This is a genomic window from Nonomuraea wenchangensis (genome assembly GCF_900111685.1).
Lineage (GTDB): Bacteria > Actinomycetota > Actinomycetes > Streptosporangiales > Streptosporangiaceae > Nonomuraea > Nonomuraea wenchangensis.
Genome location: NZ_FOHX01000005.1, coordinates 454333 through 565222 on the forward strand (window position 1 = coordinate 454333; position 110890 = coordinate 565222).

The 110890-nt window shown below is 73.3% G+C and carries 108 protein-coding genes, 6 tRNA genes and 1 pseudogene (2 of these 115 running past the window's edge); 56 read left to right on the top strand and 59 right to left on the bottom strand.

The features are described from left to right. Together BMW85_RS17935 and BMW85_RS17940 are read left to right on the top strand one after the other, a co-directional pair. A protein-coding gene (locus tag BMW85_RS17935) for a serine/threonine-protein kinase (protein ID WP_091082527.1) crosses the window boundary here: on the top strand, nt 1–727 show its final stretch. 1337 nt of this gene lie to the left of the window's left edge; the window shows 727 of its 2064 coding nt (coding positions 1338–2064); the start codon falls outside the window, past its left edge; its stop codon occupies nt 725–727. A gap of 216 nt (nt 728–943) precedes the next feature. Beyond that, a complete protein-coding gene (locus BMW85_RS17940; protein WP_091082528.1) occupies nt 944–2119 on the top strand; it encodes a Cmx/CmrA family chloramphenicol efflux MFS transporter in 1176 nt (391 codons plus the stop codon). A gap of 119 nt (nt 2120–2238) precedes the next feature. On the opposite strand, the gene BMW85_RS17945 is transcribed toward BMW85_RS17940, so the two are convergent. Beyond that, the gene (locus BMW85_RS17945) at nt 2239–3024 is read right to left on the bottom strand and encodes an alpha/beta fold hydrolase (RefSeq protein WP_091082530.1); all 786 of its coding nucleotides are present in this window, start codon (nt 3022–3024) and stop codon (nt 2239–2241) included. 57 nt (nt 3025–3081) lie between these two features. On the opposite strand from BMW85_RS17945, the gene BMW85_RS17950 reads away from it, so the two are divergent. Beyond that, complete coding sequence (locus tag BMW85_RS17950) at nt 3082–3543, top strand: MarR family winged helix-turn-helix transcriptional regulator (protein ID WP_091082531.1); 462 nt, start codon at nt 3082–3084, stop codon at nt 3541–3543. 89 nt (nt 3544–3632) lie between these two features. Next, complete coding sequence (locus tag BMW85_RS17955) at nt 3633–3827, top strand: CsbD family protein (protein WP_091082533.1); 195 nt, start codon at nt 3633–3635, stop codon at nt 3825–3827. Nucleotides 3828–3893: 66 nt separating this feature from the next. Here BMW85_RS17955 and BMW85_RS17960 read toward each other — a convergent pair whose 3' ends face one another. Together BMW85_RS17960 and BMW85_RS52555 are read right to left on the bottom strand one after the other, a co-directional pair. Then, complete coding sequence (locus BMW85_RS17960) at nt 3894–5504, bottom strand: CocE/NonD family hydrolase (RefSeq protein ID WP_091082535.1); 1611 nt, start codon at nt 5502–5504, stop codon at nt 3894–3896. A gap of 26 nt (nt 5505–5530) precedes the next feature. After that, nucleotides 5531–5843 (bottom strand): annotated as a pseudogene (locus BMW85_RS52555) (DUF3237 domain-containing protein). 179 nt (nt 5844–6022) lie between these two features. Here BMW85_RS52555 and BMW85_RS17970 point away from each other — a divergent pair. Further along, on the top strand, nt 6023–6415 hold the full coding sequence (locus BMW85_RS17970; protein ID WP_091082536.1) for a VOC family protein: 393 nt from the start codon (nt 6023–6025) through the stop codon (nt 6413–6415). 8 nt (nt 6416–6423) lie between these two features. On the opposite strand, the gene BMW85_RS17975 is transcribed toward BMW85_RS17970, so the two are convergent. Further along, nucleotides 6424–7683, bottom strand: coding sequence for a cytochrome P450 (locus tag BMW85_RS17975; protein WP_091082538.1), 1260 nt, complete (start codon nt 7681–7683; stop codon nt 6424–6426). Nucleotides 7684–7766: 83 nt separating this feature from the next. After that, nucleotides 7767–9887, bottom strand: coding sequence for a GAF domain-containing SpoIIE family protein phosphatase (locus BMW85_RS17980; RefSeq protein WP_091082540.1), 2121 nt, complete (start codon nt 9885–9887; stop codon nt 7767–7769). 165 nt (nt 9888–10052) lie between these two features. Between BMW85_RS17980 and BMW85_RS17985 the strand changes: the two genes are divergently transcribed. After that, the gene (locus tag BMW85_RS17985) at nt 10053–11039 is read left to right on the top strand and encodes a 1-aminocyclopropane-1-carboxylate deaminase/D-cysteine desulfhydrase (RefSeq protein ID WP_091082542.1); all 987 of its coding nucleotides are present in this window, start codon (nt 10053–10055) and stop codon (nt 11037–11039) included. Here BMW85_RS17985 and BMW85_RS17990 read toward each other — a convergent pair. From BMW85_RS17990 to BMW85_RS18025, 8 genes are all read right to left on the bottom strand, one after another. Next, nucleotides 10978–11682, bottom strand: coding sequence for a TylF/MycF/NovP-related O-methyltransferase (locus BMW85_RS17990; protein WP_177240732.1), 705 nt, complete (start codon nt 11680–11682; stop codon nt 10978–10980). The genes BMW85_RS17985 and BMW85_RS17990 overlap by 62 nt on opposite strands. Before the next feature lie 158 nt (nt 11683–11840). Further along, entirely contained in the window at nt 11841–12923 is a 1083-nt protein-coding gene (gene pcaDC / locus BMW85_RS17995; RefSeq protein WP_091082545.1) for a bifunctional 3-oxoadipate enol-lactonase/4-carboxymuconolactone decarboxylase PcaDC, read from the bottom strand. A 2-nt stretch (nt 12924–12925) separates the two neighbouring features. Then, nucleotides 12926–14152 (bottom strand): 3-carboxy-cis,cis-muconate cycloisomerase, encoded by a 1227-nt coding sequence (gene pcaB / locus BMW85_RS18000; RefSeq protein WP_245774882.1) that lies wholly within the window; start codon nt 14150–14152, stop codon nt 12926–12928. A gap of 28 nt (nt 14153–14180) precedes the next feature. Further along, nucleotides 14181–14711 carry a protocatechuate 3,4-dioxygenase subunit alpha gene (gene pcaG, locus BMW85_RS18005; RefSeq protein WP_091082547.1) on the bottom strand — a complete coding sequence of 177 codons (531 nt, stop codon included), beginning with the start codon at nt 14709–14711 and terminating at the stop codon, nt 14181–14183. Further along, nucleotides 14708–15460, bottom strand: a complete 753-nt coding sequence (gene pcaH / locus BMW85_RS18010) for a protocatechuate 3,4-dioxygenase subunit beta (RefSeq protein ID WP_091082548.1) — start codon at nt 15458–15460, stop codon at nt 14708–14710. The genes pcaG and pcaH overlap by 4 nt, the downstream gene beginning before the upstream one ends. Nucleotides 15461–15466: 6 nt before the next feature. Next, nucleotides 15467–16612, bottom strand: coding sequence for a thiolase family protein (locus tag BMW85_RS18015; protein WP_091082550.1), 1146 nt, complete (start codon nt 16610–16612; stop codon nt 15467–15469). After that, a complete protein-coding gene (locus BMW85_RS18020) occupies nt 16609–17238 on the bottom strand; it encodes a CoA transferase subunit B (RefSeq protein WP_091082551.1) in 630 nt (209 codons plus the stop codon). Before BMW85_RS18020 ends, BMW85_RS18015 begins: the two co-directional genes overlap by 4 nt. Beyond that, nucleotides 17235–17987: a CoA transferase subunit A gene (locus BMW85_RS18025; RefSeq protein ID WP_218155826.1), complete on the bottom strand. Its 753-nt coding sequence runs from the start codon at nt 17985–17987 to the stop codon at nt 17235–17237. The genes BMW85_RS18020 and BMW85_RS18025 overlap by 4 nt, the downstream gene beginning before the upstream one ends. 118 nt (nt 17988–18105) lie before the next feature. Between BMW85_RS18025 and BMW85_RS52325 the strand changes: the two genes are divergently transcribed. Next, nucleotides 18106–19647 (top strand): IclR family transcriptional regulator domain-containing protein, encoded by a 1542-nt coding sequence (locus BMW85_RS52325; protein ID WP_091082554.1) that lies wholly within the window; start codon nt 18106–18108, stop codon nt 19645–19647. Between the two features lie 21 nt (nt 19648–19668). On the opposite strand, the gene BMW85_RS18035 is transcribed toward BMW85_RS52325, so the two are convergent. Next, nucleotides 19669–20244 (bottom strand): Rv1733c family protein, encoded by a 576-nt coding sequence (locus BMW85_RS18035; RefSeq protein WP_143082322.1) that lies wholly within the window; start codon nt 20242–20244, stop codon nt 19669–19671. A gap of 265 nt (nt 20245–20509) precedes the next feature. On the opposite strand from BMW85_RS18035, the gene BMW85_RS18040 reads away from it, so the two are divergent. Next, complete coding sequence (locus BMW85_RS18040) at nt 20510–21490, top strand: sporulation protein (RefSeq protein WP_091082557.1); 981 nt, start codon at nt 20510–20512, stop codon at nt 21488–21490. Nucleotides 21491–21567: 77 nt separating this feature from the next. Here BMW85_RS18040 and BMW85_RS18045 read toward each other — a convergent pair whose 3' ends face one another. Beyond that, nucleotides 21568–21840, bottom strand: coding sequence for a GlsB/YeaQ/YmgE family stress response membrane protein (locus BMW85_RS18045; RefSeq protein WP_091082559.1), 273 nt, complete (start codon nt 21838–21840; stop codon nt 21568–21570). 187 nt (nt 21841–22027) lie between these two features. Here BMW85_RS18045 and BMW85_RS18050 point away from each other — a divergent pair, with 187 nt between their 5' ends. Beyond that, nucleotides 22028–24145: an alpha/beta hydrolase-fold protein gene (locus BMW85_RS18050; protein ID WP_091082560.1), complete on the top strand. Its 2118-nt coding sequence runs from the start codon at nt 22028–22030 to the stop codon at nt 24143–24145. A gap of 210 nt (nt 24146–24355) precedes the next feature. On the opposite strand, the gene BMW85_RS18055 is transcribed toward BMW85_RS18050, so the two are convergent. Continuing rightward, a complete protein-coding gene (locus BMW85_RS18055) occupies nt 24356–25669 on the bottom strand; it encodes an RNA-guided endonuclease InsQ/TnpB family protein (protein ID WP_245774883.1) in 1314 nt (437 codons plus the stop codon). A gap of 37 nt (nt 25670–25706) precedes the next feature. On the opposite strand from BMW85_RS18055, the gene tnpA reads away from it, so the two are divergent. Further along, nucleotides 25707–26141 carry an IS200/IS605 family transposase gene (tnpA, locus tag BMW85_RS18060; protein WP_091082562.1) on the top strand — a complete coding sequence of 145 codons (435 nt, stop codon included), beginning with the start codon at nt 25707–25709 and terminating at the stop codon, nt 26139–26141. Between the two features lie 182 nt (nt 26142–26323). Next, nucleotides 26324–26662, top strand: a complete 339-nt coding sequence (locus tag BMW85_RS18065; protein ID WP_091082563.1) for a hypothetical protein — start codon at nt 26324–26326, stop codon at nt 26660–26662. A gap of 58 nt (nt 26663–26720) precedes the next feature. Here BMW85_RS18065 and glgC read toward each other — a convergent pair whose 3' ends face one another. Beyond that, nucleotides 26721–27956, bottom strand: a complete 1236-nt coding sequence (glgC, locus tag BMW85_RS18070) for a glucose-1-phosphate adenylyltransferase (protein WP_091082565.1) — start codon at nt 27954–27956, stop codon at nt 26721–26723. 159 nt (nt 27957–28115) lie between these two features. Here glgC and glgA point away from each other — a divergent pair, with 159 nt between their 5' ends. Continuing rightward, nucleotides 28116–29294 carry a glycogen synthase gene (glgA, locus tag BMW85_RS18075; protein WP_091082567.1) on the top strand — a complete coding sequence of 393 codons (1179 nt, stop codon included), beginning with the start codon at nt 28116–28118 and terminating at the stop codon, nt 29292–29294. Between the two features lie 45 nt (nt 29295–29339). Here glgA and BMW85_RS18080 read toward each other — a convergent pair whose 3' ends face one another. After that, complete coding sequence (locus tag BMW85_RS18080; RefSeq protein WP_091082569.1) at nt 29340–29741, bottom strand: nitroreductase family deazaflavin-dependent oxidoreductase; 402 nt, start codon at nt 29739–29741, stop codon at nt 29340–29342. 127 nt (nt 29742–29868) lie between these two features. Here BMW85_RS18080 and BMW85_RS51950 point away from each other — a divergent pair, with 127 nt between their 5' ends. Next, a complete protein-coding gene (locus BMW85_RS51950) occupies nt 29869–36348 on the top strand; it encodes a CHAT domain-containing tetratricopeptide repeat protein (protein ID WP_091082571.1) in 6480 nt (2159 codons plus the stop codon). A gap of 43 nt (nt 36349–36391) precedes the next feature. Here BMW85_RS51950 and BMW85_RS18090 read toward each other — a convergent pair whose 3' ends face one another. The 3 genes from BMW85_RS18090 to BMW85_RS18100 all read right to left on the bottom strand — a co-directional run bounded on the left by BMW85_RS18090 (nt 36392) and on the right by BMW85_RS18100 (nt 38278). Further along, the gene (locus BMW85_RS18090) at nt 36392–36823 is read right to left on the bottom strand and encodes a hypothetical protein (protein ID WP_091082573.1); all 432 of its coding nucleotides are present in this window, start codon (nt 36821–36823) and stop codon (nt 36392–36394) included. A 155-nt stretch (nt 36824–36978) separates the two neighbouring features. Further along, nucleotides 36979–37527: a GNAT family N-acetyltransferase gene (locus BMW85_RS18095; RefSeq protein WP_177240733.1), complete on the bottom strand. Its 549-nt coding sequence runs from the start codon at nt 37525–37527 to the stop codon at nt 36979–36981. A 43-nt stretch (nt 37528–37570) separates the two neighbouring features. Further along, complete coding sequence (locus BMW85_RS18100; RefSeq protein WP_245774884.1) at nt 37571–38278, bottom strand: sirohydrochlorin chelatase; 708 nt, start codon at nt 38276–38278, stop codon at nt 37571–37573. A 219-nt stretch (nt 38279–38497) separates the two neighbouring features. Between BMW85_RS18100 and BMW85_RS18105 the strand changes: the two genes are divergently transcribed. Beyond that, a complete protein-coding gene (locus BMW85_RS18105) occupies nt 38498–39814 on the top strand; it encodes an MFS transporter (protein ID WP_091082576.1) in 1317 nt (438 codons plus the stop codon). 83 nt (nt 39815–39897) lie between these two features. Here BMW85_RS18105 and BMW85_RS18110 read toward each other — a convergent pair whose 3' ends face one another. Beyond that, a complete protein-coding gene (locus tag BMW85_RS18110) occupies nt 39898–41217 on the bottom strand; it encodes an MFS transporter (RefSeq protein WP_177240734.1) in 1320 nt (439 codons plus the stop codon). 97 nt (nt 41218–41314) lie between these two features. On the opposite strand from BMW85_RS18110, the gene BMW85_RS18115 reads away from it, so the two are divergent. The 8 genes from BMW85_RS18115 (at nt 41315) to BMW85_RS18150 (ending at nt 46694) form a co-directional block, all read left to right on the top strand. Continuing rightward, nucleotides 41315–42001 (top strand): GntR family transcriptional regulator, encoded by a 687-nt coding sequence (locus BMW85_RS18115; protein WP_091082579.1) that lies wholly within the window; start codon nt 41315–41317, stop codon nt 41999–42001. A gap of 10 nt (nt 42002–42011) precedes the next feature. Beyond that, the gene (locus BMW85_RS18120) at nt 42012–42371 is read left to right on the top strand and encodes a DUF2203 domain-containing protein (RefSeq protein ID WP_091082954.1); all 360 of its coding nucleotides are present in this window, start codon (nt 42012–42014) and stop codon (nt 42369–42371) included. An 80-nt stretch (nt 42372–42451) separates the two neighbouring features. Further along, nucleotides 42452–43204: an SDR family NAD(P)-dependent oxidoreductase gene (locus BMW85_RS18125; protein ID WP_091082580.1), complete on the top strand. Its 753-nt coding sequence runs from the start codon at nt 42452–42454 to the stop codon at nt 43202–43204. Between the two features lie 35 nt (nt 43205–43239). Further along, nucleotides 43240–43581: an ArsR/SmtB family transcription factor gene (locus BMW85_RS18130; protein ID WP_091082582.1), complete on the top strand. Its 342-nt coding sequence runs from the start codon at nt 43240–43242 to the stop codon at nt 43579–43581. Continuing rightward, on the top strand, nt 43574–44047 hold the full coding sequence (locus tag BMW85_RS18135) for an SRPBCC family protein (RefSeq protein ID WP_091082583.1): 474 nt from the start codon (nt 43574–43576) through the stop codon (nt 44045–44047). The genes BMW85_RS18130 and BMW85_RS18135 overlap by 8 nt, the downstream gene beginning before the upstream one ends. Nucleotides 44048–44126: 79 nt before the next feature. Then, nucleotides 44127–45131 (top strand): hypothetical protein, encoded by a 1005-nt coding sequence (locus tag BMW85_RS18140; RefSeq protein WP_091082585.1) that lies wholly within the window; start codon nt 44127–44129, stop codon nt 45129–45131. Nucleotides 45132–45136: 5 nt separating this feature from the next. Beyond that, on the top strand, nt 45137–46105 hold the full coding sequence (locus BMW85_RS18145) for a hypothetical protein (RefSeq protein ID WP_091082586.1): 969 nt from the start codon (nt 45137–45139) through the stop codon (nt 46103–46105). Nucleotides 46106–46145: 40 nt separating this feature from the next. Further along, complete coding sequence (locus tag BMW85_RS18150; protein WP_245774885.1) at nt 46146–46694, top strand: CGNR zinc finger domain-containing protein; 549 nt, start codon at nt 46146–46148, stop codon at nt 46692–46694. Here BMW85_RS18150 and BMW85_RS18155 read toward each other — a convergent pair. After that, nucleotides 46686–47987, bottom strand: a complete 1302-nt coding sequence (locus BMW85_RS18155; RefSeq protein WP_091082588.1) for an MFS transporter — start codon at nt 47985–47987, stop codon at nt 46686–46688. The genes BMW85_RS18150 and BMW85_RS18155 overlap by 9 nt on opposite strands. Nucleotides 47988–48064: 77 nt before the next feature. Between BMW85_RS18155 and BMW85_RS18160 the strand changes: the two genes are divergently transcribed. After that, nucleotides 48065–48694 carry an alpha-ketoglutarate-dependent dioxygenase AlkB gene (locus BMW85_RS18160; RefSeq protein WP_091082589.1) on the top strand — a complete coding sequence of 210 codons (630 nt, stop codon included), beginning with the start codon at nt 48065–48067 and terminating at the stop codon, nt 48692–48694. A 7-nt stretch (nt 48695–48701) separates the two neighbouring features. Here BMW85_RS18160 and BMW85_RS18165 read toward each other — a convergent pair whose 3' ends face one another. From BMW85_RS18165 to BMW85_RS18185, 5 genes are all read right to left on the bottom strand, one after another. Then, on the bottom strand, nt 48702–49769 hold the full coding sequence (locus BMW85_RS18165) for a WD40/YVTN/BNR-like repeat-containing protein (protein WP_091082591.1): 1068 nt from the start codon (nt 49767–49769) through the stop codon (nt 48702–48704). Nucleotides 49770–49818: 49 nt separating this feature from the next. Next, the gene (locus BMW85_RS18170) at nt 49819–50700 is read right to left on the bottom strand and encodes a D-alanyl-D-alanine carboxypeptidase family protein (RefSeq protein WP_091082593.1); all 882 of its coding nucleotides are present in this window, start codon (nt 50698–50700) and stop codon (nt 49819–49821) included. A 108-nt stretch (nt 50701–50808) separates the two neighbouring features. Then, on the bottom strand, nt 50809–51642 hold the full coding sequence (locus BMW85_RS18175; RefSeq protein WP_091082595.1) for a carbohydrate ABC transporter permease: 834 nt from the start codon (nt 51640–51642) through the stop codon (nt 50809–50811). Further along, the gene (locus BMW85_RS18180; RefSeq protein WP_091082597.1) at nt 51639–52559 is read right to left on the bottom strand and encodes a carbohydrate ABC transporter permease; all 921 of its coding nucleotides are present in this window, start codon (nt 52557–52559) and stop codon (nt 51639–51641) included. Before BMW85_RS18180 ends, BMW85_RS18175 begins: the two co-directional genes overlap by 4 nt. Further along, the gene (locus tag BMW85_RS18185; RefSeq protein ID WP_245774886.1) at nt 52559–53893 is read right to left on the bottom strand and encodes an extracellular solute-binding protein; all 1335 of its coding nucleotides are present in this window, start codon (nt 53891–53893) and stop codon (nt 52559–52561) included. Before BMW85_RS18185 ends, BMW85_RS18180 begins: the two co-directional genes overlap by 1 nt. Before the next feature lie 229 nt (nt 53894–54122). Between BMW85_RS18185 and arfA the strand changes: the two genes are divergently transcribed. Continuing rightward, complete coding sequence (gene arfA / locus BMW85_RS18190) at nt 54123–55613, top strand: arabinosylfuranosidase ArfA (RefSeq protein WP_091082600.1); 1491 nt, start codon at nt 54123–54125, stop codon at nt 55611–55613. Here the strand turns inward: arfA and BMW85_RS18195 are convergent. The 3 genes from BMW85_RS18195 to BMW85_RS18205 form a co-directional block, all read right to left on the bottom strand. Further along, on the bottom strand, nt 55600–56592 hold the full coding sequence (locus BMW85_RS18195) for a LacI family DNA-binding transcriptional regulator (protein ID WP_218155850.1): 993 nt from the start codon (nt 56590–56592) through the stop codon (nt 55600–55602). The genes arfA and BMW85_RS18195 overlap by 14 nt on opposite strands. A 134-nt stretch (nt 56593–56726) precedes the next feature. Next, complete coding sequence (locus BMW85_RS18200; protein ID WP_091082603.1) at nt 56727–57260, bottom strand: NUDIX domain-containing protein; 534 nt, start codon at nt 57258–57260, stop codon at nt 56727–56729. Next, nucleotides 57257–58660, bottom strand: coding sequence for a helix-turn-helix domain-containing protein (locus tag BMW85_RS18205; RefSeq protein ID WP_177240735.1), 1404 nt, complete (start codon nt 58658–58660; stop codon nt 57257–57259). The genes BMW85_RS18200 and BMW85_RS18205 overlap by 4 nt, the downstream gene beginning before the upstream one ends. A gap of 105 nt (nt 58661–58765) precedes the next feature. Here BMW85_RS18205 and BMW85_RS18210 point away from each other — a divergent pair, with 105 nt between their 5' ends. Together BMW85_RS18210 and BMW85_RS18215 are read left to right on the top strand one after the other, a co-directional pair. Next, complete coding sequence (locus BMW85_RS18210) at nt 58766–59284, top strand: hypothetical protein (protein ID WP_143082324.1); 519 nt, start codon at nt 58766–58768, stop codon at nt 59282–59284. Then, nucleotides 59277–59720, top strand: coding sequence for an ATP-binding protein (locus tag BMW85_RS18215; RefSeq protein ID WP_245774888.1), 444 nt, complete (start codon nt 59277–59279; stop codon nt 59718–59720). The genes BMW85_RS18210 and BMW85_RS18215 overlap by 8 nt, the downstream gene beginning before the upstream one ends. 53 nt (nt 59721–59773) lie before the next feature. Here BMW85_RS18215 and BMW85_RS18220 read toward each other — a convergent pair. From BMW85_RS18220 to BMW85_RS18235, 4 genes are all read right to left on the bottom strand, one after another. Further along, nucleotides 59774–59845: transfer RNA gene (locus BMW85_RS18220), tRNA-Val, on the bottom strand. Between the two features lie 5 nt (nt 59846–59850). Further along, a tRNA-Cys gene (locus BMW85_RS18225) sits at nt 59851–59921 on the bottom strand. A 19-nt stretch (nt 59922–59940) separates the two neighbouring features. Next, nucleotides 59941–60012: transfer RNA gene (locus tag BMW85_RS18230), tRNA-Gly, on the bottom strand. A gap of 42 nt (nt 60013–60054) precedes the next feature. Then, a complete protein-coding gene (locus tag BMW85_RS18235) occupies nt 60055–60690 on the bottom strand; it encodes an ACT domain-containing protein (RefSeq protein WP_143082325.1) in 636 nt (211 codons plus the stop codon). An 81-nt stretch (nt 60691–60771) separates the two neighbouring features. Between BMW85_RS18235 and dusB the strand changes: the two genes are divergently transcribed. After that, nucleotides 60772–61881, top strand: a complete 1110-nt coding sequence (gene dusB, locus BMW85_RS18240; RefSeq protein ID WP_245774889.1) for a tRNA dihydrouridine synthase DusB — start codon at nt 60772–60774, stop codon at nt 61879–61881. A 13-nt stretch (nt 61882–61894) separates the two neighbouring features. On the opposite strand, the gene BMW85_RS18245 is transcribed toward dusB, so the two are convergent. Further along, a complete protein-coding gene (locus BMW85_RS18245; protein ID WP_091082612.1) occupies nt 61895–63049 on the bottom strand; it encodes an ROK family transcriptional regulator in 1155 nt (384 codons plus the stop codon). A gap of 128 nt (nt 63050–63177) precedes the next feature. Here BMW85_RS18245 and BMW85_RS18250 point away from each other — a divergent pair, with 128 nt between their 5' ends. The 7 genes from BMW85_RS18250 to BMW85_RS18280 are packed head-to-tail and all read left to right on the top strand — an operon-like array spanning nt 63178 to nt 72645. Continuing rightward, a complete protein-coding gene (locus tag BMW85_RS18250; protein WP_091082615.1) occupies nt 63178–64491 on the top strand; it encodes a glycoside hydrolase family 36 protein in 1314 nt (437 codons plus the stop codon). Then, nucleotides 64488–65369, top strand: coding sequence for a carbohydrate ABC transporter permease (locus tag BMW85_RS18255; protein WP_177240736.1), 882 nt, complete (start codon nt 64488–64490; stop codon nt 65367–65369). Before BMW85_RS18250 ends, BMW85_RS18255 begins: the two co-directional genes overlap by 4 nt. Nucleotides 65370–65375: 6 nt before the next feature. Beyond that, nucleotides 65376–66185, top strand: a complete 810-nt coding sequence (locus BMW85_RS18260) for a carbohydrate ABC transporter permease (protein WP_091082617.1) — start codon at nt 65376–65378, stop codon at nt 66183–66185. Nucleotides 66186–66210: 25 nt separating this feature from the next. Beyond that, nucleotides 66211–67509, top strand: a complete 1299-nt coding sequence (locus BMW85_RS18265) for an ABC transporter substrate-binding protein (RefSeq protein WP_091082619.1) — start codon at nt 66211–66213, stop codon at nt 67507–67509. Between the two features lie 16 nt (nt 67510–67525). Next, nucleotides 67526–69070, top strand: a complete 1545-nt coding sequence (locus BMW85_RS18270) for an alkaline phosphatase D family protein (RefSeq protein ID WP_091082621.1) — start codon at nt 67526–67528, stop codon at nt 69068–69070. Between the two features lie 12 nt (nt 69071–69082). Then, entirely contained in the window at nt 69083–71023 is a 1941-nt protein-coding gene (locus BMW85_RS18275; protein WP_091082623.1) for an NPCBM/NEW2 domain-containing protein, read from the top strand. A gap of 14 nt (nt 71024–71037) precedes the next feature. Next, a complete protein-coding gene (locus BMW85_RS18280) occupies nt 71038–72645 on the top strand; it encodes a beta-N-acetylhexosaminidase (protein WP_091082625.1) in 1608 nt (535 codons plus the stop codon). Here the strand turns inward: BMW85_RS18280 and BMW85_RS18285 are convergent. The 3 genes from BMW85_RS18285 to BMW85_RS18295 form a co-directional block, all read right to left on the bottom strand. Further along, complete coding sequence (locus BMW85_RS18285; RefSeq protein ID WP_177240737.1) at nt 72630–73124, bottom strand: DUF2087 domain-containing protein; 495 nt, start codon at nt 73122–73124, stop codon at nt 72630–72632. The two genes, BMW85_RS18280 and BMW85_RS18285, sit on opposite strands and share 16 nt — an antisense overlap. A gap of 143 nt (nt 73125–73267) precedes the next feature. Beyond that, complete coding sequence (locus BMW85_RS18290) at nt 73268–75775, bottom strand: DEAD/DEAH box helicase (protein ID WP_091082960.1); 2508 nt, start codon at nt 75773–75775, stop codon at nt 73268–73270. A gap of 69 nt (nt 75776–75844) precedes the next feature. Further along, nucleotides 75845–77128 (bottom strand): acyltransferase family protein, encoded by a 1284-nt coding sequence (locus tag BMW85_RS18295; protein WP_091082628.1) that lies wholly within the window; start codon nt 77126–77128, stop codon nt 75845–75847. A 184-nt stretch (nt 77129–77312) separates the two neighbouring features. On the opposite strand from BMW85_RS18295, the gene BMW85_RS18300 reads away from it, so the two are divergent. Continuing rightward, on the top strand, nt 77313–78560 hold the full coding sequence (locus BMW85_RS18300; RefSeq protein ID WP_091082629.1) for a sensor histidine kinase: 1248 nt from the start codon (nt 77313–77315) through the stop codon (nt 78558–78560). Then, the gene (locus tag BMW85_RS18305; RefSeq protein WP_091082631.1) at nt 78551–79198 is read left to right on the top strand and encodes a response regulator transcription factor; all 648 of its coding nucleotides are present in this window, start codon (nt 78551–78553) and stop codon (nt 79196–79198) included. Before BMW85_RS18300 ends, BMW85_RS18305 begins: the two co-directional genes overlap by 10 nt. A 150-nt stretch (nt 79199–79348) precedes the next feature. Here the strand turns inward: BMW85_RS18305 and mihF are convergent, their stop codons facing one another. From mihF to BMW85_RS18315, 3 genes are all read right to left on the bottom strand, one after another. After that, nucleotides 79349–79654: an integration host factor, actinobacterial type gene (gene mihF / locus BMW85_RS18310; protein WP_020547234.1), complete on the bottom strand. Its 306-nt coding sequence runs from the start codon at nt 79652–79654 to the stop codon at nt 79349–79351. Between the two features lie 133 nt (nt 79655–79787). Beyond that, entirely contained in the window at nt 79788–79967 is a 180-nt protein-coding gene (locus tag BMW85_RS48505; protein ID WP_143082326.1) for a hypothetical protein, read from the bottom strand. A gap of 329 nt (nt 79968–80296) precedes the next feature. After that, nucleotides 80297–81631 carry an ROK family transcriptional regulator gene (locus BMW85_RS18315; protein ID WP_218155827.1) on the bottom strand — a complete coding sequence of 445 codons (1335 nt, stop codon included), beginning with the start codon at nt 81629–81631 and terminating at the stop codon, nt 80297–80299. A gap of 72 nt (nt 81632–81703) precedes the next feature. Here BMW85_RS18315 and BMW85_RS18320 point away from each other — a divergent pair, with 72 nt between their 5' ends. From BMW85_RS18320 to BMW85_RS18370, 11 genes are all read left to right on the top strand, one after another. Further along, complete coding sequence (locus tag BMW85_RS18320; RefSeq protein ID WP_091082633.1) at nt 81704–82942, top strand: MFS transporter; 1239 nt, start codon at nt 81704–81706, stop codon at nt 82940–82942. Nucleotides 82943–83188: 246 nt separating this feature from the next. After that, entirely contained in the window at nt 83189–84250 is a 1062-nt protein-coding gene (locus BMW85_RS18325) for a LacI family DNA-binding transcriptional regulator (RefSeq protein ID WP_091082634.1), read from the top strand. Continuing rightward, nucleotides 84247–85161 carry a carbohydrate ABC transporter permease gene (locus tag BMW85_RS18330; protein WP_091082636.1) on the top strand — a complete coding sequence of 305 codons (915 nt, stop codon included), beginning with the start codon at nt 84247–84249 and terminating at the stop codon, nt 85159–85161. Before BMW85_RS18325 ends, BMW85_RS18330 begins: the two co-directional genes overlap by 4 nt. Next, nucleotides 85158–85976: a carbohydrate ABC transporter permease gene (locus BMW85_RS18335; protein WP_091082637.1), complete on the top strand. Its 819-nt coding sequence runs from the start codon at nt 85158–85160 to the stop codon at nt 85974–85976. The genes BMW85_RS18330 and BMW85_RS18335 overlap by 4 nt, the downstream gene beginning before the upstream one ends. A gap of 9 nt (nt 85977–85985) precedes the next feature. After that, on the top strand, nt 85986–87299 hold the full coding sequence (locus BMW85_RS18340; protein ID WP_091082639.1) for an ABC transporter substrate-binding protein: 1314 nt from the start codon (nt 85986–85988) through the stop codon (nt 87297–87299). Then, entirely contained in the window at nt 87296–88282 is a 987-nt protein-coding gene (locus BMW85_RS18345; protein ID WP_091082640.1) for an ADP-ribosylglycohydrolase family protein, read from the top strand. The genes BMW85_RS18340 and BMW85_RS18345 overlap by 4 nt, the downstream gene beginning before the upstream one ends. A 5-nt stretch (nt 88283–88287) precedes the next feature. Next, on the top strand, nt 88288–89253 hold the full coding sequence (locus tag BMW85_RS18350; RefSeq protein ID WP_245774890.1) for an ADP-ribosylglycohydrolase family protein: 966 nt from the start codon (nt 88288–88290) through the stop codon (nt 89251–89253). Continuing rightward, nucleotides 89250–90389, top strand: a complete 1140-nt coding sequence (locus BMW85_RS18355) for an ADP-ribosylglycohydrolase family protein (RefSeq protein ID WP_091082644.1) — start codon at nt 89250–89252, stop codon at nt 90387–90389. Before BMW85_RS18350 ends, BMW85_RS18355 begins: the two co-directional genes overlap by 4 nt. Beyond that, complete coding sequence (locus tag BMW85_RS18360; protein ID WP_091082646.1) at nt 90386–91723, top strand: ADP-ribosylglycohydrolase family protein; 1338 nt, start codon at nt 90386–90388, stop codon at nt 91721–91723. The genes BMW85_RS18355 and BMW85_RS18360 overlap by 4 nt, the downstream gene beginning before the upstream one ends. Next, entirely contained in the window at nt 91720–92604 is an 885-nt protein-coding gene (rbsK, locus tag BMW85_RS18365; protein ID WP_091082647.1) for a ribokinase, read from the top strand. Before BMW85_RS18360 ends, rbsK begins: the two co-directional genes overlap by 4 nt. A 50-nt stretch (nt 92605–92654) precedes the next feature. Continuing rightward, nucleotides 92655–92867 carry a hypothetical protein gene (locus BMW85_RS18370; protein WP_091082650.1) on the top strand — a complete coding sequence of 71 codons (213 nt, stop codon included), beginning with the start codon at nt 92655–92657 and terminating at the stop codon, nt 92865–92867. A 15-nt stretch (nt 92868–92882) separates the two neighbouring features. Here BMW85_RS18370 and BMW85_RS18375 read toward each other — a convergent pair whose 3' ends face one another. Next, nucleotides 92883–93587, bottom strand: a complete 705-nt coding sequence (locus tag BMW85_RS18375; protein WP_091082652.1) for a FadR/GntR family transcriptional regulator — start codon at nt 93585–93587, stop codon at nt 92883–92885. A 181-nt stretch (nt 93588–93768) separates the two neighbouring features. Here BMW85_RS18375 and BMW85_RS18380 point away from each other — a divergent pair, with 181 nt between their 5' ends. Next, complete coding sequence (locus tag BMW85_RS18380) at nt 93769–95493, top strand: 2-isopropylmalate synthase (protein ID WP_218155829.1); 1725 nt, start codon at nt 93769–93771, stop codon at nt 95491–95493. Here BMW85_RS18380 and BMW85_RS18385 read toward each other — a convergent pair. Both BMW85_RS18385 and pyrF read right to left on the bottom strand, forming a co-directional pair. Continuing rightward, complete coding sequence (locus tag BMW85_RS18385; protein ID WP_091082654.1) at nt 95453–95884, bottom strand: SRPBCC family protein; 432 nt, start codon at nt 95882–95884, stop codon at nt 95453–95455. The two genes, BMW85_RS18380 and BMW85_RS18385, sit on opposite strands and share 41 nt — an antisense overlap. Then, a complete protein-coding gene (pyrF, locus tag BMW85_RS18390) occupies nt 95881–96705 on the bottom strand; it encodes an orotidine-5'-phosphate decarboxylase (RefSeq protein ID WP_091082656.1) in 825 nt (274 codons plus the stop codon). Before pyrF ends, BMW85_RS18385 begins: the two co-directional genes overlap by 4 nt. A gap of 121 nt (nt 96706–96826) precedes the next feature. Here pyrF and BMW85_RS50380 point away from each other — a divergent pair, with 121 nt between their 5' ends. After that, a complete protein-coding gene (locus tag BMW85_RS50380) occupies nt 96827–97303 on the top strand; it encodes a DUF2283 domain-containing protein (protein WP_218155830.1) in 477 nt (158 codons plus the stop codon). A 35-nt stretch (nt 97304–97338) separates the two neighbouring features. Beyond that, nucleotides 97339–98133, top strand: coding sequence for an HAD family hydrolase (locus tag BMW85_RS18400; protein ID WP_091082658.1), 795 nt, complete (start codon nt 97339–97341; stop codon nt 98131–98133). Between the two features lie 3 nt (nt 98134–98136). On the opposite strand, the gene BMW85_RS18405 is transcribed toward BMW85_RS18400, so the two are convergent. Next, nucleotides 98137–98484, bottom strand: coding sequence for a winged helix-turn-helix transcriptional regulator (locus tag BMW85_RS18405; RefSeq protein WP_245774891.1), 348 nt, complete (start codon nt 98482–98484; stop codon nt 98137–98139). 95 nt (nt 98485–98579) lie between these two features. On the opposite strand from BMW85_RS18405, the gene BMW85_RS18410 reads away from it, so the two are divergent. After that, nucleotides 98580–99227 carry an NADPH-dependent F420 reductase gene (locus BMW85_RS18410; protein ID WP_091082662.1) on the top strand — a complete coding sequence of 216 codons (648 nt, stop codon included), beginning with the start codon at nt 98580–98582 and terminating at the stop codon, nt 99225–99227. Between the two features lie 91 nt (nt 99228–99318). Then, on the top strand, nt 99319–99693 hold the full coding sequence (locus tag BMW85_RS18415) for a hypothetical protein (RefSeq protein WP_091082664.1): 375 nt from the start codon (nt 99319–99321) through the stop codon (nt 99691–99693). An 8-nt stretch (nt 99694–99701) separates the two neighbouring features. Here the strand turns inward: BMW85_RS18415 and BMW85_RS18420 are convergent, their stop codons facing one another. Continuing rightward, complete coding sequence (locus BMW85_RS18420) at nt 99702–100358, bottom strand: endonuclease V (protein ID WP_091082969.1); 657 nt, start codon at nt 100356–100358, stop codon at nt 99702–99704. A gap of 84 nt (nt 100359–100442) precedes the next feature. Here BMW85_RS18420 and BMW85_RS18425 point away from each other — a divergent pair, with 84 nt between their 5' ends. Beyond that, complete coding sequence (locus tag BMW85_RS18425; RefSeq protein WP_245774892.1) at nt 100443–101183, top strand: sulfite exporter TauE/SafE family protein; 741 nt, start codon at nt 100443–100445, stop codon at nt 101181–101183. Here BMW85_RS18425 and BMW85_RS18430 read toward each other — a convergent pair. Further along, nucleotides 101152–101886 carry a type 1 glutamine amidotransferase gene (locus BMW85_RS18430; RefSeq protein ID WP_091082665.1) on the bottom strand — a complete coding sequence of 245 codons (735 nt, stop codon included), beginning with the start codon at nt 101884–101886 and terminating at the stop codon, nt 101152–101154. The two genes, BMW85_RS18425 and BMW85_RS18430, sit on opposite strands and share 32 nt — an antisense overlap. 100 nt (nt 101887–101986) lie before the next feature. Then, nucleotides 101987–102490 carry a hypothetical protein gene (locus tag BMW85_RS18435; RefSeq protein ID WP_143082327.1) on the bottom strand — a complete coding sequence of 168 codons (504 nt, stop codon included), beginning with the start codon at nt 102488–102490 and terminating at the stop codon, nt 101987–101989. Nucleotides 102491–102651: 161 nt separating this feature from the next. Between BMW85_RS18435 and BMW85_RS18440 the strand changes: the two genes are divergently transcribed. Beyond that, entirely contained in the window at nt 102652–103602 is a 951-nt protein-coding gene (locus BMW85_RS18440; protein WP_091082667.1) for an NHL repeat-containing protein, read from the top strand. Here the strand turns inward: BMW85_RS18440 and BMW85_RS18445 are convergent. The 10 genes from BMW85_RS18445 to BMW85_RS18490 all read right to left on the bottom strand — a co-directional run bounded on the left by BMW85_RS18445 (nt 103592) and on the right by BMW85_RS18490 (nt 110132). After that, a complete protein-coding gene (locus tag BMW85_RS18445; protein WP_091082668.1) occupies nt 103592–104356 on the bottom strand; it encodes a chitosanase in 765 nt (254 codons plus the stop codon). The two genes, BMW85_RS18440 and BMW85_RS18445, sit on opposite strands and share 11 nt — an antisense overlap. Before the next feature lie 62 nt (nt 104357–104418). Beyond that, nucleotides 104419–105033: an FMN reductase gene (locus tag BMW85_RS18450; protein WP_091082669.1), complete on the bottom strand. Its 615-nt coding sequence runs from the start codon at nt 105031–105033 to the stop codon at nt 104419–104421. Nucleotides 105034–105062: 29 nt separating this feature from the next. After that, nucleotides 105063–106163 (bottom strand): LLM class flavin-dependent oxidoreductase, encoded by a 1101-nt coding sequence (locus BMW85_RS18455; RefSeq protein ID WP_091082670.1) that lies wholly within the window; start codon nt 106161–106163, stop codon nt 105063–105065. 79 nt (nt 106164–106242) lie between these two features. After that, nucleotides 106243–106893 (bottom strand): NAD-dependent epimerase/dehydratase family protein, encoded by a 651-nt coding sequence (locus tag BMW85_RS18460; protein ID WP_091082671.1) that lies wholly within the window; start codon nt 106891–106893, stop codon nt 106243–106245. 120 nt (nt 106894–107013) lie between these two features. Beyond that, nucleotides 107014–107760: an IclR family transcriptional regulator gene (locus BMW85_RS18465; RefSeq protein ID WP_091082672.1), complete on the bottom strand. Its 747-nt coding sequence runs from the start codon at nt 107758–107760 to the stop codon at nt 107014–107016. Nucleotides 107761–107917: 157 nt separating this feature from the next. Further along, a complete protein-coding gene (locus BMW85_RS18470; protein ID WP_091082673.1) occupies nt 107918–108352 on the bottom strand; it encodes a nuclear transport factor 2 family protein in 435 nt (144 codons plus the stop codon). A gap of 264 nt (nt 108353–108616) precedes the next feature. Further along, nucleotides 108617–108691, bottom strand: a tRNA-Val gene (locus tag BMW85_RS18475). Nucleotides 108692–108696: 5 nt separating this feature from the next. Continuing rightward, a tRNA-Cys gene (locus BMW85_RS18480) sits at nt 108697–108767 on the bottom strand. Between the two features lie 15 nt (nt 108768–108782). Next, nucleotides 108783–108854: transfer RNA gene (locus BMW85_RS18485), tRNA-Gly, on the bottom strand. 96 nt (nt 108855–108950) lie between these two features. Continuing rightward, the gene (locus BMW85_RS18490; protein ID WP_091082675.1) at nt 108951–110132 is read right to left on the bottom strand and encodes a hypothetical protein; all 1182 of its coding nucleotides are present in this window, start codon (nt 110130–110132) and stop codon (nt 108951–108953) included. 112 nt (nt 110133–110244) lie between these two features. Between BMW85_RS18490 and BMW85_RS18495 the strand changes: the two genes are divergently transcribed. Continuing rightward, nucleotides 110245–110796: a hemerythrin domain-containing protein gene (locus BMW85_RS18495; RefSeq protein ID WP_245774893.1), complete on the top strand. Its 552-nt coding sequence runs from the start codon at nt 110245–110247 to the stop codon at nt 110794–110796. A gap of 72 nt (nt 110797–110868) precedes the next feature. Next, nucleotides 110869–110890: the beginning of an ArsR/SmtB family transcription factor gene (locus BMW85_RS18500; protein ID WP_091082679.1), read on the top strand. The gene runs 686 nt beyond the window's last position; the window shows 22 of its 708 coding nt (coding positions 1–22); the start codon lies at nt 110869–110871; its stop codon lies off the right edge, out of view.

Below are 110890 nucleotides of genomic sequence, written 5' to 3' on the forward strand. Positions count from 1 at the left end.
CGAGCTGTCCGACCCCACCACCGACCCGCAGGCGGTGGCCCGCGTGCTGGACGGCTTCGCCGGCGAGGGCCTGCTGGTACGCCGCGACGACGCCGTGACCCTGGCCGCCGCCGGCCTGATGCGTGCCTGGCCCCGGCTGCGCGGCTGGATCGAGGCCGACCGGCCCGGCCTGGCGGTGCACGGCCCGCTCGGCGCGGCGGCCCGCCTGTGGGACGACCACGGCCGCGAACCCGACGACCTGTACCGGGGTACGGCCCTCCGCGACGCCCTGGCCTGGGCCGAGAGCGGCGGCGGGCTGCTCCGGCCGAACTCGCTGGAGCACGCCTTCCTGGCGGAGTCGGCCGCCAGGACCCGCGCCCGGCTGCGGCGGCGCAGGCGGACGGCGGGCGTCATGGCCGCGCTCATGGCGCTGGTCCTCGCCGCCACCGCCGTCGCCGTCGCCCAGGACCGGGCCGGCTCCCGGCAGCGGGACGAGGCCGCCGCCCTCCGGATCGCCCAGCTCGCCGCGTCGACCAGGTACGACGACCCGGCCACGGCGATGCTGCTCAGCGTGCACCGGCAACCCCTCCGGCAGGTTCACCGTCACCACGCCGCGCAGCAGGGGGGAGTGGCGGGCGTCCTTCTCCGCCTCCGGGGGCTACGGTCCCTCGTCCGCGACGGGGAAGTACCCCCCGTGAGCTCAGGGCCGGGCGGAATCGGTTGGACGCCCGGCCGGGCCCCTCACTAGGGTGTGATCATGTCGTCCGGCCCTGAGGCGTCAAGACTCTAGCCACCGGTCATCCGGTGGCGTCCCGCAGCATGCCGTCGCGCCCGCGTCCGCTCTCCGCCGTCCGGGCCGTCGTGGGCTGCGCCTTTCCAGCCACCGGATCACCGTCGTACGGACCGGAACCCCGAGCCCATCGTGCCGGGGTCGTTCTTCGACGTGGCTGTGGAGTCGCAACTCATGCCTTTGGCCCTTTATGTCCTTGCGCTGGCTGTCTTCGCGCAGGGGACCTCGGAATTCATGTTGTCCGGCCTCGTCCCGGACCTCGCCCGTGACCTCGGCGTCTCCGTCTCCGCCGCGGGGGCGCTGACGTCGGCCTTCGCCGCCGGAATGATCGTCGGGGCGCCGCTGATGGCGGTCGCGGGCATGCGCTGGCCGCGACGGCGGGCGCTGACGGCGTTCCTTGTCGTGTTCGTGCTCGTGCACGTGGTCGGCGCGGTCACCGCCGACTTCGGCGTGCTGCTGGTGACGCGGGTCCTGGCCGCGGTCGCCAACGCCGGCTTCCTCGCGGTGGGGCTGGCGGCGGCCGTCGCCATGGTGCCGCCGGACGCCAAGGGCCGGGCCACGTCGGTCCTGCTCGGCGGCGTCACGCTGGCGTGCGTAGCGGGGGTGCCGGGCGGGGCGGTGCTCGGGCAGATGTTCGGCTGGCGCGCGGCCTTCTGGGCGGTGGCGCTCGCCTGCCTCCCGGCGCTGTACGCCGTCCTCCGCGGGATCCCCGAGGCGAACGGGGCGGTGGCACGCGGTGTCCGGGGGGAGGCGCGGGTGCTGGGCGAGGCACGGGTGGTCGTGGTGCTGGTCCTGGCCGCGCTCGTGAACGCCGCCACCTTCTGCGTCTTCACCTACCTCGCCCCGCTGGTGACCGAGGTGGCCGGGCTGGCGGCGGGCTGGGTGCCGGCGGTGCTGGCGCTGTTCGGGCTCGGCTCGTTCGCGGGGGTGAGCGTCGCGGGCCGGCTGTCGGACACGAGGCCGGTGGCGCTGCTCGCCGGGGGCGGGATCGCGCTGCTCGCCGGGTGGGCGCTGCTGGCCGCCACGGCCGGCAGCCCGGCCGCCGCCGTGCTGCTCGCCTTCGTCCAGGGGGCGCTCGCGTTCGCCGTCGGCTCGGCCCTCATCGCGCGGGCGTTGTACGCGGCGTCCGGCGCGCCGTCGCTCGGCGGCTCCTTCGCCACGGCCGCGCTCAACGTGGGCGCCGCCGTGGGGCCCGCCCTGGGCGGCCTGGCCCTCGCCGCCGGCCTCGGTCACCGTTCGCCCGCGTGGGCCGCCGCCGTCCTGGTGGCGGCGGCCCTGATCATCGGCGTCCTGGCCCGCAGGACCCTCTTCACGAGCGCCGACGACCAGTCATCCGACCTCCGGGCCTAGCAAAGGGCCCTCGCCCCGAACGGGACGTGGTGCACGTGCTGCCCGCCCTGGGCCTGGAAGAACGGCTCGGTACGCGGGCTGCGCGCCCGCGGCGACCTCACGTGGACGCCGTCTGGCCGTCAGCGTCGCAACCCGTCCAGGAACGCCCCGACGATCTCGTTGTAGACGCCGGGGCGTTCCATGTTGGGATAGTGCGCCGCGCCCTCGACGGTGGCCTCCCGGCCGTCGGGGACCTCGGCGGCCAGGCGCGCGGCCATGGCGAGGTGGTCGGGGGAGTCGAGCGCGCCGTGCACGGCGAGGACCGGGACGCCGATCTTGGGGACGCGCTCCCAGGTGTCGCGGACCGGGACGAGGCTGACTGGCTCGCCGGCGGCGTGCTTGGCCATGGTGGTCCTCGCCATGGCGCGCAGGCGGGCCGTGACCTGCGGATCGAGGTCGGACTCTGCGCGGTGCGGGCCCGCGGCGAAGGCCATGAACCCGTCGATCGAGCCCTCCAAATCGCCGGCCGCCATCGCCGCGTGCCAGGAGGACATGGCCTGGACGGTCCAGGGGTCGGTGAAGTACGGCTCGGAGGTGCCGGCGCCGGTGACGACCACGGCCCGGACCAGGTCCGGGTGCTCAAGCGCGGTGTCCACGGCGACGCTCGCCCCCATCGAGACGCCGGCCAGGACGGCGGGGCCGGCGTCCAGGTGGCGCAACAGGCCGGCGAGGTCGTCGGCGAGCCGGTACGGGCCCGTGGCGTTGGCCGAGCGGCCGTGGCCGCGGGCGTCGGGCGCGATCACCCGGTGCCGCCCGGCGAAGTACGGGATCTGGTCGGCCCACATGCCGTGGTCGAGGAAGCCGCCGTGCAGCAGGACGAGGGGCGGGCCGGAGCCTCCGGTGTCGAGCCGGAAGAGGTCGTTCATGACAACCAAGGTGTCACTTTCTCGCCATGATGACAACCCAGGTGTCATGATGGCGGGGTGAACGGAACAGATCCCGTACGGCCCACCGACCGCCTGACCGAGGTGTTCGACCTGGTCGGGCCGCTGTACCGGCGGGCACAGCGCAAGGTCGAGCAGGACGCCCCCATCGAGGGCCTGTCGGTCGGCGTACGCGCCGTGCTCCACCTGCTGCGCGAGCACGGGCCCATGACCGTGCCGCAGATGGGGCGGGAGCAGGCGCTGAGCCGGCAGTTCGTGCAGCGCACGGCCAACGACGCGGCGGCGCGCGGCCTGGTGGCGTTCGCCCCCAACCCGGCGCACCGGAAGTCCTCCCTCGTCCGGCTCACCGAGGAGGGGCAGGCCGCCATCGACGCCGTTCTCGCCCGGGAACGGGCGGTGCTCGGCCGGATCGGCGGCGATCTGTCCGACGCCGACATCGCCGCCTGCCTCCGCGTGCTCTCCCGCCTGCTCCGCCTGCTCGACGACGTGGACGTGGACTGAACGCGGACACGGGTTTCCCACCGCGCTGCCGGGAAAGAGGAAGTGCTCGCTGAGAAATGACAGCCCAGCACGACAAGGGAGGCACACATATGAGCGCCGAGGACAAGGTCTCGAACAAGGCCCAGGAGCTCAAGGGCCGGGCCAAGGAGAACCTGGGAGACGTGACCGGCGACGAGGAACTGCGCGCCGAGGGCCGCGCCGACCAGACCGAGGGCGGCCTCAAGCAGGCGGGCGAGAAGGTCAAGGACGCGGGCAAGAAGGTCAAGGACGCGTTCAAGAAATGACGACGCATGTCGGGGCGGGCCCGCTGTGACGGGCCCGCCCCGACTGCCGCGTCAGGGGTTTCCCGCTCAGCGGGGGACGATCGGGAGGGTGAGGAAGGAGTCCGGGAACACCCGCTGGCGCTGCACCACCAGGTCGGCCTCCCCGGCCTCGGCGGCGGGCCGCCCGGTGCCCGGGTTGCGGTCGAAGCGCGGGAAGTTCGAGCTGGAGATCTCCACCCGGATCCGGTGCCCGGCCTTGAAGACCTGGCTGGTCGCCACCAGGTCGATCAGGTACGTCCCCGACGAGGTCGAGGTACGCGTGATGCCGTCGATGACGCTCATGGCCCGCCCGTCCGGGTACACGTCCACCAGCTTGGCCGTCCAGTCGGTGCCCGCCGCCGAGGTCGCGGCGCGCAGGGTCACCGTCACCGGCCCGGTCACCTCGACGTCGGCCGTCAGCTCCTCGGTCGTGTAGCAGAGCACGTCGGGCCGGCGCTCCACGTCCCGCTGGTCCTGCGGGCCGACGTTGGTGGGGTCGGCCAGCAGCAGCGGCCCGCCGGTCGTCGGCACGGGGTCGCGCGGGTCGAAGACGAACGTACGCGGCTCGTCCGACGCGGGGGGAGCGGGCGACAGCAGGCCGTCGGCGTGCAGGTGGTAGCGGGTCTCCACGGCACGGGCCAGTGGCCAGGACTCCTCCTCCCGCCACACGTCGTCGCCCATGACGAAGATCTGCACGGCCGGGCCGGTGTCCTCGCCCTTGAGGAAGGCGAGCTGGCGCTGTTCGAGCCGGATGGTCCCGGCCTGCGCCCCGAACCCGAAGTCCAGCCGCCCGGCACCCGACGCGCCGGGCGCGAGGTGCGTCCACGGCCCGATGACCAGCGGCCCGCCGAGGCGGCGGTGGTTCTCCAGCGTCCCGGCCAGGAACAGGTCGAACCAGCCCGCCACGTGCATGACCGGCACCTCGATCCGGTCGTGCCGCAGGGTCTCGGCCAGATCCTCCCAGTACGCGTCCCGCTCCGGATGCCCCGTCCAGTCCCGCCACCACGGGATGCCCGGGATGTCGCGTACCGGCAGCGTGCGCGCCGCCGTGCCCTGGTCGCCCAGCACCGGGAGCAGCGCGCCGAACGCGGCGCCCGCGTCCTCGCCCGCCTTCCCGCCCGCCTCCATGGCGTGCAGCAACCCGAGCATCGCCTGCAGCGCCCCCCAGTTCAGCGCCGAGCCGAGCGCGAACGCGCCGCCGTGGTACTTCAGGCCGTCGTGGAAGTCGTGCGGCGTCATCTGCGCGACGACCGCCTTCAGCCCCGGCGGCCGGGTGGCGGCGGCCTGGAGCGCGCAGCCCGCCAGGTACGACATCCCGCTCATCACCACCTCGCCGTTCGACCACGGCTGCCCGGTGATCCAGGCGATCGTGTCGTGGCCGTCGGCGCCCTCGTCCCGCCACGGCCGGAACTCCCCGTCGCTGCTGCCGCGTCCCCGGCAGTGCTGCAGCACCACCGCGAAGCCCGCCTGGAGCGCCGGGATCACCGGCACCGACCGGAACGTCTGCTCCCCGTACGGCGTGCGCACCAGCAGCGCGGGGAACGGCCCGCCGTCGGCGGGACGGTGGACGGAGCCGCGCAGGACGGTCCCGTCGCGCATCGGCATGGGCGCGTCGTGCTCGACGACGACGGACAGCGGCGGGCGGTCGAGCTTCGGCATGGCGGCTCCCAAGAGGGGTGGGGGGGTCAGGTGAGGATGTAGGCGTCGTAACGGACGGCGGACGCCGCGCGTGCCGCGGAGGCCGCGGGCGGCGTCCTGTTGAGCCAGTGATACCGCTCGTCGCCCGTCTCGAAGCGGCAGAACAGCCGGAAAGTACTCGGCGGGATCGACGTCCTCGCCGCTCGCCAGCCGGTCGAGCATCTCGGGCGGGCCGTGCCGGACGCCGCTGGTGGTGATGTAGAGGTGCGCGCCGTCGTGGGTGCGCAGCGTGTAGCGGGTGTCGATGCTGATGGTGCCGTCGGCGTGCACGACCTGCCAGTCCGCGCCGCCGGACAGCATCCGCCCGGACAGCCGGGGCCCGCTCGAACGAGCCGCCCGCGATGGTGACCACCCGGCGGTTGCCCCAGTGCGTCGCGCCCAGGTCGAGGATCGGGTCGAGCTCCACGTGGAAACGGGCGAGCGGTTCGAGGTTCACCGGGTGGGGCTTGGGGGTCCCGCACGGCGGGAAGGGGTGCGGCATGGACGTGCTGAGCAGCCGGGTGCTGCTGCGCCCGCGGGACCCCGCGCGCAGCCGTCGGTTCTACGCCGAGACCCTGGGCCTGGCCGTCTACCGCGAGTTCGGCCCGCCCGAGCATCCCTGCACGGTGTTCTTCCTCGGGCAGGGCTTCCTGGAGCTGTCCGGCCAGTGGGACGGATCCGGGGACGAGCCCGGCGGGGTGTCGCTCTGGCTGCAGGTGCGCGACGTGGCCGCCGAGGAGGCCCGCCTGCGTCAGGCCGGCGTGGAGGTGCTGCGCGAGGCCCGCCGCGAGCCGTGGGGGCTGGTCGAGCTGTGGATCGCCGACCCGGACGGCCACCGCCTCGTCCTGGTGGAGGTGCCGCCCGACCACCCGCTACGCCGCGACCACCGCTGAGCGCCGGGTCAGCGCAGCGCGTACCGGATGGGCAAGGTCTTCAGCCCGCCCACGAACGTCGTCGCCAGCCAGGCGGGCTCGCCGTCCAGCCCGACCTCCGCGAGCCGGGGGACCAGCTCGGCGAACAGCGCCTGGATCTCCATCCGCGCCAGCCCGGCCCCCAGGCAGTAGTGCACCCCCGCCCCGAACGCCAGATGCCGGTTCGGCGTCCGGCCCACGTCGAAGCGGAACGGGTCGTCGAACACTTCCTCGTCCCTGTTCGCCGACGGGTACGACAGCAGCACCGACTCACCGGCCCTGATCGGCGTCCCCCGCACGGCGGTGTCGGCCGCCGCCGTCCGCATGAACGCCTTCACCGGGCTCACCCAGCGGATCATCTCCTCGGCGGCCGATGCCAGCAGCCCAGGGTCCTCCCGCAGCCGCCGCAGCTCGCCCGGATGCCGGACGAGCGCCTCAAGCCCGCCCGCGATGGTGGAGGTGGTCGTGTCGTGCCCGGCCGTGGCGATGATGACGTAGTACGAGGCCGCGTCGGCGTCGCTCAGCGGCCGGCCGTCCACCCGGGCGTTGGCGATGGCCGAGGCCAGGTCGCCGGTCGGACGGGCGCGGCGGGCCGCGGTCAGCTCGCGGAAGTAGCCGAGCAGGTCCGCCAGCACCGACGTGTGGGCCGCCGCCTCCTCGCCGCCGCGCCGCCGGCTGTCGTCGTCCTGGCCGAACAGGTCCTGCGTCAGCCGCAACATCAGCGGGAAGTCCGACTCCGGCAGCCCCAGCAGCGACAGGATGACGCGCAGCGGATAGTGCGCGGCGACCTCCCGTACGAAGTCGCACCGGCCGCCGTGCTCGGCCAGCAGGTCGACGTACCGCCTGGCGAGTTCCCGCACCCGCGGCTGGAGCTCGCGCATCGCCTTCGGGCTGAACCAGTCCGCGCCGATCGCGCGCAGCTCCCGGTGTTCGGGGTCGTCGGTGTGGACGAGCGTCTTCAGCCCGTCGCCGCGCGCCCGATGCGCCTCCAGTGCGGCGTCCACCTCGGCCCGGCGCAGCACCGGCCGCGGCGCGCTCAGCCACAGCGCGTTGTCCCGTTCGATCTCCAGCACGTCGGCGTGGCGCGTCACCGCCCAGAAGGGCCGGTAGCCGTCGGCCTCCACCCGCCGCACGGGCGACTCGCGGCGCAGCAGCGCCAGGGCCTCGTGCAGGCGGGCCTCGTCGGTGTACGCGGCGGGCGTGGCGAGGCAGCGCCCCGCCTCCTCCGCGGACGTCAGGGTCGTGGCCACGGGTCAGCCTCCCGGCGGCAGGCGGGTGCAGGGGCGTAGAAGGGCATTCCCCTCCCGCTCCGCCCCCATGCGGCCGGCCCGGGTCAGGGGCCGGTGGGGGCGCAGCGCAGCAGCAGGACGGCGATGTCGTCGCCGCGCTGCTCCAGCGCCGCCGGCTCGATGAGCGAGTCCGCCAGGTCCGCCAGCGGCCCGTCCTCGGTGGGGTTGAAACGGGCGGCCAGCCGGCGGATGGCCTCGCCGAGGTCCAGGCCCGGCTGCTCGATGAGGCCGTCGGTGTAGAGGGTCAGCACGCTGCCGGGCGGCAGGTCGAGGTCGAGAGTGGCGTACTCGGCCTCGGGGTCGATGCCCAGCAGCAGGCCGGCGGCGCTGTCGACGACGCGCGTGGGCTCGCCGGGCCGCCCGAGCAGCGGCGGCAGGTGGCCGGCGCCGGCCAGGCAGGCGGTGTGCCGCTCCAGGTCGAGGCTCACGTACAGGCAGCTCGTGAAGCGGTCGGGGGCGAGCTCGATGAGCAGCCGGTTGGTGTGCGCCAGCACCTCGCCGGGGGAGGCGCCGGTGCTGGCATGCGCCCGGATGGCGGTGCGCACCTGCCCCATGAGGGCGGCGGCGGTCACGTCGTGCCCTTGGACGTCGCCGATGACCGCCGCGGCCTGGGTGTCGCTGAGCCGGATCAGGTCGTAGAAGTCGCCGCCGATGTCCATGCCGGGGGTGGCGGGGACGTACCGGGCGGCGAGGTCGAGCCCGGGGATCTCCGGCAGGGTGTGCGGCAGCAGGCTCGACTGCAGGCACTGGGCGAGCTGGTGCTTGACGTCGTAGAGCCGGGCCCGCTCGAACGCCTGCGCGATCAGTCCCGCGAGCGCGGTCAGCGTGGCCCGCTCGTCGGAGTCGAAGCGGTGCGGCCGGTCGTAGGCGAGGATGCAGGTGCCCATGGGCCGCCCCGAGGTCACCAGCGGCAGGAACGCGCACGCGTCCATGTCGTCGGGGTCGATGGCCTCCGGGTACGTCTCCCGCAGCTCGTCCCAGCTCTCGAAGAAGGCCGGCCGGGTGGCGTCGAACCCGTCCCACCCCGGCGACGGCGGGATCACCGGCCGCCCGTTCAGCTCGGCGACGGCCTGCCGGGTGTAGCCGCGTGAGGCGGCCACCCGCATCCGCCCGCCCCTGGCGGTGAGGATGGCGAGCGCCTGGACGTCGTAGACGGGCATGACGTGGTCGGCGACCAGGTCGATCACCTCCTGCGCGGTGACGGCCCGCGCGAGCGTCGTCGCGAGGTGCAGCATCTCGTGCAGGGCGATGATGCGGGTCGGCCGCCCGATCTCGTGGGGCGGCGTCCGCTCGGCGGGGTCGTGGTCCTGCCCGCCGGGCGTGATGCGCAGGGTGACGCCGGTCAGGCCGGGGAAGAGCCGGAAGGTGACCAGTCGTCCCGACGGGTGGCGGGCGGTGAACGCGGTGACCTGGCCGCTGACCACCGCCGACCGGTAGAGGTCCTCGTAGAGAGGGTCGTCGAGCCAGGGCAGCGCCTCGCCGAGGCGTTCGCCCTGGAGCTCGGAGGTGTAGACGGACAGCAGGTCGGCGGCCGGCGCGGTGATGAGCGAGATGCGGCCCTCGACGTCGAGCGAGCAGTAGCCCTCGGGCAGCCGGTTCAGTGCCGCGAGCGCGATGAGCTGGGAGCCGGTGTCGGCGGCGCGGGCGGGGCGGGGGTTGAGGGTGCGCGGGCGCGGCCCCGGGGTGATCGGCTCGCCGCGGTCGGCCTCCCGCTGGAGCAGGCGGGCGACGGCGGAGGAGCTCGCGTCGATCACGTCGCGCTGCTCCCGTGACAGCGTGAGCGAATATCCCGCGGGCCAGACCAGCATCAGCGCGCCCCAGACGCGCCCGCCGCCGTGGATGGGGCGCACGGCGGCCGAGAAGTGGTACGGCAGCGAGAGCGCCGCCGAGGGGAACTGCCGCGCGAGGTCCTCCCGCCCGGAGACCCAGACCAGGCGGTCCTCGCGTACGGCCCTGGAGACCGGCACGGGATCGCCGACCCGGAGCCTGGCCCAGGACATGGCGATCGGCTCGGGCATGCCGAGCTGGACGTCCATCAGCAGCACCCGGCCGTCGTCGGCCAGGAGGTAGACGGTGCCGATGTGCGCCCCCGCGTCGGTGATGGCCTGGATCAGCAGGTCGTCCAGACCGGCCCGGCCCGGCCGGGGCGCGGTGTGCTCCCGCACCGGCTCAGCCGCTCGCTTCCCCGCTCACGCACGGTGAGCAACAAAGCAGCGCAAAACCCCCCATATGGGCAGGATACCCCGCAGGCCGGTCGCGAACTGCTCACCATCCGCTCAACATCGCACATCCGCTTGCCCGGGCCGCCGCCTCCCGGACACCATGGGCCGGTGATCCTTCCGGTTCCCGCGACCCCGCTGCACCCGCTGCCCCGCCTGGCCCGCCGCCTCGGCCTCGGCCCCGAGGACCTGTGGGTCAAACGCGACGACCTGACCGGCCTGGCGGGCGGCGGCAACAAGGCGCGCAAGCTCGCCGCCATCGTCGCCGACGCCCAGGCCAAGGGCTGCGACCACCTGGTGACCGGCGGGGGAGCGCAGAGCAACCACGCCCGGATGACGGCCGCCGCCGCCAACCTCGCCGGGATGGGCTGCGACCTGCTGCTCACGCCCGGCGACGACAGCGGCAACCTGCTGCTCGACCGCGTGCTCGGCGCCGGCATCCACTGGCTGGACGGCGGGCCGCTGCCGTACGCCGAGACCGAGGCCGCCATCCAGGAGCACGCCAGGGCGCTGGCCGCGCGGGGCCGGCGGCCGTACGCCATCCCCATCGGCGGCTCGTCACCGCTCGGCGCCGCCGCGTACGTGGACGTGGGCCGCGAGCTCGCCGAACGCCTGGACCCCGGCCTGGTCGTGGTCGCCGCCGGCTCGGGCGGCACGCAGGCCGGGCTGGCGGCCGGGCTCGGCGACCACGGCAAGGTGCTCGGCGTGGACGTCGGCGCCCGGCCCGGCCTCGCGGACGCGGTCCAGGAGCTGGCCGCCGAGGCCGCCGCCCTCGCCGGGCTGCCCGCGCCCCGAGGCCGCTGCCGCCTGGACACCGCGCGGGCCGGGCAGGCGTACGGCGAGCCGACCGGCGCGGCCCTGGACGCGCTACGGGCGGCGGCGCGGACGGAGGCCCTGCTGCTCGACCCGGTCTACACGGCCAAGGCCATGGCGGGCCTGTTCGCCGCCGTACGCGAGGCGCCCAGGGGCACGCGGGTGGTGTTCGTGCACACCGGCGGGCTGCCCGGCCTGCTCGCCTCCCGCTACGCCGGCTGGCTCACCAGCGAGACGCCAACCGGCGCCGGAGCCGGACCGGCGGCAGCGGCGGAGCCTTCCTGAGCTGCCTCCTGCCGATCACCTGGAACAGCGCCCGCCGGTCGGTCATGCCGCCCTTGCCGCTCGGCTCCCTGCCGAACAGCGCGAGCAGCGTCGTCCGCACCCCCGAACGCGCGCTCCAGTCCACGAAGGCCCGGCACTCGGCCGGGTCCTCGCCGTAGAACTCGTCGAACAGCAGCAGGGCGCCGTCGGCGAGCAGCGGCGTCAGCCAGTCCAGCGCGCACGAGGTGGCCGACTCGAGGTCGGCGTCCAGGTGCGCCAGGCTGACCAGGCCCACCTCGGCGGCGAGGGCGGGCGTCAGCGACTCGGCGAAGAACCCCTTGACGACCCGCACGCCGTTGAGCCGCGGCACGGGGGTCGCGAAGGTGCCGGCCGGCAGGTTCTCGTAGCCCTCCGGCAGCCCCTCGAACGAGTCGCAGGCGTAGATGCGCTTGCGCCGCTGCCGGCGCTCCCACAGCCGGGCCCGCCACAGCTCGTCCCTGATGACCCGGGTGGAGTAGCCCTTCCAGACGCCGAACTCGACGATGTGGCCCGGCACCGGCCGCGAGAGCTGCACCGACAGCTCCAGGACCTGCGCCCGTGACGGGTAGGTGACCTTGTTCCTGAGGCCGGGCCACTCGCCGGGAGCGCCGCTTAACCAGCTCACGTCCGGCAATGAGCGTTGTGACATGGGTAACCCCTTCGCAGTAGCTCGCGTCGCTGCGAGCCCATCAGTGAGGGTGGGGTGCGGACCACGCCTGGATACGCACAGCAGTATGGCCGTAGCGTGACCTCGCCGTCACCGATTGCCGCACAAGGTTGGGGTCACTCCTCCGACAGGACGCGCTGGGCCACGGCGAAGGCGGCGTTGGCGGCCGGCACGCCGCAGTAGACGGCGCTCTGCAGCAGCACCTCGCCGATCTCGTCCGGGGTCAGCCCGTTGCGCAGCGCCGCCCGTACGTGCATGGCCAGCTCCTCCAGGTGGCCGCCGGCGACGAGCGCGGTCAGCGTGACACAACTGCGGGCACGCCGGTCGAGGCCGGGCCTGGTCCAGATCTCGCCCCACGCGTAGCGGGTGATGAAGTCCTGGAAGTCCCTGGTGAACGGCGTGGTACGGGCCACCGCCCGGTCCACGTGCGCGTCGCCCAGCACCTCGCGCCGCACCCGCATCCCGGGCGTCGCGGGCAGATGGGCGAGCAGCGCGGCGGTCAGGCGTTCCGGCTGGTCGGCCGGGGCCAGGTGGGCGGCGCCGGCCAGCTCCACGAGCGTCGCGCCGTGGATGCCGTCGGCGAGCTCCCTCGCGTGCGCGGGCGGCGTCGCCGGGTCGTCCCGGCCCGCCACGACCAAAGTGGGAGCCTTGATCGCGGCCAGCTCGGCGCGTACGTCGTAGCCGGCCAGGGCGTCGCAGCAGGCCGCGTACCCCTCGGGGTCGGCGGCGGCCAGGTCGTCCAGCAGCGCCTGCCGGGGCGGGCCGGCGAACCAGCGGGCGGCCGTGCTCTCCAGCAGCGGGCCGGTGCCCTCGGCGCGCACCAGCCGGGCCCGCTCGTGCCACGACGCGGGCTCGCCGAAGCGGGCGGAGGAGCAGATCATCGCGAGCGAGCGCACTCGGCCGGGGTGGCGCAGCGCCAGGGTCGCGCCGATCGCGCCGCCGATCGACACGCCCGCGTAGTGGAAGGCGTCGAAGCCCGCCGCGTCCGCCGTCTCCAGCACCAGGGCGGCCAGGTCCTCGACCGTGGCCACAGGGGCCGTGGGGGAGCCGCCGTGGCCGGGCAGGTCGAACCTCAGCACCCGGAACGTCCGCGCCAGCGCGGCGAGCTGCGGCTCCCACAGACGCAGGGACGTGCCGAGCGACGGACCGAGGATCAGCGGCACGCCGTCCGCCGGTCCGTCCAGCCGGTGGTGCAACATCGTCAGTCCTCCTTGAGAGCCCGCTCCACCAGGGCGCGGGCGGAGCCCGTGGAGCCGGACAGGGTCAGGTTGGCGCGCATGCGCTCGGGGTGCACCCGCAGCCCGGCGACCAGCTCGGCCGCGTCGCGGGCCGCCCCCGCGACCAGGCGCAGGCACTCACGCAGCGGCTGCCACTCGGCGTGCCAGGCGCCGGAGGGGCGTTCGTCCTCGGCGGCGAGCGAGGCGTACAGGACGGCGGCCAGCGCCGGGACCTGCCGCGCCGCGGCGGCGATCATGGTGGCGCGGACCGGGTTGTGCTTGTGGGGCATGGACGACGAGCCGCCGCCGACGCCCTCGGACAGCTCGCCCACCTCGGTGCGCGAGAGCACGAGCACGTCGGCCGCGAGTTTGCCGAGCGCGCCCGACGCGAACGCCAGCGCCCCGCCGAGGTCGGCCACCGGCGTGCGCAGCACGTGCCACGGCAGCACCGGCTCGGTCAGCCCCAGCTCGGCGGCGAAACGGGCGGCGAGCCGCAGCCCGGGGTCCTCGCCCGGCTCCGGCCGCTCGGGGCGGAAGGCGGTCTCAGGGTGGGAGGCGGTCTCGGAGTGGGAGGCGGCCTCGGAGGCGTCGGGGTGGAAGGCGGCCAGCGTGCCCGCCGCCCCGCCGAGCTGCGCGGGCAGGGAGCCACGGGCGGCGCGCAGCCGGTCGCGGGCGTCCAGGACGAGGCTGCGCCAGCCCGCCGCCTTCAGCCCGAACGTCGTCGGCACCGCCTGCTGGGTGAGCGTCCGCGCGGCCATCAGGGTGTCACGGTGCGCGGCGGCCAGCCCGGCGAGGTCGCCGGCGACCCGGCCGAGGTCCGCCAGCACCGGGCCCAGCGTCCGGTGCGCGACCAGCATGAGCGCGGTGTCCAGGATGTCCTGGCTGGTCGCGCCCCGGTGCACGTGCGCGCCGTACGGCCCGGCCGCCGCGCGCAGGTCCTCCACGAGCGGGATCACCGGGTTGCCGCCGGAGCGCGCCCGCGCCACGAGCGCAGGCAGGTCGAACGCCGCCACCCGTGCCGCCCCGGCCACCGCCTCGGCCGCCTCCCGCGGCGCCCGGCCGAGCGCCGCCTGGGCGCGGGTCAGCGCGACCTCGGCGTCCAGCAGGGCGCGCAGCACGGCGACGTCACCGGTCTCCCCGACCGCGCCCCGCATGGGGGACAGCAGCCCGAGGTCGGCGTCCGGGTCAGCCGGAGGCCCCGGGTCAGCCAAAGGCTCCGGGTCAGCCGGAGGCCCCGGGTCAGCCGAAGTCAAGGAAGACCGTCTCCTTCTCGCCCTGCAGGTGGATGTCGAAGCGGTAGAAGTCCTCGCGCTCCGGCACGGCCAGCAGCGTCTCCCGCCGCTCCGCCGGGACCGTGTCAAGGAAGGCCGCGTCGCGGTCGAAGTAGACGCGGGTGAACAGGTGGTCCAGCAGGCCGCGGGCGAAGACGCACACGCTGATGTAGCCGTTACCCGGCATGAGCGTACGCAACCCGTAGCGGCCGTCGGCGTCGGTCGGCACCCGGCCGAAGCCGGTGAAGTCGAGCCCGTGCCGCCCGATGACCGCTCCGGTGACCGGGTCGCGGCGCAGCGAGCCGGGCCGGCCGCGCAGGTCGCCCGACGGGTCGGCCTGCCAGAACTCCAGCAGCGCGTCCGGCACCGGCACGCCGTCGCCGTCGTAGACGTACCCCTGGACGGTGATCCCGCCGGTGGCGAGGTCGCCGCCGCCGGGGAACGGCAGCGCGAAGCCGTAGAACGGACCGATCGTCTGCGAAGGGGTCGGCTTGATCATCGGCCCTCCTCCATCCAGGTCGCGGCCGGGCCGTCGAGGACGATGTCCCAGCGGTAGCCCAGCGAGAACTCGGGCACGGACAGGTCGTGGTCGTAGGCGGACACCAGCCGCTGCCTGGCCCGCTCGTCCGTCACCGACTGCAGCACCGGGTCGAACGGGAACAGCGGATCGCCCGGGAAGTACATCTGGGTGACCAGCCGCTGCGTGAACGCCGTGCCGAACACCGAGAAGTGGATGTGCGCCGGCCGCCAGGCGTTGACGTGGTTGCGCCACGGGTACGGCCCCGGCTTGATCGTGGTGAAGAGGTAGCGGCCCTCGTCGTCGGTCAGGCAGCGCCCGACGCCGGAGAAGTTGGGGTCGAGCGGGGCGGGGTGGTCGTCCCGCTGGTGCAGGTAGCGGCCGGAGGCGTTGGCCTGCCACACCTCGACGAGCTGGCCGCGTACCGGCCGGCCGTCGCGGTCGAGCACCCGGCCCCGCACGGTGATCCGCTCGCCGAGTGGCTCGCCGAGGTGCTGCTTGGTCAGGTCGGAGTCGAGCGCGGTCACGTCGGAGACGCCGAACACCGGCCCGGCCAGCTCGGCCGCCTCCGGGTCCTTGACCGCGAGCGCCGGCAGCTTCGGATGGCGCAGGATGCTGCTGCGGTAGGGGGCGAAGTCGCGCAGCGGCTGGTTAGCCTCCTCGCCGGCGTGCGCCTCGTGCACCTCGGCGATCTCGCGGTCGATGTCGCCCTGCGAGAGGGGTGGGATCATGCGGGGCTACCTTTCCAGTACGACGGCCAGGCCCTGGCCGACGCCGATGCAGAGACAGGCCAGGCCGACGCCGGAGCCGGCCGCCGCGAGGCGGTGCGCCACGGCGCCGGTGACGCGGGCGCCGGACGCGCCGAGCGGGTGTCCGAGCGCGATCGCGCCGCCCTCGGGGTTGACCAGGGCGGGGTCGAGGTCGGGCAGTTCGGCCAGGCAGCCGAGCGTCTGGGCGGCGAACGCCTCGTTCAGCTCGGCGGTGGTGAGGTCGGCGAAGGTGCGGCCGGCCTTGGCGAGCGCCCGGGTCGCGGCCTCGACCGGGCCGAGGCCGAAGTAGCGGGGTTCGAGGGCGCTTGCGGCACCGGCGGTGATGCGCGCCAGAGGTTCGCGGCCGCCCAGCCCCTCCTCGTCGGTGAGCAGCAGCGCCGCCGCGCCGTCGTTGAGCGGGGAGGAGTTCCCCGCGGTGACCGTGCCCTCCTTGCGGAAGACCGGCTTGAGCCGGGCGAGCTTGTCCAGCGAGCTGTCCGCGCGGATGCCCTCGTCCCGGGTCACGTCCCCGACGGGGACGATCTCCCGCTCGAAGGACGCCTTGGCCGCCTTCTGGTGGCTGGCCAGGGCGTACGCGTCCTGCTCCTCGCGGGTGATGCCGTGCTTGTCGGCGATCAGCTCGGCGCCCTCGCCGAGCGGCACCGTGTGCTCGGCGGGCATCCTCGGGTTGACCAGCCGCCAGCCGAGCGTCGTGGAGACCAGCTCCGTGCCGCCCGCGGGGAAGGCCCGATCGGGCTTGGGCAGCACCCAGGGGGCGCGGGTCATGGACTCGACGCCGCCCGCGATCACGGTGGAGGCGTCGCCGAGCGCGATCATCCGGTACGCCTGGATGACCGCCTCCATGCCGGAGCCGCACAGCCGGTTCACGGTCGCGCCGGGCGTGCTCACGGGCAGCCCGGCGAGCAGCGCGGCCATGCGGGCGACGTTGCGGTTCTCCTCGCCGGCGCCGTTGGCGTTGCCGAGGATCACCTCGTCGGGGGCCTCGACGCCGTTGCGCTCGGCGACGGCCCTGACCACGTGCGCGGCCAGGTCGTCGGGGCGGATCCCGGCCAGCGCGCCGTTGTGGCGGCCGAACGGGGTGCGGACGGCGTCCACGACGTACACGGTCTTCATGCCAGGACCTCCGCTTCCGTACGCTCGCGCAGCTCCTCGACGCTCACGCCCGGCGCGGTCTCCACCAGCCGCAGCCCGTCCGCGGTGACGTCGAGCACGCCGAGGTCGGTGATGACGCGGTGGACGCACGCCTGCCCGGTGAGCGGCAGCGAACACCTGGTGACGATCTTCGGCGAGCCGTCCTTGGCCGTGTGATCCATGATCACGATGACCTTGCGGGCGCCGTGCACGAGGTCCATCGCCCCGCCCATGCCCTTGACGAGCTTGCCGGGCACCATCCAGTTGGCCAGGTCGCCCGTGGCCGACACCTGCATCGCGCCCAGCACCGCCACGTCGATGTGCCCGCCGCGGATCATCCCGAACGACAGCGAGGAGTCGAAGAACGACGCCCCCTCCCGCACGGTCACCGTCTCCTTGCCCGCGTTGATCAGGTCGGGGTCGACCTCGTGCTCGTACGGGTAGGGGCCGACGCCGAGCAGGCCGTTCTCCGAGTGGAGGATCACGTCCACGTCGTCCGGCAGGAACGACGGGATGCGGGTCGGCAGGCCGATGCCCAGGTTGACGTAGTCGCCGTCGCGCAGCTCGGCCGCCGCGCGCGCCACCATCTCGTCCCGCGTCCAGCTCATGATCGGGTGGTCCTCTTCTCGATGCCCTTGTCGGCGGCCTGCTCGGGGGTCAGCGCGACGACGCGCTGGACGAAGACGCCCGGCAGGTGGACCTCGTCCGGGTCCAGCTCGGTCAGCTCCTCGACCTCGGCGATCGTGACGCGCCCGGCCATCGCGGCCAGCGGGTTGAAGTTGCGCGCGGACTTGTTGAAGACGAGGTTGCCGTGGCGGTCGCCCTTGGCCGCGCGCACCAGCGCGAAGTCCGTCGTGATGCCGTGCTCCAGCACGTACGGGCGGCCGTCGAACTCGCGTACCTCCTTGGGCGGCGAGGCCACGGCGACGGAGCCGTCCGGGTTGTGGCGCAGCGGCAGCCCGCCGTCGGCGACCGGCGTGCCGACCCCGGCCGGGGTGTAGAAGGCGGGGATGCCGGCGCCGCCCGCGCGCAGCCGTTCGGCGAGGCTGCCCTGCGGGGTCAGCTCGACCTCCAGCTCGCCGCCGAGGTACTGGCGGGCGAACTCCTTGTTGTCGCCGATGTACGAGGCCGTCACCCGCGCGATGCGGCCGGCGGCCAGCAGCACGCCGAGGCCGCCGCCGTCCACGCCGCAGTTGTTCGACACCACGGATATGCCGGTCACGCCGGTGCCGTAGAGGGCCTGGATCAGCACGTTCGGGATGCCGCTCAGCCCGAACCCGCCGACCGCGAACGACGCGCCGTCCCGCACGCCGGCCAGCGCCTCCTCGGCCGAGGCCACCACCTTGTCTCTCCGCACGACGCTCCAATTCACCGGGAGTGTTCGCATAGTGAACTTTTGTCCACTATTGTGCTATCGAGTATCCGTAAAGAGGGGTGGCCTGTCAAAGGAGCTCACTCGACCGGAGGAGTGGCGGATGGAAGCGGCCGGAACCCTGGAGCGTGGCCTCGCCCTGCTGCGCGTGCTGGCGGACGATCCGGGACGGCCCATGGCCGCGACCGACCTCGTACGCGCGACCGGGCTCGCGAGAAGCGCGGTGGACCGGGTGCTCGCCACCCTCACCCACCTCGGCTACCTGCGGCTCGACGGGCGGGAGGTACGCCTCGCGCCGCGGCTGATGGAGCTGGGGGAGGCGTACCTCGCGGGCGGCGGGCTCCGCGACGCGCTGTCCCCGCCGGCCGCGCGGCTGGCCGAGGAGCTCGACGAGTCGGTGTCGCTGGCCGTGCCGGACGGGGAAGGGGTGCGTTTCATCGCGCAGTTCACCCGGCGGCGCACCATGTCCGTGGCCTTCAGGGTCGGCGACCTGCTGCCCGCCGGCCGGTGCGCGGCCGGGCTCGCGCTGCTCGACCCGGCCGCGCCGTGGGCCGTGGACGACCAGCTCGTGGAGCCGGGGCTGGTGGCCGTCGCGGTGCCGGTGCGCGACCCTGACGGGCGGGCCGTGGGCGCGGTGAGCGTGGTCAGCCACACCAGCAGGCATACGGCGGACGGGCTGCGCGCGTACGCCCTGCCCCGGCTGCGCGCGACGGTGACCGAGATGGAGACCGCCCTCGCCCGCCCGCCCCTGACCGCGCACCGTGATGAGGGCCCGGGTGGCGGCCAGAACGGCGGCCCGGACGGGGGCCCGGCGGGGGGTGTGGATCGGTCGCGGGTGGCCAAGCAGGAGCTCGGCGCCGGCTACCTGCAGTCGCTGGCCCGCGGCCTGGCCGTCATGGTGGCGCTCGGCCGGCCCGGCGGCGCCACCCTCGCCGACGCCTCCCGCGCGACCGGCCAGCCCCGCGCGACCGTACGCCGCGCCGTGCAGGCCCTCGAACGGCTCGGCTACGTCGCCGCCCGCGGCACCCGCTTCGTCCTGCTGCCGAAGGTGCTGGAGCTGGGCTACGCGCACCTGTCCGGCCTGCCCTTCCGCGCGGTCGTGCAGCCGCATCTCAACGACCTGGTCGCCCGGGTGCACGAGTCGGCGTCGGTCGCCGTGCTGTCCGGCGAGGACATCGTCTACCTGGCCCGCCGCCCGACCCGGCGGATCATGAGCGTGGACATCACGGTCGGCACCCGCTTCCCCGCCTACGCCACGTCCATGGGCCGGGTCCTGCTCGCCGACCTGCCGGAGGAGCGGCTGGACGCCATCGCGGTCAAGCCGCTGTCCAGCCACACCATCGCGACCACCGCCGAGCTGAAGACGGTGGTGCGCCAGGTGGCCGCCGACGGGTACGCCCTGGTGGACCAGGAGCTGGAGGAGGGGGTGCGGTCGCTGGCGGTGCCCATCAGGGACGGCTCGGGGCGGGTGGTCGCCGCCGTCAACGTCGCCACGCACGCCAGCCGCGCCACCCCTGCCGACCTGGTGCGCGACATCCTGCCCGAGCTGCGGGAGACGGCCGCGCGGATGGCGGCCGACCTGGCGTACGTGCACGGCCCGGCCTGGAACGGCGACCTGCGCGAGGTGGTCCGCCTCGGCCGTTGACGTGCTTGGCAGCTGACGGGCTCAGCCGCGCCGGTGGCCGTGGCCGCGCTTGTCGGCGATGGCCCAGGCGGTGTCCCATGAGCGGTAGCGGCGGCGGTTCAGCGCCCACCGCCCGGTCGCGAAGCCGGTGAGGGTCAGCAGCACGGCCACCAGCTCCACGAAGAGCGTCATGCCCGCGCCGCGCAGGCCGATCTCCAGCGGCTTCTTCGGCGGGGTCGACGGCCGCCCCTCGGCGTCGATCCAGATACGCACCGCCGTGCCGCTCCTCGCCAGCCCCGGAGCCGCCACCTCACCGGTGCGCGCCGTCCCGTCCGGGCCCGTCCACCGCGCCGGCGTAAGCGGCAACTGCGGCGGCATCTCGCCGAACGTCGCCCTGGTCGGCCGCGCGTCCGCCAGCAGGGTCGCCGTCACCTGCTGCCGCCCGCCCGGCCCGACCCGGGTCTCGGCCATCCCGTTCTCGTACGCGGCCCTCCCCGCCAGCACCGCCGGCCAGACGCTCGCCAGGACCAGCAGCACCGCCGCCACTGCCAGCGCGGACTCCAGACGATCGGTACGGCGGCGCAGCGGATTGCGATCCCATCGGTACCCGCGCGTCACCCTCTTCAGGCGATCCAGAGCAGCTCTCACCGCGCACCTCCTCGACACCACAAAGGTGCGCTCCAACTGCCCGTACGAGGAGTGCCATAAGCCTCACCGACTAGGGACCTTCGCCCTCTTCCGCGGCCCGAACCGCCCATACCCCCAAAAACCCCCTGCACGCAGGGGTTTGAGGAACTCGGCCGGTACGCCGCTCGTTGTGCGGGCGCAAGTAGTGATCTTCAACGGATCACCGACCCGATCTTCGACAGGGAGAGCAACAGCCGTGGTCTTCAAACGCATGCTGGGCGCGTTCGGCGTCGGCGCGCCTTCGGTGGACACCGTTCTCGCCACGTCCCGCACGCTGCCGGGCGGCACGCTGGAGGGCGAGGTCCGGCTCAAGGGCGGCGACTTCGACGCCGAGATCGAGCACGTCACGCTCGGCCTGGTGGCGCGCGTGGAAATCGAGTACGGCGACTCCGAGGGCGCCGGCGTCACCGAGTTCGGCCGCCTCCAGGTCTCCGGGCCGTTCACGCTGCGCAAGGGCGAGGACCGCACGCTCGGCTTCACCATGCCCGTGCCGTGGGAGGCGCCCGTCAGCGAGATCGGCGGGCAGCCGCTGCGCGGCATGGTGCTCGGCGTGCGCACCGAGCTGGCCATCGCGAAGGCCGTCGACAAGGGCGACCTCGACGCGTTCGCGGTCGAGCCGCTGCCGTCGCAGCTGCGCATCCTGGAGGCGTTCCTCGGCCTCGGCTTCACGTTCAAGTCGGCCGATCTGGAGGCCGGGCGGCTGGCCGGCGTGGACCAGCGGCTGCCGTTCTACCAGGAGATCGAGTTCTACCCGCCGCCGCAGTACCAGGGTCTGGTCAACGAGGTCGAGGTGACCTTCGTGGCCACCCCCGACGGGCTGACCGTCGTCCTGGAGGCCGACAAGCGGTCCGGCCGCTACTCCTCCGGCGACGCCATCGACCACTTCACCGTCAGCCACGACGACGCCCTGCGCACCGACTGGCCCGGCGAGCTCGGCCGCTGGCTCCAGCGCCTGTCCGAGTACGGCGGTCACCACGGCGCCCCGCACGGCTACCACGACCCGCACCACCACCCCTACCACGACGACCACCACCACCCCCAGCATCACGGGAGCGGGCCGGGCATGGGCGCGGTGGTGGCCGCAGGCGCGGCCGGCGTCGTGGGCGGTCTGGTGGCCGGCGAGATCATCGAGGAGATCTTCGAGGACGACGACGAGGGCGGCGACGACGAGTGGTGACCCACGAGCTGAGGGGGACCTGAAGCGGATCGAGACGGGCGGCCGAGGGGATGTGTGCCCCACGGCCGCCCGTCGGCTCACTCCCGGCGGCGCTTGACGTACATACCGGCGGTCAGCGAGACGCCGAGCGCCGCCAGCGCCACCTGGATCAGCAGCTCGATCCAGTCGATGCCGCCGGTGTCGGCCACGCCGAGCGCGGCGGCGATGGCGGTCCCGATGAGGGCCGCGACCACGCCGATGAGAATGGTGAGCCAGATCGGGATGCGCTGGCGTCCGGGCACGACGAGCCGCCCGAGAGCGCCGATGACGATGCCGATGATCAGGCCGGAGATGATGCCGGTGATTTCCATGGTGCGACTCCAGGAGAGACGACGATCGACCGCATCCCGACAACGAACGAACCGGTGCTCCAGGTGCCCGCCGCCGTGCCCCGTCCGGCCAGGAGTTGTTGACACGGCACCCCCCACCCCACGAAACTCTCCCAACACACCACCAGGTGCGTACTGTAAACGTTTACGGCTCCCTCGGAAGTGCTCCATGCCCCTGCCTCGCTGGATCGGCGCCGCCGCGCTGGCCACCCTCACCGCGTTCACCCTCCTCGCCCCGCCGGGCGAGACGGAGACGCGCGCGGGCGGCACGCTCACCACCGGCTCGGCCCCCTCGCCGGCCCTCGGCGGGGAGGCCGTCGCCTACACCGCCTACCTGCCCGCCGGCTACGACCGGGGCAGCGCCCGCCACCCCGTCCTCTACCTGCTCCACGGCCGCGGCGACACCATGCAGGCGTGGACCCGCGTCAAGACCGTGCTCGACGACCTGATCAGGACCAAGCGCATCCCGCCGGTCATCGCCGTCATGCCGGACGCCCCGTGGAGCGAGCGCGGAAGCTGGTACACCGACTCCCGCTACACCGGCTCCGACCTGCCCGGACGCAAGGTGGAGACCGCGCTCGCGCACGACCTGGTCGGGCACGTGGACGCCACCTACCGCACCGCACCGATCCGCGAGGCCCGGCTGGTCGGCGGCTACTCGATGGGCGGCGCGGGCGCGCTCCGCTTCGCCCTCGCCCACCAGGAGGTCTTCAGCGCCGCCGCCGTCCTCAGCCCCGCCGTCTACTCCCCGCTGCCGCCCGGCGACTCCTCCGCCCGGGACTACGGCGCCTTCGGCGAGGGCGCGGCGAAGTTCTCCGACGACGTCTACCGCGAGCTCAACTACCCGGCCCTGCTGCCGGAGCTGGACCCCGACCTGCCGGTGCGGATGTTCGTGGCCGTCGGCGACGACGAGTACGCCAACCCCGACCCCGCCGACGCCCGCCACGACCTCGACTTCGAGTCCGCCGCGCTCTACAACGCGGCCCGCCGCTCGCCCGCCGTCTCCGCCCAGCTCCGCGTCCTGGACGGCGGCCACGACTGGACGGTCTGGACGCCCGCCTTCGAGCAGGCCATGGCCGAGCTGGGCCCGGGTCTCAGCGTGACGCCGCCCGCCGGGCTGCCCACCCCGCCGCACGGCACCGCGGCCACCGACTGGGCCGGCGGCGTCGCCGCCCACGCCGACGGCTCGCTCACGGTCGGGTACGCGGCCGGCGGCCCCGTCGCCGGCCAGTCCCACGCCGGCCGCCTGGACGCGGTCATCACCCGCACCGGCGCGAACGGCTGGACCCGGCAGCTCGGCACCGCCGCCGACGAGCGCCTGTACGGGGTCGCGCCGCTGCCCGACGGCGGCGTGCTGGCCGCCGGCTACACCAAGGGCGACCTCGACGGCCGGCATCCCGGCAACGCGGCCGACGACGCGTTCGTGGTCCGGCTCGGCCCGGACGGCGAGGTCCGCTGGACCACCCAGTTCGGCGCGCCGGACGCCGCCGACCGGCTCTACGGCCTGGCCGCCGCGCCCGACGGCGGCGCGTACGTGGCCGGCTACACCAAGGGCGACCTCGACGGCCGCAACGCCGGCGACAAGGACGCCCTCGTGGCCCGTCTCACCCCGTCGGGCGAGCTCGCCTGGCTGCGGCAGTACGGCGGCCCCGGCGAGGACAAGGCGTACGGCGTGGCCGCCGACGCCGCGAACGTGTACGTCACGGGCAGCGCCACCGCCGCCCTGCCCGGCACGAGCGCGCTCGGCGGCCTCGACGGCTGGCTGGCCGCGTTCGGGACCGCCGACGGCGCCCGTACGTGGGCCACGGCCGCCGGCGGCGACGGCGACGACCGGCTGAACGCGGTGACCGTCACCACCGGCGGCCTGGTCGTCGCGACGGGCGCCGTGAACGGGGACGCCCACACCGCGGCCTACGACGCCCGCGGCAAGCGGCGCTGGACCCACACCCTCGCCACCCCGTCCGCCGACGAGGGGGCCGCCGTGGCCGCGCTGCCCGGCGGCGAGGTCGAGGTCGTGGGCCACACGCGGGGCCGGGTGGGCGTGCAGGCGGGCGGCGCCGACGTGCTCACCCTCCGCCTCGACGCGAAGGGCGGGCAGCGCGCCGCCGCCCAGTTCGGCTCGGCCAGGGACGACGCGGTGGATCCGTTCGCCGAGCCGAACCTGTACGCCGCGCCGACGCCGTCCGGCCAGGTGGCGGTCTCCGGCCTCACCTACGGCGCCGGCGGTCCCGGCAACGGGGACGTCTTCCTCGCCACCATCACCCCGGAGACCGGCCTGCCGTCCTAGAACGTCACCAGCCGCCGAGGCGGCCCAGCCGCCCGCGATGAAGGCGAAGATCACGGCGAGGACGGACAGCGGCACCCACAGCGGCCAGCCCGGCGGCACCCGGCCCCAGCCGACCACGGGTGACTCGCCGGTCGCGATGACGTACCGTACCGCGAGCACTCGACGTTTTGACGCGCTCCTTCACATGAGTGTGGAGGATTCCTGTGCTGCTTACGCAGCAGCTCGCGGCGCGGGAGCGGGCGAGACTGTGGGACAGGATGCTTGGCGCTTCACCGACCCCGACATCTCGGAGTCTCCACGCCCTGTGACCGCCCGTCCGGCGGCAGTGGTGTACCGGTGGAGCTGGTTTCTGGCGGCGTTGGTGTCGGCGTTGCCGATCCATCCGCACGCCGGGTTCTTGCACGCGAACCGGGCTTGACTCTCGCGTGAGCCCGGCACGGTGGTGTGGCAGCGGTGGCACTGGCGGCTGGTGCCGTGTGGCGGGACCTTGGCCACCAGGCCGCCCCGATCAGCGGTCTTGTAGGTCAGAAGATCTACCGTGCGGCTCCACGCCTCCCCTGCGATGGCCCGGTTCAGGCCCCGCTTCTGGGCGACGCCCCGGCCGGGTTCCTCCACGGTCCCTGCCGCCGAGGCCATCATGTTCACGATGCGGAGGTCTTCCACCACGATCACGCTGAACCTCTCGGCCAGCGTCGTGGTGGTCTGGTGCTGCCAGTCCAGGGCCCGGCGCTTGGCTTTCGCGCGGAGCTTGGCGATCTGGTCGTAGGTGCGCTGCTCCCGGTTGGAGGCCGGGGCGCCCTTGACACGGTGGGTGCGCCGGCGAGCGCTCGCGCGTTCCAGGCGCAGCAGCCGGGCCTGCTCCCCGTCGGTGAGCCACGGCCCATGCGTGAGGCGGTCCCCCGTGGACAGGGCGAGGGGAACGGCGATGCCCCGGTCCATCCCCACTGCCGGTCCCCGGTGCGGGGCCGGGACCGGGACGTGCCGTTCGGTACGGAAGACGATGTGCCAGCCGAGCGCGTCCTTGACCAGCCGCGCCCCGGTGATCCGCCCTGGAGGTGAGCCCTTGGTGACGCCGGGCAGGCCTTTGGTCCACCGGAACCGGACCCGGCCGATCTTGGGCAGGTTCACCGCGCCCCACCTGCGGTTGATCCGGATGATGCGCAGGTCGCGGGCTTGGGGGACATCGACGGCCATCCGCGACCGCAAGCGGCCCTTGAACGCGGGCCGTCCGGCGGGATGCCCGGGGTCGAAGAAGTTCGCCCACGCCCGCCGGTAGGTCTTCAGCACCGCTTGGGCGGCTTGGGCGGGCAGGTCGTTCAGCCAGGAGATCTCCCGGCGTGCCGTGCGGATCGCCTCGTCGCAGTCCTTCAGCGACGCCAGGCGGCCCTGCCGGAACGTCGTGTACTCATGCAGCAGGTTCCACAGGGCACGCGCGCAGTGCGCCTGACTTTCCAGGGCGGCGCTCTGCGCCCGGTCCAGGTCCAGCCGCGCCACGTGCGCCCGAACCCGCTTCTCCCCCTCCACGCCAGCGATCGTAGCGTTCGGTGTCACGGGCCAACCCCTGAATGTAAACAGAGGAAGACACTGCGTGCACGAACTCGGTGTCCATCTCGTGTTCGTGACCGGATACCGGCGGGGCCTGTTCACCGCGCCGATGCTGACCCGCTGCGAGGAGATCATGCGGGACGTCTGCGCGAGCTTCGAGGTCGACCTGATCGAGTCCAACGGCGGGGACGACCATGTCCACCTGCTGGTGAACATCCCATCCAAGGTTGCCCTGAGCGTCCTGGTCAACTCCCTCAAAAGCGTCTCGGCCCGTTACCCGCGCAAGGAGTACGACACTCACGTCCGCAAGTATCTGTGGGGCGGGCATTTCTGGTCCCGCTCCTATGACGCGGGCTCGACCTGCGGCGCGAACCTGGCCACCGTCAGGGCCTCCATTCAAGGCCAGGACCGGCCTGCACGCTGGGGTTCAGGAGGAACGCTCGCGCTCTGACGGGCGCCGTACTTCAAGGTCTCCTTGAATCCGATCAAGGAGACCTTGAAGACCTCTTCGGGTACGGGTACGGCATCAAGGCCTAAATGGGTGATCAAAGGTCACCGCGTGGCGTTACCCGTCGTATCGCCCTTAGCTGCTTAGAGTGAGCAAGTAATGTCACATCGTGATCACAGGGAGGAATGGTGAAAGGTGATCTCATAGCCGTCGGCGGCGTGCTCGCCGCCGCTGTCGCGATCACCGGCGTGGCCGGCCCGGCGAACGCCGGCGTGCACTGCGACCTCGGCTCCAGCGACAAGACCCACTCGTCCGGCATCGACGCTGAAGCTGAGCGCATCTGGTTCACGAGCCGGGAGTCCAAGTCCTGCCAGAGCGACGACCGGGACGACAAACACGGCCGCGACGGCCGCGTCCGAGGCCCTGGCTGGGGCTGGATCGAGCCCGAGGAGCACGAGCGCACCTGGGGCGCCAACGGTTACCGCTACCCGGCCACCACGCACGCCGTCACTGGAGACCTCTAGGGCGGACCGGTCCCGGGGCCGCGCGAGCACCCCGGGACAACTCCCTGTGCCCCGCCGCTCAGCGGTCCACGATCTCGTTCTTGCCGATGACCACGACGCCGCCGCGCGTGAGGGCGAAGCGTGTGCGGTCGTAGTCCGCGTCGAACCCGATCCGCGCGCCGTCGGGGATCACGACGTTCTTGTCGATGATCGCCTTGCGCACGATCGCGCCCCGCCCGATCTTGACGTTCTCCATCAGCACGGAGTCCTCCACCAGCGCGTGCGAGTGGAGCACCACTTTCGGTGACAGGACCGAGCGGACGGCGGTGCCGCCCGAGACGATCACGCCGGGCGAGACCAGCGAGTCGATGGCCCGTCCCACCCGGTCGCCCTCGTTGTGGACGAACTTGGCCGGCGGCAGCGGGTCGTGGCCGGTGAAGATCGGCCACTTGTCGTTGTAGAGGTTGAACACCGGATGCGCCGAGATGAGGTCCATGTGGGCCTCGTAGTAGGCGTCCAGCGTCCCCACGTCGCGCCAGTAGCCGCGGTCGCGCTCGGTGGAGCCGGGGACGATGTTGTTCTTGAAGTCGTAGACGTCGGCGCCGCCCGACTTGACCAGCATCGGGATGATGTTGCCGCCCAGGTCGTGCTTGCTGGTCGGGTCGAGCGCGTCCTCGCGCAGCGCGTCGATCATCGACTGGGTCTTGAACACGTAGTTGCCCATCGAGGCGTAGACCTCGTCGGGGGAGTCGGCGAGCCCCACCGCGTCCTTCGGCTTCTCCCTGAACGCGACGATCCTGCGCCCCTCGGGGTCGGTCTCGATGACGCCGAACTGGTCGGCCAGCGACAGCGGCTGCCGGATCGCGGCCACGGTCACGTCCGCGCCGGAGTCCTCGTGCTGCTCGACCATCTGACGCGGATCCATCCGGTAGATGTGGTCCGCGCCGAACACGATCACGTGCTCGGGCATCTCGTCGTAGATGAGGTTGAGGTTCTGGAACAGCGCGTCGGCCGAGCCGGAGAACCATCGCGGGCCGAGCCGCTGCTGCGCGGGCACCGGCGTCACGTAGTTGCCGAGCATCGCCGACAGCCGCCAGGTGCGCGAGACGTGCCTGTCGAGGCTGTGGTTCTTGTACTGGGTCAGTACGACGATCTTCAGGAAGCCGCCGTTCGCCAGATTGGACAGCACGAAGTCTACGAGGCGATATATCCCCCCGAACGGCACCGCTGGTTTGGCCCGATCCGCCGTGAGCGGCATGAGCCTCTTACCCTCTCCACCTGCCAGCACGACCGCAAGTACCCTCCGGGACCTCATGCCCGAGACGCTACCCTCAAATGGCCGTTCTATCGACGAATCCCGGTGCGGCTAACTTCCCTCGTGTCCCGATTTGCCGCTTGCGGGCCCGGCGGGGGTCGGCGACCCCGGCTCGTCGGTGGTGTTCCCCATGCTCGCGTTGATCGTAAGGTCGTCTCTATGCGCGTTGATCTACTCAGCCGGGAGTATCCGCCCGAGGTGTACGGCGGCGCCGGGGTGCACATGGAATACCTCGCCCGGGAGCTGCGTCCGCTGGCCGACGTACGGGTGCGCTGCTTCGGCGCCGACCGCGCCGAGCCGGGCGTCTCCGCCTACCGGGTGCCGGGCGGGCTGGAGAAGGCCAACGCCGCCCTGCAGGTGCTCGGCGTCGACCTGGAGATGGCCGCCGCCTGCGAGGGAACCGACCTCGTGCACTCCCATACCTGGTACGCCAACTTCGCCGGGCATGTCGCCAAGCTCCTGCACGGCGTCCCGCACGTCATCACCACGCACAGCCTGGAGCCGCTGCGGCCGTGGAAGGCCGAGCAGCTCGGCGGCGGCTACACGATCTCCTCCTGGGCCGAGCGCACCGCCCTCGCCGCCGCGGACGCCGTCATCGCGGTCTCGGAGGGCATGCGCCGCGACGTGCTGGCCGCCTATCCCGAGATCGCGCCGGAGAAGGTCACCGTCATCCACAACGGCATCGACACCGCCGAATACGCCCCCGACCCCGGCACCGACGTCCTCGCCCGGCACGGCATCGACCCCGCCCGCCCGTACGTCATCTTCGTCGGCCGCATCACCCGCCAGAAGGGCCTGGTCCACCTGCTGCACGCGGCGCGCTCGTTCGACCCGGACGCTCAGCTCGTGCTCTGCGCCGGCGCGCCCGACACCCCCGAGATCGCCGCCGAGGTGAGCGGGCTCGTACGCGACCTCGACCGCGACGGCGTCCACTGGATCCAGGAGATGCTGCCGAAGCCGCAGATCATCCAGCTCCTCACGCACGCCGCGGTGTTCGTGTGCCCGTCGGTCTACGAGCCCATGGGCATCGTCAACCTGGAGGCGATGGCCTGCGAGACGGCCGTCGTCGCCACGGCCACCGGCGGCATCCCCGAGGTCGTCGCCGACGGCGAGACCGGCCTGCTCGTGCCCATCTCCCAGGAGCGCGACGGCACCCCGCACGACCCCGACCGCTTCGCCGCCGACCTCGCCGAGCGGGTCAACACGCTGCTGCGCGACCCCGGACGGGCCCGAGCCATGGGCCTCGCCGGACGGGCGCGGGCGGTCGAGCACTTCTCGTGGGAGCGCATCGCCCACCGCACCATGGAGCTCTACGCCACACTGCTCGCGACGTCATGACCCGTCCCGCGGGCGGCGGGTTCCGCTCCCGCCCGCGAGGTCACCTCAGGCGCGTTCCAGGACGACGATCGGGATCTCCCGGTCGGTCTTCTGCTGGTACTCGTCGTACTGCGGCCACGTCGCCGTCATGACCCGCCACATCTCCGGCTTCTCCTCGGGCCGGGCCGGGCGGGCCCGCGCCGCGAACCTCTCGCCCTTGACCTGCACCTCGACCTCGGGGTCCGCCCTCAGGTTCTTGAACCACTGCGGGTCCTCGGGCGCGCCGCCGTAGGAGGCCACGACCAGGTAGACGTCGCCGTGGCGCTGGTAGATCAGCGGTGTGGTGTACGGCCGGCCCGAGTTGCGGCCCTTCGTGGTCAGCAGCAGGACGGTGGTGTTGTTCCAGTCGTGCCCCTCCGCGCCGTCGGTCTCCTGATAACGCCGGACATGTTCCTTGCCATAGAGCATGCCCGCGACCTACCCACCAGAAAGAGCCCTGCACCGCCGCCCCCGGCGTCTGTACGAAGTGTTGCCCCCCGCCGCCCGGGCCCGCCCCGAACTGTACGCACGGGCGCGCCGGTGAGAGCCTGTGCCCATGACCGATCCGGCCGAGACGCTGGCCGCCCGCATCGAGCGGTTCGAGCAGGCCGCGGATCCCGAGCTGATCTGGGACCCCGCGGCGCTGATCGAGGCCGAGCAGGCGATGCGGGCCTGCGCCGGCGACCGCTCCGACGCCGCCACCTGGCGGCTGATCGGCATGCTCCACCTCGCCCGGTACCGCCTCGACCCGCGTACCAACCAGGACGCCGCCGTCGCGGGCGCCTTCTTCGCCGCCGTGGCCGTGCTCGACCCCGCGCGGCTGCCGGAGAAGCTGCGCGGCGCCTCCGTACCGTCCGCCGACGCGGCCGGCACCTGGGCGGGGCTGGTCGAGGAGGTGTTCCGGCACGTGGACCCGGCGGCGTACCCGCACGTCGGGCTGCTCGTGCACGCCCTCGTCCGGCGCGCCGCCGCCCAGCTCACCGCCGACGCCGCCGACCGGCTCGGCGAGCTGCTGCTGCAGCAGGCCATGCGCTCCGCCGACCCGTCGTGGGCGCCCGGCGCGCTGGCCCTGCTCGGCGGCGGGCTCGTCCGGCTGCACGGGCGTACGGGGGAGCGGGAGCTCCTCGACGACGCCGTACACGTGCTGTTCAGGGCCGCCCTCGCCGCTCCCGGCGAGGCCACCCACCTGGCAGAGCTGGCCGCCGCGCTCGCCCTGGCCGTGCCCGACGACGAGGACCTGGTGCGGGCGTACCTGTCGGCCGCCGAGTCCGAGCCCGGCAGCCGCGAACGCTCCCGCGCGCTGCTCAGCCTCGTCGGCCTCGCCCAAGCCCGCGCCGCCCGCTCCTGCCTGGACGACGACCTGCTCGCCTTCATCCGGGTGGGGCAGTGCGCGCTCGACTTCTGGCACGAGCGGTGGGCGCATCCCGGGGTGCTGGGGCCGTACGCTGCGGGGCTGGTCGAGTGGTATGTGGTGACGGGGGACGAACGGTCGCTGGAAGCGGGCCACGAAATGCTCCAGGCCCTCGGCCTCCCGACCCTTGCTGCGGACTTCCCGTCCGACACCACGATCTGGGACAGCCCCGCCCCTTTGGACGGCTCCGCCCGTTCGGACAGTCCCGCCTCTCTGGACGGCCTTGCCCGTTCAGACGGTCCCGCCTCTTTGGGCGACCCCGCTCGCTCGGGCGGCCTCGCCCGTTCGGATGGTCCCGCCCGCTCTGACGACCCCGATGCCACGGGCGGCCCGTACGCGCCCGGTGGTCCTCCCGCCCTGGACGCCGACCCGGGCGGGGACCTGCCGCCCATCCCCGCGACCCCCCTCACCGCTGATCGGGTCGCGTACCGCGCCACCTTCGAGCTGGCTCGGCGGCTCTCCGTGGACCCGCTCGCCCGCCTCGCCCTGCTCGGTGAGCGGCGCCGGCGGCGCTACGAGGCGACCGGCGCGCAGCAGGACCTCGACGTCGCCGTCGAAACCCTCCGGGAGGCCACCCGGGAGGTCCCGCCCGGCCACCCCGACCGCCCCAGGCTCCTCGCCGACCTCGCCGCCACCCTCCTCGAACGCACCCTGACCACGGGCGGCGACCCCGCCGCTCCCGTCGCAGCAGCCCGTACCGCCCTGGCCGCCCACGCCGTGGACGACCCGGCCCGCCCCGCCGCGCTGCTCCTGCTCGCCCGCGCCCTGCGCCTCCGGCTCACCCCGTCCACCGCCGCCGAGGCGGTCGCCGCCCTGCGCGAGGCCCTGGCCACCGGTGACCGGCTGACGCCGCGGCTGGAGGCGTACACGCTGCTCTCCGAGCTGCTCCGCTGGCGCGCCACCCACCAGGACGCCGCGCCGCACCGTGCGGAGGACCTCGACGGCGCGGTGCTGACCGCCCGCCAGGCCGCCGAACTGGCCGTGAAGAGCTCCCGCGACCAGATCCCCGCCCACCGCCTGCTCTCCCGCGCCCTGCTCGCCCGCTTCTCCCACGGCGGCGACCCGCGCGACCTCGGCGAGGCCCTGGCCCTCGCCAGGGACGGCGACCCCGACCTGCTGGCGCAGCTCGACGTCCTGCTCACCGACCCCACCCGGCTGCCCGTCGACGAACATCTCGCCAGGGCCGCCGCCGACCTGGCCCTCCAGACGTCCGACGAGCCCCTGACGCTCAAACTCCTCGCGTACGCCGAACGCCACCCCACGGCGAGCACCTCTGGCCCGCGCGGAGAACTCGGCCGTGGCGCGTTCCTCCTGGAGACCGGGCTCCGGCTGGCCGACGCCGGTCGGCGCCGTACCGCCGGCACCGTACTCGCCCGCGCCGCCGCCGCCTTCGACGACGAGGGCGACCGTGCCCTTACCGCGCACGCCCTGTCCCTCCAGGGCGTCAACCACGACCACCTGAACGACCCGGCCCGCGCCGCCGAGGCGTTCGAACGTGCCGCCGCCGTCCACCGCACGCTCGGCGACCTCCCGGCCGAGGCGGAGCAACTGGGCCACCTGGGCGACGTACTGCTGCGCGCGGGCGACCCTGCGGGGGCCGTCGAGCAGCACCTGCGGGCGATCGCCCTCTGCGCCGGAGCCGGGCTGGGCGCCCGCGAGGCGGTCCACCAGATGCGCGCCGCCGAGGCGTACTTGGCCGCCGCGGACCCCGCCGCCGCCCTGGCCTGCGCGGCCCGCGCCCGTGAGGTGTACCTGGCGCTGGGGGAGCCGAGGGAGGCGGCCCTGGTGCTGGTCCCGGCCGCCCGCGCCGCCGTCGATCAGGGCGATCTCACCGCCGCCGGGGAGCGCATCGCCGCCTGCGCCATCGAGCTGGAGGCCGCCGGCGCCTGGGAGGACGCCTGCCGCGCGCTGGACGCGCACGCCGTTCTCCTGTCCGTACGCGGCCACCACGCGCCGGCCGCCGCCTGCGAGGCCCGCCTGGTCGAGGTCGTACGGCGCCGGGGCGGGCGGCGCGAGCCCGCCGACGAGTGGTACCGCATCGCCCAGCGCCGCCGCGCCACCGGCGACCCGGCGGGGGCGCGGGCGGCCTTTGAACTGGCCGAGGCCGAGTACCAGGCGATCGGGCACCTGGACGGCTCGGCCGCCGTCCGCTACAACCTCGGCGCGCTCGCCTACGGGCAGGGGGAGGCCGGGCGGGCGCTGGAGGAGTTCGGGGCGGCGGCGGAGGCGTTCGCGCGGCTGCGCGCCCACGGCAAGGAGGCGACGGCCCTGACCATGCGCGCCGCCGCCCTGTCCGCCCTCGACCTGTCGGAGGACGCGGCCACGGAGCTGGACCGCGCCCTGGACCTGGCCGCTGCCGGCGGCGACCTGGACGCCCTCTTCCTCGCCACGCTGCACCGGGCGGTGCTGGACGAACGCCTGGGGGAGTTCCTGGCCGCCGGGGAACGCCTGCGCGCCGCTCTCGGCCAGGCCGCCGCCGACCCTCTGAAAGAAGCCGTCGTACGGGACCGCCTGGCCTCGCTCGCCGCCCGCCTCGGCGACCTGCCCGCCCAGATCGACGCCCTGGAGCAGGCGGTCACCGGCTTCCGCGCCGCCGCCCAGCCCCGCCTGGCCGCCCTCACCTCGCTCCGGCTCGGCTTCGCCCTGGAGGAACGCGGCGAACACCGCCGCGCCCGCACCGCCCTGGAATCCGGCCTCACCACCCTCACCCCATCCCCCCAACCCCCCACCGGGTCGCCGTCCACCGGGTCGCCCTCTACTGGGTCGTCATCCACGGGGTCGCCGTCTACCGGGTCGCCGTCCACCGGCGGATTGCCCTCTACTGGATCGCCCCCCAGGGAGCCGGGCTCCCAACCGCCTGCCTCATCACCCTCCGGGCAGGAGGGCCGGTGGGCGGGGGCGGCGCCGTTCGAGATCGTGGTGGCCATGGCTGCGTCGGGTGGACTGGACGCTGACGTCCTCGCCCGGGTGGCGTCCGTTCAGCTCGCTCTCGGCGACCTCACGCGCGGCCGGGCCACCCTGGCCGAGGCCGTCACCACCCTCCGGGCCGGCCGGGACCGCGTGCAGGCGATCGGCCCGGCCGCCGCCGAACGCCTGGAAACGTGGCTGCGCCTGGAGGAGGCCGAGTCCGCAGGCGATCTTCCGCTGGCCCGCGCCATGGCCGAGCAGGCCCTGGCCCAGGCCCGCCCCGAGGCCCGCCCGGGAGCCCCTGTTGGCGACCCCCGGCACGAGGGCGGGATCGGCCACCCGCCAGGCCGGGGCGACGACGCCCCCGGCGCCGGCGCCGCCCCGCTCCTTCCGCAGGACCGTTCCCACCTTCTCGCCAAGCTGTCCTCGTACTGCCTGGCCCTCGGCGACCTCACCGCCGCCTACAGCTACGCCGCCGAGGGCTACGAGCTGCGGGACGCCCGTACGATCGAGCACCTACGCCATCTGGGGGCCGCCGCGCACGCACTCGGCCGTCCCGACGAGGCCATCGGCCATCTCACCCGCGCCGTGGAGCTGGCCCGCGACGACGCCGGCCCGGCCCTTCCCTCGCCCCTGGTCCACGCCCTGACCGCGCTGGCCCGCGCCCTCGCCGACCAGGCCCGCTGGACGGACGCTGCCCGCGCGTACGACGAGGGCCTGACCCTCACGACGGCTCCGGTCTGGCGCGCCCTTCGCGCCCCCCTGCTGTCCGGCCGCGCCTCCTTACACCTTGAACGCGGCGAGCTGGACGTCGCGGCCTCCCTCTACCGGGACGCCATCGTGCTCCGCGAGGAGCTGGCCGAGCGGGCGGGGCTGGGGGGCGACTACGCCGACCTGGCCTTCGTACACGTCCTGCGCGGCGAGACGGCCCAGGCCGGTCCCCTCCTGGAACGCGCGCTGGCCGTCCACCGCGAGACGGGCGACGACCGGGGCACGGTCCTGAGCCTGATCGCCCTCAGCACCCTGGCCTCTGCGCCGGCGTCGGCCCATCTGGCGGATCATCTGGAGGAGGCGGCCGACCTGGCGCGGCGGATCGGGTTCGGCGGTGGGGAAGGGCTCGCGCTGGCCGCTCTCGGCGCGCTGGACCTCGCCGACGGCGATCCGGGCCGGGCGTGGGAGCGGCTGTCCCGGGCCGTCGAGCTGCTGGAGGACCTGGGGCACGACCCGGCGTTGGGCCTCGCCCTCGAACACCGTACGGACGCGGCCACCCGGCTCGGCGACCTCGCCGCCGCCCTCACGGATGCCGAACACGCCTGCGACCTCGCCACGCTGACGCCCGCCACGCCCCACCCCACCCCCCTCGCCGGCTCAGTGCCCTCTGGTAGGGACGGGCAGGGGGGCGTGCTCGACCGTGCCGTCTCCCTCGCCGTACGCCTGGGTCGCGGCAGGACCGCGTGGGCGCGGGCCGAGCAGGCCAAGGTCCGGTCGCTGGCCGCGCGGCTGGGCGACGGGCGCTGGCCCGCGCCGCCCGGCGTCCCCCCGGAGCTGCTGGAGCGCGAGGAACGCGACCTCGACCGGGCCCGCACCCTGACCGCGGCGGCCGGGCGTGTCCGGGATCCCGTCCGGGCCGCCGCGCTCGTGCGCCGCGCCCACGCCGTACGTGACGAGCTGGAGACTTTGTGGCGGCACCTGGAGCCCCTCGCTCCCTGGCACGTGGCCGCCCGGCGGGCCGCTCCTCTGACCGGGGCCGAGCTGGACAAGCTGGTAGCGCGGGACGAGCCGGTCGGGCTTCTCGGGTTCCACGTAGGCGAGGGCGGCGTCACCGTGCTCGCTCACCGCACCGGCTGGGCCGAGCCGCGCGCGTTCGGGTGCGCCGCCAATGCGGCGCTGCTGGCCGAGTTCGTGGCCGGGATCGACGGCGAACGTCCTGGGCTGCTCGACCTCGCCGCCCGCAGGCGCCGGCTCGACCTGTGGCGCCGCCTGGCGGACCTGCTGCTGGCGGACGCGCTCAGGGAGCTCGGCGACGACCTGTCGATGCTCCACCTGCTGCCGCACCGCGAGCTTCATCGCGTGCCGTTGCACGCGCTCGCCCCTGATGGCGGCCCGCCGCTGATCGAGCGCTGCCCGGTGACGTACGCCCCCTCCGCCGCCGTCCTGGCCCGGCTGGCCCGCGACATCCCGGTCCGCGCCGACGGCCGGTCGCTGGTGATGGCCCACGGCACGGACCCGGACGCCGGGACCGCCGCCCTGCTCGGCGCCGAGCCGCGCACCGGCGGCGCCGCCACGTCCGCTCACCTGGCCGGGAGCTGGGACGTCGTGGACCTGTCCGCCGACGTGGTGCACGATCCGCGCGACCCGCTGGGCGTGGGTGTGCGGCTGGCCGACGGCGTGCTGACCGCCAGGCGGCTCATGAGCCTGCGCGTACGGGCCCGCCTCGTCGTCCTCACCGGCTGCGCGGGCGGCCCCCGGGCTGGTGACGGGCTCGCCACGCTCGGACAGGCGTTCCTGCACGCGGGCGCCCACACCGTGCTCCTCGCCCTGTGGCCGCCCGCCGGCGAGATCACGCGGGCGCTCCTTCGGGACCTGCACGGGCGGACGCGGGAGGGCGCCGACCCGGCCCAGGCGCTGCGCGAAGGGGTGCTGTCACTGCGCGAGCTGTATGGGGCCGCCGAGCCTGAGCTGTGGGCGCCGTACGCGCTGCTCGGCCTGCCCCGCTGACGCGGGCGGACACACGATCAGGGCTGCGTACCGTCCCGCTCGGTTACAGGCGGGAGAGCGTGGAGGTTGCGGTGTGGGTGTGGAGCGGGAGGGCGGTGTCGGGGGTGCGTTCGTGGACGTCCTGGTCGCGGATGGCGAAGACGGCGGGTGCGACGCCCACGTCGCCGTAGCGCGCGGTCACGGCGGCGCCGACCGCTCGCCGGACGTCGCCGACCACTTCGCGCACGGTGTGATCGGGGCCGGTGGCGGTGAGGTGGCCCAGCATGCCGGCGAAGCGCAGCTCGCCCTCGGCGGCCGGTCGCTGCTCCGGCAGCACGGGGCGGTCGAGCCAGAACACCCGCCCGGTGAGGGATCCCGGGTAGCCGCCGCCCAGCTCGCGCACCGTCTCGGCGAGCAGCTCGCCGAACCCGGCCAGGTCGGCGTCAGGCGGCAGGTCCGTGGTGACGAACAACGGCACGATCAGCGAGTCGAGCATCAGGCCATCCCTCCGTGAGGAGGCTCATCGTAGGGTGCCGCACCGACAATTCCGCGCGGACTTGACCGGCGCCGGGAAAGGTCCAGGGAATGGACGGACCTTCCTTGACAGAACGCGAAAGAATGGGCCGCTCTCGAAATGCCGCCCGGACGGCGCTAGCGTTCGGTCCATTCGTCTTCGAGCACCGAGTGCACGACGGAGTCCCGCCAGCCGGCGGGCGTGCGCAGGTGGTGCCGGATGCGGCCCTCCTCGACCATGCCGGCGGTCAGCATGGCGAGCTGGGCGGGCAGGTTGTCGGGGGAGCGGGCGCCCCAGATGCGGTGCAGCCCGAGCTGCTTGAACCCGAACGACAGCAGCAGCCGCACCAGGTCGGTGCCGATGCCGCGACCCCACTGGTGGGGGTGGAGGCCGAAGCCGATCTCGGCGCTGTGCGGGTGCTCGGGCTCGACGCGCAGCCGGGCCACGCCGATCACGTCGTGGTGCTCGGCGTCCACCACGGCGAGCACGTACAGCAGGCGCGGCTCGGCGCGGGCGGCCTCCATGGCCTGCCCGACGAGATCGGCGACCTCCCGCGGCGAACGGGGCGCGAACGGCATGTGCTGGGTGGCGGCGGGGTCGCCGTAGACGGCGTGGAGGGCTGGGACGTCGGCCTCCGTGACGTCACGAAGGCCGAGTCGCAAACCGTTGCATACCACGCGCCGCATGCGCAGACGGTAACGCGATTCCCGCGATCTTCACAAGCCCTTGTCAAGTGGCGAGTTGACTACCGTAAGCTCGGGCGACAAGTTCGGCGACCGCGCCGTGCGCGCCGAGCGGCTCGGCGTGGCCGGCGTCGATCTGCTGGGCGGCTTGCTCGACGATCCCGGCGGGCGCCTCGTGGCCGATCATGCAGGGGGCGATCGCCAGCCGCTGGGCCCCGGCCGCGCGCAGCCGCTGGGCGGCCACGCTCACGCCGGGCTCGGTGTCGAGTGAGGCGGCGACGACCGGGAGGGTGAGCCGGGAGGCCAGCAGCACGGCGGTGGCCTGTACGGCCCGCACCGCGCGCTCGCCGCCGACGGTGCCGAGGATGACGGCGTCGACGGGGCTGGAGACGTTGAGCAGGCGCACCCGGTCGGCGCGGGCGAGGCCGCGCTCGGCCAGCCGGATGTGCAGGGCCTCGGCCAGCAGTGGGTGGGGGCCGAGCGCGTCGGTCACCACGGCGCCGCTGCCGGTGGCGGCGACGGCCTTGCCGATCTCGGCCATGACGACGGGGTCGTCCCAGGTGAGCAGCGGCACCACGACGGCCTCGCGTCCACCGGGCAGCGCGTCCGCCAGGTCGGCGACGCTCGTCAGCCGTACCTCGATCTGCGGGTTGTCGACGCGCACGACGGCGGCGATCTCCTCCGCCACGCCGGAGGTGTCGCCGGGGGTGGCGAGCACGAGCATGGGCGCGTCCGGCGGCAGGGACGTGGGCACGGGTCGGCGGTGGCGACCGCCGCCCGGGCGAGGGGAACGTTCACGTACAGGCAGGCTCACAGGCGCGCAGTTTATGCCTATTCCATGAGCGATGTTCCGTGAATAGATGGCGATTCCGTCACGACGCCGGGGCAGTGATCGAGATCACATCGTGATCGCGCCGCTCGTTGACTTGGGCGCGCGAGACGGAAAGCTGGGAACCACCCCCGGAGGCCGGGAATGAAGCCGTTCCATGTCCGTTCCAAGCCGTTCTACGTACGTGAGCTGAGCGTCTATCCGGTGGGCCGCCGCCGGATCTTCCTGCTGTCCATCGCGGTGCTGGCGAGCCTGGTCGCCAACTTCGAGACGACGATCGCCACCATCCTGCCGCTGCTCATGCAGGACCTGGACATGTCGCTGACCGTCTACGGCCAGATCGCCGCGCTGTCGGTGCTGGTGGGCGGACTGTCGGCGGGGTTCGGCGGCATCCTGTCCGACCGGTGGGGCCGGGTCACGATCCTGGTGCCCACCCTGACGATCACGGCCGCCTGCAACTTCCTGCTCGCCACCGTGGACAGCGTCGCCGGGCTGTTCTGGGTGCGCTGCCTCATGCTGTTCATCGAGGGCGCGGGCATCACGATCACGGCCTCCCTCGTACGCGACTTCTCGCCCCGCATGGGACGGGCGCAGGCGTTCGCGTTCTGGACGTGGGGACCGGTGGGGGCGTCCTTCCTGGCCTCCGCCATCGCGGGCTTCACGCTCCCGCTGTTCGGCAACTCCTGGCGGTCGCAGGCGATCATCATGGGCGTCGTCTCGCTGAGCCTGTGCGCGATCATCATCTGGAAGATCGCCGAGCCGTCGGCGGCCCTCCGGGCCGAGGTGATGCACCACGAGGCCCAGGCGGGGACCGCGGCCGAGGGCCCGGCCTACCACGCCCGCCTCGCCGAGCTGTTCCGCCACCCGCACCTGTGGGCGCACGTCCTCGGCAACACCGGCTGGCAGGTCCTCTACTGGACGTTCGCGATCTTCGGGCAGACCATACTCAGCGGCGGTTTCGGCATGGACCCGGCCGCCGCCAACCGGGTCGTCGCGCTCGGCATCGTGCTCAACGCCGTCGCGGTGGTCGTCGTCGGCCGGCTGTCCGACCGGCTCCAGCTCCGCAAGCCGTTCATCGCCGCAGGGACCGTGCTGACCGTGGCGGCGCTCGGCTACTTCATCGCGCTGATCGGGCCCGGCGTCCCCGCCGGTCAGGTCACCGCCGTCTACGCGCTGCTCTACCTGTTCATGGGCATCGCGTACGTGCCGTGGATGGCCAACTTCTCCGAGAACGCCGAGGACGTCGAGTCCCGGCTGCAGGGCTCCGCGCTCGGCATCTGGGGCATGGTCGTCCGCGTCATGATCGTGGCGCTGCTGGTGGTCTCGCCCATGGTGGTCGAGGCGTCCGGCTGGCAGACCTGGCTCTGGGTGGCGCTCGCCGGGCAGGTCCTGTTCCTGGCGTCGATGGCGGCGTTCAAGGGACGGTGGCGGGCCCGCGTGCCGGCCGTCTCGTCATCGTGAGGGCACGGCGACCGCCCTTCCGCGCGGGCGGCGTTGGCAGCCGCCGCCCGCGCTCTCGCGGCAGAAGAAAGGAACGGCCGGGGTCAGGCGAGCGGCCCGACCGGCCGCGAGTCGGGCTCCGGCGCGGCGGCGAGGTCCAGGTCGCGGGTCTCCGGCGCGATGGCCAGGCCCACGGCGGTGATGGCCAGGGCGGCGACCACGTAGAGCGACACCGCCACCGTGGTCTGGTAAGCCTCGAAGAGCTGGAGCGCGATGATCGGCGCCAGCGCGCCGCCGACGATCCCGGCCACCTGGTAGCCCATGGACGCGCCGCTGTAGCGCAGCCGGGTGCTGAACAGCTCGGCGATGAAGGCCGCCTGCGGCCCGTACATGGCGGCGTGAGTCACCAGCGCCACCACCGCGGCCAGCGCGATCAGCGGGAACGACCTCGTGTCCAGCAGCGGGAAGAACGCGAACGCCCACACGGCCGCCGCGACGACGCCCGCGAGGTACACCGGCCGCCGCCCCACCCGGTCCGACAGCGCGCCGAACAGCGGGATCAGCGCGAGCTGCAGCGCCGAGCCGATGAGCACGGCGTTCAGCGCGTACGAGCGCGGCAGGCCGAGCTGCCCGGTCAGGTAGACGATGATGTAGGCGGTGAAGGTGTAGAACGCGACGTCCACCCCGATGCGGGCGGTGAAGGCCGACAGCAGGGCGCGCGGGTGCGTGCGCAGCACCTCGACCAGCGGCATCCTCGCCTTGGCCCCGCGCTGCTCGACCTCGGCGAACAGCGGCGACTCGGTGACCTTCAGCCGCACCCACAGGCCGACGAACACCAGCGCCCCCGACAGCAGGAACGGCACCCGCCACCCCCACGACAGGAACGCCGCGTCCGACTGGACGAAGGACAGCAGCGTCAGCAGGCCGGTGGCGAGGACATACCCGGCGGGCACGCCGACCTGCGGCCAGCTCGCGTTGAAGCCGCGCCGCCGCCCGTCGCCGTGCTCCAGCGACATGATCACCGCGCCGCCCCACTCGCCGCCGAGCCCGAGCCCCTGGACGAAGCGCAGCAGCGCCAGCAGGATCGGCGCCGCGACCCCCACGCTCGCGTACCCGGGGAGCACGCCGATGAGGAACGTCGAGACGCCCATCACCAGCAACGTCACCACCAGCACGGTCTTGCGGCCCACCCGGTCGCCGAAGTGGCCGAACACCACCCCGCCGAGCGGCCGGGCCACGAACGCCACCGCGTTGGTGGTCAGCGAGGCCAGCGTCGCGTTGAACGGGTCGAGTGACGGGAAGAACAGCTGCGGGAAGACGAGCGTCGCGGCCGTTGTGTAGAGGAAGAAGTCGTACCACTCCAGCGAGGTGCCTATCAGGCTGGCGAGGATCACCCGCCGGGTCTGTTGAGTGGAGCCTGCCATCCGATTGCTCCTTCATCGTGGGGGAGTCTCCGAAGGGGTTAAATTCAACGTAAGGATCGTTCAACAATTCGACAAGAGTTTTGCTCCATGATTTCCTGTGAAGGTGGACGACCTCGTCGCCGATCTCTCCCAGGACCGCCCGCGCCTGGGGCGCAGCAGCACGGCCGAGCGCGTGGCCGACATCCTGCGCGAGCGCATCAGCGAGGGCTTCTTCCCGCCCGGCCGCCGGCTCTCCGAGGAGGCCATCTCCGAGGCCCTGCGGGTCTCGCGCAACACGCTGCGCGAGGCGTTCCGGCTGCTCGGGCACGAGCGGCTGCTCGACCACCAGCTCAACCGGGGCGTGTTCGTCCGTCTCCCGTCCGTCGAGGACGTGCTCGACCTCTACCGGGTGCGGCGCGTCCTGGAGGGCTCGGCCGTACGCCGGCCGCCGTCGCCGGAGGCCCTCGCGCTGGTCAAGGAGGCCATGCGCGACGCCGAGCGGGCCGCGGCCGAGGACGACTGGCAGCGGGTCGGCACCGCCAACATCCGCTTCCACCAGGCCCTCGTCTCGCTCAACGGCAGCCCCAGGATCGACGAGCTCATGCGCCAGCTCCTGGCCGAGCTGCGGCTGGTCTTCCACGTGATGGACAACCCACGGGCCTTCCACGAGCCGTTCGTGGAGCGCAACCGGGTGCTGCTCGGGCTGGTCGAGTCCGGGCGGCGGGAGGAGGCCGCCGCCTATCTCGACGACTACCTCGACCACGCCGAGAAACTGCTCGTCCACGCCTACGAGCCCAACCGGTAACGTGGGCGCGATGAACCGCCTCTTCACCGTCGACGAGGCCCGCGCCCTGCTGCCGGAGATCATCGACGACGCCGGGCTGGTCATCGCCGCCCGCGCCGACCTCGCCGAGATCGCCCACGACCGGCAGGTGCGCGACCACTCCGAGCTCGGCGGCATTCCCGAGATCAAGGCGCTGGAGGCCCGCATCGAGGACGTCCTCGGCGGATGGGCCGAGCGGGGCATCGAGGTGAAGGGCGTCGCGCCCGTCCTGGTGGACTTCCCCGCGGTGCTCGACGGCGTGTCCGTACGGCTCTGCTGGATCGAGGGCGAGCCGGAGCTGGCCTGGTACCACCGCACCGACCTGGGCTTCGCGGGCCGCCGCCCACTCTGATCCGCCGCCCGTCTTGACGGCGGCGCTCACCGCGTGCCTATATTCAACCTGTTGGTTGATAAACCGAAAGGTTGAATAGCATGCTCCTTCAGGACAGGACCGCGATCGTGTACGGCGCCGGCGGACCGATCGGCGGCGCCGCCGCCCGCGCCTTCGCCCGCGAGGGCGCCCGGGTCGTGCTCGCCGGCCGCACCCGGGCGGCGCTCGACCCGGTGGCCGCCGCCATCGACGCCGCCGGCGGCACGGCCGAGGTCGCCGAGGTGGACGCGCTCGACGAGGCGGCCGTGGACGCCCTCGCGGGCGGGGTCGCCGCCCGGCACGGCCGCCTCGACGTCTCGTTCAACGCCATCGGCGTCGGGGACGTGCAGCAGCCGCTGCTGGAGATCAGCGCCGAGGACTTCGTCCAGCCGGTCGCCACCGCCGTCCGCACGCAGTTCCTCACCACCAGGGCGGCGGTCCGGCACATGATCCCGCAGAGGTCCGGGGTGATCCTCATGTTCGGCGGCGGCGGGCCGCAGACGCAGCCGGGCCTCGGCGGGTTCAAGGTCGCGCTCGACGCCATGGAGGGCGTACGGCGGCAGTGGGCGTGCGAGGCCGGCCCGTACGGCGTCCGCGTCGTCACGATGGTGACCGGCGGCGTCCCCGAGAGCATCCCGGACGGCTACGGCCCCAAGGAGGAGATCGCCGCGTCCATCACCGGGGCCACGCTGCTCGGGCGGGTGGCGACGCTCGCCGACGTGGGGGACGTGGCCGCGTTCGTCGCCTCCGACCGCGCCAGGACCATGACCTCGGCCACCGTGAACATCTCCTGCGGCGCGATCGTCGACCACTGACACAGGGGTCGATGACACCGTGGATCATTGATCTCGTGCCCGACGACCCGCTCAGCCTGACCTTCGCCGCCCTGGCCGACCCGACCCGGCGCGCCATCCTCGCCCGCCTGGCCGAGGGGGAGGCGACGGTCAACGAGCTCGCCGAGCCGTTCGACATGAGCGTCCAGGCCGTCTCCAAGCACCTCAAGGTGCTGGAGCGGGCCGGGCTGATCAGCCGGGGCCGCGACGCCCAGTGGCGTCCGTGCCGGCTGGAGACCGCGCCGCTGGACGGCGCCTCGGAATGGATCCGCCGCTACCGCGACCGGTGGGACGATCGCTTCGACCGCCTCGACCGCGAGATCCGGCGCATGCGACCAGGGAGTGACACCGATGGGTGAGACCGAGTTCGTCATCGAGCCCGGACGGCACGACATCGTCATGATCCGCCACTTCGCCGCGCCCCGGGAGGCCGTCTTCCGGGCCGTCACCGATCCGGAGCTGGTGACCCGGTGGTGGGGGCCGCACTCCCTGGCCACCCGCGTGGACCGCATGGAGGTCCGTCCCGGCGGCCACTGGCGCTACGTCAACATCGACGCCGAGGGCCGCGAGTACGCCTTCCGCGGCGTCTACCACGACGTCGTGGCGCCCGAGCGGTACGTACGGACCTGGCAGTACGAAGGCACCCCCGAGGACGTCGCCCTGGAGACGGTCACCCTGGCGGAGGCGGACGGCGGCACCCGCTACGTCGCCCAGACCGTGCACCAGTCCGTCGAGGCCCGCGACGCCGTCGTACGCGCCGACGCCGCGCGCGGCGGGCGCGAGTCCATGGACCGCCTCGCCGAGCTCCTGGCCGCCCTCCCGTGAACCGACCGGCCGTGGCCGATCCGTGACGAACCTGCCGCCCTCCCGCACTGTCTAAGCGGGTGAGCGAAAGGACCACCCTATGAGGCACCCTTCGGCCACCGCCGCCCTCCTGGCCGCGGCGGTACTCGGCGGAGCGGGTCTCGCGCCCGCCGCCGCCCACGCCGGCACGAGGCCGGCGCCCGTGCGCGCCGCCTGGCTCGCGTCCTGCGTCGATCACAAGCACGACGACAACATCGAACCCTGCGGCCACTGGCGGCTGCTCCTGCGCGACGGCCGGCGGCTGACCGTCCGCGACGCCGCCATCGGCAGGATCGACGCGGCGGGCTACGAGAACCGCGACCAGAGCACGTTCGTCGTCAGCGCCGACGGCCGCGTGATCGCCTACGAACGCGCCCGGGACCACCGCCTCGTCGTCCGCCGCGTCGGCGGCACGGCCACGGTGCTGCCCGCCCGGCTGCGGCCCAAAGGCGTCGGCACCGACGACCTGCAGATCAAGCTGTCGCCCACCGGCGACAAACTGCTCATCGACTACGAGGACGAGCCCGCCCGCCTGCCCACCAAGGTGGTCACCGTCGCGACCGGCGCGGTCGCCGAGCTGCCCGCCCGCGACGACGCGCTCGGCTTCAGCGGCGACGGCGGCGCGGTGCTGGCCTCCCGCTACCGCGCCGACCACACGATGGCGCTGCGGGCGTACCCGCTCGGCGACGGCTCCCCGGCCGCCGGCACCCCGCCCCAGGCCGTCGCCAACGCCATGCTCTACGCCCTCGCCCCTGACGGCAGGACGGTCGCCTGGCTGGTGGCCGCCGACGAGGTCACGAAGCGGCCCGCCCGGGTGCGCCTGTACGACCTCGACACCGGCGACGTCTCCCCGGCCGTGGACCTGTCGCTGGCCCGGGGCGAGTCGCCGTACACGCTTCACTACGCCCCCGACGGGACGCTGCGCGTGATCACCCAGCGCGGCGGCGAGGGGAAAGCGGCGGTGATACGGGTGCTCACCGCCGATCCGCGCGCCGGCGACGTCCGGCAGCTCGACCGCTACACCATCAGCAAGAACGCGTACGCCTACTTCGCGGCGGGGGAGTGACCGGCATGAGAACGACGATCCTCGCGGCCCTCACGGCGGCGGCCCTGGCCTGGCCCGCCGCCCTCCCGGCCCACGCGGCTCCGCACCATGGGGCTGACAGCATCAGGTACGCCTCCATCAAGAGCTGCCCTGCCCCTGACGTGCAGGCCCGGCCGTGCGGCGACTGGCGGCTCGTCCTGCACAGCGGCAAGGTCACCACCCTGCCGGACGCCGAGGGGGTCGCCCGCGACGCCAAGGGCAGGAAGCTGACCTACCTCCCGGCCCCGATCGCGGTGAGCGGCGACGGCCGGAAGGTCGCGTACTTCACCAAGGCGAACCGGCTCGCCGTGCGCACCCTGGGCGGCGGCGTCCGGCTGCTGCCCGGCACGGCGCTGCCCCGCGTGGGCCACGACGCGCTGACGCTGCGGCTCTCGGACGACGGCGCCCGGCTGGCCGTCACCATCGACGGCGACAAGCCGCGGGGGACCCGCGTCTTCGACACCGCCACCGGCGCCCGCATCGGATCCGTCCCGACGGGCCGGAGCGTGCTCGGCTTCAGCTATGACGGCGACGAGCTGCTGGCGAGCGCCGAGGGCGAGGACAACGCCGCCGACCTGGTCGTCCACGACGAGACCGGGGAGGAGCTGCTGCGTGCCACGCCGCCCCAGGTCGTCGCCGCGAACGGGCCGCAGGCGCTGGCCGGCGACGGGCGGACCGTCGCCGCCGTGGTGCAGGGCGGCAAGCCGGAGCTGGTGACGTACGACATGGAGACCGACCAGGTGATCGAGCGCAGGCGGATCGCCCTGCCGCGGGACTCCGTCCAGATGGTGGACTGGACGGGTGACACCCAGGTGACGGTCCACCTGTCCGCCTCCGGCCGGAAGGGCACGGCGATGACCATCGTCAGGATCGACACGGAGACGGGCGCGGTCACCGTCAGGGACCGCTACACCGTGCTGAAGGACAGCTTCGTCTTCGCCGCCTGCGGCGGATGAACGGCTGAGCCGTACGGGCGGGTGGGTCTACGCTGCTGGGGTGCAGGCTCACTCGACCAAGGCCATGGCCGCGCGGGCCGTCGACCTCTGCGTGGCGCTGCTGCACCGGCAGCCCACGATCGAGTCCGTGTCGCGCGTCCTGCGCGAGCACGGCGAGACCGGAGACCTCGGCCTCGGCGAGGCGGACGTCGCCGCCATGCGGGCGGCGGCGGCCCGCCTGCGCGAGGTGCTGGCCGCGCCCGACACCGGGCGGGCGGCCGCCCTGCTCAACCGGCTGCTCGCCGACACCGCCCGCGCGCCCCGGCTGACCGACCACGGGGGCTCGACGAGCTGGCACGTGCACGTGGACGACGCCGACGACGCGCCCTGGGCCGAGTGGTTCCTGGCGTCGTCGGCGATGGCGTTCGCCGTGCTCCTGGCCGACCATCAGCGGGTGCCGGGCGGGCTGTGCGCGTCGGCGAGCTGCCGGCGGCCCTTCCTCGACCTCGGCGGGGGCAGCCCGCGCCGCTTCTGCAGCGCCCGCTGCGCCACCCGCGAGCGCGTCGCCGCCCACCGCTCGCGCGCCGCCTCCCCGGACGGCTCACTCTGATCGGGGGCGGCCTGCCGTCAGCACGGCCACCGCCACCGCCTGGGCCGCCGCGCCCGCCAGCAGGGCCGCCGCGACCGAGTACGCCGCCAGCGGCCCGGCCACCGCGGACCCCACCGCGAACGAGGTGATCTTCAGGCTGGCTCCCGTGGTGAACACCTGGGCGCGCAGCCGCGCGGGCGCCTCGCGGTGGCGTACCGAGAACAGGGCGGTGAGCTGCGGCCCCTCGCCCAGGCCCACAACGCCCGCCGCCACCACCGCGACCCAGTAGGCCCAGGACACCGCCGCCCCGGACGTCGCCGACGTTGCTTCGGACGCGGACGCCGACGCCGACGCCGCGGCGGCGGCCAGTGCCATTCCCGCGCCCGCCACCGCCGTCCCCCGCACGAGCAGGGCGTCCCACCGTCGCGGCCCGCGCCTCCTGGCGACGAGCGCGTTCGCGGCGAGGCCGCACGCGGCGGTGACGGCGAGCAGCAGCGCGCCGGGGCCGGTCGAGCCGGTGAGCCGGGCGCCGAGGACCGGGGCCGACACGACCAGCATGGCCGTCCCCGCGCACGAGACCATCGACCCGGCCGTGGCCCGCAGCAGCGCCGGGTTGCCCAGGATCGCGCCGAACCCCTCCCGCAGCTCCTCGCCGATCCCGCGGCGCGCCCTCACCGCCGCGGGCGGGGTCCGGACGGCGGGCAGAGTCCAGGCGGCGGGCAGGGCGGCGGTCAGCAGGGCGACGCAGACGAGGACGGCGGCCGGCCCCCCGGCGATCACCCCCGCGAGCGCCGGCCCCGCCAGCCCCGCCACGTTGTACGTCATCGCGTCCAGCGCACTCGCCCGCCCCAGCGGGGCCGCACCGGCGTCGGACGCGTCGGACGGGTCCGCCCGGTCCGGCGGGGTGGCTCCGGCGTCGGACGGGTCCGCCCCGTCCTGCCGGGCCGGGCCGGTGACGGAGGGGAGCTGGGCGGTCCAGCCGCCGGTGAGCGCGGGCCCCACGACCCCGGCCGCGACCGCCACCGCGACCAGGGCGGCCTCCGGCAGCCGCCCCAGCCCGGAGACGATGACGAGCAGCCCGCCCGCGTACGCCACGACGCACCCGGCGAGCAGCCGCCCCGGCCGCCGCGCCCGGTCCAGCAGCACCCCGAGCAGCGGCCCGCCCGCCGCGGCGGACACCGTCAGCCCGGCCAGCAGTAAGGACGCCACCACCGGCGACCCGGTCACGGCCAGCCCGGCGATCAGCAGCGCGGGGCCCGACATCTCGTCCGCGGTGCGGGCCGCCGCCGCTCCCGCCAGGTAACGCCATAACATGAAGGAGACGTTACACCGGAAGCCGGTCCCAAAGATCACTCGAAACTGTGTTTGAAGGATCGCGTAGACTGGACGGCATGGAAGTCGCGTTCCAAGCATCTCTGCTGGGCCTCGACGAGGAGCTGGGGCTCGGGCCGCTCGGCGCGTCGGTGCGCCGCACGCACCTCGACCACGGCGCCTGGATCGACCTACGGCCCGGCTGGCTGACGGGCGCCGACACACTGTTCGAGCGCTTGGCCGCCGAGGTGCCCTGGCACGCCGAGCGGCGGCGCATGTACGACCGGTTCGTGGACGTCCCCCGCCTGCTCAAGTTCTACGACGAGGACGAGCCGCTGCCCGACCCGATCCTCGATGAGGCCAGGCGCGCGCTCGACGCCCACTACGGCGCCGAGCTGGGCGAGCCGTTCCGCACGGCCGGCCTGTGCTTCTACCGCGACGGGCGCGACAGCGTGGCCTGGCACGGCGACACGATCGGCAGGGGCAGCACCGAGGACACCATGGTCGCCATCGTCTCGGTCGGCGACCCGCGCCCGCTGCTGCTCCGCCCCCGGGGCGGCGGGACGTCGATCCGCCACGAGCTCGGGCACGGCGACCTCATCGTGATGGGCGGGAGCTGCCAGCGCACCTGGGAGCACGCCATCCCCAAGACGGCCAAGCCCGCGGGGCCGCGCATCAGCATCCAGTTCCGCCCGAGCGGCGTCCGCTGACCCTCGCTCACTCCAGGCGCAGGCGGGCGAGGCGGCCCTGCTCGCCGGAGGCCCAGCAGGAGCCGTCCCGCGCGCACGCCACCGTGTCGAACGAGCCGCCGTTGAACGTCCGCCACGTCCGCCCGCCGTCCCACGTCACGTCACTGCCGCCCGGTCCCACCGCGACCGCCGCGAGCGACGGGAACGGCAGCCACGTCACCCCCGACCGGTAGCCCGACGGCGGCGTCGCGGCCGGACGCCAGGTGATGCCGCCGTCCCTGGTGACCGCCGCGGCGCTCGGCGACTGCTGGTCCGGCCGGTAGTCGCCGCCGACCGCGAGGCCGTGCAGCGGGTCACGGAAGGCGAGCCCGAACACGCCCCGCGCCGGATCCCCGGCCGGCACGGGCGTGTCGGCGACGGTCCACGTCCTGCCCCGGTCGGCCGAGTGGAAGACCCGCGCCCGCCCGGCCCCGCCGGAGGCCAGCCAGGCGTGCCGGCCGCCCGCCGTCACCAGGCACTGCCCGCTCGCCGCGAACCCCGCCTCGCCGGGCAGCGCCTCCGGCATGCCCTCGGCGGGCAGCACCCGCCAGCTCCGGCCGCCGTCCTCGGTGGCGAGGATGCGGAACCTGCCGTCCACGGGGTCGCTCATCGCCAGGCCGTGCCGGTGGTCGAAGAAGGCCAGGCAGTCGTAGAAGGCGCGCGGCTCGTCGTTCCTGAAGGTCTCCGCCCACGTACGCCCGCCGTCCTCGGTGCGGTAGACGCGTGAGTCCGTGCCCTCGCCGATGGACAGCGCGACCGCCGTGCGCGCGTCGAACGCCTCGATGTCGCGGAACTGCAGCTCCGCCGTGCCGGGCGGGGGGACGTTCTGCCAGCTCCGGCCGCCGTCCGTGGTCCGCAGCACGGTGCCCTCCGAGCCGGAGGCCCAGGCCACGTGGCGGCTGACGGGGGACAGGCCGCGCAGGCGCGCGGTCACTCCGGTCTCCTTCAGCTCCCAGGCGAGCTGCGGCAGGTCGTCGGCCGGTGGCGCGAAGGAAGGGGAGCGCGGCGCGAGAACCGTGGCCGCTGACAGCACGCTCAACGCGATGTGAAGCATCATGTCGGGAAAACTAATCGAAAAGGATCATCCCGTCCATGCGGCCAGCAGGTCAGGCGGCGGTACGGGCTGCCCCCCAGGAGAGCAGGGACTCCGCGGTCGAGAAGCGGCGGGCCGAGACGGACTCGCCGAGGATCACGCCCACCAGCGTCTGCCCGTTCTCCTCGCCCGCGAAGGCCAGGCAGTACCCGGCGGCGCGGGTGAAGCCCGTCTTCAGCCCGATCGCGCCCGGCGTGCCCAGCAGCCGGTTGGTGTTGCGCCAGCTGTACGCGCCGTGCTCGGCGGAGGCGTCAAGTCGGTGGTAACGGGTGCCGGCGGCCTGCTTGATCAGCGGGTTGCGCAGCGCCTCGGCGGCGAGGACGGTCTGGTCGCGGGCCGTGGAGTAGCCGTTGCCCCGGGGGCTGGGCAGGCCGTCGGCGTTGACGTACAGGGTGTTGTTCATGCCGAGCTCGCGGGCGGTCGCGTTCATCCTGGCGACGAAGCCGTCCACGCCCGGCCCGTACGTACGCGCCAGCGCGTGCGCCGCGTCGGCCCCCGACGGCAGCATGAGGCCGTAGAGCAGCTCGCCCACGGTGAGGCGGTCGCCCGCCCGCAGGTCGGCGGTGGTGCCGCCGCCGTCCTCCGCGTACGCGACGTCGGCGCGCGAGATCTCGACCACGTCCGTCGGCTTGGCGAGCTTCAGCACCAGGTAGGCCGTCATCGTCTTGGTGAGGCTGGCGATCGGCATCCGCTCCCCGCCGTGGTCGTCGAGGAGCGTCTTGCCGGTGGAGGCGTCGAGCATGTACGCCGCGCGCCCGTACAGCACGGGAGCGTCGAGTGCCGTTTCGGCGACGGTGACAGGGGCGGGCGCGACCGCGTGCGCGGGCGCCACGAGCCCCGTGGCCAGGGCCAGGGCACCGGCCACGGCGGCCATGCGGGCTTTCCGGTTACGCATTACCCCAGGCTGCCGCCTGCTCCGGGATGGACTTGACAACGAATCGGACACGGAGTTCGGAACCGCCGACACCGTCGGCGGTTCCGAACCGGTAGATCTTTCGCCCGGTCACTGCCCGGCGAGGCCGGTGTGCGCGACGCCGCGCACGATCTGCCGCTGGAACAGCACGAACACCACCAGCAGCGGCAGCCCCGCGAGCACCACCGACGCCATGATCTGCGCGTACCGGAGGCCGAAGGTGCCCTGCACGACGTTGGCGAGCCCCACGGGCAGCGTCATGGTGTTCGGGTCGGTGGAGACCAGGAACGGCCAGAGGAAGTTGTTCCACGTCGTGATGAAGGTGAAGATCGACACCGCGGCGAGCACCGGCCGCGACAGCGGCAGCACGATCGTGAAGAACACCCGCCAGCGCCCCGCACCGTCGACGAACGCGGCCTGCTCCAGCTCCGGCGGCACGTCCTGGAAGAACTTGAACAGCACGTACACGATGAGCGGCGCCGCCACCTGCGGCAGGATGATCGCCCACCAGGTGTCCACCAGGCCGAGCGCCACCATCTCGGCGAACAGCGGCGCCATCAGCACCTGCGGCGGCACCATGATCCCGGCCAGGATCAGCGCCAGCAGCGCCCGCCGGCCGCGGAAGTGCGTACGCGCGAAGCCGTAGGCGGCCATCGCCGACAGCAGCACGGTCAGGAACGTGACGAGCACCGCCGTGACCGTGGAGTTGATCGCCCACGTGACGATGCCGCCGGTGCCGAGCACCAGCCGGTAGGCGTCCAGCGTGAGCTCGCTGCCGAACCACTCCAGCGGCAGCTTGGTCGTCTCCGTCTCCGGCTTGAGCGAGGTCGCCACCGCCCAGGCGATGGGTGCGAGCCACACGGCCGCCAGCACCAGCGCCACCAGCAGCAGCACGAGCTGCCCCGGGCGGATCCGCTTGGTCATGAGAAATCCTCCGCGCGCTTGCGGAACAGCCGGAGCTGCGCCAGGGAGACGACGACGATGATGGCGAACAGGATGTACGAGACCGCCGAGGCGTAGCCGATCCGGTAGCCGGTGAAGCCGACGTCGTAGGCGTACTCGATGATGGGCCGGGTGGCGTCCTGGGGGCCGCCGGCGGTCATGAGGTAGATCTGGTCGAAGACCTTCAGCGAGGCCAGCAGTTGCAGCACCACGATGAGCGCGGTGGTGCGGCCCAGCATGGGCAGCGTGATCGAGCGCAGCCGGGCCCAGGCGCCGGCGCCGTCGAGGGCGGCGGCCTCGTACAGGTGCGTGGGGATCGACTGGAGCGCGGCCAGGTAGAGCAGGAAGTTGAAGCCGACCGTCCACCAGACCGTGGTCAGCACCATCGACCACATGGCGACGGACGGATCGCCCAGCCACAGCACGTCGAGGCCGAACGTGCCGTTGATGAGGCCGTAGTCCGGCGGGTAGATCATCTGCAGCCACAACAGCGACACCACGGCCGACGGCAGCAGGAACGGCCCGAAGAACGACAGCCGCCACAGCCACTGCACGAACCGCAGATGATGCACCAGCAGCGCGAAGACCAGCCCGAGCAGCACCAGCGGCACCGTGCTGAGCGCGGTGAAGACGAGGGTGTTCCACAGCGAGCGCCACATGCGCGGGTCGACGAACGCCTCGGCGTAGTTGCCGAAGCCGACGAAGGTGTCGTTGGTGCCGGCGATGTTGACGCTGGACAGGCTCATCCGCACGCCCAGCACCACGGGCCAGACCAGGAACGCCACGTAGACGGCCAGGAAGGGCAGGACGAACAGCAGCCCGTGCTGCGTCCAGGCGTGCCTGACCTTGGCCTCGGCGGCGGGCGGGGCGGCCGCGGGGGCCGCGACGACGGTCGTCATCAACGCTCCTGCCTGGGGAAGGGGTTCGGGGCGGCGAGCAGCCGGGACAGCGACGCCTTGGCGGCGGCGAGGCCGTCCTCCGGCGAACGCTCCCCGCTGATCACCGGCGAGAACGCCTCGCCGAACTCGATCCACAGCCGCGACGCCGAGCCGGCGAACCACACCTGCGGGTCGAGCGCGACCTCGGTGACGACGGAGCGGTACTCCGACTGCGGATGCAGCGCGAGGTAGTCGGGCTGCTCCAGCGCCGGCAGGTACGCGGGCACGTGACCCGCCACGGCCCACTCGGCGCTGTGCTTCACGATGTGGGCGATGAAGCGGTAGGTGGCCCGCTCCACCTCGGGATCGCGGTCACGCTGGTGCGGCAGCACGAACGAGTGGCAGTCGGCCTGCGCCGCGCCGGTGCCGAAGACGGTGGGGAAGCGGGACATGCTGAACGGCGTCCCGCGCTCCTTGAGCCCGGTCACCTCCCAGTCGCCGTTCCAGAGGAACGCGGCCTCGCCGTTGGTGAACTTCGCGACCGAGGCGCCGTAGTCGGTGCGCCAGTCGCACAGCCCCTCCTTGCCGAGCCGGGCCATGAGGCGCAGCGCGGCGAGGGCCTTGGCGTCGTCGATGGCGATGGCGGAGCCGTCCGGCGACAGCAGCGTGCCGCCGCTCTGCGGGTAGAGCGACCCCCAGACCCGCCAGGGGCCGACGGTGCCGAGGCCGAGCGCGTCGAAGGCGAGCGGCGGCCGGCCGCCCATGGCGTCCTTGGCCTTGCGCAGCATGGCGATCAGGCCGTCCTCGCCCTGGGTGGGCGCGAGTTTGCCGCCGGAGTCGAGCAGGCCGGCCTTGGCGCAGAGGTCGGTGTTGTAGTACTGCACCATGGGGTGGGCGTCGAACGGGATCGCGTACAGCACGCCGTCGAGGTGGGCGCGCTCCCAGATCGGCGGGGAGAAGTCCGCGCCGCGCAGGCCCGCCTCCTCCAGGAGCGGCACGTTGATCGGGTCGAGGATGGCGCCCGCGCCGATGCCGGCCAGCCGGGCCAGGTGGAAGCTGGCCAGGTCGGGGGAGCGCCCGCCGGCACCGGCCATCGCGATCTTGGTGTAGAACGGCTCGCCCCAGGCCAGCACGTTCTCCTCGACGAAGACGTCCGGGTTGGCCTGGGCGAACGCCTGGACCATCCGGTTCATGATGATGCCGTCGCTGGCGCCGAGGAAGTGCCAGTACTGGACGCGGGTCCGGGACGAGCCGAGACCGACGGGGAGGGCGCAGCCCGCGGCGGCGGCGCCGGCGAGCGCCAGGCTGCCGCCGAGCAGGCTCCGGCGGGAGAGGTGGGAGGGGGGACCGTGCACGGTGGCCTCTTCCTTCACCGGGCTGTCGCCCGGCCGTTGATCGAGGTCGTTCGAGGCGGTTACGGCGGGGTTAATCGAGTGTTAGCGGTAACAGAAAACGTGTCAAGGCCCTTGTGGCAACCGTTTTCCACGATTCGGCCAGCTCGCTCCGAGCCCTTGACCCGCCCGGCTGATAACGCTAACAATGCCTGCGTGACGTAACGCCCGCGAAACCTGAGGAGCCCCCTTCGTGCACCAGGCCGCACTGACGCTCGATCCCGCCTTCCGCGTGGCCCCGGTCCAGCGGCGCACCTTCGGCACGTTCGTCGAACATCTGGGCCGTTGCGTCTACACCGGCATCTACGAACCCGGCCACCCAGCCGCCGACGAGGACGGCTTCCGCGCCGACGTCCTGGAGCTGACCCGCGAGCTCGGCGTCTCCACGGTGCGCTACCCCGGCGGCAACTTCGTCTCCGGCTACCGCTGGGAGGACGGCGTCGGCCCCAAGGAGCTCCGGCCGCGCCGGCTCGACCTGGCCTGGCACAGCACCGAGACCAACGAGGTCGGGGTGGACGAGTTCGTCCGCTGGTGCCGCAAGGCCGGGGTGGAGCCGATGATGGCGGTCAACCTCGGCACCCGTGGCATCGAGGCCGCGCTGGACCTGCTGGAGTACTGCAACCACCCCTCGGGCACCGCGCTCGCCGACCGGCGGATCGCGGGCGGCGCGAAGGAGCCGCACGACGTACGGATGTGGTGCCTGGGCAACGAGATGGACGGCCCCTGGCAGACCGGCCACAAGACCGCCGCCGAGTACGGCCGCCTCGCCGCCGAGACCGCCCGCGCCATGCGGATGATCGACCCGAAACTGGAGCTGGTCGCCTGCGGCAGCTCCAGCTCGTCGATGCCGACCTTCGGTGCGTGGGAGGCCGAGGTGCTCGCCCACACCTACGACGTCGTCGACTACATCTCCTGCCACGCCTACTACGAGGAGAAGGACGGCGACCTCGGCAGCTTCCTCGCCTGCGCCACCGACATGGAGTTCTTCATCCGCTCGGTGGCCGCCACCGCCGACCACGTGGGCGCGAAGCTGAAGTCGCGCAAGCGCATCGACATCTCCTTCGACGAGTGGAACGTCTGGTATCTGTCCCGCTTCCAGAACGCCGATCCCCCGTCGGACTGGCCGGTCGCGCCGCGCCTGCTGGAGGACCACTACCACCTGGCCGACGCCGTCGCGGTCGGCGGCCTGCTGATCACGCTGCTGCGGCACAGCGACCGGGTGCGCGCCGCGTCGCTGGCGCAACTGGTCAACGTCATCGCCCCGATCATGACCGAGCCGGGCGGGCGGGCCTGGAGGCAGACCACGTTCCACCCGTTTGCCCAGGCCAGCAGGTACGCGAGCGGCGACGTGCTGCGCGTCGAGCCGGTCTGCCCGAGCTACGAGACGGCCGCGTACGGACAGGTGCCGCTGCTGCACGCGGTCGCCACCCACGACGAGCGGTCCACCACCGTGTTCGCGATCAACCGCGCCACCGACCGGCCGATGGAGCTGCGCCTCGACGCCCGCGCCCTCGGCGGGGCGCGGGTCGTGGAGGCGAGCACGCTGAGCGGCCCGGACGTCTACGCCCGCAACACCGCCGACGACCCCGGCCGCGTCGCGCCCCGCCCCAACCCGGACGTGCGGCACGACCCGGAGACCGTGGTGCTGCCCCCGGTCTCCTGGAACGTCATCAGGCTCGGTTGAGCCCGGGTGCGGCGCCGGTGCTCTCGCGGACGACCAGCTCCGGCTCCACCAGGCGCCGGGACTCGGGCTCGGTGCCCGCCATGCGGTCGAGCAGCATGTGGAAGGCGTGCCGGCCCACCTCGCCGAAGTCCTGTCGGACGGTGGTGAGCGGCGGCCAGAAGTACGCGGCCTCGGGGATGTCGTCGAACCCGACCACGCTGACGTCCTCCGGCACCCGGCGCCCCGCCTCGCGCAGCGCCCGCAGCACCCCGAGCGCCATCTGGTCGTTGGACACGAACACCGCGCTGACCTCGGGATCGGCGGCCAGCCGGCGGCCGAGCTGGTATCCCGAGCGTGAGCTCCAGTCGCCGCGCAGCACGTCGGGCACCGGCCGCCCGGCGGCCTCCAGCACGCCGCGCCAGCCCTCGATGCGGCCGTTGGCGTCGAGCCAGTCCGCCGGGCCCGCGACGTGCCAGACGCTCCGGTGCCCGAGGCTGAGCAGGTGGCGGGTGGCCCTGACCGCCCCGGCGCGCTGGTCGACCTTGGCCACCGGCACGGGGATGTCGTCACCGGCGTCCACCGCGACGACCGGCATCTCCGGCGGCAGGTGGTGCAGCCCGTCGGCTGCCGACTCGTGCGGCGCGACGATGATGACGCCGTCCACCGCCTGCGCGCGCAGCCGCTCGACGCCCTCGCGGATGGAGGTGCGGTGCAGCGAGCTCAGGCTGGCGATGCTGACGTTGTAGCCGGCGTGCCTGGCGGCCTGCTCGACGCTGTAGAGCGTGGAGGCCGGGCCGTAGAGCGTGGTGTCGATGCTGACCACGCCGAGCACGCCAGACCGACCGGTCACGAGCTGGCGGGCGGCGTGGTTGGGCCGGTAGTCGAGCTCTTTGACGGCGGCGAGCACGCGCTCCCTGGTCTCGGCCCGGACCCGTTCGGGCGCGTTGAGCACCCGAGAGACGGTCATCGTGGAAACCCCCGCGAGAACGGCCACGTCCATGAGCACCGCAGGCCGCCCCGTCTTGGCTTTGACCACAGCTCACCCCCTGCCAGGTAACGCTAACAGGAGAAGGGGAGGGGCGCGCGCATCATTTCAGGGCAGATGTTCAGCACCTGACGGTTGAAGGGCGCGCGTCAGCTCACAGGGACGCCGTTGTGGAGGTAGGCGACGGTGCCGGCGTCGGCGGCGCTGATCGCGGCGGTCAGGCGCGCCCAGACGTAGGGCCGTAGCCGCTTCCGCGCCTCCTCCGGGGAACAGAACTCGAACGCGGCCAGCTCCGCATCCCGCACGCGGAGGGCGGTGGTCTGGTCAGGTGTGAGCGTCCCGGCGTTGAAAATCATCATCACCGAGTCGTCCCATGGGCCGTGCGGCGCGACCCAGTCCACACACACCAACGCCATGCCTCCGGGGAGGTCGAGGCCGAGTTCCTCGGCGAGCTCCCGGCGCAGGGCGTCGAGCGGTGGCTCGTTGGCCTCGGCCATGCCGCCGGGCAAGTCCCAATCCGGCTTGTAGGTGGGGTCCACGAGCAGGATCCGGCCGTCGCGATCGCGGACCAGCGCGTCCACGCCGACGCGTTTGCGTGCCTGGTTGGCGTTGCCCTCGGCCAGATGGGCGCGATAGGCGGCGGGATCGCGTTCGTAGAGCGGCCGGGTGTCGGGGTCGGTCATGAGGTCGGGCCGGTCCTGGGGCGGGGAAGGTCGGTGGTGAGCTGGTAGAGCCATTCCCGCTGCCGCAGCGCCTCGTCCAGGTGGTCGAGGAAGCTCCGCGCGCAGGACGAGGCGCGGTGCGGGTGGAGCTGGTCGCGCAGCTCGTGGAGTTGTCGGTTCACCAGGTACGAGCCTAGCGACCCGGTGGTGTGGAGAACATCCGTCGCGGCCGCACACGCCCGCTCCAACTCGCCGCGTTCGATGAGCACACCGGCCAGGGTGAGACATCCGAACGCGCGGGAGCGGGTACGGCCGGCCGGCCGCAGCTCCAGGACCCGTTGGGCATGGCGCTGGGCGGCGGGCAGATCACCGAGCAGGCGCAGGCACCGGGCCGCGTCTCCCGCGAGCGACCCGGCGTCGAACGGTGACACCCACGGCGACGGCGCCGTGCCGTGGGCGCCCTGCAGGGCGGTCTCAGCGCGCCCGAGCAGCGCGCGTGTCTCTCGTGATCGGCCTGCGGCGGCATGCCCGCGCGCCTGCAACGCCCACAGCCGCGCGGCCAGCTCAGGATGTGACGGCCCCGCCGCGAGCTCGCGCTGTCCTTGGGCGGCGTAGCCGATGGCGTCATCAGTGTGGGCGCGGTGGGCAGCCAGATGCGCCAGACTCGCCAGTACGTGAACCCTCAGCTGGGGGTCATCGCCGACCCCGGACAGATCTCGCGCCCGCGCGAAATGCCGCTCCGCCTGATCGTCGTGTCCGGCGTCGTGAGCCATCCATCCAGCCATCTCCGTGAGGGCCGTGGCAGCGGTGAACACCCCCGCTCCCTCATCACCCCTACCGCCGAACAGACGGGGAGCGATGTGGTCTCGCAGATAGCTGGTGACGGTCGCGTACAGGTGCGCGCCGCCGATCTGGGCGTCCACCGTTCGCCACACTGCCACCGCCGTCGCGTCACCACCGCCACCGCGAGACCCTGGAACGGCGGCCTGCGCCGCCGCCGGAGCCGCAGCCGCGTGCGCCGGGCGTTGCTGCGGTACCTGAAACCACAACAGGCCCGGCGGGATGCGTAGCAGCCGCGCCCACTGGGTGAGCCTACCCAGGTCGGTCATCGGCGGGCCGTTCTCGATCCGGGACAGTTGGGGTTGGGTGATGCCCACCCACGCGGCGACGGTCTCCTGCCTTAGGGGTCGGCCGTGGTGGGGATGGGAGCGGTAGGCGGCGATCACCCGGCCCATGTGCCAGGCGTCGAGCGCGGCCCGCACACGGGGGTGGTTCCAGAACTGCGGCGGTACTCCCAGCGGGCCTGCGGGCGGGCCGGCGGCGCTCCGCGTGCCCGTAGTGCAAGCCGCGCACCGGCCCGTCGCGTTGTCGCGCGCCAGTCGTGTCCCGCAGCCGCAGTACCGGACGTGAACGTCGGTCATGGGTCCACCGCCCCGTCGGATACGCCGAAACCCTCGCGATGAATGTAAGCACGCGATCACAGCGCGCATCTAGATATGCGCCTGAACGCATGCCGGGATGCGTGATTGATCATGGCCGTGCGCGTCGGCCGCTGGTCACTGTGGGATCACCCCTCCGCTGGCCAGTACGAAAGGCAGCCAATGAGCACGCAGCACGCAGTACCAGAGCCGGTGATCGGCAAGGGCTTCCGGGCGGCCCGAGGCACTGGACCGGTCACGCATCCCGGATCGGCCCAGCCATCGCGACCACTCGCGGTCGGGTACGTACGCCTGCGGCCGGGCCCCGACACCGCGGAGTGCGACAACCTGGCCGAGAGCCTGCGCGGGTTCGCGGCACGGGTCGGGCTGGACATGGTCGACATCTACACCGACCGGCACGCCTACCGTCGTCCGGCATTCGGTGAACTCCTCCAAGCCCTGTGCCGTCCCGAGGTCAACGCCGTCATCATCCCCACGCCCGAGCATCTGTCGGAGTTCGACGGGCTCTATCAGGCCATGCGCGCCCTGATCGAGATAGAGACCGGCGCCGACGTCTTGGTGATGTCCCAGAATGACGAGGCAGACGATGATCGCGCCGGTGAGTGACCGGTTCGCGCCCCTGCCGCCCGCCGTGCGCGCCTCAGAGCTCACCCTGTTGGCGCTGCACACCGCGATCACCATCGGCGGGCAGCTCGCGCGGATCACCGCCCGAGTGTGGGACCTGCCCCACCTTGAACACCTCGCCGAACAGGCCGCCGGGCACTTGCTCGCTCGCGCGGTCGAGGGCACGGGACACCCCGCCCCCAACCTCCGATACTCCGACATCGACCCCACGACGCTCGCCACGGTCGGCGTTCGGGTTCACCGCAGCGCCGATGCCCTGATCATCGATGTGTGGGACACCGACCCCGTTCTACCGAGCACCACGCCACCTGACCGGCACCTGAGCGCCGTGGACTCCCTGGCGCGGCGCTGGGGCTCCTACCCGGCCCCGCGAGGCGGGAAAGTCGTGTGGGCCGAAGTTGGCCCCAAGGCTGCATAAGTCCCTACAAACACAGCAACGCCGTGCCCGAAACCGGGTACGGCGTTACAGAGTGGACGATACTGGGATTGAACCAGTGACCTCTTCCGTGTCAGGGAAGCGCTCTCCCGCTGAGCTAATCGTCCTTGTGAGGTGGCGACGGGATTTGAACCCGTGTGGACGGCTTTGCAGGCCGCTGCCTCGCCTCTCGGCCACGCCACCGCGTCAACATCCCACTCCGAGCGGAAGACGGGATTCGAACCCGCGACCCTCACCTTGGCAAGGTGATGCTCTACCACTGAGCCACTTCCGCGTTGCTGCTTTCACAACTCTAGCGGGTTTTCCGCGTTGATGCTTACTTGCGGAGCTGCCGGGCCACGCTGCGCTCGGTGGCGGGCAGGCTGAGGAAGATCTCCAGGATGCGGGTGAGGCGGTGGACCTCGATGCGGTGGAAGGCCGGGCCCTCGGAGCGGGCCAGGACGAGGGCCAGCGCCAGCGGCGGCAGCGGGGCGTGGATGATGTGCGGCCCGCCGGGTAGGGTCATGGCGGCCGGGCGGGACGGCGCCTCGGCCGGGAGGTCGAGCTCCTGCGGGGCCCGCCAGCTCGCGTAGACCACCTGGCCGCCGGCGGTCGTGGCCGCCCAGTCGGCGCTGAACAGCACCGGCAGCGAGTCGACGAGCGTGGTCAGCGCGCGGTCGCCCGCCGTGGTGATGTATTTGAGTATCTCCAGCTCCGGATAGGTGCCGGGGGCCTCGCGGGTGGTCCAGATCGCCTCGACGGCCACGCCCTCGACGCCCTCCAGGCTGCTGACGAGATCCTGGCGGGACGTGCTCTCCGGGCAGAAGATCGTCAGGTCGTCGAGCGCGGTGCCCGCGCCCCGGTCGAGGACGATCACCTGGGTGATGTCGGCCCCCGCCGCGCCCAGGACCCTGGTGACCTGCGCCAGGGAGCCCGGCTTGTCGGGCAGCCGCACGCGTACGCGAAGAAGCATCCATCCCCCCTCACCGAGATGCCGATCACAGCCTATCGGCCGAATACCGGTCCGGGCCTGACCTGCGCTACAACTGGGCGGGTGAAGATTGGGCCTCTCGGAGTGTGGCCGCCGGTGGTGCTGGCGCCGATGGCGGGCATCACGAACGCGCCGTTCCGGGTGCTGTGCAGGGAGCAGGGCGCCGGGCTGTTCGTGTGCGAGATGATCACCACGCGCGGGCTGGTGGAGCGCAATCCCAAGACCATGCGGATGATCCGGTTCGACGACTCCGAGCGGCCGAGGAGCATCCAGCTCTACGGGGTGGACCCCGACATCGTGGGCCGGGCGGTCCGCATGATCGCCGAGGAGGGCCTCGCCGATCACGTCGATCTCAACTTCGGCTGCCCGGTGCCCAAGGTGACCAGGCGTGGGGGCGGGTCGGCGCTGCCGTACAAACGCGGCCTGCTGCGCCGCATCCTGCGGGCCGCGGTCGCGAACGCCGGTGCGCTGCCCGTGACGATGAAGATGCGCAAGGGCATCGACGACGACCACCTGACCTACCTCGACGCGGGGCGCATCGCGGCCGAGGAGGGCGTCGCGGCGATCGCGCTGCACGCCCGTACGGCCCGGCAGCACTACGGCGGGGTCGCCGACTGGGCGGCGATCGCCCGGCTGAAGGAGGCCGTGCCGGAGATCCCCGTGCTGGGCAACGGCGACATCTGGTGCGCCGACGACGCCCTGCGCATGGTGGCCGAGACCGGCTGCGACGGCGTGGTGGTGGGGCGCGGCTGCCTGGGCCGCCCGTGGTTGTTCAAGGACCTGGAGAACGCCTTCAACGGCAGCCCCGAGCGGGTCCGTCCCACGCTCGGCGAGGTGGCCGGGATGATGATCAGGCACGCCGAGGGGCTGGCCGGCTGCTTCGACATCGAGCGCTACGCCGTCGCCGACTTCCGCAAGCACGTCGGCTGGTATCTGAAGGGCTTCACGGTCGGCGCCCCGCTGCGGCGCGAGCTGGCCACGGCCGAGTCGCTCGACGGGCTGCGGGAGGGCCTCGCCAAGCTGGAGCACGACCAGCCGTGGCCGCCCCACACCGACACGCCGCGCGGCAAGTCGGGCGAGCGGTCGAAGGTGCTCCTGCCGGACGGCTGGCTGGACGACCCGTGGGACGGCGCGGTGCCGCAGGACGCCGAGTCCGAGGTGTCCGGCGGCTGAGCCCGCGAGAAGGTCAGCGGACGACCGGGAGCGGGCCGCGGTCCGCGGGGAAGAGCTGGTCGTCGAGGTGGGCGACGGCGTACTCGATGGCGCCCACCACCACGCACTCGTCCCCGAGCGTCGAGGCCCGCACCTCCGGCATCCGCATGCACCGCTTCTCCAGCCGCCGCCGCAGCGGCTCCAGGAGCACGTCGGACGAGCGCGAGAACCCGCCGCCGAGCACCACCATCTGCGGGTCCAGGATGAGCACCATGGCGGCGGTGCCCACGGCGAGGTCGTCGACGTAACGCTCGACGCACGCGATCGCGACCGGGTCGCCGTTGCGGGCGGCGGCGAGGGTGTGGCCGGCCGCGTCCTCCGGCGGGACGCCCTCGGGCACGCAGGCGCAGGTGTTGAGATGCTCGGGCGCGTCGAACCAGCGGGACTCGGGCAGCATGGCGACCTCCCCGGCCGCCGCGCCGAACCCCCGGTGCACCTTGCCGTCGATCACCAGGCCCGCGCCCATGCGCAGCCCGACGTGCAGGAACACCACGTCCCTGGCGCCCTGGGCGACGCCGCGCCTGGTCTCGGCCATGGCGGCCAGGCGGCTGTCGTTCTCGACGAGCACGGGGCAGGGGAACATCTCGCGCAGGCGTCCCGCGAGGTCGAGGTCGCGCCAGGCGGGGACGGCGGCGGAGTAGATGACCCGGCCCTCGACGTCGATGACGCCGATGGTGCCGACGGCGACCGTCCAGAGGTCGGAGACGGAGGTGCGGCTCAGCGTCAGGCAGCCCTCGACGGCCCGTTCGATCGCGGCCAGGCGCTCCTCCAGCGGGGCGTCGGGCAGCACCGGCTGCCGGGTCTCGGCCAGGATCTCCCCGTCCAGGTCGGACAGGGCGGCGCGGATGTTGTGACCCCCTATGTCGACGCCCACCAGGTAGCCGCTGTCGGCGCGGAAGCGGTAGCGGCGGGCGGGCCGGCCCATCGTGCCGGGGCTGGGCGGCACCTCCTCCACCCAGCCGAGCCCCATCAGCTCGTCGGTGACCTCCTTCATCGACGGCCGCGACAGCCCCGTGCGCTCGGCGAGCGCCGACAGCGTGAGCGGACCCGCCCGGCGCAGCGCGCGGATGGCGGTCAGCGAGTTGAGCTGGCGCAGCCGGGACAGGTCGCCGCCGCGTAGGTCCGCCATTCGCCGTGTCCTTAGGTAGGTCTCCTGTTTATGTCACGCATTATGCCAGGGATCAAGGGGTGTACGAGCGCGGATCACCCGTGCTACTAATGAAGCGCTCCTTCGTAAGTTGACAGGAAAGAGGACTGATGTCGTTCGTTGACATCGGCGAGGTCGCGTACGTCCCCGGCTCGGCCCGGGTGTTCGAGCACGGCTGGCAGTCGTGGAGCCCCACGGGCGCCTATCGCCTGGACGAGACCCCGCCCCGGCCCGCGAACGGGACGATACAGATCCTCTGCTACCGCCCCGGCACGCCGGTCCCCGAGCGCTCGTTCCAGGGAGAGGGCCTGCTCGCGGTCGAGACCGGCGACGGCTCCGTGGAGCTGTGGTCCGCCACCGGACCCCACGAGGTGCCCTCGATCCGGGCCCGCGAGGAGGGCGGCCGGCTGGTGATCTCGGCCGACGCCCCGGTCCGCCACCACCGCGTCGAGAGCGATCTAGGCACGGCCCTGCGCGGGTGGGCCGAGACGATGGCCGACGCCGCGTCCGCGCCGCGCACGTTCCCCGCCGTCCCGCCCATGTGGTGCACCTGGTACGGCTACTGGGACAAGGTCGTCGAGGCCGACGTCCTGGAGAACCTGGACCTGGCCACCCGCCACGGCCTGCCCGCCGACATGTTCCTCGTCGACGACGGCTACGAGGCCGGCATCGGCGACTGGCTGGACCCCCGACCCGGCTTCGGCTCGCTCGCCCGCGCCGTGGACGCCGTCACCGGCACCGGCCGCCGCGCCGGCATCTGGACCGCCCCCTTCCTGGTCGGCCACGACAGCCGCCTGTACCGGGAGCATCCCGACTGGCTGGTCGGCGGCGCGTACGCGGGCCGCATGTGGAACCAGGACCTCGCCGTCCTCGACGTCACCCACCCGGACGCCGCCGAGCACCTGACGCGGGTCTTCCGCACGTTCGCCGGCATGGGGATCACCCACTTCAAGCTCGACTACCTGTACGCCGGCGCGCTCCCCGGCCGCCGCCACGAGGACCTCGACCCGATCGCCGCCTACCGGCGCGGCCTGGAGCTGGTCCGGCGGGGCGCCGGCGAGGAGGCCACGCTGCACGGCTGCGGCGCCCCGATGCTGCCCAGCATCGGCCTGGTGGACGTCATGCGGGTCAGCCCCGACATCGCGCTCACCCTGCGGCCGAGGTCCGGGGACATCAGCCAGCCCTCGCAGCTCGGCGCCCGACTCACCGGCGCGGCGCGGGAGTTCCTGCACGCCCGGTGGTGGGTCAACGACCCGGACTGCATCGTCGTCCGCCCCGAGATGGAGGCGCGGCGGGAGTGGGCGGCGCACGTGGCCGCCACCGGCGGGTTACGCGGCTCCAGCGACCCGATCGCCGCCCTGGACGACTGGGGCATGGAGACGACCAGGCGGCTGCTGGTCCCCACCGCCACGGATCCGTCGTGACCAGAGGCCGCAGGGGCGGGCTGCACGCCTACCTCTTCATCGGGCCCAGCCTCTTCGGCGTGGTGGCGTTCCTGCTGCTCCCGATGGTCATCGTCTTCGTGCTGAGCCTGTTCGACTGGGAGCTGCTGTCCGCGCCCGAGTTCGCCGGCCTGGACAACTACCGCCGCCTGGCCGCCGACGGCGGCACCTGGCACTCGCTCCTCGTCACCGTCGGCTACGTCCTGCTGTCCATCCCGCTGCAGACCGTCCTCGCCCTCGCGCTGGCGGTGCTGCTGGACCGGCGGGTGAAGGGCCTGCGGTTCTACCGCTCGCTGTTCGTGGTGCCGTGGATGGCGACCCCGATCGTCCTCGGGCTCGTCTGGCAGTGGATCTTCGATCCGCGCGACGGCGCGATCAACAGGGCGCTGGCCCTGGTCGGCGTGACCGGCCCCGACTGGCTGTCCGACCCGTCCTGGGCGCTGCCGGCCGTCGCGCTGGTCAGCGTCTGGCAGTACACCGGCTACAACATGCTGTTCTTCCTGGCCGGCCTGCAGGGCATCCCGCGCGAGCTGCACGACGCCGCCGCCGTGGACGGCGCGGGGCCGCGCCAGCGCTTCTGGCGGGTGACGCTGCCGCTGCTCAACCCCACGATGTTCTTCGTCACGGTGACCAACCTCATCGGCGCCTTCCAGGTGTTCGACACGGTGTACGCGATGACGGACGGCGGGCCGAGCCACAGCACCGAGGTCCTGAACTTCCGCATCTTCCAGACCGCGTTCAAGGAGTTCGACTTCGGCTACGCGGCCACGCTGTCGACGCTGCTGTTCGCGGTCATCTTCGCGGTGACGCTGGCGCAGGTCCGGTTCTTCGGCAAGCGCACCACCTACGACCTGAGCTGAGGAGCCATGGCCAAGCGTGTCCTCCTGTACGCCGTGCTCACGATCGGCGCGTTCGTGTCGGTGTTCCCGTACCTGCTGGTGGTGCTGACCGCGTTCAAGACGCAGGCGCAGCTCAGCTCGACCGCGCCGTGGCTGCCCGGACTGCCGCCGACGGCGGGCAACCTCGCCACGATGCTGGCCGGCGACTTCCCCCGCTACGTGCTCAACACGGCGGTGATGACGGCGCTGCTGACGGCCGGGCAACTGGTGTTCACCACGTTCGCCGCCTACGCCTTCGCCCGGCTGCGCTTCCGCGGCAGGGACGTGCTGTTCTGGCTGTACGTGGCCACCATGATGGTGCCGAGCGCCGTCACCATGATCCCGCTCTTCCTCATCATGCGGGAGCTGGGCCTGGTCAACACCTGGTACGGCCTGCTCGCCCCCTACATCCTCGGCACCCCGTACGGGATCTTCCTGATGCGGCAGTTCTTCAAGAGCCTGCCCGCCGGGCTGGAGGAGGCGGCCCGCATCGACGGGGCCGGGCAGCTGACGATCCTGCTGCGCGTGCTGCTGCCGCTGTGCCGGCCCGCGCTCGGCACGCTCGCCATCATCACCGTCATCTCGTCGTGGAACAGCTTCCTGTGGCCGCTGATCATCACCAGCGGCGACGACACCCGCGTGATCACCGTCGCCATCGCCACGCTCAAGTCCGGCATCGGCGTCGACTACCACCTCATGATGGCCGGCAGCCTGATCGCCCTGGTGCCGATGGTGGCCGTCTTCGTCTTCTTCCAGAGACACATCGTCAGGTCGGTGGTCCTCACCGGCCTCAAATGAGAACCGAACAAGAAGAGGTCAGCGAATGATGCCAACCCCCCGGATTCGCTGGGCCGGGGCGCTGCTCGGCGCCGCCATGCTCGTCCTGCCCGCCTGCTCCTCCTCAGGGGACTCCGGCAAGGTCACCCTGACCTACCGGCTCTGGGACGAGCAGCAGAAGGCCGGCTACGACCAGGTCATGGCGGCCTTCGAGAAGGCCGAGCCGGGCATCGACGTCACCGTCGAGCTCCTGCCCTACGACCAGTACTGGACCAAGCTCACCGCCGACGTGGTCGCCGGCACGGCGCCGGACGTGTTCTGGATGACGCCCACCCAGTTCCCGGAGTTCGTCACCAAGGGCGTGCTCGCCCCGGTGCAGGTGGACGCCGCCAAGTACCACAAGACCGTCGTCGGCTCCTTCACCTACCAGGACAAGCTGTACGGCGTCCCGAAGGACTGGGGCGTCGTCGGCCTGCTCTACAACAAGGACCTGTTCGCCAAGGCGGGCGTGGAGATGCCGGACAAGCTCACCTGGGCCGCCGACGGCAGCGGCACGCTGCTCGACACGGCGCGCAAGCTCACCGTGGACGAGGCCGGCAAGCACCCCGGCGAGCCCGGCTTCGACCCCGCCAAGGTCAGGACGTACGGCTTCGCCTCCTGGAACCACTACCAGACCCAGTGGATGAACTGGGTCGTCTCCAACGGCGGCAAGCTCGTCGACAAGCCCTTCGGGAAGTACGCCTTCAACGAGCCGGCCGCCGTCCAGGCCCTGCAGTTCGGCGTGGACCTGGTCAACAAGCACCACGTCTCGCCGCCCGCGACCCGCACGAACCCGCCCACCGGCAAGATCACCGACATGTTCAAGGCCGGCGAGGTCGCGATGTTCCCCGCCAACAACGCGCTGCTGCCGTTCGTGGCGCCCGAGGCGACGTTCGAGGTCGGCGTCGCCCCCATGCCCGAGGGGCCGGCCGGGCGCGCGGTCAACCTCAACGGCCTGGCCGAGGCCGTCTACGCCAAGAGCGAGCACCCCGAGGAGGCCATGAAGCTGGCGAAGTATCTCGGCACGGCGGAGGCGCAGAAGATCATGTCCGACGGCGGCTACGCCTTCCCCGCGCTCGACGGCCTGTCGCAGGGCTACGTGGACTACTGGAAGTCGAAGAACGTCGACGTCTCGCCGTTCGTGGAGGAGGCCGCGGGCACCACCTTCCCGCTGCCGATCACCACCGGCTTCACCGGGTTCGAGACGAAGCTTAACCAGCTCTTCAACGAGATGTACCTCGGAAAACTCTCTCCGCAACAGGCCGCCGACCAAGCTGTCTCAGAAGGCAACGCCACCGTCAAGTAGTCAGTAAGGATCCCCCATGATCACCCGGCGTTCACTGTTCGCCGGGGGCGCGAGCCTGGGCCTGTCAGCCGCACTGGGCGTCACACCCGTGCGCGCGGCGGCCCGCCGTGCCCCTCTCTCCGACCCCTTCCAGCTCGGGATCGCCTCCGGCGAGCCTGCCTCCGACGGCGTGGTCCTGTGGACCCGCCTCGCCATGGACCCGGTGGCGCTCGACGGGCTCGGCGGCATGCCGGCCCGTGCCGTGCCCGTCCAGTGGGAGCTGGCCAAGGACGAGGGCTTCCGCCGCGTCGTACGCCGCGGCACCGAGGTCGCCCGCCCCGACGCCGCCCACAGCGTGCACGTCGAGCTCGACGGCCTCGACCCGGGCGCGGAGTACTTCTACCGCTTCCGCGCCGAGGGCGAGATCAGCCCGGCCGGCCGCACCCTGACCGCCCCCGCACCCGGCAGCCGCAGCCGGGCGCTCGACCTGTCGTTCACCTCGTGCGCCGACTACCAGGCCGGCTGGTTCACGCCGTACCGGCGGATGGCCGAGGACCAGCCCGACCTCATCGCCTTCCTCGGCGACTACATCTACGAGTACGGCGACTACAAGTACCCCGTACGCGACCAGGCCGGCGGCGAATGCCTCGACCTGGCCGGCTACCGGCTGCGCCACGCCCAGCACAAGGCCGACCCGGAGTCGCAGCTCGCCCACGCGATCGCGCCCTGGGTCGTCGTGTGGGACGACCACGACATCGAGAACGCCTGGGCCGGCGACGTCCCCGAGCAGCCGGACCCGCCGTTCCTGCGGCGGCGGGCGGCCGCCTTCCAGGCGTACTACGAGAACATGCCGCTGCGCCGCGCCCAGAAGCCCAACGGCTCCTCGCTGCGCCTGCACCGCAGCATCCGCTGGGGCGAGGTGGCCAACCTGCACCTGCTCGACACCCGGCAGTACCGCGACCTGTACGCCTGCACCGGCAGGAGCGGCACCGTCGGCGCCGACTGCCTCGAACGGTTCGAGCCCAACAGGACCATGCTCGGCCAGGAGCAGGAGGCGTGGCTCGACGCGCGGCTCAAGGGCTCGCGGGCCACCTGGGACCTGCTCGGCCAGCAGGTCTTCTTCATGGAGATGGACTGGACGGGCGGCGCGGGCAAGGGCTGGTCCAACGAGGGCTGGGACGGCTACGTCGCCTCCCGCAACCGGCTCACCGCCGCCATCGACGCCTACCGGCGCAACGCCGTCGTCCTCACCGGTGACGTGCACTCCCACTGGGCGGGCGAGGTCAAGCGCGACTACGCCGACCCCGAGTCGAAGTCCGTCGCCGTCGAGCTGGTCACCACCTCGGTCACCAGCGCCGGCAACGGCCTCGACGAGTACCCCGACACGCAGAACCTGCTGGCGGAGAACCCGCACGTGAAGTTCTTCAACGGCCGCCGCGGCTACGTCCGCACCCGGATCACCCAGAAGGAGATGAAGGTCGACTTCCGCTCCCTGTCCCGGGTCACCGAGCCCTACGCCCCGGCCTACACCTCCGGCTCCTTCGTCATCGAGCCGGGCCGCCCCCAGCTCAACCCCGCCTGACAGGAACCCCCCATGCGCACCTTCACGGCCGTCGCCGCGGCGGCCCTCCTCGCCCTGCCCCTCGTCCCCTTATCCAGCGCCTCGTCCGCCGCAGCGGTCCTTCCGCCGATGGGCTGGAGCAGCCGCACGCTCGGCTGCGCGGTCACCGAGGCGGCGGTGCTCAAGGCGGCCGACGCCCTCGCGCCCCTCGCCCCGCTCGGCTACCGGTACGTCATCATCGACGACTGCTGGCTCGCCCCGCAGCGGTCGGCCGGCGCCCTCGTCCCCGACCCCGCCCGCTTCCCCGGCGGCATCGCGGCCCTGGCCGACGGCCTGCACGCCAAGGGGCTGAAACTGGGCCTCGCCCTGTCGGCCGGCACCAAGGCGTGCGCCGGCGGGGGCCCCGGCTCGTACAAGAGCGAGGCCGCCGACGCGGCCCGGATCAAGGAGTGGGGGGTGGACCACGTCACGTACGCCTGGTGCAACGTCCCCACCGCCGACTTCCCCGGCCAGAACGTCCAGCAGATCGCCCAGACCCTCTACCCGCGCATGCGCGAGGCCCTGGGCGACGGCGTCGTGTTCGCCATGAACAACGAGGACGGCAGCACCGTCCCGTGGTTGTGGGGCAAGGACGCCAAGGCCACCACCTGGCGCACCAACGTCTACAACCGCCCCATCCCTGACGCCTACCCCAACATGGTCGACATCTGGGAGACCAACCAGCTCAGGGCCGAGTACGCGGGCGGCGGCAGCTACGCCGACCCCGACCTCATCCAGGCCGGCCGCGGCGGCATGACCGAGACCGAGTACCGCGCGCAGTTCACCCTCTGGGCCATGGGCGCGGCCCCGCTCGTCCTCCAGGCCGACCCGGCCGCCGCGCCGCCCGCGATCGTCGCCGACCCCGAGGTGATCGCCGTGGACCAGGACGAGCTGGGCGCCCACGGCCGGCTCGTCAAGAGCGACGGCTGGTACCACGTGCTGGCCAAGCCGCTCGCCGGCGGCGACCGGGCGGTCGCGCTGTTCAACGAGAGCGACCGGGCCGCCACGATCTCCTGGTCGCTCGGCTCCGGCCGGCACCGCGTCGAGGAGCTGTGGACCGGCGCGGTCGCGACCACGACGGGCGCGCTGTCGGCCCAGGTGCCCGCGCACGCCGCCCTGCTCTACCGCGTCAGCGCGCGCAACGACCCCGCGCCGCCGCTGGTGACGTTCGAGGCGGACCCGGCGAAGGTCCTCGGCGAGGACCGGCCCACCACGCTGGAGCCCGGCAGGACGGGCGAGATCCTCACCCGCGTCACCAACACCGGGGCCACCGCCCGGCTGCGTGACGTCGAGGTGACGGCCTCCGGGCCGCAGGGCTGGCGGATCGCCGCCCGCACCCCGGTCAGGACCGGCCGGCTCGACGGCGGCGACACCTTCACCGTCACCTGGGCGGTCACCCCGCCGGAAGGAACCGGGGCCGGCACGTACGAGCTGGCCTTCGAGGCGGCAGGGCAGCGCGCCACCGCCGTCGTGGCCGTCGCCACCGCCCCCGGGCCGGGCCGCACCTACCTCAGCGACCTCGCCTGGACCCGGGCCGCCAACTACTTCGGACCGGTCGAGAGGGACACGAGCAACGGCGAGCGCGCCGCGGGCGACGGCCGCCCGCTCACCATCGAGGGCGTGCGCTTCGCCAAGGGCCTCGGCGCGCACGCGCCCGCCGACATCGAGTTCTACACCGGCGGGCGCTGCACGTCCGTCTCGTTCCAGGCCGGGATCGACGACGAGGTGGGCGTGGCCGGCTCCGCCGGGTTCGAGGTGTGGGCCGACGGCGGCCGGGTCGCCTACTCGGGCCTGCTGACCGGCGCCATGCCCGCCCGCGCGGTCACCGCGGACGTCACCGGCGCCCGCCACATCCGGCTGGTCGCGACCAACGGCGGCGACAACGCCACCTCCGACCACGCCGACTTCGCCGACGCCGTCATCACCTGCGAGTAGGGAGTCACCTGTTCATGATCGTTCCCAAGCCCGTCACGTACGAGCCCAGGCCGGGCCCGTTCATCCTCGACGGCCGGACCTCGCTCACCGCCGATCCGGCGCTGGCCGGGGTGGCCGCCTGGCTGCGCGGCGAGCTCGCCCCCCTCACGGGCGGCGAGCTGCTGCCGGGGCCGGGCTCGGGAACGATCAGGCTCGGGCTCGGCGACCTGCCGCCGGAGGGCTACCGGCTGACCGTCGGCCCGGGGGAGGCCGAGATCGTGGCGGGCGGCCCCGCCGGGGCCTTCTACGGGGCGCAGACCTTCCGGCAGCTCCTGCCTCCCGCCGCCTTCCGCCGGGCCGCCGCCGGGCCCTTCGAGGCGTCCGGCGCGTACGTGGAGGACGCCCCCCGCTTCGCCTGGCGCGGCTGCCTGCTGGACGTCGCCCGCCACTTCATGACCAAGCACGAGGTGCTGCGCTTCATCGACCTGCTGGCCCTGCACAAGCTGAACGTGCTCCACCTGCACCTCACCGACGACCAGGGCTGGCGCGTCGAGATCCGCCGCCACCCCCGGCTCACCGAGACCGGCTCCTGGCGCAGGGAGAGCCAGAGCGGCTGGAACGGCGCCATGGACGGCCGCCCGCACGGCGGCTACTACACCCAGGACGACATCAGGGAGATCGTCGCCTACGCCGCCCGCCGGCACGTCATGGTCGTCCCCGAGATCGACCTGCCCGGCCACACCCAGGCCGCCATCGCCGCCTACCCGGAGCTGGGCAACCTCGGCACGCCGCTCGAGGTGCGCACCACCTGGGGCGTCGGCGTGAACGTGCTCAACGCCGAGGAGCCCACCATCGCCTTCTTCCAGGAGGTGCTGGAGGAGGTGCTGGAGCTGTTCCCCGGCCCGTACGTGTCCATCGGCGGCGACGAGTGCCGCAAGGACCAGTGGCGGGAGAGCCCGTCGGCCCGCCGCCGCATGGAGGAGCTGGGGCTGCGTGACGAGGAGGAGCTGCAGAGCTGGATCGTCCACCGCTTCGACGACTGGCTGAGCGCCCGGGGCCGCCGCCTGCTCGGCTGGGACGAGATCCTGGAAGGCGGGCCGCCCCCCGGCGCGGTGGTCGCGTCCTGGCGCGGCGACCTCGGCGCGGTGATCGCCGCCGAACGCGGCCACGACGTCGTCAACTGCGCCAACACCAGCCTCTACCTGGACTACCGGCAGGCGGAGGGGGAGGAGGAGCCGGTGCCGTTCGGCCCCGTGCTGACGCTGGAGGACGTCTACGCCTTCGAGCCCGTGCCCGAGGCGCTGCGCGGCCGGCCCGCCGCCGACCGCGTGCTCGGCGCGCAGTGCGGGGTGTGGACCGAGCTGATCGACTCGGCCCGCCGCGTGGACTACATGGCCTTCCCGCGGCTGGCGGCCTTCGCCGAGACCGTGTGGAGCCCTGAGGGGCGCGACCTCGCGGACTTCAGTGAGCGGCTGGCCGCCCATCTGCCCCGGCTGGACGCGATCGGCGTGGAGTACCGGCGCGCGGAGGGGCCGGCGCCCTGGCAGCGGCGGCCCGGCGTGCCCGGCCGCCCCGAGGACGCCGAGGGGTGGCGGGCCAAGCTCGCCTCGTGGACCGCGAACCTGCCTCAGATCTCGACGTGACCGCCGCTGCGCCAGTAGGCGTCGCCCTCCCGTGACAGCAGCTCCTCGTCCACGAGGTAGCGGCGCAGGGCCGCGTGGTCGTCGTGGAAGGCCCGCAGCGCCACGTTGACGTCCTTCTCCGCGTAACGCCTGCCCGGCTCGAAGACCATGGCGATGTACCGCAGCACGACCAGCCTCTTGTCGCGGCGCATCGCCAGGGTCGTCAGCCTCCCGTCGACCAGGAACGTGCGCAGCACCCGCTCCTCGTCGCTCAGCGCCTCGGCGGGCTCGGCCCGGGCCCGCAGCAGCTCCCTGAACCGCTCGGGCGCCGCCCGCCACTTCCCGCTCTCGTCACGCGCGGCCAGCCCGCCCGCCTCCAGCCTGTGCAGCGTCTTCGGCGGCAGACCGTCGCTCTCGCCGAGCACCAGGGAGGCGAAGGCGCGCAACGTGTCGTCCTGGGAGAGCAGCCCGAGGACGCGTCTGATGTCTTCGTCACTCATCTGACCCATTGTGTGGGGTTGAATGTCACGATCTTAAGACAGTGTCATGACACGACCCCTACGTCCCGCGTCAGACACTGAATCGACAGGCGTGTGCCGGGACGCCCTTGCCAGTCCGTTCCGGCACACGGCTTGTCATCCCCCTACAGCCGGTTGAGCCCCTGCACGTGCAGCACGGCCCGGCCCTCCTCGTCGGAGGCGGCGAGGTCCACCTGGGCGTCGATGCCCCAGTCGCCGTCGCCCGCCGGATCCTTGATCGTCTGGCGCACCTTCCAGAGCCCCTGCTCCTCCTCGATGCGCAGCAACGCGGGCCCGCGCGCGTCGGCGTCGGTGCCGATCTCCTCGTGGTCGGCGTAGTAGGCGTCCAGCGCCGCGCCCCAGTCGACGTCGGGAGCCAGCTCCGCCAGCTCCTCCTCCTTCTCCAGCGCGCACAGCTCGACCAGCCGGAACATGGCGTTGCGGACCAGCACCCTGAAGGCCCTCGGGTTGCCGGTGACCGGCCGCACCCGCGCCTCCAGCTCCTGCTGCCGCTCCAGCGCCTCGGCCGGGTTGGCCAGCTTCTCCCACTCGTCGATCAGCGAGGAGTCGACCTGCCGGACCAGCTCGCCCAGCCACTCGATGAGGTCGACCAGGTCGTCGGTCTTGAGATGCTCGGGCACCGTCCGCGACAGCGTGCGGTAGGCGTCGGCCAGATAACGCAGCACCGTGCCCTCGGAGCGGGACAGCTCGTAGAACTGGATGTAGTCGCCGAAGGTCATCGCGCGCTCGAACATGTCGCGCACCACCGACTTCGGGCTCACCGTGTGGTCGGCGACCCACGGATGGCCGCGCCGGTAGGTCTCGTACGCGCCGAGCAGCAGATCCTCCAGCGGCATCGGGTACATGACCTCGGTGAGCCGCTCCATGCGCTCTTCGTACTCGATGCCGTCGGCCTTCATCTGCGCGACGGCCTCGCCCTTCGCCTTCTTGAGCTGCGCCGAAAGGATCTGGCGCGGGTCGTCAAGGATCGACTCGACGATCGAGACCAGGTCCAGCGCGTACGACGGCGACTCGCGGTCCAGCAGGTCGAAGGCCGCCAGCGCGAACGTCGACAGCGCCTGGTTGAGCGCGAAGTCCTCCTGCAGCTCGATGGTGAGCCGGGCCCGGCGGCCCTGCTCGTCCGGCTCGGCGAACTGCTCGACGATGCCGCCGGCGAGCAGCGAGCGGTAGATGGCGATGGCCTGGCTGATGTGCCGGCGCTGCCACTTGCGGTCCTCGTGGTTGTCGGTCAGCAGGTGCTTCATCGCCTGGAAGCAGTCGCCCGGCCGGTTGATGACGGCCAGCAGCATCGCGTTGGTGACCTTGAAACGCGACTGGAGCGGCTCGGGCTCGGCCTCCTGCAGCTTCTGGAAGGTCTCCTCGCTCCAGCCGACGAAGCCCTCCGGCGGCTTCTTGCGGGCGTAGCCGCGCCGCCGCTTGGGATCGTCGCCGATCTTGGCGAGGGCGCGGGCGTTGTCGATCTCGTGCTCGGGGGCCTGGCAGGCGACGTAGCCGATGGTGTCGAAGCCCGCCCGCCCGGCGCGGCCGGCGATCTGGTGGAACTCGCGGGCGCGCAGCCGGCGGACCTTGTTGCCGTCGTACTTCGACAGCGCGGTGAACAGCACCGTGCGGATCGGGACGTTGACGCCCACGCCGAGGGTGTCGGTGCCGCAGATGACCTTGAGCAGGCCCGCCTGCGCCAGGCGTTCGACCAGGCGGCGGTATTTCGGCAGCATGCCCGCGTGGTGCACGCCGATGCCGTGGCGCACCAGCCGTGACAGCGCCCGGCCGAAGCGGGTGGTGAAGCGGAAGCCGCCGATCATCGCGGCGATGGCCTCCTTCTCGGCCTTCGTCGCCATGTTGATAGACATCAGCGACTGGGCCCGCTCCATGGCCGCGGCCTGCGTGAAGTGCACGACGTAGACCGGCGCCTGGCCGGTGGAGAGCATCTCCTCCAGCGTCTCGTGCAGCGGCGTCATCCGGTAGGAGTAGATCAGCGGGACCGGCCGCTCGGCGTGCTTGACCACCGCCGTCGGCCGGCCGGTGCGCCGGGTGAGGTCGCGCTCGAACATCGTGACGTCGCCCAGCGTCGCCGACATCAGCACGAACTGCACGTGCGGCAGCTCCAGCAGCGGCACCTGCCAGGCCCAGCCGCGGTCGGGCTCGGCGTAGAAGTGGAACTCGTCCATGACGACCTGGCCGATGTCGGCCCGCGCGCCGTCGCGCAGCGCCACGTTGGCCAGGATCTCGGCGGTGCAGCAGATGATCGGGGCGCCCGGGTTGACGCTGGCGTCGCCGGTCATCATGCCGACGTTCTCGGTGCCGAAGACGGCGCACAGGTCGAAGAACTTCTCCGACACCAGCGCCTTGATCGGCGCGGTGTAGAAGGTGCGCTGGTCGCGGGTCAGGGCCGTGAAGTGGGCTCCGGCCGCCACGAGCGACTTGCCCGAGCCCGTCGGCGTGGCCAGGATGAGGTTGCTGCCCGAGACGACCTCGATGAGGGCTTCCTCCTGGGCCGGATAGAGGGTGAGCCCGCGTTCGGTGTTCCAGGCGGCGAACGCGTCGAAGATGGCGTCCGGCTCGGCGTCGATCTCTTCTGGCAGGCGGTCCACGAGTAGGCTCACACCACCTATCCTGCCGAAGTTTGCCCGGTGCTCGAACCGGTCCCCGCCATCTGGCGTCAACCTGGGGCCCTCGCGCCGCTACGAGCGGGCCCGCGGCACGGTCACGAGCAGCCCGCCGAGGATCGCCAGCATCGCCAGGAACGCCCACGGGCCGGGCGCGAACCCGACGCAGGTCAGCGTCAGGACCCCGGCCCCGATCAGCGCCGCCGCGGCCGTCGTCGCGCCGGTGCCGGCCGTGCCGTACGGCAGCGCGGGCGGCGTCTCGAACCGGGCGAAGATCCGCGTCAGCGGCCACATCACCAGGCACAGCAGCCCGAACCAGAGCGGCCAGCCCGCCAGCCAGAACGCGCCGCCCGGCGCCGGCGTGTCCACCCGCAGCAGCACCACGACCACGCCGGTGACCGCGAACAGCGCCGGCATGTGCCACAGGTAGACCGTCATGATCCGCGGGCCGGCCCACGCCAGCAGCCGGCCGAGCGGCAGCCGGACCAGCACCGGCCGCAGCAGCACCGCCAGCCCGATCTGCCCGAGGCCCACGGCCAGCATGGCGAGCGTGGGCGGGGCCATGTTCGACACCTCGGCGCCGGGCAGACCGATCATGCTGCCCGGGTAGGGGCCGAAGGCCACCAGCAGCGCCGCCGCGCCGAACCCGCCCGCCGCGAGGGCCCACGGCCGGCGCAGCCGACCCTCGGCGTAGAAGAAGCCGAGCTGGTGCACCGCCAGCCAGACGAACACGATGTTCAGGTAGCCGACGGCGTCGAGGCCGGTCGTGAAGCGTACGACGTCCGTGAGCACCGCCCCGGCCGCCAGCGCCGCCGGCACCGCCGCGCCGAAGCGGGCGTGCAGGCGCAGCGCGTACGGGGTCGCCACCACCGCGATGAGGTAGACCGCGAGGAACCACAGGAGCTGCCCCGTGAGCTGCGCCCCCACCCGGAGCGGCTGCTCGGGCACGCCGAGCGAGAGCAGCACCTGGGGGAGCGGGATCCACACCGCCGCCAGCGGCAGCAGCGGCCAGGCCAGCCGCCGCAGCCGCACCGCCAGCCAGCGCGGCGTCCCCTCACGGGCGCGGGCGAAGCCGATCGCGTTCGCCGCGCCGCCCGCGAAGAACACCAGCGGCATCACCTGGCTGAGCCACGTCACCACCCACACGCCGGGCGTGGCCAGCGCGTTGCCCGTGGTCAGCCGCGCGCCGTCGTACGACAGCACGGGGATCGTCCAATGCTGGAACACGATCAGCGCCATGCCGAGCACCCGCAGCAGATCGACGAACGGGTCCCGTCCCTTCGGGATCCCCGTAGGGGCGCCCGTGGACGGGCGCGGTGGCGCGGCGGGGGCTGCCGGGCGGTCCAGCAGGACGGTCATGGGTGCCTCGATTCAGGGGGGATGCGATGGGTCAAGGCTCCCGCCGCGGACCCGTCCGGCGCATTGCCGCGAGCCGCCGTTCCCAGGTCGCGATCACACCACTGCCGGGGGTAGGGACAGCCCTACCCCCTCACACCGGACCGCCTGCTCGTCACGTCCGTGCCGAGGTTCTAGCGTGAAGGCCATGCGCTCCCTCCTGAGGCGGGTCCTTCTCGACACCCGCTACACCTTGGTCGGCTTCCCCACGGCCGTCATCGGCTTCGTGCTCATGATCGCCGGCTTCTCGGCCGGCGTCGGCACCGTGGTCGTGTGGGTCGGCGTGCCGCTGCTGGCCGGCACGCTGATGGTCGCGCGTGGTTTCGCCGACGCGGAGCGCGGATGGCTGTCCGACGTGCTCGACCGGCCGCCGGTGCGGCCGCGGTACAAGCCCGCCCCGGCCGACGCGGGCCGCTTCCGCCGCCTGGTCAACCCGCTCACCAGCGGGCAGTCCTGGCTCGACCTGCTGCACGGGGTGATCAACTTCCCGATCGCGATCGTGTCGTTCGTGCTGACCGTGGTCGCCTGGGCGGTGCCGGTGGCGGCGCTGACGTACCCGGTCTACGGGCTCGTCACCTCGCGCATCCCCGGCAACGTCGAGCTGCCCGAGCTGCTCGGGCTCGGCGACGGCTACCTCGTCAACTCCGCCTTCTACCTCGTGCTCGGCCTGGCCTTCGCGTTGGTCGCGCCCGTCCTGGTGCGCGGCTCGGCGCTGCTGCGGGCCTCGCTCGGCCGGGCGCTGCTGACCGGCGTGGCCGAGCTGCAGGAGCGCATCAGCGACCTCACCGAGGGCCGCGCCGCCGCCGTCTCCGCCGAGGCGAACGCCCTGCGCAAGCTGGAGCGCGACATCCACGACGGGCCGCAGCAGCGGCTGGTCTCGCTGGCCATGGAGCTGTCGCGGGCCCAGCGCCAGCTCGCCAGGGACCCGGAGGCGGCCTCGGCCACGATCAAGTCCGCGATCTTCGCCACCCGTGAGACGCTGGACGAGCTGCGCGCGCTCTCGCGCGGCATCGCCCCGCCCATCCTGTCCGACCGCGGCCTCGCGCCCGCCCTCGCCGCCCTCGCCGGGCGCGCCACCCTGCCCGTGGACCTCGACGTGCAGGTCGTCGAGCGCTTCCCGGCGGCCATCGAGAACGCCCTCTACTTCGTCTGCGCCGAGAGCCTCACCAACGTGGCCAAGCACAGCCGCGCCACCGTCTGCACGATCCAGCTCCAGCGCCTCGGCGACGCCCTCATGCTCACGATCGGGGATGATGGGGTCGGCGGCGCGAACGTCGCCAAGGGACACGGTCTCGCCGGGCTGGCCGACCGGCTCCGCGCCGTCGACGGGGAGCTGACCGTACAGTCGCCGGACGGCGGGCCGACGTTGATCGTAGCGGAGGTGCCGTGCGGGTAGTCGTGGCCGATGACGCGGTTCTGATCAGGGAGGGCCTGGTCAGGCTGCTGGAGGAGTTCGGCTTCGAGGTGGTCGCCACCGTCGGTGACGGTGACACCCTGGTCGAGGCGATCGCCGAGCACAAGCCCGACGTGTCGGTGGTCGACGTGCGGATGCCGCCGTCGTTCACCGACGAGGGGCTGCGCGCGGCGGTCGAGGCACGACGCAGGGTGCCGGGCGCGCCCGTGCTCATCCTGTCGCAGTACGTCGAGGTCTCCTATGCCGACGACCTGCTCGCCGACGCCCGTGGCGCGGTGGGCTACCTGCTGAAGGACCGGGTCGTCGACGTGGACGAGTTTCTGGAAGGCCTGCGGCGGGTCGCCGCGGGCGGGACCGTGTTCGATCCACAGGTGGTGTCCCAGTTGATGGTGCGCAGACGCAAGGACGACCCTCTGGCCCAGCTCACGCCCCGCGAGCGCGAGGTGCTCGGGCTGATGGCCGAGGGGAAGTCGAATCCGGCCATCGGGCGGCAGCTCGTCATCAGCGACGGGGCGGTGGAGAAGCACATCAGGAGCATCTTCAGCAAGCTCGGTCTCTACGCGGAGGACGCCGACCAGCATCGCCGGGTGCTCGCGGTCCTGGCGTACCTGCGCTCCTGAGAGACGTGCCCGTCCCCGGCCCCTCGGCCCTTCGGACCGGCCCGCCGGTGAAGAGCGGGGCGGCTCGCCGCTCTTCCGGCCCCTCCGCGGCCTGATCGAAGGGTCAATGGCCGGTCCGCGCGACGCCCCGCGCGGACCTGGCCGCCCTACCTAGCCGAGCGCCTCGACCAGCTTCTTGCGCTGCTGGGCGCCCAGACCGCCGAGGCGGCGCTTCTCGTCGACGCCCGCCTCCTCCATGAGCGCGGTGGCCTTGGCCGGGCCGACGCCCTTGACGGCCCGCAGGGCCTGCGAAACCTTGATCTTCTTCGCGATGTCGTCGTCACGCTCCAGGAGCTGGGAGAAGGTCAGTTCGCCGGCCTTGACCTTGGCCAGCAGAGCCGTACGGGCGGCGCGGGCCTCGGCGGCCTTCGCCAGAGCCGCCTGCCGCTGCTCGGGGGTGAGGGTGGGAAGTGCCATCTCAGTTCTCTCCTCGGGGAGTTTGGGTTCGGGTCTTTGTTACCCGTGGTGCAGTGGCTAATCATGGCGGATGCCGGGGGTTCTTGTTTGCGGAAAGCGCCCGCTCAGCGCCATCTCCGACCTGCGTGGTCGCTCAGGAGGGGGTCGCGGGCGGCTCCTCCGGCCGTCCGGCCGCCCGCCACGCGATCTTGCCCGCGCCGGTCCGTGCCGGGCCGGCCGCCGGCCCGCGGCGGCCTCGCGCGGGCAGAGCCGGCTCGCCTGCTGTGGCGGGGGCGTGGAAGGCGGGGGACGGGGCGGCGGAGCAGGCGGTCACGTCCGTCCCCGGGGACCTGTCCGGGCGCCCGCGGACCCTCGATGACCTGCGAAGACGTGGCCGCTCTGCCTGCCGGCCCGGCCGGCCGGCGGGCGGCGGGGGCGGGCGCGGTCTCCTGCCCGGTGGCGGGCGCGTACGGGGGAGCGGCGGCATGATCGGCGACGGCCGGAGCCCGGACCATGATTGTTCCGCTCCCCGGCCCTCTCCCGACCGTGCCCCGCCCCTGCAAGATCACCTGGCGGGGGCCGTGAGGCGGGTCCTACGGCGGCTTTTCCGCCTTTGACGTGGAATTCATCACATTCGGCGGATCGGGCGTGTCGCGGGCCTGGTCAGGGTGTGCTTCCGCGCCACTCGCCGAGTCCTTCCGGCGTCAGGAAGGCGTCGAAGACCGACTCCATCGCGCCGAGGAGCGCGCCCCGCCAGCCCAGCGCGGAGCCCTCGATGCGGGGCGGGGCCTCACGGCGGATCGCCATCAGGTACGGCTCCGCCGCCGCCCGTAGCGTCCCGCCCGCCCGCTCGTACAGCTCGACGCCGTGACCGGAGAGCGTGACGGCCTCGGGGTCGTGCGCGTTCACCAGGGCGGCGATGCCGCGCCCCAGGGCGCGGGCGTTGGCGGCCACCGCCTTCCGGCTCGTCGCCAGCACCCGCTCGGCCTGCTCGCGGCCCCGGCCGCCGCCGTGGGCCAGGCCGGCGTGGCGCAGGAGCGCGTTCGCGCCGACCTCCGTGCTCCAGCAGCCGAGCGCGCCGCACGGACAGGGGCGCTCGCCGCCGGTGAGCGGCATGTGGCCGAACTCCGCGCCGGAGCCCGCCGCGCCGCCGAGCGGCCGGCCGTCCACCACCAGCACGCCGCCCAGGTCGAAGTCCACATGCAGGTGCAGCCCCACCCGTACGCCCCGCAACCGGCCCCGCCGCGCCTCCGCCAGCGCCGCGAACGCGGTGTCGTTCCCCACGAACAACGGCACCCCCCACCCCCCGGCACCCCCCAGAACCGCCGCCGCCCCCCGCGCGGGCAGGGGAGGGGCGCCGGCCGCTCGCCCGGAGGGGAGAGGGTTGCCGGCGGAGTCCCAGCCGTCCCCCGCCCGCCCGGAGCGGGAGGGGGTGTCGGTGGAGCCTCGGGCGCCGGTGGGTGGGTGGGGGAGAGGGGTGGTGAGGAGGTGGGGGACGTCGACGGTGTGCCAGGACAGGTGGGCGATGTCGACCAGGCCGCCGTGGCGGACCGGGCCGGCCAGCGCCACGCCCACCCCCGCCACGCGGTGCCCGAGCCGCTCCCGTTCGGCGGCCAGAGCCTCGCCGAGCGTGCCGAGCGCGCCCTCGGGGGTGCCGTCGTGCGGCCGTACGGCGAGCACCGTGACCCGCCCGCCGAGCTCGCAGGCCGCCAGTTCCCAGGCGTCCTCGCGCACGTCGGCGGCCAGCGCGAGGGGGCCGCGCGGATGCGGTCCCGGCACCTGGGTGGGCCGGCCCCGGCCCTGCTCCCTGGCGGGCTCCTCGTGCAGCAGCTCGTCCTCCACCAGCCCCGCGACCAGTACGGACGCGGTCCCACGGGCCAGGCCCAGGTCGCGGGTGAGCTGGGATCGGGTGCGGGTGGCCCCGCCCTCGTGCACGGCCCGCAGCAGCCGGGCCCGGTTGTGCGCGCGCAGCTCACCGCTCGTCGTCGCCCCGTTCACGCCGTGGGTCCCTTCACGTCGTGGCTCCGTTCACCCGTGACTTCGCTGACGGGGACAGTTTATGCTCTTGGCGTGAACAAAAGCCTCATTGATGCCAGGCGTGCTCGTGTCGGAGTTTTTGGATTCTTCGTCTTCGCCGGATTTGTGATGGGCCTGTGGGCGGCCGGGCTGCCCTCGCTCAACGACCGGCTCGATCTCGGCCCGCGCCTGCTCGGCACCGTCCTGCTGCTGATCTCGGGCGGCGCGCTGGTGTCGATGCTGGCCGCCGGGCCGCTCGTCGACCGGTTCGGCAGCCGCCGCGTCTGCTGGGTGGCCGGGCCCCTGTCGGCCCTGGCGCTGCTCGGGCCCGCGCTGGCCCCGTCGTACGGGACGCTGGCGGCGCTCGCCGTGGTGTTCGGCATCGGGCTCGGCGCCTGCGAGGTCGCCATGAACGCCCATTCCGTCGAGGTCGAGCGCGCCTACGGGCGGCCGATCATCTCGGCCTTCCACGGCACCTGGAGCCTCGGCGGGGCCGCCGGCGGCGCGCTGACCGCGCTGTTCCTGCGGGCCGGGGTGGACCCGCAGCTCGTGCTGGTCGTCGCGGCCGTGGTCGTGGCGCTGCTGTACCTTCCGGCGGCGCGGCTGCTGCTGCCGTCCGCCCCGGCGAGCCCCGAGGCGGCGCCGGGCGAGGCGAAGGGCGGCACCGGCGGCTCGCTCACGTGGGGGCTCATCGCGCTGCTCGGTCTCGCCGCCTTCGCCGGTCACCTGAGCGAGGGGGCGGCCATCGACTGGGCCGCGCTGCACGCCCGCTGGGTCCTCGGCACCGACCCGGCGGCGGCGCCGCTGGCGTACACGATCTTCTCGGTCGCGATGACCACCGTGCGGCTGCTGGGTGACCCGATCCGGGCCAGGCTCGGCTCGGTGCGTACGATCCAGCTCGCCGGGCTCCTCGCCACCGCCGGGTACGCGCTCGTCCTGCTCTCCCCGCTCGTCCCCGAGGGTCTGAGGGTGGCGTGCGCGTGGACCGGCTGGGCGCTGGCCGGCGTGGGGCTGGCGACCGTGGTGCCGGTGCTGTTCAGCGCCGTCGGCGCGGCGGGGGAGCGGGTCGGGCGGGCGCTCGCCATGGTCACCGCCTTCGGCTACAGCGGCCTGCTGCTCGGGCCCGCCGTGCTGGGCTACGTGGCGGACGTGGCCTCGCTGCCGGTCGCGCTGATCATCCCGGCGGCGCTGGCCGCCGTCGTCACCATCGCCGGCGCACCGGCCATCCGCTCCCTCCTGCGCGCCTCGCCCCCGGCGCCCGCCGCCCCGCTCCCGGAACCCGCCCGGGACTGACGCTCTCGGAAGGTCAGGCCCGCCTGCGCGCCGGCACCCTGCACGCGCCTCCAGGAGAGGGCCTGATCGCCGAGGACCGGGAGGAGATCGTCCACGGCCTTGCGGTGCGTTTGCCATTCACCCCTCTGACCTGGTGTTATGCGATCGTGACTTGACCGGCGAGTTACGTACGGGTTTCATGTCCCCCACGCCGTAAACGTTTACAGGAGCAAGATCGTAAACGTTTACATCGATGGAAGGACTACCTTGGCCGACGGACCCACGATCAACACGATCGCCGCGCGCGCCGGTGTCTCGATCGCCTCCGTCTCGCGGGTGCTGAACGGCCTGCCGACCAGGCAGGAGACGGTGCGCAAGGTGATGGCGGCCGCCGACGAGCTGGGCTACGTGCGCAACGCCGTGGCCAGGTCGCTCAAGTCCCGCCGCACCCATCAGGTCGCCTTCGCCATGGCCGACGTCGGCAACCCCGCCTACCTGGCGATGCTGCGCGAGATCCAGCCGGTGCTGAAGGCCGCCGGCTACCGGCTCGTGCTGCACTCCACCGACGCCGTCGCCGCCGACGAGATCGACGTGCTGCGCAGCCTCGGCGAGCGGTACGTGGACGGCCTCATCATGAGCCCCCTGCGGGTCACCGACGCCCACCTGGAGACGCTGGCCGCCGCCCGCGCGCCGGTCGTGATCATCGGTCAGGTCCCCGAGGGCACGCCCGTGGACAACGTACGGGCCGACTCCCGCACCGGCGTCCGGCTCGCGATCGACCACCTGTACGCGCTCGGCCGCCGCCGCGTCGCCATGGTCAACGGCCCGCTCGACACCGTGCCCGGCGCCGCCCGAGGGGCCGGCTACCGGGAGGCGCTGGAGGCCGTCGGCCTGCCGTACGACGAGGACCTGGTGCAGATCGCCGACTTCTACCGCCCCGAGGGGCGGCGCGCGGTCGCCGAGCTGCTGGCCCGCCGCCCCGACGTGGACGCGCTCATGTGCGCCAACGACCTCATCGCGCTCGGCGCGCTCGACGTGCTGCGCGACGCGGGCCGCCGGGTGCCGGAGGACGTGGCCGTGGCCGGCATGGACGACACCGACCTCGCCGCCGCCTCCTGGCCCTCGCTCACCAGCGTCTCGCTCGGCTCGGCCGAGCGTGGCCGGGTGGCCGCCGAGCTGCTGCTGGAGCGGCTGAACGGCGGCGAGCGCGAGCCCCGGCGGGTCACCGTCCCGCCCCGGCTCGTGGTCCGCGCCTCCACGGCGGGCGAGGGACACTGCGCCGAAGGTCGCAGCGCCGAGGGACGCCACGCCGAAGGGAGCGGCGCGTGACCGCCACCGCGACCAGGCCCGCGCCGCCGCGCCGGCCGCACGCCCGCCCCCGCGGCATCTCCCGCCAGACCCGCGAGATGTGGCTGCTCATGCTGCCCGCGCTGGTGCCGGTGCTGCTGTTCAGCGTCGGCCCGCTGCTGTACGGCATCGCGCTCGCCTTCACCGACGCCCGCAACACCCGCAACCACGAGACGAGCTTCGTCGGCCTGGAGAACCTGACCGAGCTGCTGACCGCCGAGGACTTCTGGTCCTCCTTCAGGATCGGCGCGATCTGGTCGGTCTCGGTGACCGTGCTGCAGTTCCTGGCCGCGCTCGGCCTGGCGCTGCTGCTCAACGAGAACCTGCGCTTCCGCGGCGTGGCCAGGGTGCTGGCCGTGGTGCCGTGGGCGATGCCCCCGGTCGTCATCGGCCTGATGTGGAAGCTCGTCTACCACCCGGACGCCGGCATACTCAACGCCCTGCTCGGCACGCACATCAACTGGCTGGCCGACTTCTCGCTCGCGCTGCCGGCGATCATCGTGGTCGGCGTCTGGACCGGCATGCCGCAGACCACGGTCGTGCTGCTGGCCGGCCTCCAGGGCATCCCGCGCGAGCTGTACGAGGCCGGCGAGGTGGACGGCGCGACCCGCTGGCGGCGCTTCTGGAACATCACGCTGCCGCAGCTCCGCCCGGTGATCGTGGCGATCACCTCGCTCGACTTCGTGTGGAACATCAACCAGTTCGGCCTGGTCTACGTGCTCACCCAGGGCGGGCCCGGCGGTCAGACGCGGCTGCCCATGTTGTTCGCCTACGAGGAGGCGTTCCGTTACCGCTTCGCCGGCTACGCCTCGATGCTCGGCCTCGCCATGGCGATCGTGGTGCTCGCGGTGCTCGGACTGTACCTGTGGCGCCAGCTGAGGGAGACCCGATGAGACGCTTCTCGCAGTACGCCGCGCTCGCCGCGTACGTCGTCTTCCTGGCCTTCCCGCTGCTCTGGCTGCTGTCGACGGCGCTGAAGACGCCGCAGGAGATGGCCCTGGCCGATCCGACGTGGATCCCGCGCGAGCCGACGCTGTCCAACTTCACCGACGCCTTCGGCGAGCAGGACCTGGTGGGCGCGGCGGCGCGCAGCCTCGGCGTGGCGCTGGCCGCCAGCCTGATCACGGTGCTGATCTCGTTGCCGGCCGCGTACGCGATCGCCCGCTACCGCGGCCTGGTCAACAAGATCGCGATCGGCTGGGTGCTGGTCAGCCAGGTGTTCCCGTTCATCCTGATCATCATCCCGCTCTTCATGATCCTGCGGGACCTGGACCTGGTGAACACGCTGCCCGGCCTGGTGGTCGTGCACGTGACGTTCACGCTGCCGTTCGCGTTGTGGATGCTGCAGGGCTACGTGCGCGCGGTGCCGCGTGAGCTGGAGGAGGCCGCGGCCGTGGACGGCGCGAGCCGGCTGCGCTCGATCGCCTCGGTCGTCGCGCCGCTGCTCGCGCCGGGCGTGGTGGCCACGCTGCTGTTCGCGTTCATCTCGTCATGGAACGAGTTCATGTTCGCCCTCGTCATCCTGCAGAACCCCGACGTCATGACGCTTCCCCTCACGCTGGTGCGCTTCACCGGCCCCGAAGGGGTGGCCAGGCTCGGCCCGCTGGCCGCGGCGTCGCTCATGGCGACGATCCCGAGCTTGATCTTCTTCTCAATCATCCAGCGGCGACTGAAGTCCGGCCTGATGGCCGGCGCCGTGAAGGGCTAGGAGGCTCACATGCGTATCAAGTCCGCTCTGGCGGCGGCCGCCATCGTGGCGCTCGCCGGCGCGTGCGGCAGCGGAGGCGGCGACGGCGGCTCCTCGTCGTCGTCCTCCTCCGGCGAGCCGGTCAAGATCAATTTCCTGAGCCTGGCCTGGCAGAAGGAATCCGTCGCCGCGAACAAGCAGATCGTGGACGAGTGGAACAAGGCCAACCCGAACATCCAGGTCACCTACGTCCAGGGCAGCTGGGACAACGTCAACGACCAGCTCGTCACCCAGTTCGCCGGCGGCACCGCGCCCGACGTCATCCACAACGACTCGCCGGCGCTGTCCGGGTTCGCCTCCGACGGCTACCTGCTCGACCTCAAGGACAAGCTGCCCGCCGAGCTGAAGAGCGACATCCCGCAGTCCGCCTGGGACACCGTCACCTTCGACGACGGCAAGGGCGGCCAGGGCGTCTACGGCGTGCCGTTCCTGCAGGAGTCGCAGGTCATCATCGCCAACAAGAAGCTGCTCGACGCGGCCAAGGTGCGCGTGCCCACCGCCGCCGAGCCGTGGACGTGGGACGAGTTCTCCGAGGCCGCCAAGAAGATGACCAAGGACGGCACCTTCGGCGTCGCCTGGGCCATGAAGTCGCCGGTCAACAAGACGCTCAACCTGGCGCTGAACTTCGGCGGCACGTTCTTCCAGACCGCCGACGGCAAGACCACCGTCAAGGTCGGCCCCGAGGAGCGCGAGGTGCTCCAGCGCATCCACGACCAGCTCCACACCGACAAGTCCGCCGACCCCGACGCGCTCGGCCAGGGCACCGCCGACCCGCTGCCCGCCTTCTACAAGGGCAAGTTCGCGCTGCTGCCGGCCGGCGTCTACCTGCGCCAGCAGGTCGCCGAGCAGGCGCCCGACGGCTTCGAGTGGGTCACCCTGCCCGGCCCGAAGGGCACCACCGCGGAGCAGGGCGCGGTCTCGCAGACGCTGTCCATCGCCCAGGACAGCAAGCACCCCGAGGAGGCGATGAAGTTCATGGCCTACTTCCTCAACGGCCCCAACCAGGCCAAGCTCGCCAAGGGCGACTGGCTGCTGCCGACCTCCCAGACGGCCGCCTCCGACCCGGCGATCACCACCGAGGAGAACGGCTGGGACGTGGCCACCGCCTCCGCCAAGAACCTCGTCGTCGCGCCGTTCCTCAAGGTGAACGGGTTCGACGAGTGGAAGTCCAAGGTCGCCACGCCGGTGCTGCAGGAGTACTTCGCCGGCAAGATCACCCTCGACGACGCGGCCAAGCGGCTCGTGGACGAGGGCAACAAGGTCCTGGAGCGGTACCAGCGGTGACCTCCTACCGGGAACGGGCCCGGGGGTGTCTGCTCGGCCTCGCGGCCGGCGACGCCCTCGGGGCCCCCGCCGAGAACCTGAGGCCGGCCGAGATCCGGCGGCGGTGGGGGCGGCTCACCGAGATCGAGGGCGGCGGCACCGACGACACCGAGTACGCCATCTTCGCCGCCTCGCTGCTCGGGCGGCACGGCCACGGGCTGACCCCTGAGCTGGTCGCGCGGGCGTACCGGGACGAGATCATCCCCAGGGTGGACGGGCCGATGCGCGGCGCCGGGTTCTCGGAGCTGGGCACCGTCGAAGCGCTTCGACGCGGGCTGGAGCCGCCGCTCACCGGGCTGGTGCACTCCCACGGCTGGTCCGACGGGCTGGCCATGCGCGCCGCCCCGTACGGGATCTTCTGCCCCGGCGACCCGGCCGAGGCGGCCCGGCTGGTGGAGCAGGACGGGCTGGTGAGCGGGTCCGGCGAGGGCATACTCGGCGGTCGCGCGGTCGCGGGGGCCGTGGCCGCAGCGATGACCGGCGCCGGGCCCGAGGACGTCGTGGACGCCGCACTCGCGGTGATCCCCGGCGACTCGTGGACCGCCAGGAACGTCCGCCGTGCCCGCGCCGCCCTCGACGACGCGGCGCCTGACGAGATCGAGGCGGCGCTGCACGAGGCCGTGGTCGTCCGGCACTACCCGTGGACCGACCTCGCCCCGGAGGCCGTCGCGCTCGCGCTGGCCGCCTTCCTGGCCGGCGACGGCGAGGTGGAGGCGGCGGTGACGTTCGGGGTGAGCCTCGGGCGCGACGCCGACACCATCGGGGCCATCGCCGGGGCCGTCAGCGGCGCCCGGCAGGGCGAGAGCGGCGTGCCCGCCCGCTGGGCGGCCAGGATCGGGCCGGTGACCGGCAAGTGCCTGCCCGTCGTGGCGGGACGGCACGTGCTGGACACCGCCGACGAACTCGCCGGTCTGCTGACCGGCGAGCCCGCGAAAGGACGGTGACCGCGATGTCGGGGGACAGGATCAGAGGAGCCGTCGCCGGGCTCGCCGTCGGTGACGCCGCGGGCTGGCCCGCGAGCCGGCACCGCGCGGCCCTGCACGCGCCCTGGAGCAGGCGGCTGCACCGGGAGCTGGACGCCTTCGCCGAGGAGCACCGGGTGACCACGCTGCCGGTGCCGTTCGCGCTCAACCAGCCGACCGCGCCGCTGGCCGTCGGCCCGTCCGACGACGCCGAATGGCTCGCCTGGACGCTGCTGACCGCCGACCGGCCGCGCACCGCGGCCTTCCGCGAGCTGATCGGCAAGGACCTGCGGGCGCGCGTCTCGGTGCGGACCGCGCTCGACAACCTGGACAGGGGCGTCGAACCGCCCGCGTCCGGGCACGACAACCCGCACCACTTCGACGACGCCGCCGCGGTCCGCGCCGTCGCGTTCGGGGTCCTGGGGAGGGACCCGTCGGACGACGCCCAGGTCACCAACGCCGGGGACGGCGTGCTCGGCGCGCGGGCGATGGCCGCCGCCGTGACCACGGCCGTCGCGTCCGGCGATGTGACGCGGGCGGTGGCGGCGGCGCTGGACCTGCTGCCCGAGGGCACCGCGATCGGGCACAACGCCCGGCTCGCGCTGAGCGCCGCCGAGCGGGCGGGCGAGGCGTTCGCCGCCGTGCCCGCACTGGACGCGGCGCTGCTCGACCACGTCTACAGCTACGGCGTGGGCGCCGCCCAGACGGTGCCCGCGGCGCTGGCGCTGGCCGCGGCCTCCGGGGGCGACCTGACCAGGGCCGTGCCCGCGGCGGCGTGCCTGGCCGCGCTGGCCGACTCGGCGCCGGCGCTGACCGGCGCGCTCACGGGGGCCTGCGGCGGCTTCGAGGCGATCCCGGAGGGGTGGACCGCCTCGGCCCGTACGCTGGCAGGCTGTTGCCTGCCGGACCTGGCGGGCCAGGATCTGATGGAACTGACGAAAGGACTCGTATGACGCCGCTTGAGGACAGGGCGACCGGCTGCGTGGCGGGGGCGGCGGTCGGCGACGCGCTGGGCGGCGCCACCGAGGGCTGGACCCCCGAGCAGATCGTCGAGCGTTACGGCGGGCGCGTGGAGGGGATCGTGCCGCCGTACAACGAGGACTGGCGCAACGCCCGGCCGATCGCGCCGTACCACAAGGGCGACGGCCACATCACCGACGACACCCTCATGACGCACGCGCTGATCCGCGTCTACGAGAAGGCCGGACGCCACCTCGACGCCTACGCGATGGCCGAGCACCTGGTGCCCGAGCTGATGGGCGAGCGGCGCTGGATCCCCGAGCTGGAGGCCGAGGCGCTGCCGCTGCAGCGGATCTTCCTGGCCGAGAAGTGGATCGTGGCCCGGCTGCACTACGGCCACGCCGACCCGCGCGAGGCGGGCGTCGGCAACATCGTCAACTGCGGCGCCGCCATGTACGTCGCCCCCGTCGGCATCGTCAACGCCGCCGACCCCGACGCCGCCTACGCCGAGGCGATCGACCTGACCGGCGCCCACCAGTCCAGCTACGGCCGCGAGGCCGCGGGCGTCATGGCCGCCGCCGTGGCCGAGGCCATGCGGCCGGGCGCCACCGCCGACTCCGTGGTGGCCGCCTGCCTGCGCCTGGCCAAGGACGGCACCAGGGCCGCCATCGAGGCGGTCTGCGAGGCCGCGGCCGGGCTCGGGCACTGGGAGGGCTCGTTCGAGACGCTGCGGGCCGCCGTGCGCCCCTACGACACGGTCGCCGACACCTACCGCGACCAGGGCCTCGGCGCGCGGCGGCCGAGCCGCGTGCACAGCATCGAGGAGCTGCCGCTGGCGCTCGGCATGCTGGTGATCGCCAAGGGCGACTACCGCGACACCGTGCTGGGCGGCGTCAACTACGGGCGCGACGCCGACTCCATCGCCTCCATGGGCGGCGCCATCGCGGGCGCGCTCGGCGGGCTCGCGGCGGTGCCTGCGGAGTGGGTGGAGCAGGTGGGGGCGGCGAGCCGTACGGACCTGGTGGCTCCCGGCCGCGCCATCGCGGCGGTCACGCGCCGGGTGCGCGCCGGCGACCGGGAGCGGCGGCGCGCCGCCGAGGCCGCCCTCGCCGAGCTGGACCACCCGTGATCCGCCTCACCTGGGTCCAGCCGGAGGACCTGGTCGGGCACGAGCTGCGCCAGGCCGCCGAGGACGGCCGCGACCCCGCCCGGGTGCGCGCCGTCGCCGGACGCTGGCACGCGGCGGGCGGTCACGACGCCCCGCCGCGCGCCGGCGCGTCCGAGGCGGGCGCGGCGCGGCTGCGCGGCCTGGCCGAGGAGCTGCTGGACGAGCTGGCCGCACTCCCGTCGCCGCTGGAGGAGCCGTCGGAGCTGGCCGACATCGTCGCCGCCTGCCCCGCCTGGCCCGCCGCCCGGCCGGGCGGCACGGCCGACCCGAAGCGGGTGCTGGCGGCCTGGCAGGGCCGGGCGGCCGGGTGCGTGCTCGGCAAGCCCGTGGAGAAGATCCCGCGCGCGGGCATCAGGGAGATCGCCGAGGCCACCGGCAACTGGCCGATCCGCGGCTGGTTCACCGCCCTCGGCCTGCCGGACGACGTCGCGCGCCGCTGGCCTTGGAACCGCCGCAGCGCCGTCAACTCCCTCGCCGAGAACATCGACGGCATCCCCGAGGACGACGACCTCAACTACCCGCTGCTCGCGCTGACCGTGCTGGAGCGCCACGGCCGCGGCTTCACCACCGAGGACGTGGCCCGGCTGTGGCTGGACGAGCTGCCGGCCGGGCGTACGTTCACGGCCGAGCGGGTGGCGTACCGGAACCTGCTGGACGGCGTCGAGCCGCCGGCGACGGCCACCCGGCGCAACCCGTTCCGTGAGTGGATCGGCGCGTTCATCAGGACGGACGTCTACGGATGGGTCAACCCGGGTGATCCGGCCACGGCCGCCGAGTACGCCTGGCGCGACGCCCGCCTCACCCACACCGCGAACGGGATCTACGGCGCGATGTTCGCCGCCGCGATGTGCGCGGCCTCGCTGACCGCCGGCACCCCGGAGGAGGTCGTCGAGGCGGGCCTGTCCGTCGTGCCGCCGGGCTCGCGCCTGCACCGGGCCGTGCGCGAGGCCGTCGCGGACGCCGCCCGCGAGCCGGACTTCGAGCGCGTCGTGGACCGGCTGCACGAGCGGCACGGCGCCCTCCACTGGGTGCACACCATCCACAACGCGGCCCTCGTCGCCGCGACCCTCGTCCACGGGCGGGGCGACTTCACCGCCACGATCGCCGGAGCCGTCGCCGGCGGCTGGGACACCGACTCGGCGGGCGCCACCGCCGGCTCGGTGTGCGGCGCGCTCGCCGGGGACGTCCCGGAGCCGTGGCGCATCCGCGACAGCCTGGCCAGCAGCCTGACCGGGTTCGACGGCGTGAGCCTCGGCGAGCTGGCCCGGCGTACTCAGGAGATGATGCGGACATGATCTCGGTTTTCGGCAGCGCCAACATGGACCTGGTCGCCTACGTCGCGCAGGCCCCGGCCCGCGGCGAGACGGTCACGGGACACCGCTTCCGCACCGTGCCGGGCGGCAAGGGCGCCAACCAGGCCGTCGCCGCCGCGCGGGCCGGGGCGGAGGTGGCCTTCCTCGGCGCGGTCGGCGACGACGGGTTCGGCGCCGAGATGCGGGCCGCGCTGGCCGCCTCCGGGGTGGACGTGCGCGGCCTGCGCCAGGTGCCGGGTCCGAGCGGCATCGCGCACATCGTCGTGGACGACGACGGCGGCAACTCCATCATCGTGGTCCCAGGTGCGAACGGCACCGTCACCGGCCCCTCGGACGCCGACCTGGCGGCCATCGCCGGCTCGCGGGCGCTGCTGCTCCAGCTCGAACTGCCGCTGCCCGCCGTCGTGGCCGCCGCCCAGGCGGGGCGGGCCGCCGGCGTCCCGGTCGTCCTCACGCCCGCGCCCGTGCAGCCGCTGCCCGGCGAGCTGCTCGACGCGGTCACGATGATCGTCCCGAACGAGCACGAGGCCGCCGCCATCACCGGCGCCACCGGCCCGGACGCCGCCCTGGACGCCCTGCTGGAGCGGGTCGAGGAGGCCGTCATCACGCTCGGCGCCGCGGGCGCGCTCTACGGGTCGCGTTCGGGGGAGCGGCTGCGGGTGCCGGCCGCCGAGGTCAAGGCGGTGGACACCACCGCGGCCGGGGACACGTTCGTGGGGGCGCTGGCCGTGGCCCGCGCCGAGGGCCGGCCCATGGCCGACGCCCTCAGCTTCGCCACCGCGGCGGCGGCGCTGTCGGTGCTGCGCGAGGGCGCCAGCACCTCGATGCCGGTCCGGTCGGAGATCGAGGACTTCCTGGCCTGACGGTGCCGCCCTGGGGCGGTGGCCAGGCGAAACGGGGGAAGAGGAAGTACATGAGCGAGAAGCCCGTTGAACTGCCGGCGACCGTCGGAGGGGTGGACGGGGAGAGCGACGTGGTGGCCGAACGCTCCGGCTGCGTCACGCCGCACAACCGCCGTCCCGTCTCCGCGGACATGCCTCAGGACCTCGACCCGCCGCACCCGTACGAGGAGCCGGAGGAGAACGAGGAGGACGTCACGCGGCCTGACATCGGCCCCACCGGCTGACCCGCTCCGGCGGGCTCAGACGCGGGCGCGCAGGTGGGCGAGCGTCTGCTCCAGCTCGGCCTGCAGGACGGCCTCGGCGGCCGGCCCGTCGCCGCGCCGGACGGCGTCCACCAGGGCGGCGTGCGAGGCGTGCCCGGGGTCGGGATCGTGCTCGCGCAGGCCGAGCAGCTCCACCAGGTCGATCAGCCGCTCTCGCAGCACCGGGGCGAACTCCGCGAACAGGTCCGTCAGCACCGGGTTCCCGGCCGCCGCCACGACCGCCGCGTGCAACGCGATGTCGGCGTCCACGAACGCCGCGTCATTCCCCGCGTCACTTCCGGTCGCGGCGGCGTGCCGGGCCGCGAGCGCGGTCTCCAGCGCCGCGACGTCCTCCTCGGTGCGCCGCTCGGCGGCGAGGCGCGCCGCGCGGGTCTCGACCATGACGCGGACCTCGTACACGTCGGTGATGGCGGCGCGGCGCAGCCGGGCGGGCCAGTCCTCGGCCGGCTCGGTGGCGATGACGTAGACGCCGGAACCCTGCCGGGCCTGCACCAGGCCGGCGCCGGCGAGCGCCCGCAGCGCCTCCCTCACCGTGGAACGGCCGACGCCGAGCGCCTTGGCGAGGGCGTTCTCGCCGGGCAGGCGGGTGCCGACCGGCCATTCGCCCTGGGTGATCTGCTCCCGCAGGTGCTCGGTGGCCTGTTCGACGAGCGGGCTGGGGCGGAGGGAGCCGAGGGGCATCGGGAAGAACCTCTCAGGTTGTCTGAGGACCTGTGGTGTGGTTAGTGTAGCGCCCATGACGTCGTACGGTCTCCTCCTCGGCCGCCGCGGCGGGGCCTGACCGGACCGGCACCCCGTCGCGGTGGCCCGATCGTGCCGGTCTTCCCCCACCGGAGACGGACGACAAGGAACCCCGACCGACATGCACCCCTGGAACCGGCAACGCCCCAGCGGCATGCCCTCCCACCGCTACCGCCCCGCCCACGAGCGCGTCGAGCTCCCCCTCGCCGCCGAGCGCTCCTGGCCCTCCCGCCGCCTCACGCACGCCCCGCTCTGGGTGCCCGTGGACCTGCGCGACGGCAACCAGGCCCTGGCCGAGCCGATGGACCCGGCCCGCAAGCGTACGATGTTCGCCCTGCTGACGCGCATGGGGTTCAAGGAGATCGAGGTCGGCTACCCGTCCTCCAGCCGGCTCGACTTCGACTTCGTCCGCGAGCTGGCCGCGCCGGGCGCGCTGCCCGAGGACGTGACCCCCGTGGTGTTCACCGCGGCCCGCGCGGACCTCATAGAGCGCACCTTCGCCGCCATGGAGGGCCTGCCGCGCGCGGTCGTGCACCTCTACACCGCCACCGCGCCCACCTGGCGCGACGTCGTGCTCGGCCACGACCGGCGCGAGCTGCGCGCCCTCATCCTGGACGCCGCCGGGCGGATCGCCCGGCTCGCCGAGGGCCGGCCCGGCGTGCGCTTCGAGTTCTCGCCCGAGGTCTTCAACCTCACCGAGCCGGACTACGCGCTGGAGGTGTGCAACGACCTGACCGCCCTGTGGGACGCCGCACCGGACCGCCCGGTGATCCACAACCTGCCGGCCACGGTCGAGATCTCCACCCCCAACGTGTACGCCGACCAGATCGAGTACATGCACCGCCACCTCGACCGCAGGGACGCGGTGATCCTCTCCGTGCACCCGCACAACGACCGCGGCACCGGTGTGGCCTGCGCCGAGCTGGCCCTGCTGGCGGGGGCGCAGCGGGTGGAGGGCTGCCTGTTCGGCAACGGCGAGCGCACCGGCAACGTCGACCTGGTCACGCTCGCGCTCAACCTGCACACCCAGGGCGTCGACCCCATGATCGACTTCTCCGACCTCGACGGGATCCGGCGCGTGGTCGAGCACTGCAACCGCCTGCCGGTGCCCGACCGGCACCCGTACGCGGGCGACCTCGTCCACACCGCCTTCTCCGGCACCCACCAGGACGCCATCGGCAAGGGCCTGGCCCGCCACGCCAAGCGCGCCGCCGACCTGGGCGTGCCGCCGGAGCAGGCGCCGTGGGACGTGCCGTACCTGCCGATCGACCCGGCCGACGTGGGCCGCGACTACCAGGCGGTCATCCGGGTCAACAGCCAGTCGGGCAAGGGCGGCATCGCCTACCTGCTGCGCAGCAGGTACGGCCTGGAGCTGCCGCGCCGCCTGCAGATCGACTTCGCGGCCGTCGTGCAGCGGGCCACGGACGGCAGCGGCGAGGAGATCACCGCCGAGGAGCTGTGGGACCTCTTCCGCGCCGCCTACGTCACCCCCGGCGAGCCCGGCGCGCTCGCCGAGTGGACGACGGCCCCGGCCGGGCCGGGCGAGCACGTCTTCACCGGCACGCTGCGCTCCGGCCGCCGCCTGCACGGCACCGGCGACGGTCCGCTGCCGGCGCTCACGGCCGCCCTGGCCGCCGACGGGCTCGACGTGGAGATCCTCGGCCACGCCGGGCACACGCTCGGGACGGACGCGGCCGGCGAGGCCGTGGCCTACGTCGAGGCGCGCGTCGCCGGACGTACGCGCTGGGGCGTGGCGCTGGGCACCTCGGTGCCGGCCGCGTCGGTGCACGCGGCGCTCTCCACGGTCAACGCCGCCCTGGCGGCTCGCAGCGGCGCTTCAGGCTGAGCGCCTCCGTACGCACGTAGCGGCGGGTGCGGGCGCCGGTCAGCAGGGCGAGGAGCGGCGCCAGCAGCCCGCTGCGGGTGATCGACAGCTCCACGGCGGCCCCGCCGCGCTCGCCCGCCTCCACGACGTGCCCCGCCGCGATCGTCACGCCCGCGGCGACGGTCTCCCAGACGAACGAGCGGCCCGGGGTGAGCGCCGTCACCATCCAGTCGAGCGCCGGCAGGCCGGGCTGCTCCACACGCACCCGACTGCCGGGGCCGAACGGCTCGTCGTCCAGCAGGCGCACGCTCGTCACCGTCGGCGTGAACTCCGGCCAGCGGGCCACGTCCGACATCGTCCCCCACACCAGGTCGGCGGGGGCGTCCACGGAGACGCGGGTGCGGAAGGTCATCTCCGGCCCGCCGCCTCGGGCGTCAGGTGGGCCACGCACTCGTCGCGGTAGCGCAGGACCCGGCCGCGCAGCCGCTTCGGGTCGGCCAGCACCGCGCGGGAGACCGACGGCAGGACGGCGTGCCGTACCGGCGTGAACAGCCGCGCCACGTCGGCCGGCGTCGCGCCCTGCGCGCCCACCCCGGGGACCAGGATCGGCCCGTTGAGCTCGGTCAGCGGATGCTCCACCTCGGTCAGCGTGGCGCCCATGACCAACCCCACCGGCCCGAACGGCGTCGCCCCCGCGTTCGCAGCGGCCGCGCCCGCGATGACCTGCCCGGCCACCAGCCGCTGCAGCTCCGCCGACTCGGGGTTGGAGGTGCGGGCCAGCACGAACACGCCCGCGTCGTTGGCCACCGCCGAGGCGATCGCGCCCGTCAGCGAGCCGAACCCGAGGTAGGGGCTCAGCGTCACGGCGTCGGCGGCCAGCGGGCTGCCCCGGTCGAGGTACGCCTCGGCGTAGGCGGTCATCGTGCTGGCGATGTCGCCCCGCTTCACGTCCAGCAGCACGAGCGTGCCCGCCTCACGGAGGTCGGCGATGGCGCGTTCCAGCACGGCCACGCCCCGGCTGCCCCACCGCTCGAAGAACGCCGACTGCGGCTTGACCACGGCCGCCACCTCCGCCACGGTCTCGACGACCGTCCGGCTGAAGCGTTCGAGCCCGGACGGCGAGTCGTCCAGCCCCCAGGCGTCCAGCAGGTCCGGGCTCGGATCGATGCCGACGCAGAGCGGCCCGCACGCGTCGAGCCTGGCTCGCAGGCGTGCCCCGAACGACTCGTTCATGGTGAACCCCTTCGCACGGTTATGCGGCGACCCTACGGGACGGGCCGCTCGGGTGAACAGGAGACCGACCGTTCCCGTTCACCAGTCTTCCGGCGGCGGCGGCAGGGGTAAGGCAGCAAGCATGTACGAGATCGCCCACCGGGTGCTGGCACTGCGCAGCGATCCGCCCCGTGACGTGGTCGTCACGGTCGGCATGCCGTACGAGGAGCCGACGGGGGAGTGGTCGTGCCCCTATCGCATCGACGGGCTCGACGGGTGGGAGCACGAGAGGAAGGTCACGGGACCCGACTCGCTGGCCGCGGCCGAGCTGGCGCTGGCCATGGTGCGGGCCGCGGTCATGGGCTCGCACGAGGCCAGGGAAGGGCGGCTGAACTGGGACGACGTGTCGCCGGGGCCGCGGGCGCAGACCGTCTGGGTCACCTGGGACAGAGAGCACGATCTTGCGTACATCGCGATGAAACGCGAGATCCTGCCCGGCGAGGCCGTCCGGCAGGTGGTGGCGGAGGACGCCGTGCTCGACTACGGGGAGAAGGGGCGGCTGATCGGCGTGGAGCTGAACAACGCCGCCGCCCGGCTGCCGTCGGAGATGCGCATGTGAGACGCCCTGATCCGGGCAGGCGTACGTTACCTGCCGTGAACTCTCCCCGTATCGTCGCCACCGACCTCGACGGCACCCTGCTGACCTCCGACCGCACCGTCTCGCCCCGCACCAGGGACGCGCTCCGGCTGGCCCGCGCGGCCGGGGCCGTGATCGTCTTCGTCACCGCCAGGCCGCCGCGGGCCGTGCGCGAGATCGCCGAGCAGGCGGGCGTCACCGGTACGGCGATCTGCAGCAACGGGGCCATCGTCTACGACCTGGACACCGACGAGATCATCGAGAGCCTGCCGCTCGACCCCGGGGCCGCCCGGCGCGCCGCGCGTGCCCTGGCCGAGGCGCTGCCGGGCGTCGGGCTCGCCGTCGAGACGGGCAGGGGCGTGCTGGCCGAGGCCGCCTACACCCGGCGCGTTCCCGAGGACATGCCGTTCTACCGCGAGGTCGTCTCGGTGCTGGAGGAGGCTGAGCCCTTCGTCAAGCTGCTCGCCCACTCGCCGGCGCACACCGCCGACGAGATGATCGCCGCCGTGCCGGCGACCGTGAAGGGCCTGGCCGAGATCACGCAGTCGGGCGACGGCGGGCTCGTCGAGATCAGCGCGCCGGGGGTGACCAAGGCCGCCGCCCTGGACCGCGTCTGCCGGGCGCACGGCGTGCCGGCGGGCGAGGTGGTGGCCTTCGGCGACATGCCGAACGACCTGGCGGTCCTGACGTACGCGGGCCTGGGGTACGCGATGGCCAACGCGCATGAGACGGTGCTCGCGTCGGTGCCGCGCCGCACCCTCTCGAACGACGAGCACGGCGTCGCGGCGGTGCTGGAACGGCTGTACGGCTGATGCTCATGAGGGCGGGTCGGTCCAGCTGTCCTGGGCCTCCATGACCTCGTCGGCGTGCGCGAAGGCCCACTCGCCGACCGCGCCCACCGGGCCGAGCAGGCTGCGGCCGAGCTCGGTCAGCTCGTACTCGACGCGCGGCGGCGCCTCGGCGTAGGCGTGCCGGGTGACGAGGCCGTTGTACTCCAGGCGGCGCAGCGTCTCGGTGAGCACCTTCGTGCTGATGCCGCCGATCTCCTCGCGCAGCCGTCCCGGGCGGCGCGGGCCGTGCCGCAGGGACCACAGCACGACGGCGTTCCAGGTGTTGCCGAGCAGGTCGAAGGCCAGCCGGGCCTGGCAGTCGGCGAGGAACAACGCGGACCCTTCCCTCGTCAGGCACCAAATGGTGTGTATCTGACTTTCTAGTGTGCTCCCACCGAAGGAAACCCTTTCACAGGAGGAGGACGTCCATGCGCATCGGGATCCTGGGCGCGGGTGGGATGGCGGGCGCGCTCGGCACGCAGTGGGCCGGGGCGGGGCACGAGATCATGATCAGCGGCAGGGACGCGGCGGCGACCGCCGTCCGCGCCGCCCGGATGGCCGGCGGGGTCCGGGCGGGGAGCTGGGCCGAGGCGGCCGCGTTCGGGGAGGTCGTGGTGGTGGCGGTGCGGGAGGCGGGGCTCGTGGACGTGCTGACCGCCTGCGGCGGCGCGCTGCGCGGCAAGCCGCTCGTCGACGTCACCAACGCGGCCGACCCGTCCGCCTACGACCCGGCCCGCTCGCCCGCCCTGCTCATCGGCGGGCTCAGCGGCGGTCACGTGGTCAAGGCGTTCAACCTGTGCCACGTGGACGTGTGGCGGATGACGCCGCCGGTGTTCGGCGGCCGGCCGCTCGCCGTGCCGCTGTGCGGGGACGACCCGGCGGCGCTGGCGGCGGCGCGCACGCTGGTGTCCGACCTCGGCTGCACCCCGCTGGACGGCGGCGGCCTCGCCCGGGTGACGCAGCTCGAGGCGACGGCGGCGTTCATGATCGGGCTGTGGTTCGGCGGCGCGGACGCCCAGGCCGTGCTGCCCCCGCTGCACCGGTCGGGCGCCCACGGCGTACGCCCAGGGGCGTAGCGGTGACCACGACCCACGGCGGATGCCCGGCTGCTCCCCGCGGACGATCCTGGTGGTCACATGTCCGCTGGAGTTGGAAGGAGAGTGTCCGGTGGTGACCACGCAGGTGGCCGTGAGGAACGGCTACGTGACCGCGTTCCGGGCCGTGACGGTGCTGAACAGCTTGGCCGTGCTCGCGCAGGGGGTGACGGCCGGGCAGCTCCTGAGCGGGGCCGGCGCCGGCCTGCACGCGTCGGGGGCGCTGGCCGTGCACGTGCTGGGGCTGGCCCAGCTCGTCGTCACCGTGCTGCTGTGGCGGCCGGGACGCGGCGCGGGCTGGCCGGCCCTGGTGTCGCTGGGGGTGCTGCTGCTCGGGCTCGTGCAGTCGATGCTCGGCGGCATGGGGGCGGTGGCCGGGCACGTGCCGCTCGGGATGGCGCTTCTCGGCCTCAGCGTGTGGCTGCTCGTCGCCGCCTGGCGCCGCTGACCCGGGGTTCAGGGGTGGCGGGCGAGGTGGTCGGCGCGGCGGATCGGCTCGGGGAGGCGGTAGCGGGGGGTCAGGCGGAGGACCTGGTCGGTGACGGTGTCCAGGGAGACGCGGTGGCCCTGGGAGACGTACACCGGTTTGACGCCCGGCCGGGTGCGCAGGGCGCGGCCCACCACGGCGCCGTCGTACGTGATCGGCGTCCAGTCCCCCCGCTCCGGCCCCGGCGGCTCGTGCGTCCCGACGAACGGCGTCTTGCCGACCCCGAGCGCGGGCAGCCCGGTCAGCACGCCGAGATGGCACGCCAGCCCGAACCCGCGCGGGTGCGCCAGGCCGTACCCGTCGCACACCAGCAGGTCGGGCGTGACGGTGAGCCGTTCGAGGGCCTCGACGAGCGCGGGCAGCTCGCGGAAGGCGAACAGGCCCGGCACGTACGGGAAGGCCGCCTTCCCCCGCACCACCACCTGCTCGGCCACGGCGAGCGTGCCGGCGTCCATGACGACCACGGCGGCCGTCAGCTCGCCGTCGCCGTAGTAGTGCACGTCCAGGCCCGCCACCAGGTCGAAGGAGGCGGGCCCGGACAGTTCGACCTGCGGGCGGAGCCGGTCCTGGACCGCCTCCGCCTCCTCGACCGTGTCCGGCCACGGATGGAGCTGCTGCACCTGCACCCGGCCCAAGGTACGCCCTGACCACGTCGCGGGCCACGGGACCCGACGGCACGGGCAAAAAGGGACAAGCCATAATATGACCGGGTGATCATCGGGGATGTGCTGGGCCTGCTCGGCGTCGGCGTGGCGGCCGGCGTGGTGAGCACGGTCGTCAGCCTCGCCTCGATCGTCTCCTACCCCGCTCTGCTCGCCTTCGGCCTGCCCCCGCTGACCGCGAACGTCACCAACACCGTCGCCCTCGTCTTCACCGCCGCCGGCGCCGCCGCGGGCTCCCGCCCGGAGCTCGCGGGGGAGAGCCGCCCGATGCTGCGCCTCGGCCCGGTCGCCGCGCTGGGCGGCGCGACCGGCGCGCTCCTGCTGCTGGTGACCCCGGGGAGGACGTTCGAGCTCATCGCGCCCTGGCTGATCGGGATGGCCTCGCTCCTGCTGGCCCGGCCGCCCTCGGGCCGGGCGCGCGGCGAGCACGGGATGCTCGGGCGGCTCGCGCTGTTCGCCGTCACGGTCTACGTCGGCTATTTCGGCGCGGCCGGCGGCATCCTGCTGTTCGCGGTGCTCTCCGGGATGTTCGCCCATCCCGCCGCCAAGCTGAACGCGATGAAGAACGTGCTGTCCGGCCTGGCGAACGCGGTCGCCGCCCTCGGCTTCGCGCTGTTCGGCCCGGTGGACTGGGCGGCGGCCGCGCCGCTCGCGGCGGGCTTCCTGCTCGGCGGCTGGATCGGCCCCAAGATCGCCCGCCGCATGCCGGGCCACAGCCTGCGCTACCTGGCCGCAGCCTGCGGGGTCGCCGTGGCGGTCAAGCTCGGCTGGGACTCCTACGCGGGTTAGCCATCGCCCTGGACGCCTCGTGCTCGGCGACCAGGGCGGCGAAGCGCAGGGTCACCGCGTGCCAGATCGGGGTGGAGACCGGCTCGTCGGCCACCGCCCGCGCGTGGACCTCGTCGGGGTCGAAGCCGTCGGCCTCCCACTCGCGGATGCGCGCGGGCAGCACCTCGGGATGGAACTGCACCCCCCAGGCCCGCTCGCCCACCCGGAACGCTTGGTAGGGGCAGGCCGCCGTCTCGGCCAGCCACACCGCGCCGGGCGGCAGCCCGGTGACCGCGTCCTTGTGATGCTCGACGGCGGGCACCACCGGGGGCAGCCCGTGGAAGAGCGGGTCGGCCGCCGCCTCCGGTCGGATCGTGACGGGGACGCTGCCGTTCTCGGGCGCGCCCGTGTCGCCGGTGACCTCGCCGCCCGCCACCTCGGCGATCATCTGGCCGCCCAGGCAGATGCCGAGCAGCGGCACGCCCTCCGCGAGCGCCTGCCCGACCAGCCGCCGGGCGCCGGCCAGCCAGGGGGCCCGGTCGTCGTCGCCCGGCAGGTAGCCGCCGCCGAGCATGATCATGGCGTCGTGCTCCAGCCGGTCGGGGAGCGCGGCGCCCTCGTGGGCGAGCACGACGTCCAGCTCGTGGCCGGCGTCCTCCAGCCAGCAGCCCACCCGGCTCGGGCCGCCGCTCCTGCTGTTCTGCACCACCAGCACCCTGCCCATCAGACGCTCCGGGAAGGCGAAGGGGCGGGCGTCCGGAAGGCCGGGAGATCGTGGATCTTCGTGTCGCGCATGGCCCGCATTCTGCCAGGCCGCACGCGGCCTACTCGCGGAACATGGGCCTCGTGGCGTCCTCGGGCAGGTAAGGCGAGGTCCCCTGCCCGTACGCGGGGGAGACGGAGAGCGGCTCAGGGACGGTGGCCCGCCACCGCGAGGGGAACAGGGAGACGGTCAGCAGCATCACCCCCACGACCAGCAGCGCCCCCGAGTGGCCGAGGGCCAGATAACCCTCGTTCACGCGCGCGGGCACCAGCCCCTCCAGCACCAGCCGCGGCCCGCCCGTGAACTCCAGCAGGGGGAGCAGGCCCAGCGCGGTGTACGCGAGCCCTCCGAGGAGCGAGGCGACGGGCGAGAGCCGTGAGCCGGCGAGGAAGGCCAGGACGACCGCGGCGACGGCCAGCACGCCGACCGCGTACCACGGGAACTGGAACGCCGACCGCGTCTGGAAGGAGATCTCGCCGATGCCGTAGAGAAGGCCGGCGAGCGCCAGAGGAGGAAGGAGCAGGCCGGCGACCACTCCGAAGGCATGACGGGCACCATTTGACATGATCTAACCCCGTTTGTTGGCTTAGTGCCCAACCTACCCCGCCCGCCCCGCGCGTGAGCGACGGTCGCCGGAGTCCGGCATCGCGGCCTTTCTCCGAACTCGCTGTGAAAGCCCGCCGCGGCACTTAACGCGGCCCCGGCGCCCGGGGCATCGTGGGCCGCATGAGACCCGCGATCCGCAAGACCGCGTTCCGTGCGCTCATCGTGCCCCTGGCGGCCGCCCTCCTGCTCGGCGCCCAGCCCGCCCAGGCCACCGCTCATCAGCCCGCCCACAAGCCCGCGGCCTTCCCGCTGCCCGACGGTTTCCAGCCGGAGGGGATTGCGATCGGGCCGGGGCCCCACGCGTACTTCGGCTCCCGCGCCACCGGGGACGTCTACCGGGCCGACCTGCGCACCGGCGAAGGGTCGGTGATCAGCAAGGGCCCCGGCACGCCGACGCTCGGGCTCAAGACCGACGGGCGCGGCCGGTTGTTCGCGGCCGGCGGGACGGGCGGCGACGCCCGCGTGATCGACCTGCGCACCGGCGCGGTGCTGAAGTCGTACCGGCTGGCCACCGGGGCCGCCTTCGTCAACGACGTGATCCTCATGGGGGACGCGGCCTACTTCACCGACTCCGCCAACCCGGTCCTCTACAAGCTGCCGCTCGGCCGGGGCGGCGCGCTGCCCGCTGAGGCGGTCACGATCCCGCTGACCGGCGCCATCCAGTACGCCACCGGCAACAACGCCAACGGCATCGCCCCGAGCCCGGACCGGCGCTCGCTGCTGATCGTGCAGTCCAACACCGGCAAGCTCTTCGAGGCGGACCCGGCGACCGGCGTCACGACCGAGGTGGACCTCGGCGGCGAGACGCTGACCAACGGCGACGGCCTGCTGCTGTCCGGCCGCACCCTGTACGCCGTCCAGAACCGCCTCAACACGATCGCCGTCATCGCCCTGTCCCGTGACGGCTCGTCCGGCCGGATCGTCAGCCGCATCACCGACCCGCGCTTCGACGTGCCGACGACGGTGGCCGCGTTCGGCGACCGGCTCTACCTGCCGAACGCCCGCTTCACCACTCCGCCGACGCCGGAGACGACGTACGGCGTGGTGGCCGTGCAGCGGGTCAGCTCTTGATCGTGTAGCTGTCGCCGTAGACCTTCCACTTCAGCGGCGGTTCGAGGTCGAGGTTGCCGTTCCTGAGGAAGACCCGCTGCATGGTGTCCACCCGGGTGGTGTCCTCGTGCGCCTCCTCGGCCTTCATCGCCGCCTTGCGCGCGTCGAGGAAGGCGTTGAGGTAGGCCACCTCGTCCCCGCCCTGCGCCGGGGTCCTGGCCTTGGCGAGGGCGGCCTTCCTGATGCCGCCGAAGCTGAGCTTGTCGCCGCCGGGGCCGTGCATGACCATCGCGTCGTAGTAGACGAACTGGCCGAGCGCCCGCAGCCCGTCCTTCTCTGCCCGGCTGACGGCAGGGTCGAAGTAGACGCGGTCGCGCTCGTCGTTCTGGGCCCGCTGGAAGACGGGGTCCTTGGCGGCGGCCTTCCAGTCCTTGGTGAAGGTGGGGTCGAGGCCGGCGTGAGAGTCGGTGCCGTTGACCTTGCGGAGGGCGGGCAGGTATTTCGCCAGGACGTTGCCGGGCTTGCGCTTGGTGTAGAGCTCGACCAGCTCCAGCATGTCGCCCGTGCCGGAGCAGAAGCCGATGATGCCCGCCGTGTAGCCGCGCTCGTCCTTGATGTCCTCGATGTAGCCGTACTGGGCCTTCCAGTCCAGCGAGGAGTTCTCCGCGCTGGACACCAGCCGCATGGCGATGTCCTTCTTGTGAGGCTCGCTGAGGGCGGGCGCGGCGGTGCCGGTGACGGTGAGGGAGAGGGTCAGGAGGGTGGCAGTGAGCACGAAAGCTCCTGGCTCGTTAGGAAAGTTTCCGAACGGACCCTACTCCGGTGACGCGGCCGAAACTACCGCTTCGGGCGAAGTGCGGCGAGCTGTTCCTTGAACGGCACGACCTCCTCGCCGGCGTCCGCCGCCGCGGGCACGCGGTGCGTCAGCAGGCCGGCCAGCTCCGCGGCGGCGCGTTCCACGCGCTCGCCGAGCCCGTCGGTGAACGCGTCCTGCCCGCCGCCCCAGTCCTCCGCCGCCGCGTACACGGCGGTCGGTACGACCACCGCCCGCAGGTACGCGAACAGCGGCCGCAGCGCGTGCTCCAGCGCCAGCGAGTGCCGCGCCGTGCCGCCGGTGGCCGCGACCAGCACCGGCTTGCCGGTCAGCGCCGTGTTGTCGAGCACGTCGAAGAACGACTTGAACAGCCCGCTGTAGGAGCCGCTGAAGATCGGCGTAACCGCGATGAGCGCGTCGGCCTCGGTGACCGCGTCCAGCGCCGCGCGCAGCCGCGCGTTCGGGAACCCGGTGACGAAGGCGTTGGCCACGTCCCCGGCCAGCTCGCGCAGCTCGATCACCCGCACGTCCGGCTCGTGCCCGGCCAGCCGCCGGACCGCCGCCTCGGCGAGGCGGTCGGCCAGCAGCCGGGTCGAGGACGGCTGGGTCAGTCCGGCCGTGACGACGACGAGCTTCATGGTGTCTCCTTCTTCTCCTGTACGGGGGGTCAGGCCTCGACGGGGGCGATCTCCGCCTCCCGCTTGGCGGCGAGCAGGGAGGCGTGCGTCGGCGCGTCCGGCACCCCGGCCGGCCGGCCCTTGGCGAACTCCGCGCGCAGCACCGGCACGACCTCCTCGCCCAGGAGGTCGAGCTGCTCCAGCACGGTCTTCAGCGGCAGGCCCGCGTGGTCCATGAGGAACAGCTGGCGCTGGTAGTCGCCGAAGTAGTCCCTGAACTCCAGCGTCCGCTCGATGACCTGCTGCGGGCTGCCGACGGTCAGCGGCGTCTCGGCCGTGAACTCCTCCAGCGAGGGGCCGTGGCCGTACACGGGGGCGTTGTCGAAGTAGGGACGGAACTCCTTGATCGCGTCCTGGGAGTTCTTGCGCATGAACACCTGCCCGCCGAGCCCGACGACGGCCTGCTCCGCGGTGCCGTGCCCGTAGTGGGCGTAGCGCCGGCGGTAGAGGGCGATGAGCCGCTGGAAGTGCTCCTTCGGCCAGAAGATGTTGTTGGCGAAGAAGCCGTCGCCGTAGTAGGCGGCCTGCTCGGCGATCTCGGGGCTGCGGATCGAGCCGTGCCAGACGAACGGCGGCACCCCGTCCAGCGGGCGCGGCGTCGAGGTGAAGCCCTGGAGCGGCGTGCGGAAGCGGCCCTCCCAGTCGACCACGTCCTCGCGCCAGAGCCGGTGCAGCAGCGCGTAGTTCTCCACGGCGAGCGGGATGCCCTGGCGGATGTCCTGGCCGAACCACGGGTAGACCGGGCCGGTGTTGCCCCGGCCCATCATCACGTCCACGCGGCCCTCGGCCAGGTGCTGGAGCATCGCGAAGTCCTCGGCGATCTTCACCGGGTCGTTCGTGGTGATGAGGGTCGTGGACGTGGACAGGATCAGCCGCTCGGTCCGCGCCGCGATGTAGCCGAGCATGGTGGTGGGGGAGGACGGCACGAACGGCGGGTTGTGGTGCTCGCCGGTCGCGAAGACGTCCAGGCCGACCTCCTCGGCCTTGAGCGCGATCGTCACCATGGCCTTGATCCGCTCATGCTCGGTCGGCGTCCTGCCCGTCGTGGGGTCCATGGTCACGTCGCCCACGGTGAAGATCCCGAACTGCACTTTAGTCACCATCCATGACTGTTGAAACTTTAACGATTAGGGTAGCGCTCAGACCGTCGTGGTTATTCCATCATCGTGGTCAGAGCGCGTTGATGGCGGCCGGGCCGAGGATCCGCTCGGGCGCCCCGTGCTCGGCCACGGCGATCATGGCCTTGCCGATCTGCTCGGTCGTCGTCATCGCCGTGCCGAACATCCGCCGCAGGAGCGGATAGAACGGGCGCGTCACGATGTAGCCGAGGCGGTAGAGCCGGGTGCGCGAGGTGACGCCGTGCAGGGGGTGGATGTAGCCGGGCCGGAACATGTAGGCCCGCAGGTCCATCGCCAGCAGCGCGTTCTCGGTCTCGCCCTTCACCCGCGCCCACATGGCGCGGCCGTGGGCGTCGGTGCCGGCGCCGGAGACGTAGACGAAGACCGAGCCGGGGCTGAGCCGGGCCAGGACGCGGCCGGCCGTCACCGTGTAGTCGTAGGTGACGTGCCGGTAGTCCTTCTCGTTCATGCCGGCCGAGGAGACGCCGAGGCAGAAGAAGCAGGCGTCGTACCCGGCCAGGCGGTCCTCGATCGGCGACAGGTCGGCCATGTCACCGTGGACGAGCTCGCGCAGCTTGGGATCGGCGACGCCGGTCGCCGTCCGGCCCGCGGTGAGCACGTCCGTGACCCTGGCGTCGAGCAGGCACTCCCGCAGCACGCCCCGGCCCACCATGCCGGTCGCCCCGAAGATGATCACTCTCATGGAGGGCCCGCCCCGATCGTCTCGCCGATGCCGTCAGGGGAAGAATAGGCCCGCTCGGCGTGGCGGGCGGGGACGGGGAGAGCCTTGCGCCCGCGAGATCGCGGGCGGGGACAGGGAGAGCTACGCGCCTGCCAGGTCGCGGGCCGCCGCCGTCAGCAGGGCCACCGCCGGAGCCGGGAGCTCCAGCCCGCGCGTCGAGATCCCGATCGCCCACGCCGTGCCGGCGACCACGACCCCCGCGCACGCCACCTGCTCGCGGAACTGCCCGTGCTCCTCCACCACCACCTGCCCCGGCGGCAGGCCCGCCAGCTCCTCCTCCACGTCCTCCACGGTGGCCGGGGTCGCGGAGGTGAAGCGGGGCAGCCGCCCGTACCCGGTCAGGATCTCCCGCCGGTCCCGCGCCGGCAGCGCCCGCAGCAGCGCCTTGCCCAGCGCGGTCGCGTGCGGCGCCGTCTCCAGCCCCGCCTGCAGGTCCTCCAGCCACGGCGAACGCGGCCCCTCGGCGACGTCCACCACCAGCAGCCGCCCGTCGGCGAACTGCGCCAGGTACGCGGTGTGCCCCGTGACCTCCGCCAGATGCCGCAGCACGGAGCCTGCGTGCGGTGGGCGCTCGAAACCGTCCAGCATGTCGTGGAAACGCTCGGCCACCTTCGAGCCCAGCAGATAGTCGCCCTCGGGCCGCCGGTGCAGATAGCCCTCGTAGCACAGCGTCCTGACCAGGTGGTACGACGTCGACAGGTTGAGCCCGCAGCGGCGGGCGATCACCTTGACCGGCAGGGGCCGATCGGCCCGCGCCACCTCCTCCAGCACGCGCAGGGCACGCGAGACACTGCGGATCAGATCGCTGGGCTGTGCGTCACCTGTCATCGCTCCAGCATCTTCGCCATCTGAAATCGGCACGCCTACCCCGGCGGACACACCCGCCCGACGGCGAGGACACGCCGGAGATACCACAGTGAGCCAGTGGGGCCCTGTGGACGCGGCACGCGCCCGCAGGCGCGCGCGCCGGCGGGCGCGGGGCGGGTCAGCGGGCCGTCCGCCAGCTCTGCTCCTCCACCAGCTCCACGCTGCGCCAGCCGTCCGGGGTGCGGAGCAGGCGGTGGTGGTACCAGCCGCCGCCGTGCAGGAACCCCGCCGTCCCGGCCGCGACCATCTCCCGGCTCGGCGCGAGGGTGTCGGTGAACGGCGCGCTCACCCGGGCCTCCCCGTCGCCGCCGAAGTCGATCACCGGCGCGCCGATCAGGTGCAGCCGCCCCGGCCAGTGCGCGAGCACCTCGGCGAGCCACGCCTTCACCTCCTCCCGCCCACCCCTGACGCCGCCCGCCGAGCTGTAGTCGATGACGGCGTCCTCGGTGAACACCTCGTCGAGCCGCTCCCAGCGGCCCGAGTCGACGGCGCGGGTGTAGCGGGCCAGCAGGTCCGCGATCTCCAGGCGGTCGGCGAGCTCTCGTGCGTCCATGCGGCGATCGTCGCGCCGCTGCGGCGTTCCCGCCAGACCTGGCCCGCGCGACGCGCTCAGAACAGCCAGTTGACCACCACGGTCAGCACGATCGACAGCAGGACGGACGCAATGATCATCAGCAGGCACCCCATCCAGCCGCCCAGCGGCCGCACGTCCCAGTTCCCGAACCTCATGGCCCGCGCCTACCCCGCCGCCCGGACCCGAAGCCCGGACAGCACGAAGCCCCGGCCTGCTTCGAGGACCGGGGCTGTGGTGTGGTGCTGGTGGACGATACTGGGATTGAACCAGTGACCTCTTCCGTGTCAGGGAAGCGCTCTCCCGCTGAGCTAATCGTCCTCGTGAGGTGGCGACGGGATTTGAACCCGTGTGGACGGCTTTGCAGGCCGCTGCCTCGCCTCTCGGCCACGCCACCGAGCCGGAAGCTCCGAGCGGAAGACGGGATTCGAACCCGCGACCCTCACCTTGGCAAGGTGATGCTCTACCACTGAGCCACTTCCGCATCCGCCCCGCTCGCGACCGGGGCGACGAGAGAACTGTAGCGAATCTCGGCCGAGTACCCAAACTGGAAAAGCCCAGCCCGCTCGCGCCGCCGGGCCTACGCCATGCGCGAGCCCACCGTCTCCAGGCGGTACTCCTGGCCGGAGATGCGCCGGTTCTCGTCGATCACCTGCTCGGACGCCGGCTTCTCCCCGTCCATGACCGCGTCCCGCCGCTGCTCGAAGCGCTCGTGAGGGCCGGGCGCGTAGCCGGTGTCCTGCGTGGTCCAGCCGGCCTGGGCGGCGAGCAGCCCCCGCAGGTACGCCTTGTTCGGCTCGAACGTGACCGGCGGCGGCAGCGCCGGAGCCAGCACCTGGTCCGGGTCGCGCCCGTCGAACCGCCGGAACAGCTCGGCCGCCAGCCGCAGATGCTCCAGCTCCATCCCCAGGTGCAGCTCCCAGATGTGCTTCACCATCGGATCGGACTCGGTCTCCATGAACGAGTAGTAGAGGTAGCACTCGTTGTACTCGTGGTTGAGCAGCCGCTCCCACCAGCTCTGCCCCGGGTCGGTCAGGGACTCGTAGTGGGTGACGTGCTCCTCCTCCACCATGCCGATCTCCTGGTAGAGCCGGCGCGCGATCGGCTCCATCTGCAGGGGGCCGGCGTTGAGGTAGAAGTTCATGGTCTGCTGCTCGGTCGCCGTGATCGTCAGGGCGTGCAGGCGGGACAGCGGCTCGGTGCGGCCACGGTCGTACGGCTCGCGCACGTCGTCCGCCGGATCCCGGTGCTGCAGGTGCGTCGGCCGCCCCGGCATGATCTCGGTCATGTCGCCGACGATCTTCTCGGCCTCGCGGTGCTCGATCAGGTCGTACAGGTTGGCGTACCGGTAGAGGTGGTCGACCTCGTCCAGCACCCCGAACTCGTACGCCTGCCGCAGATAAGGATCCGGCTCCATCCGCGCCACCCACGCCGTCAGGTCCACGGCGACCTGCTCGTACGCGATGGTCGTCTCCAGCACCGACGACGTCCCGGGCAGCAGCCAGTTCACCGCCTTCTGCTGCTGCGCCTCGACGGCGCGGACCTGGGCGAGCCGCCGTCTGAGGTCGGCGTCCGGGCAGTGCCGGGCCAGATGGTGGCTGAAGAGCACCGCCTCCGTCTCGATGCCGTTCATCGTGATGATCCGGCAGCGGGTGTAGGGGTCGGCTCGGTCGGGGTCGATGGGCGCGCGGTGCAGCTCACGCCAGTCGCGGAGCTGCCTGTCCAGCGGGATGCCCCGCTCCTGCAGCGGATCGAAGGCCATGTCGCGGCCCGTACCCGGAGGCAGGGCGGGCAACCTCCGCGTTGGGTCCCCGGACGGCCCGCGTTCGGTAAGGAGGCGCGTGCCGTGGGGGAGGCCGGGTAGGCCGCCTGGCGTGGCTGAACACGATGTGATCGACCTGCTGGTGGCCCAGCACGGGCGGATCAGGGACCTGTTCGACGAGGTCGAGGAGGCGCCGCCGGACAAGGTGGAGGCGGCCTTCTGCCGCCTGTCGCGGATGTTGTCCATGCACGAGGCCGCCGAGGAGGAGATCGTCCATCCGTACGCGCGCAGGAGGCTCGACAACGGCGACGGCGTCGTCGCCGACCGCCTGCGCGAGGAGAGCGTGGCCAGGCGGCTGCTGCAGGACCTGCACCGCGACGGCGTGGACCACCCCCGTTTCTGGGACCGCCTGGCCGAGCTGCGGGCCGCGGTGACCGCGCACTCGCGCGGCGAGGAGCGCTACGAGTTCGCCCGGCTGCGCGCCCGTACGACGCCCGTCGAGCGCCGGGCGATGGGCGCCGCGGTCCGGGCCGCCGAGGGCCTGGCGGCGATCCTGCCGCACGCCGGCGCCGAGTCCACCGCCAGGAACCTGCTGGTGGGCGCCCCCAAGGCGATCGCGGAACGGGCCCGCGACACGATCCGCAGAGCCCTCGGCAGGAGCTGAGCCCGCGGCAGGAGCTGACCCGCGCGTACCCTTCGACACAGGACGAAATGTGCGCGTACTACCGTCGTGAGCATGGAACACATCGCCCGGGACG

Excerpts from the sequence above, each read along its gene's own strand:
- BMW85_RS18080 (WP_091082569.1), bottom strand. The coding sequence starts at position 29,741 with ATGCTCTATGGCAAGGAACATGTCCGGCGTTATCAGGAGACCGACGGC.
- BMW85_RS18355 (WP_091082644.1), top strand. The coding sequence starts at position 89,250 with ATGACGCCGCTTGAGGACAGGGCGACCGGCTGCGTGGCGGGGGCGGCG.
- BMW85_RS17955 (WP_091082533.1), top strand. The coding sequence starts at position 3,633 with ATGAGCGCCGAGGACAAGGTCTCGAACAAGGCCCAGGAGCTCAAGGGC.
- BMW85_RS18120 (WP_091082954.1), top strand. The coding sequence starts at position 42,012 with ATGAACCGCCTCTTCACCGTCGACGAGGCCCGCGCCCTGCTGCCGGAG.
- BMW85_RS18335 (WP_091082637.1), top strand. The coding sequence starts at position 85,158 with ATGAGACGCTTCTCGCAGTACGCCGCGCTCGCCGCGTACGTCGTCTTC.
- BMW85_RS18340 (WP_091082639.1), top strand. The coding sequence starts at position 85,986 with ATGCGTATCAAGTCCGCTCTGGCGGCGGCCGCCATCGTGGCGCTCGCC.
- BMW85_RS17970 (WP_091082536.1), top strand. The coding sequence starts at position 6,023 with ATGGACGTGCTGAGCAGCCGGGTGCTGCTGCGCCCGCGGGACCCCGCG.
- BMW85_RS18295 (WP_091082628.1), bottom strand. The coding sequence starts at position 77,128 with ATGACCGTCCTGCTGGACCGCCCGGCAGCCCCCGCCGCGCCACCGCGC.
- BMW85_RS18065 (WP_091082563.1), top strand. The coding sequence starts at position 26,324 with ATGGTGAAAGGTGATCTCATAGCCGTCGGCGGCGTGCTCGCCGCCGCT.
- BMW85_RS18235 (WP_143082325.1), bottom strand. The coding sequence starts at position 60,690 with ATGCTTCTTCGCGTACGCGTGCGGCTGCCCGACAAGCCGGGCTCCCTG.
- rbsK (WP_091082647.1), top strand. The coding sequence starts at position 91,720 with ATGATCTCGGTTTTCGGCAGCGCCAACATGGACCTGGTCGCCTACGTC.
- BMW85_RS18285 (WP_177240737.1), bottom strand. The coding sequence starts at position 73,124 with ATGAGTGACGAAGACATCAGACGCGTCCTCGGGCTGCTCTCCCAGGAC.
- pcaDC (WP_091082545.1), bottom strand. The coding sequence starts at position 12,923 with ATGTTGCACCACCGGCTGGACGGACCGGCGGACGGCGTGCCGCTGATC.
- BMW85_RS18105 (WP_091082576.1), top strand. The coding sequence starts at position 38,498 with ATGAAGCCGTTCCATGTCCGTTCCAAGCCGTTCTACGTACGTGAGCTG.
- BMW85_RS18470 (WP_091082673.1), bottom strand. The coding sequence starts at position 108,352 with ATGGACGCACGAGAGCTCGCCGACCGCCTGGAGATCGCGGACCTGCTG.
- BMW85_RS18265 (WP_091082619.1), top strand. The coding sequence starts at position 66,211 with ATGATGCCAACCCCCCGGATTCGCTGGGCCGGGGCGCTGCTCGGCGCC.
- mihF (WP_020547234.1), bottom strand. The coding sequence starts at position 79,654 with ATGGCACTTCCCACCCTCACCCCCGAGCAGCGGCAGGCGGCTCTGGCG.
- BMW85_RS17940 (WP_091082528.1), top strand. The coding sequence starts at position 944 with ATGCCTTTGGCCCTTTATGTCCTTGCGCTGGCTGTCTTCGCGCAGGGG.
- BMW85_RS18280 (WP_091082625.1), top strand. The coding sequence starts at position 71,038 with ATGATCGTTCCCAAGCCCGTCACGTACGAGCCCAGGCCGGGCCCGTTC.
- BMW85_RS18385 (WP_091082654.1), bottom strand. The coding sequence starts at position 95,884 with ATGACCTTCCGCACCCGCGTCTCCGTGGACGCCCCCGCCGACCTGGTG.
- BMW85_RS18450 (WP_091082669.1), bottom strand. The coding sequence starts at position 105,033 with ATGAAGCTCGTCGTCGTCACGGCCGGACTGACCCAGCCGTCCTCGACC.
- BMW85_RS17960 (WP_091082535.1), bottom strand. The coding sequence starts at position 5,504 with ATGCCGAAGCTCGACCGCCCGCCGCTGTCCGTCGTCGTCGAGCACGAC.
- BMW85_RS18020 (WP_091082551.1), bottom strand. The coding sequence starts at position 17,238 with ATGAGCTGGACGCGGGACGAGATGGTGGCGCGCGCGGCGGCCGAGCTG.
- BMW85_RS50380 (WP_218155830.1), top strand. The coding sequence starts at position 96,827 with ATGTACGAGATCGCCCACCGGGTGCTGGCACTGCGCAGCGATCCGCCC.
- BMW85_RS18260 (WP_091082617.1), top strand. The coding sequence starts at position 65,376 with ATGGCCAAGCGTGTCCTCCTGTACGCCGTGCTCACGATCGGCGCGTTC.
- BMW85_RS18050 (WP_091082560.1), top strand. The coding sequence starts at position 22,028 with ATGCCCCTGCCTCGCTGGATCGGCGCCGCCGCGCTGGCCACCCTCACC.
- pyrF (WP_091082656.1), bottom strand. The coding sequence starts at position 96,705 with ATGAACGAGTCGTTCGGGGCACGCCTGCGAGCCAGGCTCGACGCGTGC.
- BMW85_RS18205 (WP_177240735.1), bottom strand. The coding sequence starts at position 58,660 with ATGACCGACGTTCACGTCCGGTACTGCGGCTGCGGGACACGACTGGCG.
- BMW85_RS18435 (WP_143082327.1), bottom strand. The coding sequence starts at position 102,490 with ATGTCAAATGGTGCCCGTCATGCCTTCGGAGTGGTCGCCGGCCTGCTC.
- BMW85_RS18275 (WP_091082623.1), top strand. The coding sequence starts at position 69,083 with ATGCGCACCTTCACGGCCGTCGCCGCGGCGGCCCTCCTCGCCCTGCCC.
- BMW85_RS18370 (WP_091082650.1), top strand. The coding sequence starts at position 92,655 with ATGAGCGAGAAGCCCGTTGAACTGCCGGCGACCGTCGGAGGGGTGGAC.
- BMW85_RS18125 (WP_091082580.1), top strand. The coding sequence starts at position 42,452 with ATGCTCCTTCAGGACAGGACCGCGATCGTGTACGGCGCCGGCGGACCG.
- BMW85_RS18200 (WP_091082603.1), bottom strand. The coding sequence starts at position 57,260 with ATGACCGACCCCGACACCCGGCCGCTCTACGAACGCGATCCCGCCGCC.
- glgC (WP_091082565.1), bottom strand. The coding sequence starts at position 27,956 with ATGAGGTCCCGGAGGGTACTTGCGGTCGTGCTGGCAGGTGGAGAGGGT.
- BMW85_RS18380 (WP_218155829.1), top strand. The coding sequence starts at position 93,769 with ATGCACCCCTGGAACCGGCAACGCCCCAGCGGCATGCCCTCCCACCGC.
- BMW85_RS51950 (WP_091082571.1), top strand. The coding sequence starts at position 29,869 with ATGACCGATCCGGCCGAGACGCTGGCCGCCCGCATCGAGCGGTTCGAG.
- BMW85_RS18375 (WP_091082652.1), bottom strand. The coding sequence starts at position 93,587 with ATGCCCCTCGGCTCCCTCCGCCCCAGCCCGCTCGTCGAACAGGCCACC.
- BMW85_RS18015 (WP_091082550.1), bottom strand. The coding sequence starts at position 16,612 with ATGAAGACCGTGTACGTCGTGGACGCCGTCCGCACCCCGTTCGGCCGC.
- BMW85_RS18270 (WP_091082621.1), top strand. The coding sequence starts at position 67,526 with ATGATCACCCGGCGTTCACTGTTCGCCGGGGGCGCGAGCCTGGGCCTG.
- BMW85_RS18410 (WP_091082662.1), top strand. The coding sequence starts at position 98,580 with ATGCGCATCGGGATCCTGGGCGCGGGTGGGATGGCGGGCGCGCTCGGC.
- BMW85_RS18300 (WP_091082629.1), top strand. The coding sequence starts at position 77,313 with ATGCGCTCCCTCCTGAGGCGGGTCCTTCTCGACACCCGCTACACCTTG.
- BMW85_RS18135 (WP_091082583.1), top strand. The coding sequence starts at position 43,574 with ATGGGTGAGACCGAGTTCGTCATCGAGCCCGGACGGCACGACATCGTC.
- BMW85_RS18160 (WP_091082589.1), top strand. The coding sequence starts at position 48,065 with ATGGAAGTCGCGTTCCAAGCATCTCTGCTGGGCCTCGACGAGGAGCTG.
- pcaG (WP_091082547.1), bottom strand. The coding sequence starts at position 14,711 with ATGATCAAGCCGACCCCTTCGCAGACGATCGGTCCGTTCTACGGCTTC.
- BMW85_RS18180 (WP_091082597.1), bottom strand. The coding sequence starts at position 52,559 with ATGACGACCGTCGTCGCGGCCCCCGCGGCCGCCCCGCCCGCCGCCGAG.
- BMW85_RS18090 (WP_091082573.1), bottom strand. The coding sequence starts at position 36,823 with ATGCTCGACTCGCTGATCGTGCCGTTGTTCGTCACCACGGACCTGCCG.
- BMW85_RS18430 (WP_091082665.1), bottom strand. The coding sequence starts at position 101,886 with ATGGGCAGGGTGCTGGTGGTGCAGAACAGCAGGAGCGGCGGCCCGAGC.
- BMW85_RS18440 (WP_091082667.1), top strand. The coding sequence starts at position 102,652 with ATGAGACCCGCGATCCGCAAGACCGCGTTCCGTGCGCTCATCGTGCCC.
- BMW85_RS18155 (WP_091082588.1), bottom strand. The coding sequence starts at position 47,987 with ATGTTATGGCGTTACCTGGCGGGAGCGGCGGCGGCCCGCACCGCGGAC.
- pcaH (WP_091082548.1), bottom strand. The coding sequence starts at position 15,460 with ATGATCCCACCCCTCTCGCAGGGCGACATCGACCGCGAGATCGCCGAG.
- BMW85_RS18460 (WP_091082671.1), bottom strand. The coding sequence starts at position 106,893 with ATGAGAGTGATCATCTTCGGGGCGACCGGCATGGTGGGCCGGGGCGTG.
- BMW85_RS52325 (WP_091082554.1), top strand. The coding sequence starts at position 18,106 with ATGGAAGCGGCCGGAACCCTGGAGCGTGGCCTCGCCCTGCTGCGCGTG.
- BMW85_RS18045 (WP_091082559.1), bottom strand. The coding sequence starts at position 21,840 with ATGGAAATCACCGGCATCATCTCCGGCCTGATCATCGGCATCGTCATC.
- BMW85_RS18170 (WP_091082593.1), bottom strand. The coding sequence starts at position 50,700 with ATGCGTAACCGGAAAGCCCGCATGGCCGCCGTGGCCGGTGCCCTGGCC.
- BMW85_RS18250 (WP_091082615.1), top strand. The coding sequence starts at position 63,178 with ATGTCGTTCGTTGACATCGGCGAGGTCGCGTACGTCCCCGGCTCGGCC.
- BMW85_RS18175 (WP_091082595.1), bottom strand. The coding sequence starts at position 51,642 with ATGACCAAGCGGATCCGCCCGGGGCAGCTCGTGCTGCTGCTGGTGGCG.
- BMW85_RS18145 (WP_091082586.1), top strand. The coding sequence starts at position 45,137 with ATGAGAACGACGATCCTCGCGGCCCTCACGGCGGCGGCCCTGGCCTGG.
- BMW85_RS18195 (WP_218155850.1), bottom strand. The coding sequence starts at position 56,592 with ATGGACGTGGCCGTTCTCGCGGGGGTTTCCACGATGACCGTCTCTCGG.
- BMW85_RS18465 (WP_091082672.1), bottom strand. The coding sequence starts at position 107,760 with ATGACAGGTGACGCACAGCCCAGCGATCTGATCCGCAGTGTCTCGCGT.
- BMW85_RS17945 (WP_091082530.1), bottom strand. The coding sequence starts at position 3,024 with ATGAACGACCTCTTCCGGCTCGACACCGGAGGCTCCGGCCCGCCCCTC.
- BMW85_RS18110 (WP_177240734.1), bottom strand. The coding sequence starts at position 41,217 with ATGGCAGGCTCCACTCAACAGACCCGGCGGGTGATCCTCGCCAGCCTG.
- BMW85_RS18140 (WP_091082585.1), top strand. The coding sequence starts at position 44,127 with ATGAGGCACCCTTCGGCCACCGCCGCCCTCCTGGCCGCGGCGGTACTC.
- BMW85_RS18165 (WP_091082591.1), bottom strand. The coding sequence starts at position 49,769 with ATGATGCTTCACATCGCGTTGAGCGTGCTGTCAGCGGCCACGGTTCTC.
- BMW85_RS18490 (WP_091082675.1), bottom strand. The coding sequence starts at position 110,132 with ATGGCCTTCGATCCGCTGCAGGAGCGGGGCATCCCGCTGGACAGGCAG.
- BMW85_RS18245 (WP_091082612.1), bottom strand. The coding sequence starts at position 63,049 with ATGGCGGACCTACGCGGCGGCGACCTGTCCCGGCTGCGCCAGCTCAAC.
- BMW85_RS18350 (WP_245774890.1), top strand. The coding sequence starts at position 88,288 with ATGTCGGGGGACAGGATCAGAGGAGCCGTCGCCGGGCTCGCCGTCGGT.
- glgA (WP_091082567.1), top strand. The coding sequence starts at position 28,116 with ATGCGCGTTGATCTACTCAGCCGGGAGTATCCGCCCGAGGTGTACGGC.
- BMW85_RS18095 (WP_177240733.1), bottom strand. The coding sequence starts at position 37,527 with ATGCGGCGCGTGGTATGCAACGGTTTGCGACTCGGCCTTCGTGACGTC.